Source organism: Leptotrichia wadei (assembly GCF_007990545.2).
GTDB classification, from domain to species: Bacteria; Fusobacteriota; Fusobacteriia; order Fusobacteriales; family Leptotrichiaceae; genus Leptotrichia; species Leptotrichia wadei.
Map to the genome: position 1 here is coordinate 1 of NZ_AP019829.2, position 115,343 is coordinate 115,343.

The window sequence follows — 115,343 nt, forward strand, 5'->3', positions numbered from 1 at the left end:
ATGTATAAAATCCTATATAAAATTTAAAACTTATAAGATTTTGTTATTTTGTTGAATAGGTTATTTTAAAAATATAAGAAATTGATTTTTATGTAGTACTTTTTTTTAAATAATATTTCAGTTATCCACATTCCTATAATAACTAATATAATATATATATTTATATATATTATTATTATGCACTGTGGAAATGTGGGAATATTGATGAATAAAGGGTTTGCTAGAGAATAACTTGTGGAAAACTTTTGTTGATTTTGTGGAAAACTTTTTTCAACAATATTATCCACACACTTATCAACATCAAATGTGGAAAACTAAATTAAATGTGGAAAAGCTGTGGAAAATCCCTAAATATAAGGATATAAATTTTTGTGGAAAAGTAAAAAAAAAATAACATAACTATTGTAAATATCAGATTAATAGATATTTTTTTCATGTGGAAAAGTATGTGGAAAACTTTTTCCCAAAATCTTGATTATTTATTTTATATATGTTATAGTTAAATCAAATTAGAGGTTAAACGATAATGACTTTATTATAAATTGATAATATAAAGAAGGGAAATAGCAGATGGATGTCGTGAAATTGTGGGAAAAAGTAAAAAAAATTATGAAAAGGAAGATTAATGAAGGAGAGTTTGAACTTTTTTTTGAGAATGTAAAGGCAGTAAAAATAGAAGATAATGTATTTACACTTACTTGTAATTCCAAATTAATAAAGGAAAGTGTGGAAAAGTATAAAAGCCAGATGGAAGAAATTGTGGAAATTGTGACAGATGAGGAAATTAAAATGAACTTTGAAGTAAAAAAACAGGATGTAATGTTGTATAAATCTGAAACACACAGACTTCCAAAGGAAACAAGGGAAAAAGCTCCAATTCATACCGGATTAAATCCTAGACATCGGCTCGATAATTTTGTAGTTGGGGAAAACAGCAGGTTAGCATACAATGCATGTCTTGCAGTTGTGAAAAATCCGACTGTTTATAATCCGCTTTTCATCTTTGGAAGTTCAGGGCTTGGAAAAACTCATCTTATGCAGGCTGTGGGAAATGCAATTTTAGAAAAGGATCCAACAAAACGAGTTTATTATTCCACTTCAGAAGAATTTGCAAATGAGTTTTTTAAAGTTTTAAATAGTGGACGGATTCAGCATTTTCGTGATACCTTTCGTGCTTTAGACGTGCTTCTTTTAGATGATATACAATTTTTTGAAAAGGTATTTGGACGTGGAGAAGGAACTGTGGAAGAGGAGTTTTTCCACACCTTTAATAAATTGCAGGAACTGGGAAAGCAAATAATAATGATAAGCGACAAGTCGCCAAAAGAAATAAAGAATCTGTCAAAACGTTTAGAATCAAGATTTTTGTCAGGCTTAACTGTGGAAATACAAAGTCCAGGTTATGAAACTCGCATGATGATTTTAAAAAATATGGCTGAAGCACAAGGAATCGAGATAGATGACAGCATCCTAGAATATATTTCAGATTCTTTAAATACAAACGTAAGAGAGCTGGAAGGAACACTGACGAACCTTAATGCAAGGGCAAAACTTCTAAATGAACAAATAACATTGGAATTGGTACAGGAAATGCTTATGCACAATGTAAAGCGGGAACAATCTAAGGTGACAGCCCAAAAAGTAATAGAAATGATTTCTACACATTATAACGTTAGCGTAGCCGATATGAAATCTAAAAAACGTCAAAAAAAGATAGTTGAAACAAGACAAATCGCAATGTATCTCTTAAAAAATAACGATGATTTAGATTTAAGCCTAACTGCAATAGGTGGACTTTTTGGTGGAAAAGACCATAGCACAGTTATAAGCAGTATTAGAAAAATTGATAAAAAAACAAAAGAAGATATTGTTTTTAAGAAGGAAATTAATACATTAAATAAGAAGATATTCAAGAAGTAATTGTGTAAAAGGTGTGGAAAACTTTGTGGAAAAGTCATGTAAAAAAATCTAAAATTTTCCACAGTGGAAAAAGTTTTCAACAATGTTAATTTTTATAAATATTTATTATCAAGATAATTATATTATAATTAATTAAAAAAATAAATTTTAAGATTGTGGAAAAATAAAAATCAATTATCCACAGTATATTGAAAAGTTTTCCACAAAAATTGTGGAAAAAAGATTGTTAAGATTATTGATTAATACTAGTATTGTGGAAAAGTAAAATTATATTGTGTAAAACTAAAATTTAGTTATCCACATTGTTAAAAAAAGTTATCCACATTTGTGTATAAACAGATTTAATTAATTTTTGATTAAATATAAGTGGTTGAAAAATTATATAAATAAAAAATATAAAAAGTTTTCCACATAGATGAAAATTATATTCACAATATAATGTGGAAAAATGATTAGTCATAAAAGTTAGTAAAGATAAGGATAAAATATAATTGTGGAAAAAATGTGGAAAAGATTGTGGAAAAAGTTTTCCACAAAAAAAATGAGTTTTCCACAGAAAAATTAACCATTAATTTTATTAATGATTAAAAAAAAATAGAAGGAGAAAAGAAAATGAAAAATATAGATAGTGAAATTGAAGAAATTACGATAAATACTGAGTTTATAAAATTGGATCAGCTTTTGAAATGGGCAAACTTTACAGGTTCTGGAGTGGAAGCAAAAATGTTTATTTTGAATGGAGAAGTGAAAGTAAATGATGCTGTGGAAACTAGACGTGGGAAAAAAATTTATGATGGGGATATTGTGGAGTTTGCTGGAGAAAAAGTTGTTGTAAGGGCAAGACATTAAATAGTTTGCTGATTTACTAAAAAGACAAATAGTTGTGAAAGTAGGCTGTGGAGAATATAAGGGGAGATTTTTATGAAAAAAGGTATAGGAATTGGAGTAGAAGATTTTAGTGAAGTAATAAAAGAGAATTGTTATTATATTGACAAAACAAAATGGATAGGAGAAATTTTAGAGGATAAATCAAAAATAAAGCTATTCACACGTCCAAGAAGATTTGGGAAAACGCTTAATATGTCGATGTTAAAATATTTTTTTAATGTTGAAAATAAAGAAGAAAATAGAAAGTTATTTAATGGACTCGATGTTGAAAAGTCTGAATATATGTCTGAACAGGGACAATATCCAGTGATTTTTATTTCATTGAAAAGCATAAAGGCGAAAACTTGGGAGGAAGCAATACAGGAAATTAGACTGCTAGTTTTAGAATTGTTTTCTGAATACAAGTATCTTTTGGAAGACTTGGATGAGTATGATTTGCCTAGATTTAAGAAGTATTTAATGGGCAATGCAGATTTTTCTGAATTAAAAAATGCCTTGCTGTTTTTAACTAGAATATTATTTCAGAAGTATAAAAAAGAAGTTATCTTATTAATTGATGAATACGACAGTCCTTTAATTTCTGCTTATGAACATCATTATTATAGTGATGCCGTCGCATTTTTTAAAGTATTTTACGGAGAAGCACTGAAAACTAACCAATATTTAAAAATGGGAGTTATGACTGGAATTATAAGGGTTATTAAGGCTGGAATATTTTCTGACTTGAACAATCTAAATGTTTATTCTATTTTAGAAAATGAATATTCCGAGTTTTTTGGTTTTAATCAGGGTGAGGTTGAAGAAACTCTTGAATATTTTGATGTAAAGTATGAACTTTTTGATGTTAAGGCTTGGTATGACGGTTATAAATTTGGTGATTCTGATGTGTATAATCCTTGGAGTATTTTAAAATTTTTAAAATCTAAAAAAATTGGTTCTCACTGGATTGATACTTCTGGGAATTTCTTGATTAATCAGATTTTGAAAAATACAGATTCTGAAATTATGGAAACTTTGGAAGCTCTTTTTAATGGAGAAACTGTTGAAGAAAATATCGGTGGTAATTCTGATTTATCTAGTTTATTGGGGCAAGAGGAAATTTGGGAACTTCTTTTATTTAGCGGATATTTGACTATTAATGAAAAAATTGGGGAAGACTATGAGGATGTGTATTCCTTGAGATTGCCTAATAGGGAGGTAAGGGAGTTTTTTAGGAAGAAATTTATTGATGTAAATTTTGGGGAAAGTAGTTACAGATAGTTATAGTGTGAAGGGAAAGAAATAGCGATGTATTTGGATCAGATTAGTTTTAATAACTTTCGTTGCCTTGTGGATGGGAAGTTGAAGTTTGACAGGTATTTTAATTTAATATATGGGAAAAATGGACAGGGGAAGACATCGCTTATTGAGGCTGTCCATTTTTTGGCTACGGGGAAAAGCTTTAGGACTAAGAAGGTTAAGGAGATTCGCAAGTATAATTTGAACAGGCTGATTGTGTTTGGGAAGTATAGACATAAGGATTTGTCGGAAAATGCTATTGCTATTGATGTGAATGAGGATAAGAAGGACTTTTATATTGATAGGGAAAAAAATAAATATATAAATTATGTGGGGCTACTTAACATTATTTCGTTTATTCCTGAAGATATTGAGCTGATTATTGGGAATCCTGGTGTTAGGAGAAACTTTTTTAATTATGAGATTTCGCAGGCAAAAAAGGAGTATTTACAGTCGATTGTGAATTTTGAGAAAATATTGAAGGTGCGGAACAAGCTTATAAAGGAAAAAAAGACTGGCGAGGAAATTTATAAGATTTATAACGAAAAATTTATAGAGGAGGGGCTGAATATTGTTTTAAATCGGCAGGAGTTTATAAAAAAAATATCAATTTTATTAAACTTGAATTATCGTAAGTTATTTGATGAAAATTCAGAATTAAAATTAAAATATGACTGTTTTCTTGGAGATGTGGAAAAGAAGACTAGGGAAGAATTGAAGGAAAAATTTGAAATGTTATGTAAAAGGAAAAGCGAGAGGGAAAAGTTTCTTGGATACAGCCTGCTTGGCCCTCAAAAAGATGATTTTATCTTTGAGCTGAATGGGAAAAATGCAAAGGCATATTCTTCACAAGGGGAGAAAAAATCCATAATATTCTCGCTAAAAATTTCAGAAATTGATATTTTAATAAAGGAAAAAAAGGAGTATCCGATATTTATAATGGACGACATCGCTTCATATTTTGATGAAGTCAGAAAAAAAAGTATTTTAAGTTATTTTGCAAATAAAAAAATCCAGTGTTTTATAACTTCGACAGAGGATTTGGGAATAGAAGGGAAAAAATTTATTGTGGAAAAGGGAAAAGTTGTAGAAAAAAAATAAATAAAAGGGTTGAGAAATGGAAGAAATTAAAGAATTAAAAAGTTTGGCATTAGAGGCGATTGAAAAGCAAAGTTCACTTTTAAAAAATGAGAAATATATTTTTTTGAAAATTAAGAAAAGTTGGAAGCAAATTGTAAATGGTCCAATTGGTGAAAAAACTTATCCGAAGGGACTATTTAATAGAAATTTGATTGTAGTTATTAATGATAATGTTATTTATCATACAACAATAATGTGTAAAGAAGTTATAAAGGAAAAAATAAATACTTTCTTGAATGGAGAATTTGTGGAAAATATAGAGTTTATGAAAATAAATTATAAAGTAAAACGTGATTTATTGGATGAACTTATTGAAAATGAGGAAAATAGAGGGACAATTCGAATTGGGGAGATTCCAAAAGGGAATGTTAGGAAAAAAGAAGTAAATATTGAAGCAGAAAATAAAATTACAGGAAGAATAGAGGATATTATACTTTCTTCAGAGGAAATTAAGGAAATTCATGAGAATATTGATAAAATTGATGAAAAATATGAGGACATTGCTAGAAATTTGGAAAAAATTGCAATAAAATTGAAAAAAAGAGAAAAATATTTGAAAAGTATTGGATATATAGAGTGTGAGAATTGTAAAATTCTATTTTTGCAGGAAAGTAATGAAAAAATGTGTTTTGAGTGCAGAATGAATGAGAAAAATCAGAAATTTCAGAAAATAACAGATTTAATAAGAAATAAACCGTATATTTCAGAAAAACAGGCAGTCCGAATGACAAATACCGATAAATCCACATATTATAAGGCACGGGATATTTTGGCACAGCAGACTTACAATGATATGCTTTATTACTGCCTTGAAAAAAACAGGGAAATTTCTTTAAATGAGGATTATGAGTTTGAAATTCGGAGTGAGTCAAGGGAAGATGTGGAAAAATTTATAAAGAATTATGTGGATTATAAAGTCGGGAGTGATAATGAGGAGGTTTTTAAGATTGAGAGAAAGTGGGCTTTGAGAAGGTTAAGAAAGGATATGAAATTTAGGCTTGAGAATAGTAGGAGATATTGATTTTATAGCAAAATTTTTTTAAAACATATTTCAATATCATGATTTATTCGGATTAATATTATTACTCATTTAGAGAGTAAATGTTTAATAAATTTTGAATTATACACTATTTATCAAGAAATTAAAACTTCTTGTTTTCAATACAGTTTCTATTTTTTTATGGGATTTAGTATTAGATTATTTGTTTAATAACAGTTTTTACTATTTTTATTATGTTTTTTCTTTTATTTTCACAGGATTGCTCATTGCCGCAAATCCTTATCTTGCAATGAAGGTTCATTCTAATAATTAAAATTGTGGCAAGAATCGCTACGTAATACCTATGGCTAGACTCTGACTTTTATTTGCCCAACTCTGAAATTCCTCATTCTAGTCATCAGGCAGTCGTAGTTGAACAAATAAGAGCTCCGTCGGTTTATTAAAACTAAAAAATATGTTAAAATGATATATCTTAACTATTTGATAAAAAAATTGAAAGAAGGTAAAAAAGGAAATGAAGAAAATATTTTTAATGATTGGAATACTCTTGGGAATTAATGGATTTTCAGATAAGAATATTAATAAAGATAATGTGAAAATAAAACAGTCTGTGATTGCTACAACGTATACTTACCCAGATGGAAAAAATTCATTTTGGAATGATATTTTGATACTGGGGAAAGAGAAGGTTCCTTATGTACTGATAAATCCAAATAATGGTGCAGGAAAAAAGGTAGAAGTGAATTATGCAGCTCAGATTAAAAAAAATAAGGAAGCTGGGATAAAAAATATTGCTTATATTCCGACAAATTATCAAAAGAGAAATATTGGGAAAGTAAAAGATGAAGTTGACAGATATTTGGAATTTTATGGCAAAGATAATATAAATGGATTCTTTTTTGATGAAATTGCTTCGGATACTTTGCAACAGGTAAATTATATGAAGGAAGTTTTTGATTATGTGAAAAATAAGTCTAAAAATAATTTCGTGATTGCCAATCCAGGAGCACCGATTACTGATGCGATTTCACCTTATGCGGATATTTTTGTAACAAGTGAGGTAAGTGCAAATGTGTATATTAACAAATTTGAGAAGCCGAAATCTAATTTTGAGAATAATAAGGCAAATGCAAAACATATTTGGCATATTGTGCATAGTGCTAATCCTAAGGACTATGCGGAAATTATAAGGTTATCAAAAGAGAGAAATGCAGGATGGCTCATGATAACAGATGATGTTATGCCAAATCCTTATGACAGGAAGCCATCTAAATTTGTGGAAATGGTAAATATGGTAAATATGGTTAATGATTAATTTTTATTATTGTTATTTAGGTTTTTTAAAAGAAAAAATATAAAAAATACTGTATTAATGAAATTTTATAGACTTTTAAAAATTATAAAAGAATTTAAACATAAATGGAGAAAAAATGTATATTAAAGAATTATTGAAGGAAGCGGATAAGTCAATAGAAAATTATAAGTATAATGATGCACTTGTGTATTTGAAGTCAGTGCTTGAAATTGATGAGAGCAACTATTCGGCACTCATGACACTTTCCAAAATTTATACAGATTTTGGGATGTTCGAGGAAGCGAAGGAGTATGCTGAAAAATTGTATAAAAAGTATCCTGAGAGTAAGGATACGCTTTTTACGTTGGGACTTATTTATCAGTCGCTTGGGAGACTGAAAAAGGCAATTTTGCTTTATAAAAAATTTCTGGAAATAGAAAAAAATTATTTTGTGTATCTTAATATGGGAATGTCCTATGCTTTGTTGAAGTATTATAGAAAGGCAATTGAAAATATTAATATTGCGATAGAAATGGAGCCTGAAAGCTCGGAAGCGTATGTTGAAAAGGGCGATTGCCTTACAATGATGGGAAAATATGACGAGGCCATTTCTGAATATGAAAAATTGTTAAATTTTAAATTTAACGAAGTGGAGGAATTTTCACTTTATGCACGAATGGGCGATACAATGGCTTATGCGAATAATATAAAGGAAGTTATAAAATATTATAATATTGCTATAAATTGTGAAAATGTGGAAGATTATATATTTGAAGATTATTTTGAGATATTATTTAGAGCTGGAGAGTATAGTGAAATAAAGATTTTGCTTTTAAATTATGAAAACGCAACAAATGAAAATAAAAAGCTTTCACGGATAAAAATGCTGAATTTGCAAGGAAGATTTTTTGTGAAAGTTGCAGATTATGAAAGTGCACAAAAAGTTTGTGATAAAATGATAATCCTAGAGCCTGAAAATTTTCGACATTATGTGAATTTAGCTTATATTCTGGAATTACAGCATAAATATGACAGGGCACTTGAATGTGTGGATAAAATGGAAAAAATTATGGAAGATAAGGAATTTCTAAAGGAATTGAGAAAAAGAATAAGAAAAAATAAGAGAAAATTTGAAAGAGAAAAAAAGAAAAATTCAGAAGAGTAAAAAAAATTAAAAATTATGGGGATTTCAAATGGAAGAAAAAAAATATGAAGTTAATAGGAAATATGATGAAAAAAAATTGATAAATGTATTGAAAAATTTTGATAAAGCTGGGGAATATGTTGTAGAATCTGGGAGAAATGAGATAAAAAGATTTGAAATAGATTTTGAAAATAATTTGGAAAGAGTGAATTTAAAAAGGAAAAAAAATAATAAAATTGATGATTTTAAAGCAAAAAAAATGATAAATGTAAAAAAATTTAAGAGAAAGGATTTTATTACAAATTTTTTCTATAAATTTAAAGGCTCAAAGGCAAAACGTTCTTATGAGTATGCAAAAAAATTATTGGAATACAAAATAAAGACGCCAGAACCAATTGCTTATTTTGACGATTTTATGAATGAAAATAATAAAAAAAATAGTTATTATATAAGTGAAGAGTTGAAATATGATTTTACCTGCAGGGAAGTTTTTTGGCCTGAAGATATTGAGGAGGAAAAGGCTAAGCAAGGGGGAAATTACAAAATAAGCGAAGAAATGGAAAGAATGCTTACAAAAGTTGAAAAAAATCGTGAAAAAATAATAAAGCAATTTGCAAAATTTTCGTTTAATTTGCATGAAAATGGAGTGGAATTTGAGGATTATTCGCCTGGAAATGTGCTAATTAAGGATAAAAGCGGGAATTATGAATTTTATCTTGTGGATTTGAATAGAATGAAGTTTAATGTAAAATTTAATTTAAATAGAAGAATGAAAAATGTTTCGAGAATGATGGAAAACGAAAAAATAGCTAGAATTTTTGCTAATGAATATGCGAAGTATTATAAACAGCGGGAAGAGACAGTTTTTAGATATTTGAGATATTATATTAGAAAACATAAGAAATATGTAGATTTTATGGATATTACACGTCCATTTAGAAATATTTTTAAAAGGAAAAAATAAGAGTAAATGAAAGGATAAATAAAAAATGAGAAATTATGACATAATTGTTGTTGGAGCGGGTCATGCTGGGGTGGAAGCTGCTCTTGCTGCAGCAAGACATGGACTGAAAACAGCGTTGTTTACGATATATCTTGATAATATTGCGATGATGTCGTGTAATCCATCGGTTGGAGGTCCTGGAAAAAGCCATCTGGTATCGGAACTTGGAATGCTTGGCGGAGAAATGGCTAGACATATTGACAATTATAATTTGCAGCTGAAAAATTTGAATCATACGAAGGGGCTGGCTTCACGAATTACTAGAGCACAAGCTGATAAATACTGGTATAGAATTAAAATGAGGGAAATTATTGAAAAGCAGAAAAACTTGGAATTAGTTCAAGGGATTGTTGTGGATTTGATTGTGGAAAATAAGAAGGTTATGGGAGTGGAAGATAATCTTGGGATTAGATATGGGGCAAAGGCGGTTGTCTTGTGCACTGGAACTTTTTTAGGCGGAGAATATGTTATGGGGGATGTAAAGTATTCTTCAGGACGGCAAGGAGAGCCTGCAAGCGTGGATTTGCCAGATAGGCTTGCAGAATATGGATTTGAGCTGGACAGGTATCAAACTGCAACCCCTCCAAGAATTGCCAAATCTTCAATTGACTTTTCTAAAATGCAGGAATTAAAAGGAGAAGACAAACCACGATATTTTTCTTATGAAACAAAAAAAGAATATAACTCAACTTTGCCAACTTGGTTGACATTTACAACACCTGAAACTATTCGTGTGGGGCAGGAAATGCTTAAATATTCGCCCATTGTGACAGGAGTTGTAAGTACAAAAGGTCCTCGGCATTGTCCTTCGCTTGATAGAAAGATTATGAACTTTCCAGAAAAAACAAATCATCAGATATTTCTAGAGCAGGAATCTGTAGAATCAGATGAAATCTACATAAACGGATTTACGACAGCAATGCCTCCATTTGCACAGGAAGCAATGTTAAAGACAATTAGCGGGCTTGAAAATGCCAAAATTGTACGTTACGGGTATGCTGTGGAATATAACTTTGTACCTGCATATCAGTTAAAATTAACTCTTGAAACAAAAGTTCTGGATGGACTTTATACAGCGGGAACGATTAATGGAACGAGTGGATATGAAGAGGCTGCCTGTCAAGGATTTATGGCGGGAGTCAATGCTGCAAGAAAAATTTTAGGAAAAAAGGAAATTGTGATTGACAGGAGTGAGGGGTATATCGGCGTTCTGATTGATGATATAATAAATAAAAAAACGCCAGAGCCTTATCGTGTATTGCCTTCAAGAGCTGAATACAGACTGACTTTGCGTCAAGATAACATTTTTATAAGACTTTTGGAAAAAGCGAAGGAAATTGGGTTATTAAATGCTGAAAAATTAGCCGAACTTGAAAATACGTGTAAGGAAATTGAAAATGAAATTGAAAGATTGAAAGGAATTACGGTTTATCCGACTAAGGAAAATAATGAAAAATTATTTGAAATTGTAGAAAAACAAAATCAATCTGAAAGTGCGGAAGTTGAAAAAAATAGTAAAAATAGTATGAACAGCCCTGTTTCAGCCTTTGAATTTCTTGCAAGAAAAGAAATCAATTATGATAATTTAAGTGAATTTGCGGAAACTGTGGAATTATCTGATTTGGTGAAGGAGCAAGTGGAAATAAATGCAAAATATAATGTGTTTATCGAAAGGGAAAAGGCGCAGATTGAGAAATTTAAAAAACTGGAAAAAATGATAATTCCAAAGGACTTTAACTATGAAAGCGTAAAAGGGCTTAGTAATATTGCTATTTCTGGGCTTATGTATGGACAGCCGGAAACAATTGGACAGGCTAGCAGAATTAGTGGAGTTACTTATAATGATATTTCACTTTTAATTGCGATTTTGAAGAATTGATGTATAAAGTTAAATAATACTAGAGTTTGAATAGCATGGTTATGGTTTTCAAGTTCAGTTTTGATTAATTTTATTATGATATTTGAAAATTTAGGAAGGAAAAAAATGAAAGAAAGTATAAAAGAAAAAAATAGTTTAGCAGATAACAAAAAAACAAGGTTTGGAACGGAATCAATCCCAAAACTTCTGATTTCACTTGCAATACCGGCAATTATTGCCAATCTTGTAAATGCACTTTATAATATTGTGGATCAAGTTTTTATCGGGCAAAAAATCGGATTTTTGGGAAATGCGGCTACGAATGTAGCTTTCCCGCTTACGACGATTTGCCTTGCGATTGGGCTTATGACGGGAGTTGGAGCTGCGACTAACTTTAATCTAGAATTAGGGAGAAAACGTCCAAAAAGGGCAAAAAGTGTAGCAGGAACAGCGGTAACGATGCTTCTTTTAGGTGGAATTGTCCTATGCGTATTAATTAATATTTTTTTAAAGCCGATGCTGACAGTGTTTGGTGCTACAAATCAGATTTTTGACTATGCAATTGAATATACTCAGATTACATCTTTAGGAATACCGTTTTTATTATTTGCAATAGGGGCAAATCCTTTGGTAAGGGCTGATGGAAATGCCTTTTATTCAATGCTTGCGATAGTTGTCGGATCACTTGTGAATACGATACTGGATCCACTGTTTATGTTTGGATTTGATATGGGAATGGATGGAGCAGCCTGGGCAACAGTAATTGGGCAGTTTGTGTCAGCAGTTATGCTTGCTTTGTATTTTTTCAGGTTTAAAAGCGTAAAATTTGAATTAAGGGATTTTAAGATAAGAATACGGGAAATAGGGATTTTATTTGCATTAGGAACTTCGCCTTTTATTTTCCAATGTTCCGCTTTAATTATTCAAATTGTAACAAATAATCTGCTAAAGATATATGGAGCAAAATCTATTTATGGAAGTGAAATTCCTATTGCGGTTGCTGGAATTGTTATGAAAATAAATGTCATATTTATAGCAATTGTATTGGGGCTGACACAGGGAGCACAGCCTATTGCAGGATATAACTATGGTGCCAAAAAATATGGAAGAGTTTGGGAAATATTGAAATTAACGTTAAAAGTGGCATTTGTCATTTCATTAGTGGCATTTGCGGTATTCCAGTTTTTCCCAGTTCAGATAATCTCCATTTTTGGCAGCGGAAGCGAGCTCTATTTTAAATATGGAACAAAATATATGAGAATATTTTTATTTTTTATATTCCTGAACGGTGTACAAAGTGCCATTACAATGTTTTTAACATCAATTGGAAGAGCATTTCAAGGGGCTTTTTTGTCCCTTGTAAGACAAATTATATCACTTTTGCCTCTGCTCATAATTTTACCGTACTTTATGGGAGTTGACGGGATTATGTTCGCATTTCCGGTAGCGGATCTGGTGGCATTTATTGTATCGGTAATTATTTTGAAAAAGGAAATGAAAAAAATTCCGAAAATAGATGAGGTTGATTAAAAAAGATTGAAATAAAGGAGAAAAGAATTTAATGAAATTAATAGTGGGGCTTGGAAATCCTGGAGAAGAGTATAAATTAACAAGGCATAATATTGGGTTTATATTTATTGACGAATATTTGAAGAAAAATAATATAAATGATGTGAGAGAAAAGTTTAAATCGCTGTTTGTGCAGACAAATTATAATGGGGATAAAGTTTTTTATCAAAAGCCGACTACATTTATGAATTTGAGCGGAGAAGCGATTGGAGAAGCTGTCAGATTTTTTAAGATTGATCCAAAAACTGAACTTTTTGTAATTTATGATGATATGGATATGCAGTTTGGAAAATTGAAAATTAAGCAAAACGGAAGTGCGGGCGGGCATAATGGGATAAAATCCATTATATCACATGTTGGAAATGAATTTGTACGGATAAAGTTTGGAATTGGAAAGCCGAAGACAAAGGAAGAGACATTGGGGTTTGTACTTGGGAAATTTTCACCAGAAGAAAAGGAAGTTTTAAAAGATTCAAGAGAAAAGATTTTTAATTTGATAGATGATATAAAGGATGATATGACGGTTCAAAAGTTAATGAATAAATATAATACTAAATAAGCTGTTTAATATAGTAGTGGATCTGTTGCATTTTTTTTAAAAAGTGGAGTTGAAGATGAGATTTTATGGACTGATTAAGAAATAATTATCTGCATTTGTATATGATTAATATAAAATAATAAAAAAAGTGGAAAAAAATTCTAGAGGAATTTTGAATAAAATAAAATCAAATAAAAACAATTCAATAGAAAAAAGAAAAAATAATGGAGTGATTTTATGAGAGATAGATTGTATAATAAAATGCAACAAATTTAAAATAAAATAGAACTCATGATACTTGTAATAATCAAAAAATATGCTAAAATAATAGAGATAAAAGTATTTTTTAATAAATGGAGGTTAGATGTTATGGAAGATAATGATAAAAATTTTGAGATAGAAGTAGCAAGCAAAAGGGAAACTGAGTCACAAATAAAAGAAGCAGAACGAGTGGAAGATACAGAAAATAGAATTGGTCATACAGATAATTCTAATCATGGAAATCAAGACTTAAATCATGATAATCAATACAACCAAAACAACCAATATGGAAATATAAATGGATATCAAGAAATAAACGAAATGGAATTTATGAGTTCTGTGAATTGGATTATAAATATCCATAAAATATTTGGAATATTAGGGATAATTCAAGGAGTATTAGCATCTTTAAGTATAGTAGGAGTAATAACAGGAATCCCAATGATTATTGCTAGTATGAAATTAATGGACACAAGTAAAATTTTATTCAATTATAAAATTACTAGAGAAGAGTCGAATTTAAAAATGTTTTTTGATGAATATAAAAAATACTGGGTAATTTTATTAGTATCAATGCTGATTTCAATTATATTAATAATAATTGGATTTGTAGTATTTGCAGGAACAATAGCAGCACTTCTTGGTACTTTTTCAGGTGGACATACAGGATATGAATATTAATATAAAATTAGGAAATTTACAGATATAAGAGATACAAAAATAGTTGAAAATAAAGGGAGATAAATATGGATAATAATTTTTCAGATAACAGAAATAGTTTTTTAGATATGACATTTTTAAATTCGATTAATTGGATATCGGTTATACATAAAATAATAGGAATTATTTTGATGATACAAGGAGTGCTTGCTTCACTTACAATAATAGGAGCAATAATAGGGGTTCCAATAATATTTGCAGGGAAAAATTTATTTGCATCAGGTGGGAATTTATCAGATTATAAATTTAGCAAAAGTATAAATGAGATTAAGAAATTTTTTATTAATTACAAAAAATACTGGAAAGTAATATTTATGATATATATTGCAGGAATAGTTTCAATATTTTTGTTTATTGTTATTTTAGTATTTTCAGTAATTAATGCTTCAAAAGCATTACCAAAAAGTAATCCAAATGATGGAATGGCTTCGATTTCAACAACTAATGACAATAATACAAATACTACGAATACTACAACAGATCAATCAAGCAATGATCAATCAGCACCTGAATTAGACGAATTACATAAATTAATGGAAGAAGTTGTTACAAATGGTGATACAGATGCATTGAATAAATATTCAAAAGAACAATTAAGATTGTTGAGAAATACATTGTATGCAGAAAAAGGTTACATTTTCATAGGAGATTTGAAAAGTTATTTCGATTCAAAACCTTGGTATCATGGAACTGTAGCAGATCAAGATACAATTCGATTAACAGATTATGAAAAAGCCTTTATTAATGCGGTAAGAGAAAAAGAAGGATTACCAAATATTAATAATGATGGTTCTGTATCACAAACACAGACATCAAATGATAGTGGAGAAGAATTAGATGAATTACATGAAGTAATGGATGAAGTAGTAAATGGAAATGAATCAGTATTAGAAAATTATTCTAAAGAAAAACTTCGGTTATTAAGAAACACATTGTATGCAGAAAAAGGATACATTTTTACAGGAGATTTAAAAGGTTATTTTAATTCAAAATCTTGGTATCACGGACATATTTCGAATCAAGATTCAATACCTTTATCAAGTGAAGAAAAAGTGTTTGTAGATGCGATTAAAAAATATGAAAGTCAATAGAGATTTTATAATTTTTTTGGATTTCTATAAGTAGAAAGTGAATCATTCATTTTTTAAATCATAGATTGTATAATATATTGCGACAAACTAAAAAAATATAAAAACTCATGATAATTTCGTGTTAAAATGTTAGTAACCACAAAAACATTAACGAAAAGAAATATATCATGAGCCATAATATTTTACCATAAATGAAAGAAATAAACCAGAGGTTCTGCTAAAAAAAAATTACAAAATTTCTAAAATTACTCAAATCCTTAACAGGCACAGGGCTGCCATTTACCGTGGGATAAAAAGAATTAATGGAGAATACTCTTCTGAAAATGCTCAGTCAGATGCCAATGCAAAAGCTGCTAATAAAAGAAGAAATTTAAAAATTACTTCCGAATTGAAAAAACTAATAGAAGACAGGCTCTGTAAAACATGGTCTCCTGAACAGGATTCTGTAGTTTCGGCAAGAGGGGAAAGCAAAGCTTGCTTTGCAACATTTGTGGAGTTAAAGACAAGATTTTATGTAGCAATAAAGATGGAAGACAGAAGACTTGATAAGAACCTTAATGCTGATAAATTCAAGGCCAAGGAAATATTTAAACTATGCAACGCCAATTGAAAAATTTTTACATGAAATTAGTTTAAAAAAAATTTGGTAAAATGTTGCAATTAATAATGCAATTTATGAAAAATAAAAGAGGGAGTGATTTTATGAGAAAAAAAGCTGTTCCTGTGGGAATTGAAGATTTTGAAAGAATAATAAACGAAGATTATTATTATGTAGATAAAACGATGTTAATAGAAGAATTATTGATAAACAGAGCTCCTGTAACACTTTTTACAAGACCACGTAGATTTGGAAAAACATTGAATATGTCGATGTTAAGATATTTTTTTGATGTAAAAGATAAAGAAGAAAATAAAAAACTTTTTGAAAATTTGAAAATATATGATAGTGAATATATGAGTGAACAGGGTAAATATCCTGTAATTTTCATTTCACTGAAGGATTTGAAAGAAGATACTTGGGAAGAATGTCTTGAAAGCATTAAGGATATTATGTATAAAATTTTTAATGAGTACAGTTTTTTAAGAGAAAAATTAAATATTGTTGAAAAAAGACAGTTTGATAAAATTTGGGAAATAACAGGAAATGAGAGAAATTTTAAAACATCACTCCTAGATTTATCAAATTATTTAAATAAATATTATGGAGAAAAAGTCATAATTTTAATAGATGAATACGATGCTCCAATAATAAATGCTTTTGATAAAGGATATTACAATGAAGCGATAAACTTTTTTCAAACATTTTACAGTTCAGCACTAAAGACAAACAATTCCTTGAAATATGGTATTTTGACAGGAATAACAAGGATTATAAAGGAAGGGATATTCTCTGGTTTAAATAATTTAAAAGTAGATACAATATTGAATAAAAAATATTCAGAGTATTTTGGACTTCTTGAAAGTGAAGTGATTGAAATGCTTGATTACTTTGGGATGAAATACAAAATTGAAGAGGTTAAAGAATGGTATGATGGATATATTTTTGGAGAAAGTGAAGTGTATAATCCATGGTCTATTGTGAATTATATTGATAATGGAGAAATTAAGGCATACTGGGCAAATGTTTCAGGAAATACGCTTTTAGAGAATATGCTTGATCATGCTGGGGAAAGTGTTTATGATGATTTAAAACGGTTTACTGATGGAGAAAGTATTGAAAAATATATTTCGGATGGAACTACGATAAATAGTCTTTTAAGTAACGACGATGAGATATGGCAATTACTTTTATACAGTGGATATTTGACAAAGGATGAAAAGCAGAAGGAAATAGATGTAACTTCAGAATATACAGATGTTTATAACTTGAGAATTCCAAATAAGGAAATACGAAAATATTTTGGGAATATGTTCTTGAACAGATTTTTTGGAACAGAAGTGAAAACAAATACTTTGATAAAAGCGCTTGAAAATGGAGACATTAAGAAATTTGAGAAAACATTGGGAGAGATAATGATAAATATGCTGAGCCATTTTGACTTGGACAAGGAAATGGAGAAGATTTATCAGGTATTTATGATAGGGCTTGTAGGATTTTTGATGGGGAAATATGAGATTATTTCAAATGATGAAAGCGGATATGGAAGATATGACCTTGCGATGATTCCAATAAAAAGTAACGAAAAAGCCTATCTTATGGAATTTAAAATATCGAAGACGAAAAAGGGGATGGAAGAGAAAGCACAGAAGGCGTTGAAGCAAATTGATGAGAAGAAATATGATACGAAATTGAAGGCAAGAGGGATAAAGAATATTTTGAAGATTGGGGTTGCGTTTTATGGGAAAGAAGTGAAGGTTGTTTTTAAATAGAGGTTTAAAGTAAGATAACAGAGAGGTCAATGTGGAACTTGAAATCAAAAGTAAAAAAATAGACTATCATTATAGTGAATTTAGAATGTTGTTAATTGCATATATTTGTGTATACTTTATGAGTCCTATATTTATTTTTTTTATAAAAAGTGATATAAAACATTATTATATTTTATTAATTAATGCTGTTTTTGTTATGATATTTTATATATTTGTAGTTATATTACAAATTTTTTTTAAATTATTAATAAAATTAAAAAGAAAGAAAATAATATTTTCAGAAAATTATTTAGAAATTTTTTTTGGAACAGAAAGTAAAAAAATAGAATATGATAAAATAGAAATGATTTTTCTGAGAAAAAATTTATTGAATTCAGCAGATATAATAATAAATTTTCCAACCAATAATACAAGTTTATTTAATAGACAAGAAGAATTATTTAAAGGCGATAAAAATAGTATAGTGATAAGTAATGTTATTAATTATGAAGAAATATTTAAAGAATTAAAACAAAGATTATTTTTCTTTGAAAGTAAAAATGAAAAAGTTTTAGAATATAAAAGTTTTATCGAAAATAAAATAGTAATAATATTTTTAATATTATTATTTTATTTTTTCTATAAAATAAAAATATCAATATGTTTAATTATTATGTTATTCGTTAAAATAAAAAGGTATAATTATAAAATTAATTATTTAAATAATGACCAAATAAAAATTTTTAATGCGAATAAAGAAATTTATATAAAAAACAACAACTATTTTTTTGACAAAGATGACTTAAAATTAAAAATTAAAAATGTTGATAGAATTTTATTGTCGAGTAATTCAGTGTTTTTACCTATGCATTATAAAATAAAAATAGATTCGGATGTGTAAAAATTTTTGTGTAAACCTCTAAATAATATATGATAAAATAACTATATAATATTTGGAGGTTTTTGTTATGTCTAAAAAGAAACCTATCTGTTAAGATATAGTTATAGAAATATTTAATAATCTGAACAGAAAAAGTGAAAGTTGCTTATAAATGGAGGTTTAAATAAAGATGTGGAAATGTAATGATAAAATTCCCATACAATCCATTTTAACAAAAAGATAACAAGAAATCTCCGACTTCTATAAGTGGTTGCTTTTTTTGTAAAAAAATTGAAAAAAGAGTATATCCATAATATAATTTTTGTATAAAATATTGAAGAGAAGTCATTAAAAATAATATTCAAAATTAAAAGGAGGTGTAATTTCATGAAATATAATTTAGTATTCAAGCATAGGATTTATCCAAATTTAAAATGAAACTCAAATCCGCTAACACTGCTTTTTCCACGCCCTGTTTTCTTTGAATATTTTTTTATTATTTTTAAGTTACACTTCTCTCCACGCTCACTTAAAATAGGTTGAAAAACCCTTTTATCAATATCTGATATTTTATAGCTTTCAGAAATTCCTAATAGTCTATTAAAAATGATATTTCAATAATTTTGTTCTTCTTATTCTCTCTTTTTGTCCCTTTTATTTTCCTAAAAAGACCTTTTTATTCACAAATTTTATATTATTTTGGTACTTTTTCTAGTATTTATAAGGATTACAGAATACCTAAAAGGTATAAAAAAGGGAACTAAAAACTAAAAAAAAATTATTTTAAATAAAAAATTTTGAAAATTGTAATTAATTTAAAAAATATTATTAAGAATATTGACAAAATGATTTCAAATGATATAATTATTATATAAAATGAAAGGAATTGATGTTATATGGAAAAAGCAGTTGTTAATTTTAGAATAGACAAGACTACTAAGAAAGAAATGGAAGAAATTTGTGAAGATATAGGAATTTCTATAGGGACAGCATTTAATATTTTTGCAAAAAAATTGATTCGTGAAAGAAGAATACCATTTGAGTTAGATTCAGATCCTTTTTACAGAAAAGAAAATATTGAAAGATTAAAAAAATCTATTGAGCAAATGGAAAAAACTGGTGGAACTGTTCATGAGGTTGATTATGATTAAATCATGGAGTGATGAAGCATGGGCTTGCGGGGAATCAAGGAACAAGACAGGCTTATCACACAGGAAATTTAAGTCAAAGTGAAGTAAGAAATGCGAGTGCAAACAATAATTTTTATGCAAATATTGGAGTAAATGCAGGATATTCTACTTCTAAAAACAGTAACAACTCCCACAATGAAAGTGCCGTAGTTACGACAATGAAACCAATGAATGAAAATTCTAGCATTACCTACAACAATGTAAACAACATAACTTATCAGGGAACACAGGCACAAGGCGGAACATATCTACAACAATGTTAAAAATATTTAGAAGGAAGCAGTAGAGCTTCATAACAGCTATAGTTCCAAAAATTCAGGATTTGGAGCAGGAGTAAGTCCAGGAATAGGTTCAAATGGACAAATTAAGCCAAGTAGTATAGGCGGAAACGTTTCTGCAAGTAGAAGTAATCAAAATACAACTGAAACTGTTTATCAAAATGGTAATTTTCAAAATGTAAATGAAGTTCACAATAATACTGGTACAATGACACTTTCAGGATTTAATCAGGAAGGCAGAAAAGTTACAGGTAATATTGGTAAACTGGTTGTAGAAAGCAGACAGAACACAAGCACAACAACTGGAAGATCAAGCGGAGCAAGTATAGGAATAAGTGCAAATGGAGTTCCTAGTTCTTTAAATGTAGATGGAAGCAGAACAAGTGGAAGCAGAGCATTTGTAGATAATCAAAGCAGCTTTATTGTTGGAGAAGGAAGTAATCTTCATGTTGGTACAGTTGAAAATACTGGAGCAATTATTGGAAAATAGAGTGAAAATGGTACTACATTTAAAGTTGATAAGTATGTTGGGCACGATATTCAAAACTACGATACAATGACAACAACAGGAATTTCAGTAGGGACTTCATTAGGAAAATCTCCTAGGGTTACAAATATTGGATTTAATCAAGATGATAGGGATAAACAAGGAATTACTAGAAATACAGTAGTTGGCAATGTAGAAATAGGCGAAACTTCTGGAAGTCCAATAAATAGGGATGTTACAAAAGCTAATGAAGTTACAAAAGATGAACATCATTCTACGAATGTTAATGTTGAGACCCAGACTATTGAGTATGCGACTAATCCAGCTAAACTGAAAGAGGATATTGGGAAAGCCAAAGAGGAAATAAATGACATAAAATGGGTAATAAAAGAGTCAATTCACGACAGAGGAGATGACAACAGGAACTTCTTTGGGAAGCTTTCAGAAGTTAGACTGGACAAGAGTCTTGAAAATATAACGAGCGAAAGACTGATAGGTAAGACAGTAGATACTGAAATAGCAGGTATTTTTAAGGATGCCTACAAGGATTTAGGATATGATATAAACATCATATTTTCAGATCCTAAAAATTCTCCACAATTATTAGATGAGAAAGGGAAACTAAAAACAGGGACAGCATATGTAGATGATTATGGAGTTAAGACAATAATAATCAATGCACAAGATTCAAAGAATACGACAAAGGCTGGACTTATCGGAACAATAGTTGAAGAAGGAAGCCATGTAATAGGAAAAGTTGAAAGCAGACAGATAGAAACTGGAACAGATGAGAAAGGGCTAGAAAGCACAGGAAGAGCTTCAAATGAATACTTTGCTCAAAAATACAAAGATGATAATCCAAATATCAGTATCAAGTCGGATGGGAAGGATTATTCCAATGTTGATTTTGGGGAGAATGTAGGTAATATTGCAGTTGCAGATGATGCACTTATTATAGTAGCAGGAGTAACAATTGCATATATAGCTGGAGCATATATAGTACAATAAAATGGAAAGACTATAGGATCATATCCTGATTTAAAAACTGCACAAAAAAATGCACAATATTTATTAAATAAGGCTGGTGATGGATTAAAATGGATTTGGAATGGTTGAGCTTGGGTAGTTAAAAAAATTAGTAATGTATATAAGGCGGAACATACAAAAATTTCAGAAGATAAAAATACAAAAAATAAGCATGAAAAAGGGAAGGCTAGAAAACAAAGAGATCAAGGTGGAGAAAAGAAAAAAAAGAAAAAAGGATGGATACAAGGAGGAGGTAAGAAAAAATAATGATTGAATTTTTAAAAAATATAAAAAGTAAAATTGGAATTTATCATTTGGAGGATGATGCTATTTCAATTGGAAAAATATTAAAAATTTCAGGTAAGTATTTATTTTTGGATTCTTACGATTCAAATAATAAAAAAGAAGGTATAAAAGTTTTTTTAATAAGTGAAATAAAAAGAGTTATTTTAAAAAGCGATTATATTGAAAAATTAGAAAATAAAAAAAATTATACAGAATCTTTTTCTTTTTTAAAAGATAATAAAATAAATTCGTTTGATGATGTATGTCAAAAAATAATAGAAAAAAAGTGTATAGTGACATTAAAATTGAAAAATGATGATATAGAAAAAGGATATTTAACAAAAAAGATTGAAAAATATTACTATTTTGAAATATTAAATGATGAACTTAAAATAATATCTACTGAAATTTTTGATGAACATTATATAGAAGAAATACAAATAGATACTAATGATAAAATTAATAAAAATGTTCCATTAAATATAATTAAATTATATTCGGATAATATATATATTGGTAATGTATTGTTTGATAGGAAAGAAATAATTATTTTTAAAGAAATTGTAGAATTTTCGGAAGATAGTCGAATATTAATATTAAAAAAAGAGGATATTGAAGAAATATCCGAATTATACAAAGAAGAAAATATAAGATACAATAGTATAAATAAATATATTCAAAATATAAAAGATATTACATTATTATTTCTTCTTGAAATTTGTTTGAATTTTAAATTTATAATATTTATAGATAATAAAAAATTTTCTGAAACTAAAGTAGGAATTATTGAAAAAATATTGAACAATAGAATTTTAGAATTAAACACATTAAATGAAAATTACCATTTTATTGAAAAAATAAGAATCGAAATTTCTGAAATAGAAATTTTAAGAATAAAAAATTATTCTCTTTTTGAATAGATAATAAAAAAGCTATTGAAGATACTCCTGAGATAAAATCAAGGTGGAAACAGCATATGTTTCAAAAGACGGAGTTCATACAATGATAATAAATATAAATGCCAAAGAAAATAGTACAAAATCAGGATTAATCGGAACAATTTCGGAAGAAGGAAGCCATATAATTAATGGTGTCGAAGGAAGACAGATAGCAACTGGAACTGAAGAAAAAGGACTGGAAAGCACAGGAAGGGCTGCAAATGCTTACTTTCAGGAAGAGTACAAGGGAAGCAATCAGAATATGACGTATAAGTCTGATGGGAAGATTGATACTAGCAAGCTGGGGACTAATGTCGGAGATAAGTTACTTTTGGATACTTCAGTAAGTTTAGAAGAAATGGAAGAATTATTACGATATGTTCAGTCAAAAACACAAGATACATTGGAATTAATAGATGCAAAAACCAAATCAAAATGTACGAAAGGTAGTGGTGATAATTGTGAAATAAAAGTAGTTCAAAAACATAAAGGCAAAGATACTCTAACAGGTACAAAAATGGTAAGAGAAATATTGGATAATCCTAAAAGAGTATTTATCACTAACGAAAAAGGGAATAAAAGAGGGGATATTAGACGTGGATCTCATTATAATGCAAACACAAACACATTAACCATCGTTAGAAATCAGGAAGTTACAGTATTAGGAAAAGACTTAAACACTGGAGAAATAACTACTAAAAAACAGAACCTAAATGATACGGTTGGACATGAATTAGTGCATGTTCATAATGATATAAAAAAATTTGTCCGAGATGAATATATTTCTAATTTTTTAAAAATTGGAGAACAAGTTTTTTATGATGGAGATAGTAAAGAAAATATCATTGATCAGAGAGTCTCTAATATGACAGGAGGAGTACCCTGGAAAAATATTCAAGAAATTTCAGAAATGAAAAAACAAATTGAAGAAGAATGTAAAGGGAAAAAAGATTGCAATGTTGAAAATAAGTTATTAACTAAATTAGCTGAAAAAGGATATAGTAATCTTCAAGGACTTTCTCATATAAATCAGATAATTAAAAACGGCGAAGCAGAAAAAAAACGAACAGAAAATGCTTTAAAAACTTGTGGTACAAACCTTTGTGTTTATCGAGAAGAAGCAGCTACTTCTGGAATTGAAAGATTTAGCTGGCCAAAACAGCTTACTAATGAAAATATATTAAGACAGGAGATGAAAAATAGATTAAAAGAGCTTCAAGATAAGGGAATAGTAGATAAAAATATAAAACCGGAAGATTTAAATTATGAAAGAATATTTTACTATTCTCCTAGAAAAGAATTGATAGATTCTTTAAAAACTTCTAAACCAAATAAGGAGAATATAATAAAATGATTAAAAAAATATTGTTCATAATGATAATGATTAGTAATATTGTCTATTCAGAAGAATATTTTAGAGATTTAAAATATTTTGAATATGCTTATATTAATCCTCCAATAAGTATATCAGAACGAAATTATGTAATAAAGCATAAAAATGAAAATAAAACGGTGTTTTATTTTAGATTAAAGGGGTTGTATCGTGGAATAACACGTAGTAGAGATAAGGATGAAATACTAAAATATATGACATTAGAAAATTTAGAAAATTATTATTCAAGGTTTAACCCTAAAGATAAATCTTATTATGGACAGTTCCTATATGGTAAATGGACTATCACAAATAATAATAAAACTAATGTGGAATTGTATATAGTAACTGTAGATGAAAACGGAAATATACATGAAAATAGATATAATAAATTTCCAAATTTAGGACAAGCGTATCACATACATTGGTATATAAATGAGATAGATGAAAATAATGCACAAGGTTACTATTCTGTACCAGATTATGGAGAGATGATGACAATAATGACACCAAATAAGATAATTTTCAAAAATCCTGATTTTTTTGCACCAGAAGAGAACAGATTATACGAGGAGTTAATATCATTATTTTATAATGAATTACCAGAAAGTTTTTTTAAACAAAGAAAGGAAAATCGAGCATACGAAATAAGAAGGATAATGTCTAAATATAATTTAAATTTAAAGGATATAGAAAATATATACTAATTAAAATATTTTTCAAAAAAACTAAACTGCACCCAAAATCTTGGACACAGGATAAAAGGTGCAGTTATTATTTTTATACATTTCAAATCATTAATGTAAAAAAATTTAATTATACAAAATTTGCCCATATAACCCCGCAAATTAAAATTTTTATTTAAGGCATAGAAAAATTTATACCAAAAATCGATTTTTCAAGTTATATGGATGTTATATGGACTTTTTAAATGATATTTTTTTAATAAGTTAGATGGCATATTTTTTAAACCAATTTTCAAAATGAGGGTGTGTAAAAATTTTTGTGTAAACCTCTAAATAATATATAGTAAAATAACTATATAATATTTGGAGGTTTTTGTTATGGCTAAAAAGAAAATTGACAACAAAATTTTTAAAACACTGATTGAGGATTACAATATTAAAGATACTAATGATATTAAGGATATACTTAAGGATTTGCTTTCGGGTACTATTCAAACTATGCTTGAAGCTGAAATTGAGCATGAACTGGGGTATGCTAAACATTCTATGAAAGATAAGATTACTTCTAATGCTAGAAATGGACATTCCAAGAAAACTGTTAGAAGTGAGTACGGCAATCTTGACTTAGATATTCCTAGAGATAGAAATGCTGAGTTTGAGCCTCAAATCATCCCTAAATGAAATCAGTATATCTAAGTTTAAAGGAAGCAACAAAGGGACTGGAAGAATACCGGGCTGGGGAGAAATATATTCTCAGTTAAGTATTTATTTTGAAGAAAGAATTTAAAAACAGGATGGTAGTTTTATCATCCTGTTTTTACACACCCTATTTAGTTAATTCTTTTATTACTTTCAATGCTCTTTCATAATCTGGCTGTTCTCCAATTTCTGGAACGTATTCTACGTATTGAATAATTCCATTTTTATCAACAATAACGACTCCTCTAGCTAACAATCTTAATTCTTTTATTACAAATCCATATTTTATTCCAAAATCTAAATCTTTGTGATCTGAAGCTGTTAGAGCATTTGCAATTCCCTTGTCTGCACAATATCTTCCAAGTGCAAATGGCAAGTCAACTGAAATTGTAAGCAGTTGCACATCATCTCCAAAACTTGCGGCTTCTTGGTTAAATCTAGCCAGCTGTAATGCACATACTCCAGTGTCAACTGATGGGAATACTGCGATTACAACAACTTTTCCCTTATAGTCGCTTAATTTTACTTCCTTTAATTCAGGTGATAAAACTGTAAAATCAGGTGCTGCTTGTCCAGCTTTTACTTCATTTCCCACAAGAGTTATGGGATTTCCCTTGAATGTCACTTTATTTTTTATTTCTGCCATTTTTCTACTCCTTTATTTTAATTTTTTTGTATTTACAAGTATCTACTGTTTGTAATTATAACATATTTAAAATTATTTGTACAGAAAAATTATTTGATTTTCAAATAATAATTATCTTTTTTCTAAAATATGCGTCATTCCCTGTTCCACAATATGTTTTATATGCTCATCTTCCAGCGAATAATATACTACTTTTCCCTCTTTTCTATATTTTACAAATCTTCCTTGCTTCAATACTCTCAACTGATGTGAAATAGCAGATTGAGTCATTTTTAAAAGGTATGCAATATCACAAACGCACATTTCCTCTTGAAACAAAGCACTTAAAATTTTCATTCTAGTTGTATCTCCAAGTATTTTGAAAAAATCTGACAAATCATATACAACTTCTTCTTTTGGCATTGTCTTTTCCACTTTTTCCACAATGTCTTTATGTATAGCTTTTACTTCACAATTTTCATTTTCTTCTTCCATTATTTTAGCCATTTTCTCTCCCAAGTTTTAAAATATATGTTAACATTATATCACATATTGAAATAACGTGAAAGTGAACAATTCACATAATTTTTCTTTGATAATCTAAGATAAAAGAAGTGAAAAACTACTAAAAGATTGATAATATCTTGTTTCAAAAGAGAATACAGATGTTAAAATCATTCATTTATTCAAACTTTTTAGTTTTTTTTATTATTGTCCAGTTGTCGGATAGTTCTATTGAAAAAAAAAGATATATATGATATAAATTATATACAAAATGAGAGTTGTTAAAATTGCCTGATAGCTTATTAAATATATAAGGTTAAAAGAAATACATTTTTTTAGCGACTCTTTTCAATATATTGAAAATAGATAATTTATAAAAAAGGAGAAATTTGATGAAAAAAAATAAATGTAAATTATTAATTTTGACTAGTATTATGGTAATCTCTGTAGTCTCTTTTGGAATGTCTGGTAAAAATCCAGATAAATCACCTTCAAAACCAAAAACAGAGGATGCAGATACAGCTGTTAGCACTAATGATAATGTTAGTACCGTTGGAAAAAAAGCTGGACTTAAAATTTCAAAGGCAGAATTAAATGCTGTGGCTGATAAAATTTTTAAAAATGAAGCTGGCGGGAAAAAGGAAGATATCGTATATTGGAATATTGGTGAAGATTTTCCATCACTTGGAATTGGACACTTTATATGGTATAGAGCAGGACAAAGAGGAAAATTTGCTGAAAGTTTTCCGCAGCTTGTGGCTTATTATAGGGCTCACGATGTGAAGTTACCTAAAATTATTGAGGAAAACGATTATTCTCCCTGGGCAAATAGGGATGAACTTTTTAGATTAAAAAGAATTATGGATAATGATATTACTGAATTAACTAATTTTTTATATGATACGAAAGATATTCAAGTTTCATTCATTTTTGAAAGATTAGAGAACTCTTTGGAAAAGATGATGGCAATTGCAGATGATCCAGAAAATGTGAAAAAACAATTTTATCGTGTTGCACAGTCGCCAAATGGACTTTACCCTTTGATTGACTATGTTAATTTCAAAGGAGAAGGAACAACAAGAACAGAAACTTATAATGGAGAAGGATGGGGACTTCTTCAAGTTTTGGAAAATATGAAGGGAACAGGGAGTGGAAAAGCTGCTCTTGAAGAATTTAGCAACTCTGCAAAAGCTGTTCTTGAAAGACGTGTAAAAAATGCTGATCCTGACAGTAATGAGAGAAAATGGCTGCAAGGCTGGTTAAATCGTTGTGATACTTATAAAAACTAAGTTTGAAAAAATTATATTAGGTAGTCTAAATTTTTGTTTAGGCTATTTTTTTTGGATTTTTTATAAAATTTCAGCATTAGTAAATATATTATATTTAGAGAACTATTATTTGTTCATAAATAAAATTAATAGTAAAAAAATATTTTTATAGACAAAATTACTTGCAAATATGACTAAATATAAGATATAATATAAATATATAAAATTTTAGCGAAAGGAAGCGAGTATGAAAAATATTTTAAAATTTTTATTTAAGAGAATTGCAATGGGACTTGTAACGTTGTGGTTAGTTATTACAATTACATTTTTTCTGATACATATGTTACCTGGTGACCCATTTCAAAGTGAAAAAGCAATTCCTCCTAAAGTAAAGGAAAACTTGATGGCAAAATACCATCTAGACCGTCCACTTGGGGAACAATATGTTGAATACTTAAAAAATATAGCAAAGGGAGATTTAGGATCGTCTATGAAAGTTCGGGGAAGAACTGTTAACGATGTGATTAACCAGAGTTTTCTTACATCGGCTGATTTAGGAGCTAGATCCATTATATTTGCATTAGTTTTGGGTATTCCGCTTGGAATTATTGCAGCCCTTAAAAGGGGGAAATATCAGGACAGGTTGGCTATGATTGTGGCTATAATTGGAATATCAGTGCCGAGTTTTGTGCTGGCGGGGCTTATGCAGAAGTACTTCGTTGATATACATAATGGATTTTTAATTGACAATGGATTTTTACCAGAATTTTTTAGAATTCGTTTGTCTGGATGGGACAGTCCAGAGAAAAAGATACTTCCAGTTGTGGCTCTTGGACTTTATACGGTTGCATTAATTGCACGTTTATTGAGGGATAAGATGATCGAAGTAATGGGACAGGATTATATAAGGCTGGCTGTTGCAAAGGGTGTAAAACCTAAAAACATTGTATTTAAGCACGCTTTAAGAAATGCGATTTTACCGATTATTACAATAATGGGACCAACAATTGCAGCAGTTTTGACAGGTTCATTTGTAATTGAAAAGATGTTTTCAATTCCAGGATTAGGAAAATATTTTGTAGACAGTATTAATGACAGGGATTATACAATGGTGCTTGGAGTTACGGTGTTTTATGCGATATTTTTAATTATAATGATGATACTTGTGGATATTATTTATGTTTTAGTTGATCCTAAAATTAAACTTGGAAAAGGAGATGAAGTGTAGTGGCAGAAAACATAGAAAAAGCTGTAACTGAAAATGATTATATACCAACACCTGAAGATTTTAAAATCGTAGGTCCAGATACCACTCAAAGTGAAGAAATCTACAAACCAAGTTTAACATTTTGGCAGGATGGATGGAGAAGATTTAAGAAAAATAAGCTGGCTCTGACATTTTTAGGAATAACAGTTATTTTTTTATTTTTAGCAATTTTTGGGCAACATATGACAAAATATTCCTACAGAGCTCAAGATTTATCAGCAAAATTTTTAAGTCCAACAAAAGGATTTGCAAAAGGGCATTATTTGGGAACAGATAACCTTGGTCGTGATTTATTTGCAAGACTTTCGCAAGGAATAAGAATTTCAATGGAATTATCAATAATAACAGCTGCGATCTGTGTTGTTTTTGGAACAATTTATGGAGCTGTTTCAGCGTATTTTGGCGGAATTATTGATACAATTATGACTAGAATTGTGGAAATTTTACTAATTATTCCATCAATGATTTACATAATCTTATTAATGGTTGTTATGGGAAATAGCGTAAAAACAATAATTATCGCAATGTCACTTACAAGATGGCTAAATTACTCATTGCTTGTGCGTGGAGAAGTTTTAAAAATCAAGGAAAATGAATTTGTATTGGCTTCAAAATCGCTTGGTGGAAATTTCTTGTGGATAACTTTGAAGCACTTGATTCCAAATACGTTAAGTGTAATAATAATAAGACTTACAACAGATATACCAAATATTATCTTTACAGAAGCATTTTTAAGTTTCATCGGGCTTGGAGTACCGATTCCACAGGCTTCATTAGGAAACTTGGTATTTGATGGTTTCGTAAATATGACTTCATATCCATATTTATTCGTTATTCCATCAGTTGTAATTTCATTAATTACATTGGCATTTAATATAGTTGGAGATGCTTTAAATGATGCATTAAATCCAAAATTAAGAGATTAAAAATTTAAAATTTTAAAAATTTTATAAAATTTACTATTCTATAATTTAATATTATTTTTCTTAATTGCATTTATTTTAGTTTACTTAAGCAAGGGTATCAAATGCCATACCCTTGCATCCCCGCTTTATGCAAAACTTTCTTATAAAGAAAAAATAAAACTCGATTTTGAATATAAGTTATTTTAATACGAATAATCGTATATAATTCAAAATATATTTCAAAATCTCAAACAGTTATTTTTTCTTTAACGAAATTTTGCTTTAATAATTAAATAAAAAAGTTAAATGAATTAAAAATAAATAGAGTTAATAAAGAAAAAGTATTTAGTTATAAAAGTTATGAAAAAACAATCCATATTAATACAGAGAGGATTAGATAATGGGAAAAAAATTATTAGAAGTGAAAGACTTGAGTGTTTCTTTTAATACGTATGCTGGGGAAGTGCAGGCTCTTAGAGGGATTAGCTTTTCTGTAGATAGAGGGGAAACACTTGCAATCGTTGGAGAGTCTGGTTCAGGGAAATCAGTTACTGTGCAGACGATTATGAGATTGATACCGATGCCTCCAGGAGAAATTAAAAATGGAGAAATTCTTTTTGATGGGGAAGACTTGGTAAAAGCTCCTCTTGAGAGAATGCGTGAACTTCGAGGCGGTAAAATTGGAATGATATTTCAAGATCCTATGACATCGCTTAATCCGACTATTAAAGTTGGAAAGCAAATTATGGAAGGGATTTTGATTCATAAAAAAGTAACAAAGGAAGAGGCAAAGCAAAAAGCAGTTGAAATGCTTAGAAAAGTTGGAATTCCTAAACCTGAAGAAAGATTTCATCAGTATCCGCATGAATTTTCTGGAGGAATGCGGCAAAGGGCTGTTATTGCGATTGCTCTTTCGTGTGAGCCAGACCTGCTAATTTGTGATGAGCCGACAACAGCTTTGGATGTTACGATTCAGGCACAGATTTTGGATTTGATAAATGAATTAAAAAAAGAGCTGAATATTGCAGTAATACTTATAACACATGATTTGGGTGTAGTTGCCGAAACTGCTGATAGAGTAGTTGTTATGTATGCTGGAGAAAAATTGGAGGAAGCTCCTGTAAGGGAACTGTTTAAAAATCCAAAACATCCATATACTTGGGGACTTTTAAAATCATTGCCAAGATTGGATATGAAAATTGGAGAAAAGCTGGCTTCTATTCCAGGGACACCTCCAGATTTGCTTAATCCGCCTGTGGGAGATCCATTTGCAGCACGTTCTGAATATGCGATGAAAATTGACTATGAAAGAAAACCTCCGTTAATTGATTTGGGAAATGGGCACTTTGTAAAGTCGTGGCTTTATATAAAGGGTGCTCCAAAAATAAAATCTCCTTTTGAATCGGAAGAAGAAAACAAAGGAACGGAGGGGAAATAATGGCATCAAATGAAAATAAAAAAGAAAAATTAATAGAAATGAAAAATTTAAAAAAATATTTTCCAATGAAAAAAAGACAAGTTCTAAAGGCTGTGGAAAATGTCACGATGGATATTTACAAAGGTGAAATTCTAAGTCTTGTGGGAGAGTCAGGTTCTGGAAAAACTACACTTGGAAGAACTGTGAGCAGACTTTATTCAAAGACAAATGGAGATATTTTGTTTAATGGAAAGCCGGTGGAATCTTATGGAAGAAAAGAATTTACAAAAAAAGTTCAGATGATATTTCAAGATCCGCAAGCTTCACTTAATCCAAGAATGACTGTTGGAGATATAATTGCCGAAGGAATTGACATTCATAAACTGGTAAGCTCAAAGCAGGAAAGAATGGAAAAAGTTTATAAATTATTGGAAATTGTTGGGTTAAACAGAGAACATGCGAGCCGTTTTCCACATGAGTTTTCAGGTGGACAAAGACAGAGAATTGGGATTGCAAGAGCACTTGCAGTTGATCCTGAAGTGCTTGTGTGTGATGAGCCGATTTCAGCTCTGGATGTGTCAATTCAGGCTCAAGTTGTAAATTTATTAAAGGAATTACAAAGTGAAAGAAATCTGACATTGTTATTTATTGCCCATGATTTATCGATGGTAAAATATATTTCAGACAGAGTGGCAGTTATGTATCGTGGAAAAGTGGTGGAATTGGGAACTCCTGAAGCTGTTTATGGTGATCCTGTTCATAGCTATACAAAATCACTTATTTCAGCTGTACCAATAGCAGATCCAGATTATAAAAAGACACAAAAAATTGATATGGATGAGTCGTATTTGAGAAGTCCAATGGGAGATGTGTCTGAAATAGGGGTTATTCCTGAAACGCCTGAATTAACTGAATATAGACCTGGACATTTTGTGGAAACTTCCTTTTTGGAAGAAAAAGGGCTAATTTAAGAGATTTTAAATATTTTTAAAAGAATTTTTATAAAAATTTATTACTTAGAAAGGAATTGTTGAGATATGAAAAAAACTTTTTTAATAATTTGCTTAATGTTATCAATGTTTGTTGTTTCTTGTGGAAAAGGAGGAAAAGGTTCGGGAAATTCAGTATCATTTAATATGGAAGCTGAGCCGACTTCGTTGGATCCGCAAATTTTGACTGATATGAGTGGACTTTTTGTAACAAGTATGACTTATGAAAGTCTTGTAAGATTGAATGAAAAAAATGAAATTATTCCTGCTGGAGCTGAAAGCTGGACTAAATCAGACGATGGAAAAGTATGGACATTTAAAATTAGACAAGGGATGAAATGGTCAAATGGAGATCCAGTTACAGCTAAAGACTACTACAACGGTATAAAAAGAGGAATTGAACCAAAAACAGCCTCTGAGTATGCATTTCTTGCATATTATATTGAAAATGCAGAAGATTATAATACTGGAAAATTAAAGGATTTTGGAAAAGTTGGGATAAAGGCAAAGGATGATTATACACTTGAATTTAGATTGTCACAACCTGCACCATTCTTTTTAAAAACATTAATTATGCCAATTTATTTCCCAGTTAATGAAAAGGCATTGGCTACCAACGGAGATGGATATGCAACTGAAGCTAAAAAGTCTATCTATAATGGACCGTTTATAATAGAAAAATGGGTACACAACAACAAAGTTGTCATGAAAAAGAATCCTAACTACTGGAATGCTAAAAATATAAAGGTTGATACACTTACAGGTTTAATTGTAACTGACTTTGAAGCTGCTACAAACCTATTTGAAAATAGAGAATTGGATTTGACAAAAATTTCTGTGGAAAAAATGGCAAACTATGAAGGAAAACCTGAATTGCATAAATTCCCTAATGGAAGAGTTTACTATTTAGGATTTAATACATCAAATCCTGTGTTGAAAAATCAAAAGGTAAGAGAGGCATTATCTCTTGCAATTGATAGAAAAGAACTTGTAAGCAGTATTTTAAATGGAGCTGGAATTGTAGGTTCTGGAATTGTTTCAAATGGAACAGCTGGAGAAAAAGGCGATTTCAGGGCAGAAGCTGGAGACTTATTTGCTGGATTTGCAAAAGTTAATGCAAAACAATTGTTTGATGAAGGGCTGAAGGAACTTAAAATGACGCCTGCACAAGTTAAACTGCATCTTTTGGTAGATGAAAATGGAACTGGTAAAAAGGAAGCTGAATTTTACCAATCTCAATGGAAGGATAAACTGGGAATTGATGTGGATGTGGAAGTTCTTACTAAAAAAGAAAGAATTGCACGTGCAAAAGCTGGAGACTTTGAAATTGTAAGATATGCTTGGGGACCTGATTATGCAGACCCTATGACTTATTTGGAAATTTTCCATTCAAAGGCAAAGGATATTAACTTCGCTAAATATTCAAATCCTGAGTATGACGAATTAATCGACTTGGCTAAAGTTAATCAAGATAATAAAACTAGAATGGATGCAATGAAAAAAGCCGAAAAATTATTAGCGGATAACTTTACATATTCAACACTTTATTATGAAGTGGGAGTTTATTTGATAAATCCTAAATTAAAGGGAGTTGTAATACGTTCAGTTGGAGATTCTATCGACTTTTATAATGCATCTATAACAAAATAATTTTTAATTTTGTCAAATTTATTTGATGAAAGAAAGGATGGATGTAAATATGAAAAAAATATTACTAGTATTTACAATATTGCTGGCTTTTATAATTTCATGTGGAAAAAGCAGCGATTCTGAAACATTGAAACTTAATTTGAAGGAGGAAGGAAAATCTTATGATCCGCAGCTTGCGAATGATTCTACTGGAGAATTTGTGGATTCGCTTGTTACTGAAACATTGACAAGACAGTCGGATGATGGAAAATCTCTTCCTGGAGTGGCTGAAAAATGGGAACACAATGCAGATTCAACAGTTTGGACATTCCATTTGAGAAAAAATGCAAAATGGAGCAACGGGGATCCGATTACAGCAAAGGACTTTAGAGATGGCTGGGTTAGAGCACTAGATCCTAAGACAGCTGGAGAATATGCAGATAAATTATTTTACATAAAAAATGCTGAACAATTTAATGCTGGAAAAATTAAAGATGAAAATCAATTAGGTATAAAAGTTATTGATGATTATACGTTGCAAGTAACATTAAATAATCCTCTTACATATTTTGATTCAATTGTAAGAATTCAAACTTATGCTCCGCTAAATAAAAAGTTCTATGAAAAAGTAGGAGATAAATATATGACATCTCCTGAAACTTCGATTTCATCTGGTGTTTATGTAATAAAATCTTGGACAAGGGATTCTGAAATTGTATTTGAAAAAAATGAAAATTACTGGAACAAGGATAATATTAAATTAAAATATGTAAAAATGTTATTTATAAATGATCCGTCTGCCAGTGTAAATGCCTTTAAAAACAAAGAAATTGATTCTACAAATATTTCAATAGAACAAGCAAAGGAATTTAAAAATGATAAACGTAAAATACTTACAAAAGATGGTTCAGTATGGTATATGACATATAATATGAAAAATAAAGTACTTGCGAACAAAAAAATTAGACAGGCGTTGTCGCTTGCTGTAGACAGGGAAAAATTGATTACAGATGTGCTTGACAATACAGGGGAAGCTGCATATACTTATACGACAAAAGGTGTTGGAATAATCGGTATTTCAAAAGACTTTTCTGAAGAAGCAGGAAAAATTTTCCCAGCTTATAATCCACAAAAGGCAAAACAATTGCTAGCTGAAGGGTTAAAGGAACTAGGATTACAAAAATTACCTGAATTGACAATGATTTTCAATGATTCTGGAAATAACAAGGTTATATCTGAATATATTCAAGAAAGTTTGAGAACAAATTTAGGAGTAAATATTAATATTGAAGGAATGACATTCCAATCAAGATTGGATAAAATGCAACATAGAGATTATGAAATTGCTCTAGCTGGATATAATGGAGATTATAACGATGCTATTACTTATTTGGATAGATTCTTGACAAAGGATGGAAATAATTATTCAGATTACTCAAATCCACGTTACGATGAACTTGTTAAAAAAGTTAAAAGTTCTGGAAATCAGGAAGAAAGAGTAAAAAATATGATTGAAATGGAAAAAATAATAGCTGAAGATATGCCTGTGGGATTGCTTTACTATAGACAAAATACTAAGCTGTTAAATCCAAGAGTTCATAATATTGTATTTAGCCCAATAGGAAAAGACTTTGTGCTGGATAATACTTATATAAAATAATCAAAAAAAATTTTTATAGAGGAAGGGAAGTTATTATGAAAAAGATAATAATTTTATTGGCAATGTTAATTTTTGCCATTTCTTGTGGAAAAAATGGTGGAAGTGGAAAAACATTTACATTGAACCTAATAGATGAGCCAAAATCTATTGATCCGCAAATATCGACGGATGTTAATGGTGGAACTGTTGATGACCTTGTAACGGAAGGATTGACCAGAAAAGGTAAAAATGGAACATTTGTGCCAGGACTTGCAAAAAGCTGGGATAAATCTGCCGATGGGTTAAAATGGACATTTCATCTAAGAGATGGAATAAAATGGAGCAATGGAGATCCAATTACAGCACAAGACTTTAAAAATGGATGGTTACGTGCGTTAAATCCTCAAACTGCTTCACAGTATTCGTATATGCTTTATCCAATAAAAAATGCTGAAAAATATAATAAAAAGGCAGTTTCAGCTGAAAAAGTCGGAATAAAAGTTATTAATGACAAAACTTTGGAAGTGGAATTGGAAGCTCCTGTTCCATATTTTGACAGTTTAGTTGCATTTAAGACATATATGCCATTAAATCAGAAATTCTTTGACAAAACAGGTGACAGCTATTTTACTGAAGCTAATAAAACTTTGTCTTCTGGAGCATACACAATGGAAAAATGGACACATGGTTCAGAAATAGTATTTAAGAAAAATCCTAATTATTGGGATGCTGCTAATGTGAAAGTTGAAAATATTGTTTATAAAATAATTCCTGATAATAATTCTTCATTAAATGCATTTAACAATAAGGAAGTTGATGTAACTTCAATTACAGCTGAACAAGCAAAAGGATTTAAAGACAATCCTAAAATGATTTCAAAAAATGATGGTTCAGTATGGTATTTGCTATTTAACTTTAATAATAAGACTTTAGCAAACTTGAAGGTAAGAAAAGCTCTTCTTATGGCAATCGACAGAGAAGGATTGGTAAACAATGTATTAAATGGATATGGAACAGCTGCAAAAACTCTTGTACCAAAAGGAATCGGAATAAAGGGATTAGATAATAAAGACTTTACAGAAGGTGTTTCTACTTCAACATTAGGATATAATCCTGTAGAAGCAAAAAAATTGCTTGCGGAAGGATTAAAGGAAGTGGGAGAAACTAATTTTCCTAAGATGTCAATGCTGCTTAATGAAAGTGGAAATAATAAGGTTATTGCAGAATATATTCAAGAACAATTGAGAAAAAATTTAAATATTGACTTGGATTTGGAACCTATGACTGCTCAAGAAAGATGGTCAAGAATGAGTCAAAAGAACTTTGATATAGTATTTGCTGGATGGTCTGGAGATTATCCTGATGCAATTACATATCTTGATTTATTTGAATCATCAGGTGGAAATAACAATGGTTCATACAGCAATCCTCAATATGATGCATTAGTTAAAACTGTAAAAGGTACAGATGACCAAAAAGTAAGAATGGATGCACTTGTAAAACTTGAAGGAATAATCGCACAAGATTTACCAGTAGGTGTACTTTTCCACAGGGAAAAACAATACTTAGTTGATAAACGTGTAAAAGGACTTGAATTTACACCAATTGGTGGAGAATATTATTTTGGAAACTTGTCATTAAAATAGTGATTTGAAATCTTTAAATAAATTCTTTAATTAACAAAAAAATTGTAAAAATAAAAAGTTTAGAGAAGTAGCAAGGGATTTTTAATCCCTTGTGAAAAAAATAAAATTATTAAAAATAATGATTTAAAAAATTTTTGCAAATAGTTATTCTTTAATTTGAAATAAGGAGGAAATAAATTAATGAAAAAAATATTTCTAATATTGACATTGCTGGTATTTGCACTTTCGTGTGGAAAAAAAAGTGGAAGAGGGAGTACATTCACTTTAAATATAGTTACAGAGCCATCGTCAATTGATCCGCAAATAACTACAGATATTCCTGGAGGAACTGTTGATGAATTGATTTTGGAAGGGCTTTTAAGAAAAGACAAAACTGGAAAATCTGTAGCTGGAATTGCTCAAAAATGGGAAAAATCAAAAGATGGGCTTGTGTGGACATTTCATTTAAGAGATGGAGTTAAATGGAGCAATGGTGACCCTGTAACTGCAAATGACTTCAAAGCAGGATGGATTCGTGGATTGAATCCTGATACAGCAGGAAGCAATGCAAGCATGTTATTTGTAATAAAAAATGGAGAAAAATATAATGCTAAAAAAGTTTCAGAAAATGAAGTTGGAATAAAAGTTATTGATGATAAAACTTTACAAGTAACTTTGGAATCGCCTATTCCGTACTTTGATGATTTAGTCACATTTAAATCATTCATGCCATTAAATCAAAAGTTCTATAACAAAGCAAAGGACAAATACTTTACAGAAGCTGAATATACAATTTCAAATGGTCCTTACACTTTGGAAAAATGGACTCATGACTCAGAATTAAAATTTAAGAAAAATCCTAATTACTGGGATGCAGGCAATGTAAAAACTGATAATGTTGAATTAAAAATAATTGCAACTGATTCAGCTGTTAATGCCTTTAAGAATAAGGAAGTTGATGTAACAGCGGTAACTTTCGAGCAAGCTAAGGAATTTGCAGGAAAACCAGAACTTGTAAAAGCAAATGATGGTGGAATCTATTATTTATTGTTTAATACAAAAGAAAATGTATTTAAAAATGCAAAAGTAAGACGTGCGATAACTATGGCAATAAATAAGGAAGAACTTGTAAATAAAGTGCTGGAAGGATCTGAAAAATTAACTAAGACATTTACTCCGTCTGGAATTGGATTAAACGGAGTTTCAAAAGATTTTCCAGCAGAAGTAGCAACTGACCAGCCTAAATTTAACGTGGCAGAAGCTAAAAAATTGCTTGCAGAAGGACTTAAGGAAGAAGGGCTATCAGAACTTCCAAGATTTGAAATTTTATTTAACGACACAGGAAGCAGAAAAGCTATTGCAGAATATATTCAAGAAAGTTTGAGAAATAACTTGGGTGCAAATGTTGAATTAGATATGGTAAGCGGTAAGGAACGTATTGAAAGAACTAAGAAGAGAGATTACCAAATCTCACTACAAAACTGGACTGGAGATTTCCTAGATCCAATTACATATTTAGATCTATTTGACAGTACAAATGCAAACAACCGTGGAGATTTCAAAAACGTAAAATATGACGAATTGACTAAAACTGTAAAAAGTTCTGCTGATCCAAAAGTAAGAGTTCCAGCAATGATTGAAATGGAAAAACTTATTTCAGAAGAACAACCAGTTACAATCTTATTCCAAAAACAAAAACTTTATTTAGTAAATCCAAAAGTTAAAAATTTGGGATTTGTGTCAATTGGTGGAGAATTCTTTATTAGAGATGTTGTAATGAACTAGTTTTAACTAAAACAAAAATTTAAGAATAATACTTTATATTCCCCCATTTAAATAGCAGATTTTTTTACAAGGGGTCATGACCCTTTGCCAGTAAATAAACAAATATAATTTCTGTTTTTTAAATGGGGTTTAATATTGTTAAACTAAAAAAATAAAAAAGGAAATATAATTTTATGAAAAATAAATTTGTCCTGCTGGACAGAGATGGTGTTATAAATGTGGAAAAATCGTATTTGCATAAAATTGAAGACTTTGAATATGAAAAAAATGTAGTGGAAGGACTTTTAAAATTGCGGGATTTGGGATATAGATTTGCGATTATAACGAATCAGGCAGGAATTGCGAGAGGATATTACACAGAAGAGGATTATTTAAGATTACAGAGTTTTATTGAAGATGATTTATTTAAAAAAGGAATAAAAATTGAAAAGTCTTACTTTTGTCCACATCACCCAAATGTTAGCGGGAAATATGGAATAGAATGTAATTGTCGGAAGCCAAATACAGGGAATTTTGAGCTGGCGATAAAGGAGTTTGATATTGATGTTAAAAATTCTTTTATGATTGGGGATAAGATAACTGATTTGATTCCTGCGGAGAAATTGGGGATTATGCCTGTTTTGGTAAAAACTGGATATGGTTTGAAGAGTTTGGAAGAACTTGGAGGAACAGGATTAGATCCGATGGTTGTGGACGATATTCTAGATTTTGCAGACAATATCGAAAAATATAAATAAAAAATAATATATACTCGAACCCGTTTAAAATAGAATTGCTAAAAATTATATAAATCTAGGGTTTGAGTAAAATAGTCATAATTTTTGAGTTCAGTTTTAAAGCAGTTTTACTATAAATTTACGTTTGAATAATAGACTTAACGTGAAATTTTTTGGCAAGGGGTTAAAGCCCCTTGTTTTTTATCTGTTTAAAATCTTTTCAGTTTTTCTTATATCTTTTTCCCTTGAAACAACATGATATATTTTTTTTATTTCTTCTAACTTATCAATGATTCTTTTATTTTCTTCTCTGGAAAAATTTTTTACTGATAGAAAAAATTTCATAGAGCCTTCAAAACTTCTGATGGACTTTGTTAAATAAAGCCGTTTTCTAAAAAAAGGAGGCTTTCTGACAATATCATCAAAGTCAATAAATGCAATCTTCCCGCTATTTTTGTCTATAAAAAAGTTTCCCAAACTAAAGTCCATGTGATAGTATCCCTTTTCAAAAAAATTTTTTTCAAATTTATACCATAAGTCAATTGTCTTATATGTAAGCTCAAAATCATCCTTTCCCACAAGATAATCATAATAGGATATAAAATTTCCATTAAATGTTTTATTTATATTTTCCAAGACAGTTTCTATCTTTATATGAAGCGGCATATATTTTATAACTTTATACTTCGTTATGTTCATAAAGTTCAGTTCTGGAAAATCCCTTTCCAAATATTTTGAAACCTTTAAGGAATTTTTCCCCTTTTCTCTTGTAAATCCAAAAAAAATCTTCAAAGCTTTTTTATTTTTATACTCATAAGTTTTATAAAAATAATTTTTTTCATTATCTGTATTTAAATTTTTACTTTCTTGCATTTTATTATTTTTCCTTTTGATTTATTTTCTTTATTAATTTTAGCATATCCCATTTTTTATTTCAATCGCAGCATATCAAATTTTTTTTTAGAAATAAATAAAGCAAAATAATTAATTTGAAATTAGGTATTTTTGTTGCATTAGTACAAGGAATAATATTTTTTTGTAGAATATTTTTTATTTTGGTTTGTAAGATGGGTTAATTATTTAATTTTATTATACAATTTATCTAATAAAAAAAAGAGAAATAACAGAACTTCAAAAGTTTGTTGAAAAATATAAAAAATAATTTTTGTAATTATTGAAAACATAAATATTTTAGAATACCTGATTAAAGGGTATTATTTTTTTCTTTTTTAGAAATGAAATAAAAAATTTGAACTTTTTTATATATTTAAAGTATGATATAATTAAAACATAAATTTTTATGGGAAAAAATATTGAGATAGTAAAATAAATAGGAGGAAAAATGTTAGAAAAATTAGCACACTTGAGAAAAGAAGTGTTAGAAAAACTTGATAAAGTTGGAAATCTTGAGGAATTGAATGAATTGAGGGTAAAAATCCTAGGGAAAAAAGGGGAATTTACGGCGATAATGAAGGAAATGGGAAATATCGCTGCTGAGAAAAGAGCTGAGTTTGGAAAAACTACGAATGAAATAAAAAATGTGTTGTTGGCGAAATTTGATGAAACTACAACTGGCTTGAAGGAAATTGCTAAACAGGAAAGATTGAAAAATGAAACAATAGATGTGACTTTGCCGGGAAGAAAAGCTAATGTTGGATCGCTTCATCCACTTACTAAAACAGTTATGGAAATTAAAGATATTGTTTCTTCTATGGGATTTGACATTGTTGATGGACCTGAAGTTGAGTATGTAAAATATAATTTTGATGCATTAAATATTCCGAAAACACATCCATCGAGGGAAATTACTGATACATTCTATATTAAAGAAAATGAAGTTGTATTGAGAACGCAAACTTCTGGAATGCAAATTAGATACATGGAAGACAGAAAACCACCATTTAGAATGATTTCGATTGGAAAAGTTTACCGTCCAGATTACGATGTATCACATACACCAATGTTTCACCAAATGGAAGGACTTATGGTTGGAGAAAATGTTTCTTTTGCTAATTTTAAAGCGATTTTGGAAAATATTGTAAAGAAAATATTTGGAGAAGACAGAAGAGTAAGATTTAGACCACATTTTTTCCCATTTACAGAACCTTCTGCAGAAATGGACGTAGAATGTGGAGTTTGTAAAGGTGAAGGATGTAGAGTTTGTAAAGGGACAGGATGGCTTGAAATTCTTGGAAGTGGAATGGTAAATCCAAAAGTGCTTTCAGGTGTTGGAATTGACCCACAAAAATATCAAGGATTTGCATTTGGATTGGGACTTGAAAGAATTACGATGTTAAAATATGGAATTGATGACTTGAGAGCATTTTTTGAAAATGATGAGAGATTTTTGGATCAGTTCTAATAATTTATAATAGTATTTTTAGCTAAAATTTTTGATGGAAAATTTATTTGAATGTAGAATAGAAAAAATCAATTGGAGTGTTAAAAATGGATGATAAAGAAATCAAAATTGATGATGAGTATGTGCAAAAATTTTACGAAGAAATTCGTGAAGATTATGAAAAAAAATCACCAACGAAAACTTTTGCAAAAATAAAACTGGTAGAAGATAAGTTGAAAATAACAGACAGTAAAATTGTGGGATTGCCGTATCTTCCAAAAGGAGCAGAATTTCCAAAAGCACCTAATGGTGAAGAAATGCTGATGATTGCACAGATTAATTGCGAGGATTTGAAGGGACTAAAGGATTTTCCACAAAAGGGAATTTTACAGTTTTTTGTATTTGATGACGATGATGCTATGTTTGGACTTGACTTTGATAGTCCGACAGTTCAAGATACTTTTCGTGTGATTTATTACGATAAGATTGAAGAATTTTATGATGAAAAAGAGCTTGAAAACATTTATAAACCGCATAATTATGAGGAAAGTTTTCTTACAAACAATAATGAAAGCTATAAAATAGAGTTTGAGCTACGAACAGAGAAGGAAAGATTTGAAGAGGCGATTTATAACGTGTTTGATAAGCTTTGTAAGGAGAAAAAGTTGGAGAAACATCAAGAAGATTGGCTTTATCGTAAAATATTGAATATTGAAATGGAATATTCAGAAGAACCTCATTCACAATGTGATGGATTTGCATTTTTTACACAAAGTGATCCGAGAGAATTTGAAGAAAAATATAAAAAATATGATACAGTACTATTTCAATTGGACAGTGAATATGATGAAAATACGAAAAAATGGAAAGTTTGCATTGGAGATGCTGGAGTATTAAATTTTTTCATAAACCGTGAAAAGTTGAAAAAAAAAGACTTTACAGAAATTCTCTACAATTGGGATTGTTATTAAATAAAAAAAGTTATCCACATTATTGTGGAAAAAACATAATTTATAAATTAAAGAAAGGAGAGTGTGATAATCTATAAATTGAGAATTTATAGGTTTGTCATACAAAAATAGAATGCTAATTTCGTTAAACTGGTTAAAGCAGTATATAGATTTAGATGGAATAGAAATAAATGAAATGGAAAATGCCTTGACTATGATTGGTCAGGAAGTAGAAAAAATCGAGGTTTTAGGGGAGAATTTGGAAAATGTCGTAACGGCACAAATTATTGAAAAAGAAATGCACCCTGATTCTGACCACTTGACAATTTGTAAAGTTGATAATGGGAAAGAAATTTTGCAAATCGTGTGTGGAGCGCCTAATCATAAGGCTGGAGACAAAGTTGCGTTGGCACAAGTTGGGGCAAAATTAGCTCCAGATTTTGTTATTAAAAAAGGTAAAATTAGAGGTGTAGAATCGAACGGAATGTTGTGTTCTGAAGAAGAATTAAATATTGGGAAAGATTCGGATGGAATTATGATTTTGCCTGAAGATACGCCTGTTGGAGTGCCTATGAAGGAGTATTTAGGAATTAACGATACAGTTTTTGAATTGGAAATCACTCCAAATCGTCCTGATTGTTTGTCACACATTGGGATTGCAAGAGAATTAGGGGCCTATTACAATAAAGAGGTTAAATATCCAGGTTTTGTGATAAATTCAGAAAGTTCTGAAAAAACGGCTGATAACATTTCAGTTGAAATTGAAGACAGTAATTTGGCGAAAAGATATGTGGCTAGAATAATTAAAAATGTTACAGTTAAAGAAAGTCCGAAATGGTTAAAAGAAAGAGTGGAATCTATTGGAATTAGAAGTATTAACAACATCGTAGATGCTTCAAATTTCATAATGATGGAATTGAATCAACCTAATCATACTTTTGATTTGGATAAAATTGAAGGTGGAAAAATTGTTGTGAGAGCGGGACATGAAAATGAAAAATTGGTTACGCTTGATGAGCAAGAAAGAAAATTGAATAGCGATGATATCGTGATATCTGATGGTGTGAAAGCCGTTGCGCTTGGTGGAGTAATGGGTGGACAAAATTCAGAAATTACTGAAAATACAAAAAATATTTTGTTGGAAGTAGCAAATTTCAATTCACAAAATGTTAGAAAAACTTCAAGAAGATTGACATTATTTAGTGAATCTTCATACAGATTTGAAAGAAGAGTCGATGAAGAAAATGCAATTAATGTGATAAATAGACTTGCAAACATCATTCAAGAAGTGGCAGGTGGAGAAATTTTAGAAGGAGTAGTTGACAATTATCCTGTTCCATATAAGAAAAAAACAGCTACATTAAACTTTGAGAGATTGAACCGTTTTGTTGGGAAAAATATTCCACGTGAAACAGTTATCGGAATCTTGACTAGACTTGAAATAGAGGTTGTAGATAATGGGGAAACATTGACATTGACTGCACCTACTTATCGTGATGACTTGGAAAATGAGCAAGATTACTTTGAAGAAGTTATTAGAATGTATGGTTTTGATAATATTGAAAATATTTTACCAAAATTAGATATTAGTGAAAAACCAGTTATTGACACAACAAAACTTTCTACACAAGTAAAATTGATTGCGGCAAATGCTGGGCTTAAAGAAGTTATTAATTATAGTTTCGTACCAAAAGATGCGATGGAAAAAATTAAATACACAAGCGTTGAAAGAGAAAATTTAATTGATTTATTGAGACCAATTACAGAAGATTTTGTAACATTGCGTCCAACATTGCTTTATAGCTTGTTAAAAAATGCTAAAGAAAATATGAATAGAAATGCTACAAATATTAGATTTTTTGAAGTTAGCAGAACTTTTGTGAAAGCGGAAGAATTGGCGAAGGAAGAAGTGAAATTGGGAATAATTCTGGCTGGAGAAAATAATAAGACATTGTGGAATCCAAAACCAGTTCCTTATGATTTTTATGACTTAAAAGGAATTGTGGAAGAAATTTTCACACAATTAAAATTCAATAATTATATGATAAAACGTTCTGAACAAAGCCAATACCATCCAGGTCGTTCAGTTGACGTATTTGTTGGTCGTGAATTGATTGGAAGTTTTGGGGAAATTCATCCAGACGTATTGGAAAACTTTGATTTAGGAAAAACATCAGTTTTAGTTGGAGAATTTAATATTGACTTGATTCAGAAATATATCGGTAAAAAAATTAAATATCAAGGAATCGTGAAATATCCAGCAGTACCAAGAGATTTTGCGTTCGTTATGAGAGAAGATATTTTGGTTGGAGATGTTTTAAAAACTATTCAAAAAGTTGATAAAAAGATTGAAAAAGTGGAATTATTTGACATTTATCAAGGTGCAGGAGTGCTGCCAGGAATGAAGAGTGTGGCAATTAGTGTAATCTTGAGAGATAAAAACAAAACACTTGAAGAAAAGGAAATTGTTGATATTTCAAATAAAATCGTGGCTAAGGTTGAAAAAGATTATGGAGCGGTTTTGAGAAAGTAGAGTAGGATTTAAAAAGTTGAAATAAAAAAGGGGGAGGAATGATTACAAATCAAGATTATTTGAAAAATCTGGTAAGAGAATTAACAAAATTACCTTATGAAACTGAATGGGTTGAATTTAAAGTGAATAATATTGAGCCTCAAATGATAGGAGAGTATATTTCAGCATTAAGTAATTCTGCGACTTTATTTGGAAGAACGAAAGGTTATCTTATTTGGGGAATAGAAGATAAAAAACATGAAATAGTGGGAACTGATTTTGATTACAGAAATGCAAAAAAAGGGAATGAAGAATTAGAATCGTGGCTAACTAGAATGTTGGCACCAAGATTAAATATAAAATTTCATGAAATATTTTATGATAAATTAAAAGTAGTTGTATTGGAAATTCCTAATGCAGAACGGGAACCAACTAAATTTTCTTCAGAGGAGTATATAAGAATAGGTAGCAATAAGAAAAATTTAAAGGGATATCCTGAAAAAGAAAGAAGATTATGGCAATTATTTGATAATACACCTTTTGAATTACATTATGCAAAAGAAAACATAAAAAAAGAAAAAATATTTGAATTTTTAAATTATATAGGTTATTATAATTTATTGAATCAGCCAATACCTAAAAATGAAGAAAAAATAATTGAAGATTTTATTAATGAAAAATTTATTGTAAAAAATGAAATTGGAAATTATAATATTAGTAATTTAGGAGCTTTATTAATTTCAAAAGATTTTAAAAAATTTGATAAATTATCTAAAAAAAATGTGAGAGTGATTTGGTATAAAAAAAATAATCGATTGGAAACAATAAGAGAACAGGTGTTTTCTGGAGGATATGCAGTAGATTATGAAAATATAATAAACTATATACTAACAATTATTCCACAGGAAGAAGTAATTGTCGATTCAATAAGAAAATCATTTTTAGCATATCCTGAAATTGCTATTAGAGAATTAGTTGCTAATATTTTGATTCATCAGGCTTTAGATCAGACAGGAACAAGTCCTATGATAGAGTTATTTGAAAATAGAATAGAATTTTCTAATTTAGGAGCTCCATTAGTCCCTGTTGATAGGATAGTTGATACTGTTCCAATCTCAAGAAATGAAAATATAGCTGGATTTATGCATAAATGTGGAATATGTGAAGAAAGAGGAAGTGGATATGATAAAGTTATAGATGCCACGAATAAAAATATACTACTTGCACCTAAAATAGAAAATCAAGATAATAATTTTACAAAAGTAACATTGTATTCAAAAGTTCCTTTTGAATTAATAAAAAAAGAAGATAAAATACGAACTTGTTATATGTTGTCGTGTTTAAAATATGTAAGTGAAGGAGCTATTTCAAATTCTGATGTCAGAGAAGTTTTTGGATTTTCTGAAAAAGATAAAGCAAAGGCAACAAGAATAATAAAAGATACATTAAATGCAGGATTAATAAAAATAGTTGATAAAAATACAGCACCCCGATATGTGAAATATATTCCATTTTGGGGATAGAATTTAATTAAATTTTAAGTATCGCTAAGTATCGAAAATTATAAAAAATACTAAAGATTTTATCTAAAAATGCAGTATTTAGGTTCAAATATAAGAAATTTTAAGTATCATTAAGTATCGGATTAAAAAAATGAAACAAAAAGGGGGAAATTGAGGTGTTAAAAATTGTGACTCTGCCATTTAATGAGAGGACAGAAGAATTTGAGCAAGGGAAGCTGGAAAGGATATTAGGAAATGTCCAGATTGTGAAGTATCAGGCTGAGCTAGTGAAAATTGAGGGGAAATATTACTGGACAGCTTTTGTTGAATATGAAAAGGTGGAGAATATAGATAAAAATTTAGAGAAAAATAATTTTTTGCAAAATGGAAGAGATATAGATATTAAAGAGGTTAACAAAAATCATGAAGAATATCTATCAGAGGAAGAAGCTGAACTGTATAAGATTTTGAAAGAATGGAGAGCTGGAGAAGCACAAATACTGGGCTATCCACCTTACATCGTCGCTTCAAATCAGCTTTTAGTAGACATAATAAAGGCAAACCCTACAAATGTTGAAGAACTTTCGCAAATAAGAGGAATGGGGAAACGGAAAGTTAGAGATTATGGAGAAGAGCTTTTGCTGATTTTGGAAAATTTTTATGATATGAAAAGTTGAGTTTTTGAGATATTAAGATTTTTTTAAAGAAATTTATAAAACATAAATTTAAGAATTGGAAAATTTTTGAATTATGCTTTTTTTATAAAATTGGCTGTTTCATAAAATGAACCTTATGAGACAGCCTTTTTTATCTAATCAGATTTTTCACTTATACTAAACCCCGTTTAAATAGCAGAATAAATCCATTCACGAAGAGTTATGCTTTTTACTAGTTCATCTGTAAGTAAATTTATAGTGTCGCATAGCCTGTCAACTACAGCTTTTAATGTACTGAATATCTTATTGCCGAACCCCATCTGTCTTATTTGTTTCCAAATTTGTTCAATGGGGTTCATTTCTGGTGTATATGGTGGTATATGTGTCATTATGATGTTTCCCGAAATTTCTAAGTTCTTTGATTTGTGCCATACTGCTCCATCACAGACTAGAATCACAATATCGTCATTATAGCTTTTAGATAATTCCTTTAAAAAAACACTCATGTTGTTTGTATCGCAGTTTTGCATAACTAAAAAAAATCTTTCCCCCGTTAAAGGCTCCACCGCACCAAAAACATACCTGTACTCCCTTATATGATGACAGGGAACACAGGGTCTAAACTTATTGCTGCACCAGCAATACTTAGGCTTGTTAATTCTTCCAAAACTTGCTTCGTCTTCAAACATTAATCTTACTGTCTTGCCAGGATTTTTTATTTTTGTTTTCTGCACCAGATCGGCGATTTTTTTTTAGACTGCTCAATCTCTTCATTGCTCGCTTTCTTTGGATGTCTGCTCCTAGGCATTATTTTTCTGTAGCCATGCCGTCTTAGAACTCTATATATTTGTTCGTGTCCAATGCTATGCCCAACTAATTTAATATATTCCTGTTTTATTTCATTTGTGTTTAACAGTTCACCTTTTTTTGCTCGTTCCTCAAATTGCTTCAAAAACTTCTCTTCCTCTTCAAATGTCATATTTTTATGATTTCCACCTTTTGGCTTATTCATCAATCCTTGTATTCCTTGATTTGCAAATATGCATATCCATTTACTGACAACTTTTTCATGGACATCTAAAATTTCAGCTATTTCCTTATTCTTTTTTCCTAAGCCTCTTAATTCTACTGCATGCAGTCTAATATCTTCACTTTTGTTTTTTATTGTTTTTCTAATCATTCTTATCTCATTCGACATTTCTTCTGTTGTCTCATATGCTTTTGCCATTTTTATCACCTATTGTATTATACCACATTATACTCCATTAATTTAACGGGGTTTAGTATTACATTTCTAAAATCTTTCTTTTTTTGATTTCAGCTTTAATTATGGATTCCCTATTATTTAAATTTTTTATAAAATCATAATTTAAGTTTTTCATTACCAATCTAAATCCATTAAAATCTGAAAAAATTCAACTAATTTTGTTTTCTGTATAATCATAGATTTATAATATAATTCTATATACTTTTATTTTTTATGTATTCCTCAACATAAAAGTTACCAAATTCTTCCATTGTATCGAGGACAGGAATCAATTTTTTTCCTTTCTCTGTCAAAAAATATTCAACTCTAGGAGGAACTTCAGGATAAACTTTTCTTCCCACGATACCGTCTTCTTCAAGTTCCCTTAACTGTTTAGTAAGTGAACCTTGAGAAATATTCGATAAAAACTTTTTGATTTCACTATATCTTCTGACTTCATTTTTTAAAAACCAGATAATTGTTATTTTCCACTTTCCTGCAAAAATTTTTTGAGTATAATTTATTCCACATATTCTATTATTCTTTTTTATATTTTCTATTTCAAATTTTTCAAAAATTTCCATTATAAAACCTCCTAATATCACAAGAGTACATTTTTTAATACTATGTCATTTTTTATTGTCTACTTCAATATTTAGTGTAAATGTATTATAATATTTTAAAACAAAAAAATCAATAAAAATTGAGAGGAGAATAATAATGAAAAAAAATAGAATAACAGAAATTTTAGGAATCAAATATCCGATAATACAAGGGCCAATGGCATGGCTAACAGATGCTAAATTGGTAGCTGCAGTGAATAATGCTGGTGGACTAGGAATTTTAGGACCTAGTGCAGGTCAAACAACAATGACGCCTTCTCCACAGGAAACAATGGAAAGAATGAGGGAAGAAATTAGAAAAACAAGAGAATTAACTGATAAACCTTTTGGAGTTGTTATTTTAGTCGATACTGATATGAGATTTACAGAACCGTTATTAGATATGATAATTGAAGAAAAAGTTAATGTTGCATTGGTAAATGGGCTTGATGGAACGGATTATAACGGGACTTTTAAAAGATTAAAAGATGCTGGAATAAAAATTGTTTTTAGACCCTTAGACCCAACTATTGAAAATGCTAGAATGGCAGAAAAACTAGGGGCTGATGTCTATGTAGCGACTGGATTTGATGAAGGTGGAACATTACCTGGAGCACAAATTGGAACTTTTTCAATAGTACCTTTAATAGTAGATTCTGTAAAAAATATTCCTGTTATGGCTGCTGGAGGAATTTCTGATATACGTGGTGTCAGAGCTGCATTTGCACTTGGAGCTGAAGGAGTTTTTTTAGGAACTAGATTTTTAGCTACAGAAGAAGCAAGAACAGCGCAGAATGTAAAAGAACTGATGCTAAAAACAACCGCTGAAGATTTACATATTTTTAGAACATTGCCTTACTTTTACAGATCTATTCCTACAAAACTATCGGCAGAATTAGTTGAAATGGATAAAAACGGTGCTACAAGAGAAGAACTGTTCTTAAAACAGGGTGGAGGAAAAAATATGAAACTCGGAATGCTTAATGGGGATGAAAATGGATACATTTCGGTTGGTTTAGGAGTAAGTTTTATTAAGGAAATTAAATCTGTTAAAGAAGTTGTAAACGAATTAATGGCTGATTTTATTGATTAATTAGAGAGGTGTCTCATAAGTTAGAAATAATCCCAAAAACATATATATTATATATTCTTAGAAATTAAAGATGTTTGTTTTTATTAATTTTATAAAAATAATCATATATATAATTTATGATTTTGTATTTTTATTCTCCTTATGAGACATCCTTTTTTTATTTCATTTTTCTAATATACCCATTCCCATAAAACGCAATCCCTAGTTGCCCCACCATCACAATCCAAATCAGCGGCTCGCAAATCATTACACCAAAATAACCCAATTTCGGCACGATAAAAATTACGAAGATTATTTTTCCAAAAAATTCGATTATACTTGAAACAAGAGGGATTAATTTCTCTCCGAGAGCCTGTAAAGCGTATCGCAAGTTAAAGAGAATTCCCAGTATTGTGAAAAATGGGGAGGCAATTTTTAGGTAGGTTGAGCCGTTGTGGAGGACGATTTCAGATTCGGAGCCTGACATCATGTGAATCATGTTTTTGGAAAATAAATATACAAAAATTGTAATTCCGATTGCAAAAACTATATCCATCATATTGGCGTAAAATACGCCTTTTCGGATTCTATCCACTTTGTTTGCACCTTTATTTTGGGAAACGAAAGTTGCCAGCGCGAGTGCTATTGTAGTTAGCGGAATGTTGCAAAATCCCATAAGTTTTCTTGCCGAAGTATGTCCAGCGATAATCAAGTATCCAAACCCATTTATCGCATACTGCAAAATCAGCGTTCCCATAAGTACAATTGCAATCATAAATCCCATAGAAAGTCCCTGTCCAAGCAGTTCCTTGTACAATTTTTTATCAAATCTGAAATGTTTTTTTCTAGGAATTAAAATCGGTTCTTTTACGTAAATGTAGATAATACTCAGGATAACCGAAATTGCCTGTGCAATAACTGTTGCAATCGCAGCTCCGCCAATTCCCATTTTAAGGGAAGTTATGAAATAAATATCAAGAAAAATATTTAAAATTGAAGCAATTACCAAAAATACGAGCGACATAAAGCTGTTTCCGATTGCACGTAAAAGTCCTGACGACAAGTTATAGGAAAAAGTTACGCCAATAAACATTGTTATTATGTTTATATATTCAAATGCTTCTTTTATAATATTTTCAGGCGTATGCAAGACTTTTAGCAACGGCATAAGAATAAACCGTGATAAAATCATTACTCCCACAGTAATCCAGATTCCAATAACAATTGAACCAGCTACAGACTTTTTCAAAAGATTCTTATTATTCGCCCCATAATTTCTAGCCGTAACCATACTAAGTCCGTTTCCGATTCCCAACGCAAATCCAAAAATCAGCTCAAAAATAGCTGCCGAAGCCCCAATAGCCGCAAGCGAATTATCTCCCAAAGTATGCCCCACAATGGCAATATCCGCCATATTGTAAAGCTGCTGAAAAATATTTGACACAAGTATGGGTATCGAAAAAATCAGAAGCGACTTCAAAATATTATCATTTATCAAATCAACCGAAAAATTAAATTTTTTCATTTTTTGTCCTTTCTTTTTGTTTTTTAAATCGTAAGTTTTTATTCTTGCTTACAAAATAATTTTTTGTAAAAAATATAATTTTTCTATTTTTCCAAAAATTCTTTCATATCTGTAAACATTGGTATTTCCAGTTCAACTTCCTTTTTTGTTGCAGGATGTGTAAATTTTACCTTGTAGGCGTGCAAAAATTGTCTGTTTACTCCAAGTTCTTTGTTTAAACCATTTCCATAAAGTTCGTCTCCTACGATTGTGTGTCCAATGGATTTCAGGTGAACTCGAATTTGATGTGTTCTCCCTGTAAAAAGTTCACATTCTACCAATGTTGCATTTTTTTCAGGATAAGTTTTTAAGACTTTTACAGCCGTTTTTGCGTATTGCCCCCGCTCATCAATTATTCTTTCCAAATTATCTCCATCCCGAAAAATTCGTCTTTCAATAACTATTTTATTTATCCCATTTTTTTCCAAAATTTCATTATTAAAATCATTTTTATTTTTCAAATTTAAATTATCTTTTGTATTTTTGCTGTTAAAATTTGAATTATTTTCAATTTTCTCAATTTCATCATACTTTTTCATTTTTCCAAAATTAACTTTTTCAACTTCAGTTTTCAAATTTTCTTTCTCAAAATCCTGAATTTTATGATTTTCTCCATCTTTTGTCAATTCATCTTTAATTCTACAAATTTCCTCATCATCAATAATTCCATTCACAATCGCCAAATATTTTTTCTCAAAAATCGAAAAATTTTGCAAAAATGCCTGTGTAAAACTGTTTTTCGCAATAATAATCAATCCAGATGTATTCATATCAAGCCTATTATAAAATCGTGGCACTCTCACTTCGCCATATTTTTCCAAAAAATGATTCACAATCCCATTTGCCAAAGTAAAATCAACCTTTTTCTGTGTCGGATGTGTTAACAAAAATGGCTCCTTATTCACAACCAAAATATTTTCATCTTCAAACACAATATCAAGCGGCAATTTAATCGGCTTAATATCAGTCCCTTTCTTCTTCTCCACAACCTTCAAATTTCCATGCGACGGCAATTTTTTCGTAAGCCTAACTTGTTTCCCATTCAAAAAAACTTCCACATTTCTCAAACTTCTCCCCGAATAATTCTGCACTTCCCGCAAATACTGCGAGATTTTCATCCTCTGATGTTCCTTTTCAATTCTAAATTTTTTCACTATCTATACACATCCTTTTTACAAATTTATTTTTTATATTATTTGATAATTTAGTTTTTTAATAAACTTTTAGTTTAAAAAATAAGTTGCTAAACAAATCTATTATTCTACCATCTTCTAATTTAAATAATAAAAATCAGAAAATTCATTGAATTAAAGCTTTTTTTACAAGATTTTACTGTTTACAATCTATGTACTTATAAAATATCTTTTAATTAAACTTAATCATTAAGTATCCATATAAAGGATTTTATTTAGAGTTATGAAAAACTACTTATTGTTAATAAATGTTTTTTCATAATTCTATGTTTTTTCTTTTTATAAAGCAAGGGAAATCAATCGCCATTTCCCTTGCAACCCTGGCTTGTCTAAGCATTTTTTTGAAATAAAAACGAAACTCGCTGACGCTCAGACAATCGTTTTCATTCCAAAAAAATCACGACATTCTATGTTAAATTATAAAGATTATTATATTTAAATTTTAGGTTTTAACATTTTGAAAATATTAAATAAGCAAAATTTCGTTAAAGGAAAAATAACTGTCTGAGCGTAGTTTTACGGAGCGAGTTTTATTTTTCCTTTATAAGAAAGTTTTGCGTAAAGCGGGGTTGTAAGGGCATGGCGTTTGATGCCCTTACGTTAAAATATATAAATAAAATTAAAAAAGTCTTTAAGATGGATACTTAAAAATTAGATTTGATTTTTTTTACAAGGCTATCAAACTAATTATTATAAAATTTTATTACTATTTTTTAAATGAGGGGATTAGTATAAAATATTTTTATTATTATTTTTCAAAATAATTATCAGTTTCCCATTTTCAAATTCTACGCTAGCCTCATTTTCAAGAATAACATTGCTCACAAGTCTGGAACTTTCCCTTTTCACATCGATTTTATTCGTTTCAAACTTAAAGCCTTTCAAGGTTAATTTTTCAACTTTTTCACTGATTGGAATGATTGAAAATTCACATTCCTTTTTATTTTTTAGGACAAAAGATTTTTCTGCATAAAAAATTTCTTCATTTTCCTGCAAAAAAACAAGATTTTTATACTTTTCCATTATGAATAGGTTACTCAAAGTCATGTCAATTCGTTTCCCAAGTCCACCAACAACAAATACTTGTTGCAAATAATTGTTATCTTTTTTAATTTTACGGATTTCCTCCAAAATTAACTCAAAGTCTGTAAAATCCTTATCCTTTGGGAATTTTTTTATCAAAATATTCTTACTTTTATAATATTCCAAAACATTTTTCTCAACCGAATCCAGATCCCCAATAATCACTTCCGGCATTTTCCCATATTTAAATGCAAAATTTGCCCCGCCATCTGCACAAAAGCAAACTGCATTTTCCGAAACTAACTTATCCATAAATTCCTGCGAATACTTATATTCACCATTTAAAAAAATAACATATTTTTTCTCCATTTTTCTCCCTTCAGTTTAAGAAATACAATAATATTTACATTATACTTCGTTATCAGGTTATTTACAAGACAGTGACTGTAATTATTATTTTAAGATTGTGAACTGTAAATATAGTAAAACCTATTTAAAATTGAACTAATTTATCAAATAAAACAGAAGTAACTGCGTACCAGAGCTTATGCCGAGTTGAAATAACGGTTTTGTTTTTCCGTTTTTGTAATAAAAATTTAAAATTCTTTTTTTATAATCTTTTTCATATTCCATAATGTTATTATACCATCTTTCTAGGCCATTTTTATAGAAGTTTCACTATAAAATAAAAAGTATGATATTTATGAAATAGGATAATTTATGAGCGAATTAACTACAGAAGAATTTAATGTGCTTTACAAAAAGAATTTTAAGGAATATTTTGATAAATTAAAAAAAGGACTACAACATTTTTGTGTAAATAGTCCTTTTGAATAAAATTCTGTTTTATTTTTTGAATTTTAAATATAATAATGAAAATGATAATTTTGACATATTCATTAATTATAGATAATATTTCTTATTCTTCGTTTAATCTGACAAGAAAATGTTTAAATTGTCCTTCATCAGTATCTAACTTTTCGAAAAAATTTTCATCAATTTGCTCAACTAATGGAACGGCTTTTTGTAATATTTCTTCTCCTTTTTTGTTCAAAATAACAGCTTTAGCCCTTGTATCTCTTGAATGTTCTTTTCTTTTTACAAAGTTATGTTTTTCCAATAAACTTAATATTTGAGATATTGTCATAACATCTATTCCTGAGAGTTTTGAAATCATAACTTGTGTGACTTCGTTGCCGTTTTGCGATAAATAAGCAAGGGAAACTAAAACAACAAATTGAGGGTGTGTTAAGTTCATTTTCTTTAACTCTTTTTTTATCATAGAATGCCATTTGTTGTATACCCTCATAAATAACAATCCTGTTGATTTTTCTGAATTATCTTTATATTTTGATGTAAACAAGTACCAATCACCTTATCTTTCCAAATAATTTTTTAGAATAAATATAGATTGAGGGACATCTGAAAAAACTTGGCTTAAAAATTCTAAATGCTGTTCATCTTCACTGTCTAAAATTACAGTATGTTTTATATTTATGCTTCCATCGTTGTTATCAATTATTTGATGACTGAAAAGAATATCTCCAAGCGGAGTTTCTGTTTTATCCCAAAATTCTTCAAAAGGTTTTACAAGAGTAAGCTTATATTCCATAGGGGGCATTCCTTCAAGTTCCATAGTTCCATATGAACCCGTTTTAAATTCACCCTTTAATGTGATATTTTTTAAGTCTTTTTCCCAATCATACCATTTTTCAATATTTGCATAGTATTCCCACGCATCTTCTTTTTTTGCTTTGATTTTTAAACTAAAACTAAATTCCATTTTATTTCCTCCTCATTATTATATGTATACTTATTATAAATTATTTTATAATATTTGTCAACAATATTTTTAGTATACTTCCTTATCCATAAATTCCTGCGAATATTTATATTCACCATTAAAAAAAATTACATATTTTTTCTCCATTTTTCTCCCTTCAAACCAAGAAATTAAATATATTTATTATATTGTTTTATCTGATTATTTACGAGATTATAAAAAAATCCCTTTAAATTTTAGGAATCTGCAAAGTTACTTTAAATCCACCATATTTACTATGTTTCATCATAACTTTACCATTATGGACATCAATAATCTGTTTTACAATGAGAAGTCCTAAACCGTGCCGCTGCTCTGTTGTGTTGGTGTCGCAAACCATATAATGTGGGGCATTATTGAGTTTTTCCAGCTCTTTGTCAGAAACTCCTGTTCCATTGTCTTCAACGCAAATTATGCAATTTTTTTCATCTTCTTTTACCGAGATATAAATTATACATCCATTTTCGTTGTGATTGATGCTATTTTGAATTAAGTTAGCTAGAGCTCGTTTTATCAAATTACTGTCGATATTGGCAAAGCAAGATACAAGTTCATTTTTCGTCTTCCACTCTATCGGAAATTTTTCATCGATATCCATATTCAAAAAATCAACGACAACTTGCCTAACGACTGCTACTAGATTTTCTTTTTTCTGCTCAAAAGGCTGCATATTGTATTCTAATTTTGAAGCAAGGTTCAAATCATTTATTAAATTTTTTATACGCTCACTTTGTTTCAAAATGACAGAAAGCTTTTTATCCATTTCATCTGATAGATTTAAAGATGTTTTCAATTGGCTTGTATAGCCCATTATCATTGATAGTGGAGTACGAATATCGTGGGAAACTCCTGCAATCCAGTTGGCTCGTGCCGTATCTTTATTCCACAATTGTTCCCTTTGATTTTGCAAAATTTCAGAAGTTTTATTTATACTTTTTGCAAGTTCTGATAAAACGCCTTTTTCTTTAACATGTACAGGCGTATCTTTATGCAAATTTTGTATGCCTTTTATTATTGGATTTACAGAACTTAAAAGTTTAGAGTTGGAAATAATGTATATTAAAAATATGAAAATTATGTTTAGACAAAAAAGCATAAGTAAAAATTTTGGAATATTTTTAACAATTCCGTATTTCCAGTTGGCTACTGGGTATTTCCAATAACTATTTTTAGGATAGCCTAGCACGAGTAAATTATTTTCAACTTTGGAAGTGAAAACAGGATAATTTTTTATATAGGCATGTGAAAATATGGCAATATCAGATATTGAGTATTCTTTTGGAATATTATCAGGTAAATTGTCTGTTTGCCATATAACTTTTTTTGAATCATTGTCAATCAAGATTGCCCATATATTTTGTTTTTTTAAGTCAGCAGTCACTTCATCAGGCAAAGTGTATTTGCCATTTTCAAATTTTAACATATCTGCTACTTTAAAAGTATAGTTCATGGGAGGATTTTTTGACACATATTTAAGAATCCATAATCCGTATAAAAAAATATTTAAGAATAGAAGTAGGACAAAACTTAATATTAAGGTTATTATAAAACGACGTATTAGTTTTAGTATGCTTTTCATATCATTTTCCCTCCACAATTAATTTGTAGCCTAATCCTTTCATTGTTATTAATGACACAGGATGGGAAGGATTAATTTCAATTTTTTCTCTAATGCGTCTTATATGCGTCATCAGTGAATTTGTATAAACATAGGCATTTTCGCCCCATACAGCTTCACACAATGTATCAATGGTTACGATACGTCCTGCGTTTCGATAAAGAGTCTGTAATAATTCATATTCCTTTGCAGTTAACGGTATATTTTTATTATCTTTTATAATTTCTCCACGTGAAAAATCAATTTGACAGCCATTCAAATTCACAATTGGGCTTTCTTTTTTGTAAGTTCGCCGCAAAATAGCAGTAATTCTAAATAAAAGCTCCTTTGGCAAAAAAGGTTTTACAATATAGTCGTCCGCCCCCAATCCAAAGCCTTTGAATTTATCCTCATCCTCTCCACGTGCTGTAAGAAATAATATTGGATAATCACCAACTTTTCTTAACTTTTCCAGTAATTCAAAACCGTTTCCATCTGGAAGCATAACATCCAGTATCGCTAAATCAGGCTGTTTTTCTTCAACGCATTTCATAGTTTCCTTCACGCTTTTTGCAGTCTGTATATTTTTATATCCGTAATCAGCTAAAATTGATATAGTCATATCTAAAATTTCCTGCTCATCATCAACAATTAAAATACATTTATTTGTCAAATATTTTTCAATCATTTCAACTCTCCTTCCGTTGATGCTTAAAATTATATAATTTATTATACCATATAAATTAATTTTAATTTTTTATTTTTCAAAAAAGTAAGGTAAATGTAAAGTAAGGAGAATGTTGTTGTAAGGTTGATGTGGTAATATATGAGTGTAGGAAAGGAAGGGAATATAAAATAAATATAAAAATTTAATAGATGAGAGGAAGATTATTATGAAAATGGAACTAATAAAAAAATTAAGCGATGATGTTTTCGCAGATAAAAAACAACATTTAATGGCTAGCAGAATAGCATTAATTATGAGCGTAGTACCTATTTTAAGTCAAATTATGTCAATATTTAAGGTAAATTATGTAATAGCGCATATGTTTGGTGCAGTAAATGCCTTGTGTATTCTAGGTTCTTTCGTGTTGTCCGTTTTATGCATAAAAAATCAAAAAAATCGTAATTTTATGAATGTTTGCTCAATAATAATAAGTGGATTTTTTATGCTTGTTGTTGCAGTGTTGATGGTTATAGGTTTAATTTATACTATTGCTTATGTAGTAAAACACTAGAAGAATTAGGAATTTTTGTATAATATTATTTCAAATATTTGAATTTCATATTATAATACTAAACCCCGTTAAATTAATGGAGTATAATGTGGTATAATACAATAGGGTGATAAAAATGGCAAAAGCATATGAGATAACAGAAGAAATGTCGAATGAGATAAGAATGATTAGAAAAACAATAAAAAACAAAAGTGAAGATATTAGACTGCATGCAGTAGAATTAAGAGGCTTAGGAAAAAAGAATAAGAAAATAGCTGAAATTTTAGATGTCCATGAAAAAGTTGTCAGTAAATGGATATGCATATTTGCAAATCAAGGAATACAAGGATTGATGAATAAGCCAAAAGGTGGAAATCATAAAAATATGACATTTGAAGAGGAAGATAAGTTTTTGAAGCAATTTGAGGAACGAGCAAAAAAAGGTGAACTGTTAAACACAAATGAAATAAAATAGGAATATATTAAATTAGTTGGGCATAGCATTGGACACGAACAAATATATATAGTTCTAAGACGGCATGGCTACAGAAAAATAATGCCTAGGAGCAGACATCCAAAGAAAACGAGCAATGAAGAGATTGAGCAGTCTAAAAAAAATCGCCGATCTGGTGCAGAAAACAAAAATAAAAAATCCTGGCAAGACAGTAAGATTAATGTTTGAAGACGAAGCAAGTTTTGGAAGAATTAACAAGCCTAAGTATTGCTGGTGCAGCAATAAAGTTTAGACTCTGTGTTCCCTGTCATCATATAAGGGAGTACAGGTATGTTTTTGGTGCGGTGGAGCCTTTAACGGGGGAAAGATTTTTTTAGTTATGCCAAACTGCGATACAAACAACATGAGTGTTTTTTTAAAGGAATTATCTAAAAGCTATAATGACGATATTGTGATTCTAGTCTGTGATGGAGCAGTATGGCACAAATCAAAGAACTTAGAAATTTCGGGAAACATCATAATGACACATATACCACCATATACACCAGAAATGAACCCCATTGAACAAATTTGGAAACAAATAAGACAGATGGGGTTCGGCAATAAGATATTCAGTACATTAAAAGCTGTAGTTGACAGGCTATGCGACACTATAAATTTACTTACAGATGAACTAGTAAAAAGCATAACTCTTCGCGAATGGATTTGTTCTGCTATTTAAACGGGGTTTAGTATAAATTCAAAAGATAATGGAGTTTTTTGAAACTAATGATGAACTTACACGATTGGAATTAGAAAAACTTTTGAATATAAAAGAAAGCCGTGCGAGAGATTTGTTAAGATATTTGGTGAAAAATGATATGTTACAAAAAATAGGGGCAACTAGAAATATCAGATATATAAAAACCGTCGGAAAAATGATATAAACAAATTGCTTCAAATACTTAAAGATAGCGATTTTTGAGAAAATATTATTAAATTCGATTGGTAAAAAAACCGTCGGAAAAAAACTAAGCAACGAAAATCACTAAGAAACCGTTGCTTAAAAATTATTAATTATTTTTTGTATTTTGATAATTTAATTTGTTATAAGACTGCAAAGTTTTTTGTTATCTGAAATACGATATAAATCCATTTTAGGTCTATTTTTTTTATCAAACGAATAAGATAATTTGTAATTTGAAAAAACTTGTGTTTTGTCATTCAAGTTTGTAAAATAGATAGAATTTTCATCTTCTTTTACTTCATAATCTAATTGTGAAAGTTCAAGGGTAACTTTTCCTGTTTTTAATGCTGCACGATTATCCAATATGCTAACTGAAATAGACGGCTTGCCATTTTCATTCAAGAATTTTATATAAGTAAGTCCCTTAAAAGTTCTGTCAACAGAATGAGGACATCTCCAAACTTCAGAAGATATTTGGTCGATATTAGTGTCAGAAAAACTTAAACTGCAAATTAACAAAGAAAATAAAAATATAAATTTTTTCATAAAATCACTCCCAAATAATAATTTTTTTATATTTTATAATATTTTTTTAGGAAAATCAATAATAAAAACTAATATTTAAAAATTCACATTATTTTTAGAACTAAATGCATTTTGAAAAAATCCATCGGACAAGTCAAATTCAAAAGTTTCACGGCTGATGTAACCGACAGTTTTGTCGCTTTCGTAAAGTTGAATGAGAAAATTTGCCATTTCTTCGGATGTATGATAGTTTGGATAAGATTTATCATAATCAAAATTAGTTTTACCAGTTGCGATATTTCCAAAGTTAGTTTTGGTTGCAGCAGGTGCTAGGACTTTTGCTTTTAATTGTGCGTTGTTTTGCTTTAATTCTAGTGCAAGTCCTTCTGTGAAGGCGTTTACGTAAAATTTGGTGGCACAGTAGACAATTGCGTTTGGGACAATTGTGTAGCCTCCTGCTGAGGAGATATTGATTAATTGGGAGCCTTTTTCGTTGTGGTAATCTTGCACGTATAAAGAAGATAGCAAAGTTAATGCTTCTACATTTAGATGAAGCATATCTAAAATTTTACTAAGAGATTCATCTTTCACATTGTTATACGATCCAAATCCAGCATTATTTATCAAAGTTTCAATGTGATAATTGTTTAATTTTGAATATAGTTCAGGAATTTTATTGACATCGGTTAAATCAAAATCTATTGCAAGAATATCCAAATTAGGATGTTTCTCCAAAATTTCGCTTTTTAAGTCTTCTAGTAAATTCTTTCTTCGTGCAATCAAAATAAGATTTTTATTTCTTTCTGCAAATTTTAGAGCCACAGCTCTACCTATTCCCGAACTTGCTCCTGTTATAACAGTATATTTTGTTTTCATAGTTATTACCTCCATAAATTTGATAAATAAAGGATAGCAGTTAGAGTATAGTATAAGTCAATAACTTTTTTGAAAGGAGAAAATAAAATGAAAAAGAATGAACAAAAAATAATGCAAATAAAGGAATTTTCAGAAAAAACAGGCTTAACTCCATACACAATAAGATTTTATGAAAAAAAGGAGCTGTTTCGTGTAAAAAGAGATGAGAAAAATAGAAGAATATATGATGAAACTGATATTGAATGGATAAAAATGTTAAAAAGATTAAAAGATATGGGAATGAAATTAAGTGAAATTAAGAAATATTCAGATTTACGATATGAAGGAAACGGAACGATAAAAGAAAGAATGAAAATTTTGACAAATCATAAAAAATATGTAAACATAGAAATTGAAAAGTGGCAAAAATATTTACAAAATCTTGATGATAAACTTGAGATTTATGAGAGTTTTTTAAAAAGTATTTCTGAAAAATAAAAGGGTCATAAATATATAGAAATTAAGGAGAAAATATGTTTGCGGATACAAATATAACTTGGGGATTTGTCTTGTTATCCCCTTTTATAATTCCAATATTAATTTTATTAACTTTCTGGTTTTTTGTTTCAAAACGAAAGTTTAATTTTCTTATCGCATTTACAATTTTATCATTATTATTTGTTAGGTATCTTCGTTTTCCTTATGACACAGTTAACCGTAACAGTGAGATTAAAATATCACAAAATTTTTTGATAAAAAGAACTTTGAGTTCGGATTCAGAGCATGAAGTTTATAAACTTGTTGATAAGACGAAGCCTGAAGATTTGATTTTGTATTTAAATGGATTAGCTAAAATTAATAATACTTGGGTTGGTTATATCGAGGAAACAGATTCTTACGAAGGAAAATATGGTGTCAAACCAGAAACATATTTTTTCATTAACGACAATAAAATTGAATATAACTTAGATGAGAAAACTTTAGAAAAAAGATTAGGTTTAAAAGAAATAAAATTACAGGATGCTGAATACTTTGTTGATAAATTTGGGAGTAAAAAAGAAATCTTATATCAATATCAATTAGATAAAACAGGAGATTTAGATGAAAATATTTCTTTAAATTCAGAATTAAGCAAGAAATTGGAAACAAAGTATAAAAAAGATAGAATATTTTATTTGATGTTTTGGAGTGTAGTGTTGCTTATGGAAATTATTTATCTGTTTATAAAAAATAGAAAAATTACAAAAAGTAATAAAGATTAGAAGGAGAAAAAAGGATGGAAAAAAATGAAAATAAATTTACATTAAAACCAAAAGACTTTTTAGTATTGATTTTATATACAATAATCTATTTGTTCTTTCAGATAACAATATATCCAGCATTGGCATTTTTATTTTGGTTAATTTTTACAATGCGGATAGAAGAAATAATTTTTAATGCTTTAGAATTTTTAAATCTTTCAAAAGGAACCATAAGTATTATTGATATTGTGATTACAGGAATTGCTTTGCTAACAGTGCTTATGTTTGTATTTTACTTGGGATATTTATGCAGTAAATTTTTTAAAAAAATTAATAAAACTTTGTTAGGTAGTGTAATGATAGCAATTTTAATCTATTTTTTGTATAAAGTTTTTACAGAAACAGATGAAAGTACAGCAATGTTTGCACCGACAGCACGGGAAATACATATTTTCTGTACAGCATCACATATTTCTTACACAGTTGGAGTATTTTTTAGTGATAAAGTCAAGAAAATATTAGATAGAATAAAATTTAAAAGAAAATAAAGTTTTTTTACAAATCTAATTTGCTTATGTCATTTTTATCTGTTATACTTATTTTAATAGAAATAAATAAATTTTTTAGATAAATTTAAAATAGGAGCAGTATTTATGGGAAGAAAACATAAAAATATAATGTTGCTGGGGACAGGTTCTAATGTGGGAAAAAGCATAATCAATGCAGGATTTTGCAGAATATTTTATCAGGATGGGTATAGTGTGGTGCCGTTTAAGTCGCAGAATATGGCTTTAAATTCGTTTATTACGAAGGATGGAAAAGAAATGGGGAGAGCTCAGGTGGTGCAGGCTGAAGCGGCTAATATCGAACCTCAGGCATTTATGAATCCAATTTTATTAAAGCCTACGACAGACAGAAAATCACAGGTTATTGTGAATGGAAAAGTTTACAAAAATATGGATGCGAGGGAATATTTTGCCTATAAACATAATTTAAAAAAGGATATAATGGCGGCATATAATCACATAAGGGATAATTTTGATATTTGCGTGCTGGAAGGGGCAGGAAGCCCTGCGGAAATTAACTTGAAGGAAGACGACATTGTAAATACAGGGATGGCGGAAATGGCTGATTCGCCTGTTATTTTGGTTGCTGATATTGACAGAGGCGGTGTTTTTGCGTCAATTTACGGGACAATTATGCTTCTTGAGGAAAGTGAGAAAAAACGTATAAAAGGTGTAATTATAAACAAATTTAGGGGGGATAAGAGCCTTTTGACTCCTGGAATTGAGATGATTGAAGAGTTGACAAATGTGCCTGTTCTGGGAGTAGTGCCGTTTGTGCCACTAGGAATTGAGGAAGAGGACAGTCTGGGAATCGACAAGTATAATGTGGAAAAAGAAGGGAAAATTCGGATTTCGGTTATTAAACTAAAACATATATCGAATTTTACAGACATTGACGCACTTAGTCATTATAACGATGTTTCCTTGAAATACGTTACAAAAAGCTCTGAACTTGGAGATGAGGACATTATTATTATTCCTGGCTCCAAAAATACTGTGGAAGACATGAAGGACTTGATTGATAAAAATATAAGCAGGGAAATTATAAGGCTTGCAAAAAGAGGAACGATAGTATTTGGAATTTGTGGCGGTTTTCAAATAATGGGACAAAAAATAATGGATCCTCAAAATATTGAGTCTAATCTAAAAGAAATTTCAGGTTTAGATTTATTAGACATAGAAACAGTTATGGAAACGGCAAAAACAACAACACAGTATGAAAATAAAATAAAAAATGCAGATGGAATACTCGCTGGAATGGACGGCATTGAAATAAAAGGCTATGAAATACATCAAGGCTACAGTTATCCTGTACACGAAGAAAAAACCAAGATAAAATGTATCTTTGACGATGAAAAGCTAAAAGGAGCTGTAAAAGGAAATGTTGTCGGAACCTATATTCACGGAATATTTGACAATTCTGAATTTACAAATCATTTTCTGAACGAAGTAAGAAAACTTAAAGGGCTAGACAAAGTCGATGAAGATTTTAGTTTCAAAGAATATAAAAACAGGGAATACGATAAATTGGCACAAATTTTGCGAGAAAATGTCGATATTGATAAGGTTTATGAAATAATGGGGATGGAATAAATTGACATTTGTAATAAAAATTTAGATTGTCCATGTGCTTTATCTTTCGATATGGTGACAAATGAAATCAGAAAATATATAATTAAAAATTTTCAAAAATGTTTTGCTGAAATTAAAGACATCGAAATAAAAAACGATATAATTAATTTTTAGGAGATTTAGAAAAAATGAAGAGTGAATATGATAAAAATGATGATGAATTAGTAGAAAGATATAAAAACGAAAATTTAGAAATTTATAATTATAAAGGAATAACATTAGGGGATAGCATAGAAAAAATTTATCCTCTTATGAAAATTTATCATACAGAGTATTGTAAAAATGACAGAAGAGAAAGATATAACTTAATAATGGAAATAGAAAATTCATATATTCACATAGACATATATTCAAGAAAAGTAGTGGAGATAGAAATCTATGATGAAAATTATTTATTAGGCGAATTTAAAGTTGGAAGTGAGATGACAACTGAATTATGTGAAAAATACGATCTTTTAGATGTAGATGATGTAGATACAGGGGAAATATATTATTATCCTGAAAAAGGGTTTATGCACGCAGAATTTTGTGTAAACCCTGAAGATGTTATATCAAAAATAAATAAAATAACTTTTTCCATATATGTAGAAACTCCTTCAGAAAATAATGTTAAAGATACTTTAAAAGCCCAAAAAATAGAAGATATTTACTATTCATTATATAATTTTGGAGAAATAGAAATAGATATTGAAAATAAAGAAATTATTGGAAGATTAGAAGAAAATATATTTACATTTGATTTATTGAACGGTAATTTAAAAAATATTGAAATTAAAAAATAAGAGATTGAAATAAAAATGAATTTGATTTTAAAGAAAATTTAGACAAAACAGTTAATATATTTTATCAGTATAAGTTTTGTACAAGGAGAGGAAAATGGATTTTCATGGTGGTAATATTTATAAAATATTCAGGGAAAAAAATATAACAGAAATACTGGATTACAGTTCGAATATAAATCCTTACGGAGTGCCAGAGAGCCTAAAACGTAAGATTACAGAAAATATTGGGATTCTTGAGAGGTATCCTGACCCTGATTATGTGGAATTACGTGAAAAATTGGCTCAACTGAATAAAGTTGAACTGGAAAATATTGTGCTGGGAAATGGTGCAACAGAAGCTATATTTTTGTTCATAAAAGTGATAAAACCCAAAAAAGTGCTGATTGTATCGCCTACTTTTGGGGAATATGAAAGGGCAGTAAGAGCATGTAAAAATTCTGAAAGTCAAAAAATTGAAATTGAATATTTTGAATTAGAAGAAAAAGACGAGTTTAGGCTTAATATTGGGAAATTGAAAAAGGAACTTGAGAAAAAATATGATTTGGTAATAATTTGCAATCCGAATAATCCGACTGGAAAATTTTTGAAAATGGCTGAAACAGAGGAAATTTTGAGAGAATGCAATAGATATGATACGAAGTTATTTATTGACGAGGCATTTATCGAATTTTTAGAGGATGGACTAAAGGAAAGCATTGTAAATAGTGGGGAAAATAAGAAAAATTTGTTTTTAACTCGTGCATTTACAAAATTTTTTGCTATTCCAGGACTACGATTGGGATATGGAATTTATTTTGACAAAAATTTGGAAAAGAAAATCGCTGAAAAAAAAGAACCGTGGAGCGTGAACAATATCGCTGAAATGGCTGGAATAACGGTTCTTGATGATACAGAATACATAGAAAAGACATTAAACTGGATAACAGAAGAAAAAAGATACATGTATGAAAGACTGAATGAAATTTCAGGAATAAAGCCTTATAAGACTGAAGTAAACTTTATTTGCGTAAAAATAAAAGATGAACTGATTTCTAAAGGGCTGAATGTGAAAAAATTGCGGGAAAAAATGATGGAAGAAGGAATTTTGATAAGGGATGCGTCCAATTTTAAATTTTTGGATGAAAGATTTTTTAGACTGGCAATTAAAGATAGAAAGAGCAATGATAAGGTTGTTAGGGCTTTGAAAGAAATTTTAGAATAAAAAATTTGAACTTATCAGATTTGATAATGATTCATATATGAGAAATTCTAGTAATGAAGAAGAATTTGGTAGTGAAAGTTATAATTGGTGGAATACGTTTATTAGTATTTTAAATGGGGATTCTTATGATTTATAAGATATTCCCTATTATTTTATAGTAAAACTGCTTTAAAACTAAACTCAAAAGGCTATGATTATTTTACTCAAACCCTAAATCTATATAATTTTTAGTAGTTTAATTTTAAATAGGTTTGAGTATATTATTATAAATTAAATTGACAAAAAATGGAAAAATTAATAGAATACAGGTAATCGTCTGTGAAGAGTAAAAATAAAAAAATTAAAATACTAAAACATCATTTTATATAACAAATAAATTTAGTAATATTCATTTTGCAGATAGAAATTAAAAGAAATTATTTAAAAAAATGATAAAATTATATAAAAAAACGGAGAGAGAAAAAATGAAGGAAAATTTAGTAAAAAATTTTTATATTCTAAGTTTTAGTTATAAAAATTTGAGTTTGGAAGAAAGGGAAAAGTTTGTAAAAGAGGGGTATAGACATATTTTAGGGAAATATTTGGAAAAAAGGATTATAAAGGGGTATGTGGCTGTTGAAACTTGCCTTAGGATAGAGCTTTATTTGGATGTTAGCAAGGAATTTGAAATTGAGAGTTTAAAGAGGGATTTTAGAATTGAGAAGATGAAGGATTATAAAGGGGCTGAAGCCGTGCATTATTTACTGCGGGTGATTTGTGGGCTGGATTCGATAATAAAGGGAGAAGATCAGATTCTTGTGCAGCTTAAAAAGGCATATTTTGACGCTCTTGACAAAAATGTTACGTCTTCATTTTTGAATATAATGTTTAATCAGGCGATAGAAACTGGGAAAAGATTTAGGGCGGAAAGCAAGATAAATGAAAAAAATATTTCACTTGATTCGATAGCTGTAAAATTTATAAGAACAAAATTTGAGAGCCTTGAAAATAAAAAAATATTTGTAATTGGAGTGGGAGATTTGAGCCAGTCGATTCTTGCGCTTCTTCACAAAATGAACAATTGCCATTTGACAATGACAAATAGAAGTTTACGACGGTCAATTGAATTACAGAAAGTGTATCCAGATGTTCAGACAGCAGAATTTAACGAGAAATATAATGTTATAAAAAATATGGACATTGTAATAAGTGCCACTTCTGCACCACATTTGATTCTTGAAACAGCGAAAATTCAAAATATTTTGAATGATGGAAAAAAACGATTTTTCCTTGATTTAGCCGTCCCGAGAGATATTGAGGCAAGTATAGGGGAGTTTGAAAATGCTTCGCTTTATCATTTGGAGGATATTTGGGATGAATATAATAAAAATGTGGAAAAGCGGGATGAAATTGTAGAAAAATATTCTTATATTATTGAGGAGCAGTTGAAAAAAATAGCGGAAAAACTTGAAAAAAGAAGAAAATATACAAATCAGAAAAATATTGAGATAGGTGAAAATGGATGAAATCGAATAAAATAATTATTGGAACGAGAGGAAGCATCTTGGCACTTGCACAAGCGGAAAAAGTGAAGGAAATGCTTATTAACAAATATGATGAATTAAGAGAGAATGAGAATTTTTGCGAAATTGAAGGACTCGATAAAAAAAGTCCGCTGGAAATAGAACTGAAAGTTATAGTTACAAAGGGAGATAAAGATTTAAGAGACTTTACAAAAATAAAAGGAACTACGCAAAAGGACTTGTTTGTGAAGGAAATTGAAAAGGAAATGCTGGAAAATAAAATAGATCTGGCAGTGCATTCATTAAAGGATATGCCACAGAATACTCCAGAAGGGCTTTTGAATGCGTGTTTTCCAATGAGAGAAGACAACCGTGATGTGCTTGTTTCAAAAAACGGGAAAAAATTAAAAGAACTTGATGGAAATTCTGTAATTGGGACAGGGAGCATAAGACGGGAAAAGGAGCTTTTGAATCTGCGAAATGATGTAAAGATAAAAGCAATTCGAGGTAATATTCACACAAGGCTGAAAAAACTTGATGATGGGGAATATGATGCGATTGTGCTGGCTGCAGCTGGATTAAAAAGAGTTGGACTGGAAAACAGAATTACTGAATATTTTGATATAGATTCATTTATGCCAGCACCAGGACAAGGGATTTTGTGTATTCAATGCAGGGAAAATGATAATAAAATACGACACCTTCTGAAAATTATAAATGATGATGAAGTTACAATAATGTGTAAAGCTGAAAGAGAATTTTCAAAAATTTTTGATGGAGGATGCCATACTCCGATAGGCTGTTCATCGGTTATTGAAGGGAATACATTAAAATTAAAGGGAATATTTAATGATAATGGAGTCAGAATATTTAAAGAAGTTGAAGGAAATAGGGAAAATCCAAAGGAAACTGCACAAAAATTGGCTGAAGAAATAAAAAAAGAGGAGATGAAAAATGAGAAAAGGTAAAGTTTATATTGCAGGAGCAGGCTGTGGAGATGAGGGGCTTATAACTTTAAAATTGAAAAACGTGATAGAAAAAGCGGACTGCATTGTTTATGATAGGCTTGTAAATGAAAATATCTTACAGTATGCAAAGCCTGATGTGGAAATGATTTATATGGGGAAAGAAAATACTGCTGGAGGAAAATTGCAGGCAGAAATAAATAATAAATTAGTGGAAAAAGGTAAAGAAGGACTTGCAGTTCTAAGACTAAAAGGAGGAGATCCTTTTGTATTTGGACGAGGAGGAGAGGAAATAGAGGCCTTGGTTGCTGAAAATATAGACTTTGAAGTGATTCCAGGGATAACTTCTTCAATCGCTGTGCCAGCTTATGCTGGAATTCCTGTTACTCACAGAGGAATAAACACTTCTTTTCATGTGTTTACTGGACATACCCAATTTAATGGAATAGAACTTGATTTCCCAGTTATTGCAAAATTGGAAGGAACTTTGGTTTTTTTAATGGGATTAAGCAACCTTGAAAAAATAACAGAAAATTTGATAAATAACGGAAAAAATCCGAAAACACCTGTCGCAATAATAAAAGATGGAACTACGACAAGACAGAAAACTTACACAGGAACATTGGAAACAATAGTAAATACAGTAAAAGAACATAATGTAAAATCGCCTGCCATTATATTGATTGGAGAAGTGGTGAATTTACGGGAAAAAATGAAATGGTTTGAGAATAAGCCGTTATTTGGGAAAAATATTCTTGTTACAAGAAATAGGGAAAAACAAGGAAATATATCAAATAAAATAAATGAACTTGGCGGACAGGCTTTGAGCCTTCCATTTATTAATATAGAGTATGTCGATTTTGAAATGCCTGATTTGAAGGAATATAGTACCCTTCTATTTAACAGCATAAATTCTGTTATTGGATTTATGAGAAAAGTAAAGGATATTCGTGCTTTGGGAAATGTTAAAATAGGTGTAGTGGGAGAAAAAACTGCTGAAGAAATTGAAAAATATAAAATAATTCCAGATTTTTATCCAGAAGAATATACGGTAGAAAGACTGGCAAGCGAAAGTGTGAATTTTACTAAGGAAGGAGAAAAAATACTGTTTATAGTATCTGACATTTCTCCAGTAAATGAAAAAAAATATTCAGATTTATACAATCGAAATTATGAAAAACTTGTAGTGTATAAAACTCAGAAAGTTGAAGTGGAAAAGGAAAAAGCTGAAAAATATGTAAAAGAAAGTGACATTTTAATGTTTTTAAGTTCATCAACCTTTAAAGCCTTTGCTGACAGCATAAACTTGAGTGAAAATGAGGAAATAAAAGAAATTTTGAAAAATAAGGTTATTGCTTCGATTGGGCCTGTTACTACGAGAACTATTGAAAAATATGGGGTGAAAGTTGGGATAGAAGGGGGAAAATATACTGAAAATGGGCTGTTTCAAGAAATATTGCAATATGTTGCATTCAAATAGAGAATCAGATTTTAGGGTATGGAGGTAAAGTTCTTTGTTGTCAAATGAAGGATCTAAAATTTTATATAAACAAAGAAATAAAAAAACTGCTCTTTTTATCTGATTTATATTCAAGATTTTTAGAGCAGTTTATATTTTTATCTACCAAATTGTTCTTGTTCTAGTTGTTGTTGTTTTTGTTGTAAAATACGTTGTTGTTCAATAGTATTTGGAGTTTTTGCAAGAGTTACTGATACTTCTGTTGTTTTTCCATTTCTAGATATAGTTAATTTTACAGATTGTCCGACTTTTTTAGCGGCTATTTCTCCGACAAAGGCACCTGCAGAATTTACTTCTTTTCCATCAACTGCTGTAATAACGTCATTTTTTGTGATTCCTGCAGCTGCGGCTGGACCATTTGGAACGGCACCTGCTACAAATACTCCATTTGAAGATTTTAAATTAAGAGCTTTTACTTTGTCTGCGTCTAAGTTGCCTAAATATACACCAATGTATGGTTTTTCAAATTTACCAGTTGCAATAATTGAATCTTTTACAGTTGTTACTAAATTTGCTGGAATTGCAAAGCCAATTCCTACACTTCCTCCGCTTTGTGAATAAATTGCAGTATTTACTCCAATAACTTTTCCTGTAATGTCAATTAACGGACCTCCACTATTTCCTTGGTTAATTGCAGCATCAGTTTGAATAAAGTTTTCAATTTCTTCAATTCCAAGTGAACTACGTCCAGCTGCACTTACGATTCCAACAGTCATTGAATCGTTTAATCCCAATGGATTTCCAAAGGCGATTGACCATTGTCCAATTTGAACTTGATCTGAATTTGCAAATTCTAAAGGTTTAAATGTTTCATTTGAATCTATTTTTAACACTGCGATATCAACTTCAGGTGAAGTTCCTACAAGTTTTGTACGATATTCACGTCCATTTGAGAATTTTACATAAATTTCATCTGCACCATCAATAACGTGATTATTTGTAACAACATAACCATCCTTTGAAACTACAAATCCTGAACCAAGTGAACCGGATTCACGTTTTTCTTGTCCTCCCGAACGACCGTATAATAATTCTTCTAGTGGATTATAGGTATTAACTGTTACAGTTTTTTTAGTTCTGATATTTACAATTGAATCTTGTACACTATTATGTACACTTACAAAGGCATCTTGTGTTTGTACTGCATTTTTAGTATATTTTTTCAGTTCTTCTGGAGAAACTGTTTTTTGCTGCTCAGTATTTGCTGTATTATTTGTATTTCCTGAATTATTTCCAGTTTTATTGGAACAGCTCAAAACTAAAAATAATATTGAAAGTAAAGTAAATTTTTTATTTTCTTTTTTTATAAAATTCATTTTTTTCATATTTAATTACCTCATTTCTATTGTATCAAAATAACTTTAGTTTTTTTTCTAAAGAATTGGATATATTTTAGTGAATGAAAGTTTTTTATTCTTGTGATTTTCATTTGAATTTCATTTATTAGTAATATTTTTGTAAATTTATAAATGTTTTGGCAGATACATTAAAATTTTTACTGATTAAATATTACTTTACAAACTATATTCCCCTGTCTTGTTTTTTCTCTTATAATATGTTATCCTATATTCAGTAAAATTAAAAAAATATGTGAATAAATAGCTATAAAGATATAAAAAATAAGGAGACAAATTAATAATGTTTAATAATTTAGGAGATAGATTTAAAGATATATTTAAAAAAGTCAGTGGACAGGGGAAGTTGACAGAAAATAATATGAAGGATGCTTTGAGGGAGGTACGTTTAGCATTACTTGAAGCAGATGTAAATTATGGGGTAGCTAAGAATTTTGTAGCAAAAATTCGAGAAAAGGCTCTTGGAGAGCAGGTTATTAGTGGAGTTAATCCAACACAGCAATTTATTAAAATTGTAAATGATGAATTGGTAGAAGTGCTGGGAGGTTCAAATGTTTCAATTGCTAAAGCTGAGAAAAATCCTACGATTGTGATGCTTTCTGGGCTTCAAGGGGCTGGGAAAACTACATTTTCTGGAAAATTGGCAAAACATCTAAAATCAAAAGGGGAAAAGCCGTTTCTGATTGGAGCAGATGTTTATAGACCTGCTGCGAAAAAGCAATTAAAGGTACTGGGAGAGCAAGTAAAAGTTCCAGTATTTACAATTGATGAGAGTACAGATGCTTTGGAAATCGTAAAGCAGGGAATTGAGGCTTCAAAAGCGGAACATGCTACTTATGTGATTATTGATACGGCAGGAAGACTGCATATTGATGAGCAGCTTATGCATGAATTGCAGGACATAAAGGACAGTTTTAACCCAAATGAGATTTTGCTTGTCGTTGATGGAATGACTGGGCAGGATGCAGTTAACGTGGCAAAAGAATTTAATGAACAGCTTGATATTACTGGAGTCGTACTTACAAAACTGGATGGAGATACCCGTGGAGGGGCTGCTCTTTCAGTAAAGGAAGTTGCAGGAAAGCCAATTAAATTTATAAGTGAAGGGGAAAAACTGGATGACATTGCACCATTTCACCCAGACAGGCTTGCTTCACGTATTCTTGGAATGGGAGATGTCGTTTCGCTTGTAGAAAAGGCACAGGAAGCCATTGATGAAAAAGAAGCCAAGAAAATGGAAGAGAAATTTAGAAAGAACCAGTTTGACTTTGAAGATTTTTTAAAGCAGTTTAAAATGATAAGAAAAATGGGATCAATTGCTGGAATTATGAAAATGATACCAGGAGTTGATTCAAGCATGATTGACATGGGAATGGCTGAAAAGGAAATGAAAAAAGTTGAAGCAATTATTTTTTCAATGACAGTTCAGGAAAGACGTGATCCGAAACTTCTAAAAAATGGAAGCCGTAAAATGAGAATTGCCAAAGGAAGCGGAGTTCAGGTAAATGACGTAAATAAATTGATAAAGCAGTTTGAACAAATGAAACAAATGATGAAAATGTTCAATAGTGGCGGTATTCCAGGACTTGGCGGAGGATTTATGAAGGGAAGAAGAAAATAAAATTGTAATTGAGATTATTTGTAAACTATATGAGTTTAAAATTTAATAAATATTATAGAAAAAGAAAGGTGGAATTAATGATGAAAAGATTAATTTTAGTATTATTTATTATTTTTGGAACACTGTCGTTTTCAGCTTTTGACAAAGTTGTAATTGGAGTTATTAATGACAATTATGAAAATCCAATAATATCAGGAACAATAAATAGAGGAGGACTTGCAAATCTTCTTTTTGGAATGAAAAAGGACGGAGATTTTGCAAGACAAATGTATCAAAATCTTTCAGATGCAGATAAAATTGAATTTATTATAGAAAAGCACGATGAATCAGCACTTATTAGTCTTTTGAAAATATTTGAAAAAAGAAAGTATAAAGGTCAGATGGAAATAACAGAAGTAGCATCTTCAGAAAACAAAAACATACGTCAAATTGCTGAAAAAAACAAATGGACTTATAATGTCTATCCCTTCGCACGTGAAATATCTGGGACTGTAAAAATTTCAGGAAATGATATGAATAAAGGGGAATTTGTAGAAGGTCTGTTTCAAGATGCAAAATCAAAATTAAAATAATTTTATGAAAATTTAACAATATTTAGCAAGAAGTCTCCTTCTTCTATAAGTGGGAGATGAATTGCAGAATATAGCTTGAAATAACAGCTCTTATATAGTATAATATTCATAGTCAGGGCAGGGACTGCCCGAAGAGCTTGGTAAATATATTTGGCTAGCAAAAGCAGATACTTCCCAAGAAGCTTCCTCTTCTACAAGTGGGAGTAGTTCACATTAAAGGAATGAAAATTTCAATGCCTTTTTTTATAAAAATATTAATTTGAAAGGAAAGAAAAAATAAATGAAAAAAGCTATTTTAGTAACTAGCTTTGGGACATCACATAAAGATACACGAAAAAAATGTCTTGATTCAATCCAAAGGGAAGTAGAGGAAAAATATGGAAGTGAAAACGTGGAAAGAGCTTATACTTCAGGAATTATAAGACGAATAATAGAAAAAAAAGAGGGAGTTCATATATTTGATCAGGAGGAAGGACTAAAAGTCTTAAAAGATAAAGGATTTGAAGAAATAATAACAATGTCTTTGCATATTTTAGATGGAATTGAATATTCAAAACTTGATGACAAATTTGGAAAAATATCAAAACCGCTTTTGGCAGATGATGAAGATTTTAAGAAAATTGTAGAAAATAAAGAGTTTAATGATCTTGAAGGTGATGATGCCATAGTGTTTATGGGGCATGGAACTGAAATTGAGGCAGACTATGCTTATCAAAAATTGCAAGAAGAATATTTGAAGGCTGGGAAGAGTAATATTTTTATAGCTACTGTTGAAGGAGAAGTGACTATTAAAGATATTATTGAAAAAATGAAGGGAAAAGGCTTTAAAAAAATACTATTAAAACCATTTATGATAGTAGCTGGAGATCATGCTAAAAATGATATGTCTTCTGATAATGAAGATTCGTGGAAAACGATGCTAAAAAATGAAGGCTATGAAGTAACATCGGTTTTAAAAGGGATGGGAGAGTACAAGTTTATTCGTGAAATGTTTATGGATAAATTGAAGGAAGTTTATATTTGACTTGACAAATATAGGAAAATAATATAACATTTATAGTGAATAATAGGCGTTTTACAAACTTAATAAGGAAATCGGTTAAAATCCGATACAGCCCCCACTACTGTGAAACTGACGAAAGTAAAAAAATCCACTGAAATGTTTTAAATATTTTGGGAAGGGTACGAGTAGGATGAAGTTAGTCAGGAGACTTACCTAATATTTCTATATAAAATTTTCTGGGAAGGGAAGATTTGATATACATCAATAAAATAAATCAATAGTGATTTATTCCATAAAATTATTATGGAAATTTTGACGTGTATTAAATTCGGCTTTGAGCTGATTTTTTTTTTAGATTGTCTAATGTCAAATAAGTTGTAGAAGGAGAAAGTATGAAAAAGAGGACATTATTGTTTTTAGTTTTAACTAGTATGCTATTAATAGGTGTAAACGGTTATTCAATGCACATTATGGAAGGATTCTTACCAATAAATTGGGTTATCGTGTGGTTTGTTGTGTGTATTCCGTTTTGGATTTTGGGGATAAAAAAACTTCAAGCTGTTTCTAAAGGGAGTGTAAAGGATAAAATGACACTTGCATTGGCAGGAGCATTTATTTTTGTATTGTCGGCATTGAAAATTCCGTCAGTTACTGGGAGTTCGTCGCATCCGACAGGAGTAGGACTTTCGGCTATTTTATATGGACCATTTGTAACTTCAATTTTAGGGACAATTGTATTGATATTTCAAGCTGGATTGTTGGCTCATGGAGGGTTTACGACTCTTGGAGCGAATACGGCTTCAATGGCAATTGCTGGACCAATTGTTTCGTACTTGATTTATAAGGGACTTGCTAAGAAGAATAGAGCAGTTGCAATATTTTTGGCAGCGGCAATAGGGGATCTTGCAACTTATGTTGTTACATCTTTTCAGTTGGCACTTGCATATCCGTCGCCTGAAGGTGGGGTACTTGCTTCATTTATTAAATTTGGAATGGTGTTTGCAGTAACTCAAATTCCACTTGCTATAATTGAGGGATTGCTTACAAATGTTGTGATGAATATACTTGACAAATATGAAGTGAAAGGGGTTGAAGTATAATGGAGAAGAATAAAAATAAAAGTGTTTTTAAAAAGAATATTATTTTATTGGTTTTGATACTTTTAATAGGTGTTGTACCATTACTTCTTGTAAAATCTGAATTTGGTGGTTCAGATGATAAAGGAGAAGAAGTAATTAAAACGATAAAACCTAATTATGAGCCTTGGGCTAAAAATTTAATAGAATTGCCTGGAGATGAAACAGAAAGTTTACTTTTTGCGTTGCAGGCAGCAATAGGTGCAGGAGTTGTAGGATATGTTTTAGGATATTTCAAAGGTGAAAGAAAAAATGCTAATAGATAAAATATCATATACGAATCCCATAAAAAATATTAATCCTGGAATAAAATTTACGCTGTCAATGATGACATTAGTTTTTTTGCTTTACACAGGAAGTAAAGTAGTATTTATTTTTAATCTTATACTATTTAATTTACTTCTTTTATTTGTAGTAAAAGTGAAAGCGAAAGATTTACTAAAGCTGAATTTTATTCCAGCTTTATTTATTTTAACAACTGTAATTTCATTATGGCTGATAAAGGCGGATATTTGGATATTTTTGTTACGTTCATTTTCGTCAATATCAGTAATTTATTTTCTTATTTGCTCAACACCAGTTGTAGATTTAGATTATATATTTGAAAAAATGAGATTTCCAAAAATATTTAGAGAAATGTTTTTGTTGATTTACAGATACATATTCTTGCTATTTGATAATAAAGAAAAGCTCAAAAATGCACAGGAAGTGAGGCTTGGATACAGTAGTTTTAGAAATGGGATGAAATCATTTCCAATGTTAGTGGTAGCTATATTAAAAAAAACATATTACTATAATCTTAATTCTATAAAGGCTGTAGAATCAAGACTGGGAAAGGAATTTATCTTTTCTCATAGAAAATACAAAAAAATTGGATTTGAAACAATTTTTGTAATAATAATAGTTGTAATAAATTTATATTTGGTGGTAAAATAAAATGCTTAAACTTGAAAATATAACTTTTTCGTATGATAATGAAACAGAAGCGTTAAAAAATGTGACTTTGAATATTGAAAAAGGAAAGAAAACATTATTTCTTGGGGAAAATGGCTCAGGAAAATCAACTTTATTTTTAATAATGAATGGACTTTTGAAGGCACAAAAAGGAGGCATTTATTTTGAGGGAGAGAAGGTTAAATATAAAAAAAAGAACTTAGAGGAATTGAGAAGAAAAGTTGGAATAATTTTTCAAGATCCTGAAATACAGATTTTTGCTCCATTAGTTTTTCAGGAAGTGGCTTATGGGCCTGAAAATCTTGGATATTCTGAGGAAAAAGTAGAAGAAAATGTTAATAGAGCAATGAAGGAAATCAATATTGAGGATTTGAAGGATAGACCTTGTCATCATTTGAGTTATGGTCAGAAAAAAAGGGTTTCAATAGCAGCGATTACGGCAATGGAGCCAGAATTGCTAATTTTAGATGAGCCTACAGCATGGTTGGATTCGAAAAATACAAAAAGAGTTTCTGAAATTTTAGATAATTTTTCTGAAGCTGGGAAAACACTTGTAGTTTCGACACACGATACAGATTTTGCATATGAATTTGCTGACTATATTTATGTTCTTGATAAAGGGAAAATTGTAAGACAAGGTAGTAGAGATGAGGTTTTTGAGGATTTTGAATTTTTGAAAAAATTAAATTTGAATGTGCCAAACATTTTGAAAATTAAAAGTTATCTCAAGTATAAAAATCTTGATGAAAATGATTATTATAAATTTTTAGAGGAAAAAAATTTGTTATGAAAAAAATATTAATATCAGGAACGATGAGCGGAAGCGGTAAAACTACAGTAAGCAGTATTTTGATGTCTGCTTTGGAAAATGTGGCTCCTTTTAAAGTGGGACCAGATTACATTGATCCGACTCATCATGAGGTATTTACAGGACACCATTCACACAATTTGGATATTTTTATGACAGATGATGAGGACGCTGTGAGACAAATATTTGAGATGTATTCGCAAGGTAGAGATATTTCTGTTGTTGAGGGTGTTATGGGACTTTATGATGGAATTGGGAACGAAAAGGATAATTTTAGTACGGCTCATTTAGCGAGAGTACTTGATATTCCTGTAATTTTAGTTGTAAATGCTAAGGCGATTTCAACAAGTATTGCGGCAGAAGTTCTTGGATTTAAGATGTTTGATGAACGAGTGAATATAAAAGGTGTGATTCTTAACAATGTTTCTTCACAAAAATTATATGAGAGCTTGAAGGAAGCAGTTGAGAAATATACGGGAATCGAGTGTTTAGGCTACATTCCTAGAAATGAGCAGCTTGCTACAGAGAGTCGGCATTTAGGCTTAAAACAGGCTTTTGAAGAGGATAATGCAAGGAAACAGCAATTGTTCAAGGAAATTGCACAAAATTGCTTAAATTTAGAGCGGATAAAAGAAATTGCACAAGAATTTGAGTCAAGTCGAAATATGGACAATTATGCGAAAATAGGACATCTAAAAGATAAATTTAAAGGAAAAAGAGTAGCGATTGCAAGAGATGAAGCGTTCTCGTTTTACTATGAAGCAAATATTGATTTGATGAAATTTTGTGGAGTGGAAATAGTTGAGTTTAGTCCAATTCGAGATAAAAAACTTCCTGAAAATATAGATTTTATCTACTTTGGTGGAGGTTATCCTGAATTATTTTCAAAAGAGTTGAGTAAAAATATTTCGATGAAAAATAGTATTGTTGAAGCGTGTAAAAATGGCGTGAGAATATTTGCAGAATGTGGTGGATTTATGTATTTGGCAAAAAAATTACGTTTATTAAATGGTGAAATTTTTGATATGTGTGGAATTTTTGATATTGAAATTGGGATGAGAAAACGTTTAAATATTGGAAGGTTTGGGTATATCAATATTGAAACTGCAAATGGGATAAAGTTGCGAGGACATGAATTTCATTATTCGGAAATTTTGGAAAATAATGAAGTGAGTGAAAATGACTCGGAAGGCTATTTTTATAATATTTACAAGAATAATGGGAAAGAATGGAACTGTGGATATGTGAAAAATAATGCGATAGCTGGATATCCACATATTCATTTTTACTCGAATGTGGAGTTTTTTGAGTTTTTGTTGGATGTGAAAAGAGATTAAGAAACTTTTGAAGAGAAATTTTAACAAAAAGATAGCAAGATGTCTCCGCCTTCTATAATTGAGAGTAGTTCACGATTGTTGAAAAAATGAGAAATTTTTAATTTTTTTGAAAAATAATGAATTAGAAGAGTGAAAAATGATAAAAAGAAAGGAGAGTGTGGTAGTTATTATCACACAATGAAATATGTCATATATTAAAGATCCAAAATCAATAGAAGTGAGAAGTTTTGAAATAATAACTGAAGGATTGGCTGGAAAAGCTGATCATTTTAGTGAGGAAGAGCAATTGATTGTGAAAAGATTGATTCATACGACAGGAGATTTTGATTATGTAAATATTGTTGAATTTCAAAATAATCCGATTGAGTCAGCAAAAGAGGCGTTGGAAGCTGGGAATTGCAGAATTTATTGCGATACAAATATGATTGTTAATGGACTGAATAAAAATGGGTTGAAAAAATTTGGAGCTGAGGCGTATTGCTTGGTGGCGGATCCAGATGTGGCGAAAGAAGCGAAAGAAAGAGGGATTACACGTTCAATGGTTGGATTGGAAAGAGCATTAAAGGATCCTCAAACGAAAATTTTTCTAATTGGAAATGCACCGACAGCATTGTTCACATTGCTTGAAAAAATGGATAAAGAGGGAGAAAATGTTCCAAAATTGATAGTTGGAGTGCCAGTTGGATTTGTGGGATGTCCTGAATCGAAGGCTGAACTTTCAAAATATGATGTTCCATTTATTAGAACAAATGGGACAAAAGGTGGAAGCACAGTTGCAGTTGGTGTAATGCACGGAATCCTTTATCAAATGTACGAAAGGGATAAATATTTTAATAATTAATTACAATTTTATGTGAAAATTAATTAGTGAATTTAATAATATCTGAAAGTTTATTTCAATTTTTGTATTTTAATATAATTTTGGAGAAGTAAAAAATGGGAAATTATGTATATTTTAACGGTAGAAAATTGCGATATGGATATACTACTGGAAGTTCAGCAACGGCAGCGACTAAAGCAGCATTGTTACTTTTGCTGGGGAAAGTCGAAAAAATCGAAGAAGTTGAAATAGACGTTCCAGCAGGTGAGAGAATAAAAATTGGGATTAAATCTTTTGAAAAGACAAAGGATTATGCGATGGCAACTGTTGTGAAAGATGGGGGAGATGACCCTGATGTGACACACGGTTTAGAGATTGTTTCAAAAGTGAGTTTTAGAAAAGATAATAAAATCAATATTTTTGGAGGAAAAGGTGTTGGAAAAGTTACAAAAGTTGGACTTCCTGTTGAAGTTGGAAAATCAGCGATTAATTCAACGCCAATGAAAATGTTGACAAATATTGTTGAGGAGTTTCTTCCAAATGGAAAAGGAGTCGATGTTGAAATAAGTGTGCCTTTGGGTGAAGAAGCTGCAAAAAAAACGATGAATGCAAAGCTGGGAATTATCGGTGGAATCTCGATTCTTGGAACAATGGGAATTGTGCGACCGATGTCTGAAGAGTCATGGAAAGCCTCTTTGGCGATAGAATTGAAGCAAAATTTGACATATTTCAATACGAAAACAGCGATTTTTCTTTTTGGAAATCGTGGAAAAATGTTTTTGAGTAAGGAATTTCCTGAAAGGGCTGAAGAAGGCGTTGTAATCAGTAACTTTGTTGGATATATGTTTGATAAGGCCTGTGAATACGAGGTTAAAAAAGTTTACTTTATTGGTGAACTAGGAAAATTTGTAAAAGTGGCAGGAGGAATTTTTCATACTCATAGCCGAGTTTCTGATGCAAAAATGGAAATACTAGCTGCAAATGCTCTATTAGTTGGCGAAAAATTGGAAAATGTCTATAAAATTTTGGAATCAAATACAACTGAAGAAGCCTCTGGATACATTGAAAAAAAGGAAGTTTTCAATTTACTAGCTGAAAAGGCAAAGCAAAAATGTGAAGAACATTGCAGAAAAAATGGCTGGGACTTGGAAGTAGAAACGTTGATTTTATCGGCTGAGAAAAAGGTTATTGGACAAAGCAAGGACTTTTTTAAAGATTTTTAAAATTTTTTTTGCTTGTTATAAAAATAAAGACAGTAAGAAATTATAGTTTTTGAAAAGAGGAAAAATGGAAAAAATACAAATTTTAGGACTAGGGCCTGGAAATTTAGACTATACATTGCCGATTGTTTTGAAAAAAATTAAGGAATCGGAAGTGATTGTCGGTGGAAAACGGCATATTGAAAGTTTAGGAGAATGTGTGGAAAATAAGGAATATTGCTACATTTCAGCTGATTTGCAAAAAGTTCTGGATTTCATAAACGAGAATCGAAATAAAAAGATTTCTGTGATTGTATCTGGAGATACTGGATTTTATAGCCTTTTGACTTTTATGAAAAAACATTTTGAAAGTGAAGAGCTGGAAGTTGTGCCAGGAATTTCATCGGTTCAGTATATGTTCGCAAAAATTTCAGAATATTGGTATGATGCTTGTATTGCCAGTGTTCATGGGAAGGAATTCGATTTTGTGGAAAAATTGAATGAGTATGAAAAAATTGGATTATTGACTGATTTTAAAGAAAATACGCCACAAAAAATTGCTCAAAAATTGCTAGAAAATAATTTTGATAATGTGGAAATTTTTGTTGGGGAAAATTTGTCTTATGAAAATGAAAAAATTTATCATTTTAAGGCGAAAGAGTTGGCAAATTATGAAGATAAATTTGGAATGAATGTTGTGATTTTGAAAAAATAAAAAAAAGTTTTTGTAATAAAAAGAAAGTTTTTAACAAAATAAAAAAATTAAATGTAAGAAGTGGAGAGAAAATGTATCATATAAAAGATAAGGACTTTATTCGTGGAAAAGTTCCAATGACAAAGGAAGAAATAAGAGCGGTGAGTATTGCGAAAATGGAAATTTCTGATGAAGATATTTGTCTTGACATCGGTGGCGGAACTGGTTCGGTTAGTATTGAAATGGCTAAATTTGCTAAAAATGGTCATGTTTATACGATTGAGCAAAAAGAGGAAGCCGTTGACTTAATAAAACAAAATATGGAAAAATTTGAGATAAAAAATATGACTGTAATTTCTGGGAAAGCACCAGAAGATTTGCCACAAGGAATAACTTTTGACAAAGTGTTTATCGGTGGTTCAGGCGGAAATTTATCAGAAATTATTAACTATTCTTATGAAAATTTAAAAGAAAGTGGAATAATCGCTTTGAACTTCATCGTTTTAGAAAACACATTTGAAGCACTTGAATGTTTAAAAAAATCAAAGTTTGAGGATATTGATATTTCTCAAATAATTGTGGCGAAAAATAGAAAAGTGAAGGATTTTAACATGATGATGTCAGAAAATCCGATTTATGTGATTTCTGCGAGAAAATAATATATACATAGATTGTATAATATATTGCGACAAACTTATTTAAAATTAAACTGCTAAAAATTATATAAATTTAGAGTTTGAACAAAATAGTCATAGTTTTTGAGTTCAGCTTTAAAACGGTTTTACTACATATACTAATCAAAATATGTATCATTTTTTCTATAAAATTTTTAAGATATTAATTGTTTTTTTCTTATTTTATGGTATAATTAAATGAATGAATAAATTGTAATAATTATAAAAATATAAATATTTAAATTTAAAAAAAGAAAGGAGGCGCTACTTTTTAGAGTAATTTGACAAATATATGAAAATTTATTGTCAGTGTAATATAATAAATTAAAATTAAGTAGCGAAAAAAATGAAAAAAACACTACTATTAATCAGTTTGATTACCGTGTTATCTAGCTGTGGCGGAGGTGGAGGTGGAGGCGGAAGTTCGCAGACATCTCAAGCAACCCCCATACCAAATCCAAGCAGGCCGTCGGAAAATCCATCTCAAATCCCTGGAAATATTGGTGGCAAAAGTAATTTTAATCCAAGTCAAAATATTGGAAATTCTGAATCAAATAATAATTCTAGCTCTGGACAAAGTGCTGGAAATTCCACAACAAACAACAGTTCTAATTCTGGACAACAAAGTCAAGTACCCATCCCAAATAATTTTGAAAAACCTGCAAATCAAGGTGTAATGACAGGAAAAGGCGTACAAGTTGCAGTTTTGGATGAGGATTTTATAACTAATAATGAAACAATGAAATATTACAAAAGAGGACAAACTTTTGAGAAAGTAAAAGAAGATGAATTTAAAGGAAGATTGAATTCAAATTATGCAGTTGCTACGGGTCATAGTCCAAGTAAAAATGATCACGGATTGAGAGTAGCTACAATACTTGGTGGTGAAAGTGGTAATGGAGCTAAAGGAGCAACAATACACGGAGTATCTTTGGGAACACAAAGTGCTGGATTAATTATAAATGTGGATAGATACAAAGAATTACATGCTAAAGGTGTAAGAATATACAATCAATCTCTTGGAATACCTCAAGAATTTTCTTCTACAACTTATAGAAAGGATTTATGGGAATCTATTAAAACTGTTGGAAATTGGACTCAAGATAAAATGGATCAAAAGGTAGATGAGTTAATAAATTTCTATAAAAAAGCTGTTAATGAAGGTTCACTATTTGTCTGGGCAGCTGGAAATTATAAAGCAGATAAAACTGAGCTTACAGCAGTGTCTGTTCAGTCGGGGTTACCAATAGCAATTCCTTCATTACAAAAAGGTTGGATAGCAGTGGTAGGTTTGGAAGAACAGGCTGATGGAAGTGCAAAAGATTTTCCAAAACATTTTGCGTGGGCAGGAGAAAGTGCAGCATATTGGACTATTTCTGCAAATGGACGTTGTGAATTGCCAGGTTGTTCTTCACCGGGTTCATCAAATGCAGCTCCAAGAGTTACAGCGACGGCAGCAAAAGTTAAAGAAAGATTTCCTTGGATGACAGGACACGAAATTCAGCAGACGATTTTAACAACTGCAACTAAAATAAATACATTATTAATCGGCAATGGTGATGTAAGTTCAAGATATGGATGGGGATATTTGAATGAAGAAAAAGCATTAAAAGGACCTGCTCAATTTGATAATATTCTTCTTGTTGGTAAAAACGCTTCAGATAACGGATTAAAAGGGCAATTTAACGCAAATATCGGAAATTCAATGACTTCTATTTTTGAAAATGATATTAAAGGTGATGGCGGATTAAGAAAATCTGGAAATGGAACATTGATTTTAACAGGGAATAATAGTTATGCTGGAGATACTACCATAGATGAAGGAAAATTAGAAATATATGGAAATAATACTTCTGATATAACAATAAATTCACAAGGGACACTAGTAACATATCCGACAGCTATAATAAACAAAAAAGATGGTGTTCCAAAAAGTGTTTACAATAATGGTGGAACTTTTGAAAACAGAGGTTCAGGAGCTGTTATAACAGGAAATTACATAGCAACAGCTGGTTCTATAACAAAAGCAGAAATAGGTTCTAAACTTATAGTTAATGGAACAGTGAATTTAAATGGAGAGAGTGCAACATTACAAACTTTAAGTAATGGAAGATATATTACAGCAAAACCGTTATCGATGACTGTGATTGAAGCAGAAAAAGGGGTTGAAGGTAATTTTTGGAAAGTGGAAACACCTGAATTGGTTAATGGTACAACTGAAGTAAAAGGAAATAAATTAAGTGTGAAATTGAGTAGAAAAAATGTGTTAGATTATGTGAAAAAAATAGCAGGAACTGACGAGATGCAAGAAAATACGGCGCAAAATATTGAAACAGCTTTTCAAACATTAGATAAAAAAATTGAGAACGGAACGGCGGAAAATGTTTCGCAGTTTGAGAAAAAAGCTGCAAAATTACAATCGCTTTCTTCTACAGCAAGAGCAGCAATTTTAGACAGTTTATCAGGACAAATTTACGCATCAGCTCAAGCGTTGACTTTTGGACATTCACAAACTGTAAATAAAGATTTATCCAATAGACTTGTAATGCTTGGAACACTTGACAATGTCGGGGATAAATTTGGACTTTGGGTATCAGGTTTTGGAGCAAATGGTAAACTAAAACAAGACGGATATGGAACAGGAGACACAAAAGTACTTGGTGGACAAGTTGGAATTGACAAACAATTTGGTGAAAATTTAATTTTAGGGACAGCGTTGTCTTATTCAAAAGCCGATGTTAAGTTTGACAGATACGGAGGAAAATCCGATGCAAATAATTTTGGTTTTTCGTTGTACGGAAGATTAGGCAATAAAAATAATCCATTATATTTGCAAGGTCGTTTGGGAGCAGGATTTGTTGACAGTGATGTTGAAAGGGACATCATTTTAGGTAGTAATGATTATTCTCAAGCAAAGATTAATCACAATGACAAAGTCTATTCAGGGTACTTGGAAACAGGATATGATATAAAAAATAAAAATGGAGATTTTGTCGTAACACCATTTGTTGGATTGACTCACGACACAGTTCAAAGAGGTTCGTTTTCTGAAAAAGATAGCCAATTTGGACTTACAGCGGAGAAAAAAACTTATAATCAAACCGCAGCATTAGTAGGACTTAGAGTCGGAAAATCTGTAAATTGGAATAGTGGAAGCAAAACGACTTTCCAGGGATATGTAACACACCAAAAAGCTTTTAAAGATGAGGATTTGAGCTTTGATGCAAGATATACAGGACTTCCAGGAGCAAAATTCAAAGTAAAAGGTATTGGACTTTCAAAAAATAAAACTTGGGTAGGAGCAGGTGCACTAACTGAAGTAAATAAAAGTTTTGGTTGGTATGTAAACTATGATGGTTCAATTGACAGTGGAAAAGGTAAAGGAAGTAACAATGTTTACACGACAGGAGTTAGAATTAATTTCTAATTGAGTTAAATTCTAAAAAATACATCCTTTAATATTCAAAAGAATTTGATATTATGGGATGTATTTTTTTGAAGAAAAGATCTGAATTTAACTAAGTTTTTAATAAAAAAATTTATTGACACTCGAAGTGCGTAGTGATAAGATACTTGATATTAGATAAATTAATTTTAGAAATAGCCAATAAATAGGATAAAATTATAAATTTTATAAAATAAAAAATTTAAAAAGAGAAGAGGAATTAAAATGAAAAAAACATTTTATTTATTTGGAATTTTAACAGTTTTTCTGTTTAGTTGTATTGGATTAAGTACAAAAGTAAAAAAGAGAACTGTTTACAATTTGAATAAAACTTCTTGGGAATTATCACAAATTAGTAAAAAAGGTCAAAAATTGCCAATTCCAGAAGGGGCAAATATTACGATTAATTTTTCAGACGGTAAAATTAGTGGATTTTCAGGTGTGAATAGTTATTTTGGAGGATATAAAATAAAAAATAATTCAATTTTAACTGCTGAAACAGCGGCAACCTTGATGGCTGGACCAGAAGAATTAATGAAAATTGAGTTAAAATTTTTTGATATTTTGCAAAATTCTCCAAGAATAAATTATAATAACACAACTTTGAGCTTGAGAAATAAAAATGGAGAAGTTTGGACGTTTAAAAAATTAGATTTGAGTAAAAAATTAAAAAATACAAAATGGAAACTTGTCGAAATGGGACAAACTTCCTTTCCAGAAAAAGAAGGAGAAATAACAATTTCTTTTGCTGAAAACAAGATTAATGGAAATTCTGGAATAAACAACTATTTTGGAAATTGTGAAATCAAGAATGACAGCATTAAAATTGGACCAGTTGGTTCTACAAAAATGGCTGGACCAGAAAATTTAATGAAAATTGAATTTGAATATTTAAAATTATTACAAGATTCTAAAACTATAGAATTTAATAATAATCTTTTGATTTTGACTACTAATGATGGGAAAGTTTTGAAATTTGAAAAGATTGATGACAGAGCTTATCATTATTAGGTGTTAGAGATATAGAATTTTATAAATTTTATCTAGAGTGTCCATAATTTTGTGTAAACTCAAAATATAATATATGGTACAGGATGGTAGTTTTAGCATCCTGTTTTTAAATTCTTCCTTCAAAATAAATATAAATCATGAACAACCACATAGTGTAAAAAATTATTTGTGGTTTGAATATGTGCTATTATAGGAAAAGACACACTATTATCAATTTTTTTATCCTCTTTCACTGCCTTTGAATCAAATCCCAAATAATCCAGCCCTTTTATCATTCCTGCAAGATTAGTTTCGTTTCTATCTGTTCCTGATATTTGCCGTAACTTGGCAATTGAAAAATTTGAATTATATTGCTTAGCTATTGTTAATATACAGGCAGGTCCGCAATCCTTCTCATCCTTTTGTAAAACACAACAATATCTTTTAAATATCGAAAAAATCTTTTTCCACCTCTCTTTCTTTAAAAATAAAGAGTTCCTAAAAACTAGAAACTCTCTATTTAAATAAAAGTTTTATTAGGATTAGGTTAAGGGTTATAATTTTATAATAAATACATATTTATTTAATCTATCTGTTAATTTTAAGAAACTTTAATATAATTTTTCCAAGCAATACAACAATAGCACCTGTAATTGCAGCTGTTATTAAACCTATAACCCATCCATATTCATCAATTATTCTACCACCAATTATGGCTGACGATATTGAAGCCATTATAACTATCATATTTTGATATTTCTTATTCATAAATTTTACCTCCTTAAAAATTTCGATTACCATCCTAATTTGAAAGCTCCTCTATCAAAAGCATATCCTACTCCTCCTGCAAAAGAGCCTTCAATAGTTGATGTCTAAAATATAAAATATTTCTAAATTAATAATTCAAATAGAATGCTTCTTTCAATTCTTCATAAGTTTTTGATCCACCCAAATCTTTTTGAATTTTAGAATCCTTAATAATTAAATTGTATGGAACAGTTTTTACTTTGAAGGCTTTCATAAGTGAGTCTGTGGAGTCATAATATACTGGGAAGGTAAATTTATTTTCTTCCACATATTTTTTAGTTGATGATAAATTGGTTTTTCTTCTTGTGAATACAACTACGACATTTATATTATCTTTATTTTCTTCATAAAATTTTTGTACAGCAGATAGTTCACGCTGACAATAAGGACACCATTCAGCAGCAAAAATAAAAAGTGTAGGTTTTCCATCTCCAAATAGTTTTTTACTTTTTGTATATTTTCCCTGAAAATCTCTTAATTCGAAATTAGGTAATTTTGCACCTTCTGTTACATCAACATCAAGAGGTTTTACATTTGCAAATCCCAAAATACTTGTCATAAATAATGAAATAATAATCAATAATTTTTTCATTTTTATCCCTTCTTTCTTATTTTTTTATTTAAAATGTTTTATAAAGTTTATCATATTAAGTATATATTTTCAATTATATTTAACTTTTTAAATCCTAATTTCACTATATTTTTTTATAAACAATCATACAAATTAAAAGAAAAAAACTTAAATAACAGGATAAACTAAACAAAGATTAGAAAATTTATATTAAAATATATTCAGTTTTACTAATAAAAGGAGAATTTTAAATTGGAATTAAGAAAAATAAAATCAATAAAACAAATTAGAAATATTTACAAATTATATCAAAATTCATTTCCAAAAGAGGAAAAAAAGCCATTCGGATTAATATTAATCGGAGTATTAAGAGGAAATTTTGAAGTTTTTTCAATCGAGAAGAAAAAAACTGATGAGAAAAACAGAAATTCGTACGAATTTAAAGGTCTAGCAATCGCACTGAAACATAGAGACTTGGTTTTGCTAGATTATTTGGCAATAACCAAAGAAGCTAGAAGTTATGGATATGGCTCTAAAACGCTATCTTTTTTGAAGGAATATTACAAAAATTATCGTTTTTTTCTTGAGATTGAAAATGCTGAGGATGAAAATGCTAAAAATTACGAAGAGCGTCAAAGTCGAAAGAAATTTTATTTGAAAAATGGATTTTCGCCATTTCCTTTCAATGTTGAGTTATTTGGAATTGAGATGGAAATTTTAGGATACAATTGTTCTTGCGAATTTTCAGAATATTTTGAACTTTACAAAAATCAATTTGGTGGAATTATGAAAAAGAAAATTTCAGAAAATATTTTTTTGGTGGAAAAATAATTTAAAAATTGTTGTGTTATCGAAATATTTACGTAACAAATATGGTATAATATTTAAAATGATTTTATGAAAAATGATTGACAAATAGTTGTAAAATTGATAAGATTTTTGATTTTAGAAAAGGAGAGAACTATGAAATTTGAAATTAAATGGAAAAGAGCTTATGAAAAAATTGAAAAAGCAGATGGCTTTAGAATATTAGTTGATAAATTGTGGCCTCGAGGGCTAAAAAAGGAAAATGCAAAAATTGATTATTGGGCAAAAATTATTACGCCATCGAAAGAATTGAGACAAAATTATCATAAAGGGATTATTGACTTTGAAAATTTTTCTGAAAATTACAGAAAAGAATTGGAAGAAAATTCGGATTTTAAGGAATTTGAGGATGTAATATTGGAAGAGTTGAAAAAGGGAAATGTGACAATGGTTTATGCAAGTAAAACTCCAGAATTGAGCCATATTCCTGTATTAAAGAAATTTATTGAGGAAAAGTTGGGAAAATAGTTGAAAGCAAAAAAATTTTTACATAATTAATGAAAATTATCTAAAAGTAAAAAAGTTAGAATTTGAAAAAATGAGTGAATTTTTTAAGGGAAGTGAGAAGAGAAAGGAGTGAAATATGAAAAAAGGTAAATTTTACGGTATTGGTGTCGGAGTAGGAGATCCTGAAAATATAACTGTTAAAGCGACGAAAAGGTTGCATGAGGTAGATGTAATTGTACTGCCTGAGGCGAAAAGTGGAGAAGGAAGTACAGCTTTTAATATTGTAAAAGAGTATGTAAAGCCTGATGTGGAGCAGCTATTTTTGGAGTTTCCGATGATAAAAGATGTGGAAGCGAGAAAAGTTTTTAGAAAAAATAATGCGGATGTAATAAGTGCTGAATTGGAAAAAGGGAAAAAGGTAGCATTTTTAACGATAGGAGATCCGATGACTTATAGCACTTACACTTACGTCTTGGAACATATTTCAGATGATGTGGAAATTGAAACTATTGCGGGAATAACTTCATTTAACAGTATTGCGGCAAGGCTTAATATACCGCTAATGATTGGAGATGAAGATTTAAAAGTAGTTTCTGTCAATAGAAAGACTGATGTTTATAAAGAAATTGAAAATAATCAAAATTTAGTGTTAATGAAAATTAGCCGAGATTTTGAGAAAATAAAAAAAGCGATTATTGAAACTGGGAATAAAGAAAATGCTGTAATTGTTTCAGATTGCGGGAAAGAGAATGAAGTTTTTTATTGGGATATTGAGAGTGTAGAGAAGGTTCCTTATTTTTCGACAATGATATTGAAGAAGGGAGGAGTTAAGGAGTGGAAGAGATTTCTAAAAACACTTTAAAAAAAATAGAACTGGCAAAGTTTATAATTCTTCAAATTTTATTTTTTGTATTTTATTTTTTCATAGGAAAATATGATTGGGATTATGGTTTTGATTTGCCATTTCGATTATTTTTTGGAGGAATGTTTTCAATAATAACTGGAATAATTTTTGGCTTAATGTTTTATTTCATGGGGAAAAAAACCGAATATGAAAATGATAAAATTTTGAAATTGCCAATATTTTTTATAATTTTATCAGTAGTATTATTATTTAGAATAGATATTATTGGAGTTATAAAATTATGTTTTTTCAACGGATTATTCATTTTAGGAATATTTAGAAGTAAAATAAAGAGGAGAAGTTATTTGTCTAAAGTTTCTAAAATTATATTGTGGTTTATTACAATGTATTTTTTGATTCCTAGTTTTGCAATTTGTTTTGGAGTTCAAATATTTACAATTCCAATGGAAAGTTATGAAGATAGAATGCAATTTAGTATTTTAATCCCATTTGTTATGATTAATATTTGTTTTGGATTTTTTATAAAAAAATTTTTTAATGATGAAGAAATTGAGCTTGTAAGGATGCTTACAATAGTAGGATGTTTAGTGATTATGGGAATATTTATTTTTATGGGTTTTAATTGGTATAAAGAAGACTATTATGCAATAATTTATACTTTTCCATATAAAGTTTTGATGTATTTTAAAGAAACTCAGATTAGTATTGAAAAAATCGGGATTATAAAGACGTTGGAGTCGAGGTATTTTGTTTATGCGATAGTTGTTAATATGGGATTTTATTTGGGAACTTTGAAAATAAATAATAAAAATGAAAGGGGAAATTGTGTTGAAAACAAGATTGATGGGGATATTTAATAAGAAGTAGTTAAAATTTAAGAACTAAAAGAAAGAAGGAATTATTATGAAAAAAATATTATTTATTTTGTTACTTGGAGTAGCAATTCAAGGACTAGCAGAAACAATTGTAAAAGGAACTTATGATACGAAGAAAAAAAGATACATAGAATTAAGTCAAATTTTTGAAAAGGAAATAAATTTGAGTTATGTATTGCCAAATGATAAAAAGAATATAGTAACGTATAAAACTGAAAATTTTGATATTATAGTGAGAAAAAGTGATTTATTGGAATTATACAATAAAAATAGAGATAAAAAAGAAAAGAATATAAAAAATAGTATTTCAGATAAAGATAAAAAATTGGATTATGTTCGTAATTATATTGCTGAATTGGTGGAAAACAACAAAGCAGTTATTTATGAAAGAAAAACAAAAAAAGAAATAAAAAATATTGTAAAGATAAAATATAATAACAATACTTATTATGATGCTGGAAGAGGTTCAAATTACGATGGTTATAAATTTTATACAGATAAGAGTTTGTCGCAAGAAATTATGAAATTTGATATTATAACACAATTTGGAGTTGCACTTCATAGCAGTTTGGGAGATAATCCGTATAATAGGGAATTGACAGAAAAGGAAAAAGAATACAGAGAAAAAAATGGAAATCATTTTGAAGAATTAAAGGAATTATATAAGAAAGCGGTTCAAAATCCGAATGTGGAACAAAAAATTAGTTATTAGTAAAAAATATTTGATAAGTTATTTTTGAAATTAATATAAATGGGGGAAAAATGAGCAAAATTGAAAAAGGAATTGAGAGTAGTATGGTTTATTTGCAAATCAAAGAATTGATGGAAAATGCAAAGAAACAGGTGTTTGTAAAGATTAATAATATTCTTGTGCAGACTTATTGGGAAATTGGGAAAATTATTGTAGAAGATGAACAGAAAAATAAAGAGAGAGCGGAATATTTGATAGAAAATAAAAAAATATAAAAAAGAAAGAGGTAATTTTATGAAAAAAGTATACTTCATAGGAGCAGGACCAGGAGATCCTGAATTGATTACAGTAAAAGGGCAAAAAATTGTAAAGGAAGCAGATGTAATAATTTATGCGGGGTCGTTGGTTCCAAAAGAGGTTATTGATTGTCATAAGGATGGAGCTGAAATTTATAATTCCGCTTCAATGAACTTGGACGAAGTGATGGAAGTTATGATAAAGGCACAGAAAAAAGGAAAACTGGTAGCAAGGGTTCATACTGGAGATCCAAGTATTTTTGGAGCAATAAGGGAACAAATGGATATTCTGGATGAATATGGGATTGAATATGAAGTAATTCCAGGAGTGAGTTCATTTGTAGCTGCCGCTGCTGCAATAAAAAAAGAATTTACCTTGCCTGATGTGAGTCAGACGATAATTTGTACAAGACTGGAAGGAAGAACAACTGTCCCTGAAACAGAGAGTCTTGAAAGCCTTGCTTCACATAAATGTTCGATGGCAATATTCCTATCTGTGCAAATGATTGATGAAGTTGTAAAAAGATTATTAAAGCATTATGATAAAACAACACCAATTGCAATTGTTCAAAGAGCAACTTGGGAAGATCAGAAAATTGTTATGGGAACATTGGAAAACATTGCTCAAAAAGTGAAAGATGAGAAAATTACGAAAACTGCACAAATTTTGGTTGGAAACTTTATGGGGGATAAATATTCTAAATCTAAACTTTATGATAAGACATTTTCGCATGAGTTTAGAAGAGGGGTTGAAGAATAATGAAAAAACTAATAACAATAATTCTATTTATATTTTCCATGCAAATTTTTGCAGAGCAATATCAAGTAATAAAGCAAAAAAATGTTACTTTATCAAAAGAGCAGATTGATTTGGAGAATAAGAAAATTGAAGAAACAGTGAGTAAATATCCTAAAAAAGTATTACAAGAAATGATTTCATATTATTTTTCTGTAGCAAGTAAAGTAAATAATGAAATGAGCAAAGAAGAAAAAGAGAGTATGCAATTGCTATCAAAAGAACTTCCTAGTTTTTTTTCTGAAATATTTGACAATTCAAAATTTAATGTAAAAACTATAAAATATTTATCAAATACAAAAGTTTCTGTTACTTATGAAGTGGTTATTCCTGATTCGGATAAAATTTTAGATGATAAAGAAATGAAAAAAAGATTTTTTAAAAAATATGGATATGAAATGAAAGACGATGAAGATTTTTTAAGTCCTTCAGAAGTAAAAAAACGGAAAGATATAATAAATGAAATGTTAAGAGAAGGAGTGCGAAATCCTAAAAATTATATGACGGATAAAGTAACGAATGAATTAAATAAAATCGGGAATGAGTGGAAGTTTAAAGATGTTGAAAAATTTGAAGAGATGTTAAATAAAATGAAGTGATAAAATACTATTTATTACCTAGGGATTAAAAAAATATGGAAATTATAAAACTTGAAAATCAGAAAAATGATTCTTTTTTTGAAGCAGAATGTTTTTTGCATATTGGAGAAGCAAAAGAAGATAAAAATTATGTGGCATTTGATTTGAGAAGGGAAGATGATCTGCTGTATAGCTGTTCTTATTATGATTTTGAGAAAGAAAAGGGAGATAAAATATTTCATTGTTTTGATGGGCAGGATTATTCGTGGAAATGTTATGAAAATGAAGTTACGAATGATGAAAAATTGAAAAATGAAATTTTCGGAAATTATGATATTTTGAGAAACAGCACAATTAGGTATTTGAAAGAAATAATTCATAAAAATAAGGTTGATTTTTCAAAAAAATTAATTGAACTTCTTGAGAAAATAAAAGCGGGAGAAAAAATAGACAAGAAGGAATTTCGAATAGAACTGAAAAAAGTTGGACTGTATAAATCAATTTGGAAAGAAAAAACAGAAATTTTTGATGATGTTGTAACACGGGAAATTGGTTTTGAGAATATAATGAAATTTATTGAAGAAAATAATGTGAACAGGGTTATCTTTGAGGATGGTAAATTTTTAGAAAAGGAAGAAATAAGAAAATATATTAAAGAATACACAATTGTAGAATTTCGTGATTTTAAGCCAATTAAAGATTTTGATATGATAAAAATGACTTTGGAAGAATGGAATAATCTTAAGAAATGGAAAAAATTGGAAGTAGAAAATAATATTATTGAAATTGAAGAAAAAGATTTTGAAAAAGATGTTTCAATTTATAGGTTAAATGGCAAAAAAATAAATGCTAAAATAGAAGTTACAGATTTTGTGGAAATTAAAAATAAATTTCTTCGATATTTCAATAAATGGTTTAGTAAGGGAAAAGACGATAATTTGAGAGAAAAAGTAGTTATAAAAGGCGTTATACGAGATGGGAGAAAGTTCTATAATTGGATTTTTTTGGATAAAAATAATAAGATTACTACAAGAGAAGAATATGATGAATTTGGTAAAAGATGTGATTAAAAAAGGAGTGCAGATTATGAAAAGACAGTTTTTCAAAATATTTGTTTTATTATTTTTTATAGGAAATTTATCATTTACGGGGAATGTTAGTAATAAATGGAAAGTTTTTGGAAATAAAGAATATGATATAGAAATAAGCAAAGGAAGAAGAAGATTAAATGATGAAATTTCAGTAGATGATGAAGGTGTTTATTATTTAGGTATAAAAGTAAAAAATTCAGAAAATCTTGTAAATATTAAACAAGAAAAATTAAAAATAAATTTTAAAAATCTTGAATTGATTAAACCAAATGTAAAAAATATAGTAGAGAAAAAATATTTTTTGAAAGATGGGGAAAGAATATTTGCTATTTATGGAACATTAATTAATGAACTAAAAGGAGTGGATTATAATACATTTAAGTTAATATCTGAAGACGTTGCACTAGATAAGGACAAAATTTATATATTTGGAATAGGGGAAATTATTGTTGAACAAGGTTATCATGGTCCATATTTTTCTATGGAAAAAATAACAGGAACACCTCCTGCTGAAGATTTTAAATTTATAAATGAAAATTTGAAACATAACAAAATGTTTTTTGAGAATAATAAAAAATTATATTTTTTGTCTGATGGATGGCTAAATGAATATAGAGCGAAGGAATTAAAAAATATTGATAAAAAAACTTTTAAACCTTTGGAGTATGAATTTATAAAAGATAAGAAAAGTGTCTATTACTATAATTCAGAAATAGATGATTTTGTAAAATTAGAAGGTGCAGATACAAAAACATTTGAAGTTATAGGAAATGGTTATGCGAAAGATAGGAATAAAATTTATTTTTATGATATTTTTAGAATAAATAAATACCCAATTAAAGTTTTTGCAGATAAAAATTCGTTTACAATATTTGAAAATATGGATGCAGAGGGATTTTCTTACGCAAAAGATAAAGACCATATTTATTGTAATGGGAAAATATTAGAGGGTGCAGATTATGAGAGTTTTAAAACTTCAAGAGATGAGAGATATAGCATAAATAAAGGAACAGTAAAAGATAAAAATCACGAATATTTGAAATGTACAATCAAAACTTTTTAAGAGAGTGTCCATAACTTTGTGTAATCTCAATTTTTCAACAAGAGTCAAATTATAGGCACTCATTCCACAAACTATTAAAAAACACATTGTAACTCCAAAAATAATTCCCTCTTTTTTATTTCTAGGCATTAATTTCCTCCTTTAAAATTATAATTTTTACTATTCTATCATAAAAAAAATTTTTATGTAAGTTTTTTTTAGTTTACTAGAAATTTCAATATTAAAATTTTCTAACACTATTCTAAATCAACATAACTATATGGTATAATATTTTATAAATAAAATAAAAAAGGGAAGATAAAAATGATTACGACATTATGTTATTTAGAAAAAGATGAAAAATATTTAATGCTACATAGAACCAAAAAGGAAAATGATATAAATAAAGGAAAATGGCTAGGAATTGGCGGAAAATTGGAAGCTGGGGAAACACCTGAAGAGTGCTTAAAAAGAGAAGTTCAAGAAGAAACTGGCTACGAATTGAATAGTTATGAATTTCGTGGACTTGTGATTTTTAATTACAACGATGATGAGTCGCTATTTATGTATCTTTATACAAGTTCGGATTTTTCAGGAAATCAGCATGAATGTGACGAAGGCAACTTAAAATGGATTCCCAAAAAAGAAATTTTTGATTTAAAATTGTGGGAAGGCGACAAAATATTTTTAGAATTATTGTTTAAAAATACACCATTTTTTTATTTGAATTTAAATTATGAAAATGACAATTTATTGAGCTCAAAACTTGAATTTAAAGAAAAATACAGCTGTTTTGAAGTTTTTGTTCCAGAAAATTATGTGGAAAAAATTGTGGAAAACTTACAAAAATACAATCTTTTGACAGAAGGATTTTATGCAGATGTTTATTCTACAATTGATGGAATTGGACATTGGAAAACTTTGGAAGGTGGGAATCCTTTTGATGGAGAAGTTGGAAAATCCAGTGTTGCTAATGAAAAAATTATGAAATTTAGAGTGAAAAAAGAATTTTGTGAGTTAGCGTATTATTTAATTAAGGAGGTTCATCCTTATGAAACGCCTGTGATTAATGTGTTTGAGATGGAAGTTTAGAATTTTATGGACTAGAGGGATTTATGAAAATAAAATTATTTAAAATTTTTAAATATTTTAAAGATATAATTTTTTGGAATCGAGAAAAATATAATAAATATTACAAAGCGTTGAAAAAATTTTATCCTGAATATTATTTATCAATAAATGATTATGAAGAAGATGATGTTGATGAAGAGATTGAGGAAACAATCTTAGAAACAGAAAAATTTCAATATTTTAAAAATGGTGAGGTAGAAAAATTATTAAAAGAATATTATGAGTCATCAAATATTTCATTTTCCTTTTTGGAAAGAAAAAATTTTTTTGATAAATTGAAAAAAGAATGTACGACACAAGATATAAATAAAATTTACAGTTTGATTTTTGAAGGTGATAAGTGTGTTGAAACTGATAATTTGAGATTTGCGAATAAAATAGATAAGATTTTAAATCAAAATAAATTTGATAAGGATTTTTTTAAATATAACCTTATGAATAATGGTAAAAGTGAATTGAAGGAAATATTAAAAAAATACGAAGCCAATTCAGAAAAAGGGATAAAAAAATTTATTAAAAAATATTTTTTTCTAAAATATAACAAAATTTTGGGTTTATGTATAAATAGTAATGAAAATATTTTAAAAAATTGGATTTTTTCAAAACCATTTTTCTTAAATATAGAAAATATGATGTTTAAATATAAAATGAAAAAAATAAGTAATGAAGCAATTTCAGGCTATGTTTTTTATATAACTTTAATTCCTTTATGTCTACAATTTACAGGAATTATGCTTATGTTAATGGGAAGTTTACAAATTAATTATTGGATAATTTCATTAGTTATAGGAATAATCTTCCTTATTTTAGATTGGGATGCACTTATAAATTATAGAGAGATAGAGGGAGGTTTTTCAGCAGGAATGACAAATTGTTATTTATTTTTTGAACCAATTATTTATTTAATTTATCATTTAAAATATCAGAATTTTAGTTATGAGAGTTTTTATCAACTTTTAGGATTAAATTTAATATTTATTATATATTTTATTATAAAACAGAGAATAGTTTATCTTCGTGTAAAAAAAGTATCTAAATATTTTATAGACAGTATTTTGGGGAAAACTTATACGAAAGAACTAATAGTTGAAAATGAAATACAAGAAATTAAAAAATCAGATTTGATAGAAAATTGGATAAAACTTTTAAAAAGTAAACTTTCTAAATTAGTATTAAAAAAATATGTATTTAGAAAAGTACCAGAATATGAAGGATTAATTGAAGATTTTATTCATTTTGAATCAGATGATAAAAAGAAAATTTTGGAAATTTTAAAATCTAAAGAAATTATAGAAAAAAGTAAAATACCAAAAAAAGAAAAGAAATTATTGTATAAAAGATTAAAATTATAGATTTAAAAAATATAAAAAAGGAGATAAAATGAGAACAGCAGTATATTGTGTAAGTAAAAACGGATATGAAACCTGTCTAAAAATACGAAATAATGTTTATAAAAATTTGCATATTTATGTATCACAAAGAGTGGCAAATATGCTTAATCTTGAAAGTGAAAATGTGGAAAATTTGTTTGTGATAAATGAGCGAGTGCCAATTTTATTAGAAAAAACATTTGATAAATATGATTTACATATTTTCGTTGCGGCGATTGGAGCAGTTGTGAGAATTATTGAAGGAAAATTTAAGAGTAAAGATACTGACCCAGCAGTTATAACGATTGATGACCACGCTAATTTTGTGATTTCATTGCTTTCAGGACATCTTGGAGGGGCAAATGAAGAATGTAAAAAAATTGCGGATGGAATTGGAGCAATCCCAGTAATTACAACAGCATCTGATGTTGGTGGAAAAATTGCGGTTGACACATTGTCAAAAAAAATTAAAGCAAAATTAGAAAGTTTGGACGATGCCAAAAGAGTTACTTCGCTTATCGTAAATGGAGAAAATGTAAGCATTCATTTGCCAAAAAATATCGTAGAAAGCAATAAAAATTGTGCTGGAGCAATAATTGTCTCAAACAGAAAAAATATTGAAATTTCTAAAATTATTCCCAAAAATATTATTCTCGGAATCGGTTGCAAAAGAAATACAGCGAAAGAAAAAATCATCGAAAAAATAAATTATGTAATGAAAACTCAAAATTTAGAAATAGACTCGATAAAAAAAGTCGCATCCGCTTGGGTAAAATCTGATGAAGTTGGACTTTTAGAAGCAATGACTGAATTAAATATTCCAATAGAATTTTTTGAAAAAGAAAAAATTTTGGAAGTAGAAGATTTAGTCGAAGAGCGTTCAGAATTTGTAAAAAATCAAATTGGAGTATACGGAGTTTCTGAGCCTTGTGCCTATCTAGCTTCGAGTAGAAAAGGAAATTTTTTGGTAAAAAAAGTGAAGCTAGAAGGGATTACGATTTCAATTTTTGAGGAGGAGATGTGAGAATGGAAATATATAAATTGTCATTTATAGCAATAGTGTTGTTTATGATACACGAATTTGAAGAAATAATTTTTGTAAAAAAATTTATAGAAAAAAATAAAGTTGTAAAAGATATGAAAAATGAATTATTTGTGAAGAAAAAAGGGAATTATCCATCCACAGAAACAATTTCATTAATGATTGCTGAAGAATTTATAATTTTATCAACATTACTTTTTATAGCAAGTGAGATTAGTATGTATGAAATGGTACTGTCATTATTTATTGTATATATTGCACATTTAGTACCTCATATGTATGATGCGCTTAGATATAGAAAGTTTTCACCAGGAAGTCGGACTTCTTTTATAATTTTCCCTTTAGGAATTTTAACAATCTGGAATGTTATTTTAAATAAAGAAATTAATTTAGTTATTTTAATTTTATGTGTTATAATAATTGGATTTCTGATGATTTTAAATTTGCTATTTTTACATAAAATTAGTAAAAAAATTGATAGGTATTTGTGGAAATAAAAAAAAATTATAAAAATATTTAAAATAAAAAATATATAATCAATATAAGAAATTTAAAGAAAGGAGCTTGTATAATGTAACTATATTATACAAGTAAAATAACATGAAAAAAATATTTCTAATCATAGTCCTTTTTTTAATAAATCTAAATTTAGCCGCCTTAACAATGAAAGAAAAAATCCAGCAAGATTTGTCAAAAGCAGGTGTTAAACAAGAAATAATTGATGAAACTGTAAAATTGGATAAGAAATTTGGAGAAGGATTTGTAGAAGAAGATGGAGATGGGAAAAGGGCAACTGAAAGTAAGGATGAATGGGAAAAACTTTATCAGAAAGATAAAAGAAATTATGTTGCCTTGGAAAGATTGATAGAATCGTATTTTGTGACTGGGATACCAAACGATCCTCAGAAGAAAAAATATGTTTCAGAATATTTGAAAATGGATATTCCTGAAGATAGAAAAAATTTCGTTTTGGGAAAGGACTTCTGGAATTGTTCCAAAAACAAAGATACAAAAAATGAGTATTTTGAAAAAGTTAAAAAGATTAGCAATAATCAGTATTATTTGAAGGGAATAGATTTTTTTGAATATATATCAAAAGAAACGGAAAATATAAAAGAAGATGGAAATTCTAAGTTAATGAAACAGAAAATAGATGAAATAACGCAAAAAATGGATGAAATTGATAAAATACTTGATAATAAAAATTTGCTAGAAAAATACAGAATTTCTGATGAAGAAGCCTATTCTGATCAATTAACTTTTTTTATGGTTTGTGGTATCTTAAAAGCGTTTACAGGTGATACTGAAGGAATGGTCAATGATTTTATAAATAAAATTGCGAATAAAAAGATTTCTAAGGAAGTGGCGGAATATAATAAAAATAAGGAAATGATGACTGTTATGACTATTCAGATGGTAATGGCTTTGAAAGGATTTTTTGGAGAAATGTCAGAAAAAGAAATTACAAAACTTGAAAAATTGACAAAAAAACTTCAAGGCACTGAAATGTTTAAAAGGATTATGGAAAATTCGGAAAAGGGTGAAACTATTGAAAACGATAGTTATTTAGAAGAAAAGAGAAAAAATTTTGAATCACTTTCAGATGATGATCAAATAAAACAAATTGTTAATCAAAAAAAATTTGACTATATCGAAACGAGAATAGACAAGGAGAAAAAGATTTTTGATTGGACATTTGGATGTAGCGGATTAAATTGTAAACTTATTTTTTTAGGAAAAAATAAAGATTTTGAGAAAAAAATAAAATTAAAAGATCTGAAAGAAAAAGAAAAAATTGTTAGAATTCTTATTTTTGGAAAAAAAGAAGAAGATGAAGAAATTTCAGAAGGAGTATTTTTAAGAAGAGGAACTGACAGCAAAGACAATAAATTTTATGTTTACGATGATAAAAATGAAGATAAAATATTAACAGTTTTTGCAGCTCAAAATGAAAATTTAGATTTTTTTAAATTTGTAAATGAAATATTGGGAGAAGATTATAGAAATATTGAAGCGAAATATGGTGGAAGAGATTAAAAAATATTAATATTAAAAAATAATTAGATAAAAGAATAAATGAAAAAAATTATTTTCAATATTTTAAGAAAGTATGTTATAATTTTGACAAAGAAAAATAAAAGATAAAGTGAGGAGAGTTTATGAAAAAATTATTATTTGTATTGATGTTGGCAGTAATGGGAAATGCACTTGCAGGGACGACAGTGCAAAAAAATCGGAATACATCGATGAATATGGTATCAGGAAGTGAGAAAATTAAAATTGAAAATGCCTTTCAAAAAGATATGGAAAATATTAAGAAAATAGTTGAAAATCAGACTTTAGCGGAAGTGATTAAAGATTCTTTTAGTAATAATGCAGATTTATTATTTGACAAAGATTATAAAATTAGTGATTTAAATAAAAAAAAGATATTAGAAAAATTTTCTAAAGGATGTTCTGATATTTATTTGAAAAATATGAAATTAAGATTTGAAGTTAAAAATATTAAATCTATTGATAATAAAAATGTTGAAGTAGTGTATAATGTAAAAATGAAGGATTTTGATAAGGCGTTGGAGGGAATAGAAAAAAGATTTGAAGAGAATGTTAGAATTAATGTTTTAAAAAAATCAGGTTATAAAAGTGAAGATGAAATAGAAGCTTTAATGGTAAAAAATGGAAATGAATCAGAAAAAGTGCGGATTTATGACATTATGGTAGATGAAATTTTGGATATTATGGGAAAAGCCTTGGAAAATACAAGTTTAGAAACAGTAATTTCAGCAAATGAAAAAGCAGTATTGACTGAAGTAAACGGACAATGGGAATTAAGTGAACTAAAGTAAAAAAATTTAATTTATTAAAAAATTTTTTTGAAAATATGGTATAATATTAATAGAAAGATAAAAATATTATTAAGGAGAAGAGCATGAAAAAATTATTATTTTTAATTATGATGATTGTTGCAGGAAATGCTTTTACAGCAGGAACACAGGCAAATGAGGATATGGCAATAAAAAGAGCACTTCAAAGCAGACTGAATTCATTTTTCTTCACAATTGTAAATGAAGGAATAAGAGATAATGAAAGAAATCTTGAAAAGGAAGCATACAGCAAATTGTTTAAAAAGGATTATATTATCAGCAATTCTTTAAAAAGAGAGATTGTGGAAAAATACGCAAGAGAAATTTCAAGAATTACAGCAAATGAAACAAAGTTAAAATTTGATGTAAAACAAATAGATTATCTTTCAAATGGTGAGGCAGAAGTAGTTTATGATATAAAATCTAAGAGTTTGAAAAGTGTTCCAGATATGCTAGAAGTAGATGATGAAACAGAAAGAATAATTTTGGAAAGAGCTAAAATGAGCGAAAGTGAATTGGAGGCAATTATGAAGGAAAGAGGAAATGAACCTGCTAAACGAAATTATTATAATATTGCAATTGAAGAAAGAATAAATATGTATGAAAAAGAAGCTAAAAAAGTTACAGATGAAGAAGTGATATTACAAGATTTATCAGCATTAATGGTAAAAGTAGATGGAAAATGGGAATCAGAAAATTTAGAAAAAGCACTAAGAGGAATTAAGGAATAAAAAATATTGAAGTATATTTAAAAATTGAATATCTATAGTGATTTTTCTATAAATTTATGTTATTGTTATCTTAACATAGTAAGAATGATCCTTTCTAATTTTGTAGGAGATATCAGTATATCATTTTTACTATGTTTTTTTATATGTTTTAGGTGTTGCACTTGATTATACAATACACCCAATATTAAAATGTTGAAAAATTACAAAAAAAGTGTTGACAAAATCAATTTTTTTTTGTATAATGATTTATGTCTGTAAAGGATAAAAATATGAAGATGTTGTTGGGCTGTCGCCAAGCGGTAAGGCACTGGACTTTGACTCCAGCATGCAATGGTTCGAATCCATTCAGCCCAGCCATTTTAAAAATTAAATTATAGTGTATAGATGCTACTAAATTATAGTAGTTTTTTTTTTGATTAAAAATTATAATTTAATATTTATTTTCTTGAATTTTAGTATTTTAAACAAAGCTATAAAATTTATTAATTTTTGCCGTTGAAAATTCAAAAAAAATGTGGTATACTCAAAATGTAAGGAATAATATATAATTAATATATATTAAAATTTTTAGGAGGTATTATTAAAATGGCAGTTAAAGTAGCAATTAATGGATTTGGAAGAATCGGGAGATTAGCATTGAGATTAATGTCTGAACAAACAGATAAATTTGAAGTTGTAGCAATTAATGACTTAACAGATGCTAAAATGTTAGCACATTTATTCAAATATGATTCATCTCAAGGAAGATTCAATGGAACTATTGAAGTTAAAGAAGGAGCTTTCGTAGTAAACGGAAACGAAATTAAAGTTTTTGCAGAAGCTGATCCTGAAAAATTACCTTGGGGTAAATTAGGAGTAGATGTAGTATTAGAAGCAACAGGTTTCTTTGCAACTAAAGAAAAAGCTGAAAAACACGTAAAAGCAGGAGCTAAAAAAGTAGTTATTACTGCACCTGGTGGAAACGATGTTAAAACTGTAGTTTACAACGTAAACCACGAAATCTTGGATGGTTCAGAAACAGTTATTTCAGGAGCTTCTTGTACAACTAACTGTTTAGCACCAATGGCTAAAGCATTAAATGATAAATTTGGAATTGTAACTGGAACAATGACAACTATCCACGCTTACACAGGAGACCAAAATACATTAGATGCACCACACAGAAAAGGTGATTTAAGAAGAGCAAGAGCTGCTGCGGTAAATATCGTACCTAACTCAACAGGAGCTGCAAAAGCAATTGGATTAGTAGTACCTGAATTAAACGGAAAATTAGATGGAGCTGCTCAAAGAGTACCTGTTCCAACTGGTTCATTAACTGAATTAGTATCTATCTTAAACAAAAAAGTAACTGTTGATGAAGTAAATGCAGCTATGAAAGAAGCAGCTAACGAATCATTCGGATATACTGAAGAACCATTAGTATCTTCTGACATTGTTGGAATTCACTTTGGATCATTATTTGATGCAACTCAAACTAAAATTGTTCAAAATGGAGATGCTCAATTAGTTAAAACAGTATCTTGGTATGACAACGAAATGTCTTATACTTCTCAATTAATCAGAACTTTAGGATACTTCGCAAGCAAAATTGCTAAATAATTGATTTAATTAAATTCTAAAAAGATCAACTTTAGGAAATCGGCTAGAAATAGTCGGTTTTCTTTTTATCTATAATTTCTTATTTTTCTTTTCATCATTTTAAATTTTCTTTTTGAAAAATCAATTTATATTTTGTAAAATATATGTTATACTATAATAAAAATAATTAAAAATTATTTTAAAGCAACAATAAGGAGGGATTTATGGTTAAAATAGAAATGGCAAAACCAATAAATTTTAATGAACTTATCACATCAAAGGAAGCTGAAGTTGTAAGCATGAGAATCTTAAATCAGCCAAATAGCTATATTTCTTTATTTTCTTTGGCAAAAGATGAGGAAATAACGGCAGAGGCTATGCTCGGGAATCGTTATTATTACTGTTTTAATGGTAATGGAGAGATTTTTATTGAAAGTAATAAGAAAATAATTTCCAGTGGAGATTTTCTTGAAATAACAGCAAATCATAATTATTCTATTGAAGCGAGAGATAATTTAAAGTTAATTGAAATTGGAGAAAAGATGGGAGATAAGAATATGGAAAATAAGACGTTAAAAATGCTAGAAAGTGCAAATGCATTTAATCTTGCTGAAGTTGTTGAATATCAGGAAGGGAAAATTGTAAGTAAAAATTTAGTGGCAAAACCAAATTTGGTAATGACAATTATGTCTTTTTGGAAAGGTGAAAGCCTTGATCCGCATAAGGCTCCTGGAGATGCCTTGGTTACCGTGCTTGATGGGGAAGGTAAGTATTATGTTGATGGAAAGCCATTTATCGTTAAAAAAGGTGAAAGTGCAGTTCTTCCTGCAAATATACCTCATGCTGTAGAAGCTGAAACGGGAAATTTCAAAATGCTATTGATACTTGTTAAAGAATAAAAATTTGTAACTTTATTTTTTTATAAAATAATAATTTTATTGAAAAAAATTATATATTAGATGAAAAGCTGTATAGAAATAGTGAAGTACTTTTATACAGTTTTTTATACGAAAGCTGATTATACGTTATCTCAAATCAACGTAAATAAACTATAAGGGAGAAATTTAAAAATAAAAATGATGGAATCTTTTAAAAATTTTATAAAAGTAACTTTAATTGGAGCACCGCTTTTAAATAAAATGATAGGAATATTTCTTATATCAATGCTACCTATAATTGAGCTTCGTGGTGCAATACCGATCGGAGCTGCTATTGGATTGCCTTGGTACTTAAATATGATTGTTTCGATTGTAGGAAATATGCTTCCTGTGCCATTTATCCTGTTGTTTTCAATAAAAGCTTTTGAATTTATGAAAAGACGTAATATCTTGGTAAAATTTATTGAAAAAATAGAAAATCGTGCTAAAAAACGTAGTGAAGGACTTGCAACAGGAGAATTTATTGGACTGATGCTGTTTGTGGCAATTCCATTTCCAGGAACAGGTGCTTGGACAGGTGCATTAATTGCGGCATTGCTTCAGTTCGAGAGAAAAAAATCGTTTTTTTATATTGGATTGGGAGTAATAATAGCTGCAACTGTGATGACTTTGGCATCTTATGGGGTAATAAGCTTTTTTGCACCAAAACATTAAAAAATTTTAAATAGGCTGTTGAAAAATAAAGATTTTTATGGTAAAATTATTTAAAGTTAAATATTAGAGTAATTAAGGGAATGTTTTGGTTTCGACAGGATAAAAAGATTATTATCGGCAAGTAAGCGGGAGCTTTAAAACCCATTTAAAAATAATCGGAAACGATAATTACGCATTAGCTGCCTAAGATAGCGGCTCATCTCTTTTGGGAATGCCATTTTCTCATTAGATGATGTCATTTTTAATGGCTTACCTAAATGTATGATTATGTCATTTAGGGAAATTCTATAATCTTGCCTTTAGACTTTTGTCTGTTTAATATCTAACGGTTAAAGCGTTAAATAGACTAAACTTGTAGAAGATAGTAAGGACTTTCTATTTTGGACACGGGTTCGATTCCCGTCATTTCCACCAAAACAGAAAATAAAAGGTAAAATTTTAGATAGATTAAAAGAAGCGGGTCATTGGGCTCGTTTTTCTTTTTTTAAATTTTTTATCTCTTTTAAATAAAGTCAAAATATGAGATAATATAAAAAACAAATAGAAGAAAAATGGTATTTAAAATTAGGAGAATGAAGTGAAATGAGAGAAGCAGAAACAAAAATAGGTATTGGAAAATCACATAGCAAAATCATATTAATTGGAGAACATTCTGTCGTTTACGGATATCCTGCTATTGCTATTCCATTGAAAAAAATTGAAATAGAATGTGTAGTGGAAAAGGCAAAAAATAGTTTTTTTTGTAATGAAACAGACACTCTTTCAGTTGCTATTTTTACTGCATTAAAATATTTAAGAAAAGAAAATGTAAAAATAAAGTATAGAGTAATTTCTCAAATCCCTCAAAAACGTGGGATGGGCTCTTCTGCGGCAGTCAGCATTGCGGCAATTCGTGCAATATTTAACTATTTTGGAGAAAATTTAGAAGATGAATTATTGGAAAAATTAGTAAATACAGCAGAAATTGTGGCTCACCAAACTCCAAGCGGATTGGATGCAAAAACTTGTCTTAGTGACAAAGCCATAAAATTTATAAAAAATAAAGGGTTTTCATACATTGATTTAAATCTTGATGCATATCTTGTAATTGCAGATACGGGTATTTATGGGAATACTAGTGAAGCGATTCAAAATGTGAAAAATTTAGGGAGCAAAGCTGATGTTCCTTTAAAAAAACTAGGTGAATTGACAGATGAAATGGCTAAAATTTTATCTGAAAATAGTGAACCCAAAGGAGAAAAGGTCGATAAAATAGGAAAAATTATGACAAAGGCAAACACAGAACTCAAAAACTTGAACATAACCATAAAAAAAACAGATTTATTTGTAAAAACAGCGATTGAAAATGGGGCAAATGGAGCAAAAATTTCTGGTGGAGGATTAGGAGGCTGTGTAATTGCACTTGCAAAAAATTTGAAAATTGTAGAAAAGATAAAGGATGGATTTACCAAATGTGGAGCGGAAAATATTTGGGTAGAGAAAATTTAATAAAAAATAAAGGAGAAAAAATGGTAAAAGTTAAATCTTATGCTAATATTGCGATTGTAAAATACTGGGGAAAAAAAGATGCGAAAAAAATGATACCTGCCACAAGCAGTATTTCCCTTACTCTTAACGATATGTTTACAGAAACAGAGATGGAATTTATAAGTGATGAGGATATTAAAATTTCAGTTGAAAAAGAAATGAAAAATGGAGATTACAAAGATAAATTCTCGGATATGGCAGACTTGTTTTATTTGAATGGAGAATTGCAGGATAGTGTACATACAGAAAAGATTAGTAAAGTTGTGGATTTATTTAGGGAAAATAGAAGTCAGAAGGTAAAAATTTCTACAACCAATAATATGCCAACAGCTGCTGGCCTTTCTTCCAGTTCGAGCGGTTTATCGGCTGTAATAAAGGCTTGTAATGAACTTTTTGGAAAAAACTATACACAATCTGAACTTGCACAAATTTCAAAATTTGGATCTGGCTCTTCTTCGAGAAGTTTTTTTGGACCAATTGCGGCTTGGGACAAGGATACTGGAGAGATTTGTGAAGTTAAGACAGATTTGAAACTGGCGATGATTGTGCTTGTGCTAAATGAAAATAAAAAGAAAATTTCAAGCCGAAATGGAATGGAACTTTGTGCCAAAACTTCGACGTATTTTGATGAATGGGTAAAGCAGTCTGAAATTGATTTTATAAATATGAAAAAATATCTTGCTGAAAATGATTTTGAAAAAGTGGGAACTTTGACAGAAGAGAATGCTCTTAGAATGCACAAGACAACTGAAACTGCAAATCCTCCATTTTCGTATTTTAATGAAAAAACTTACGAAGCAATGGATTTTGTAAAAAATTTGAGAAATAATGGGAAGAAATGCTATTTTACGATGGATGCTGGACCTAATGTGAAGGTGCTTTGTCTAGAAGAGAATTTGGAAAAATTGGCAGGGATTTTTGGGAAAAAATATAAGGTTATTGTAAGTAAAACTGTTAAATTATGATTTTAGAAAGGTTTTTGAATAATGGGTAAATTAAGAAAATTTGATATAGTTACAGGTATATTATTTGGAATTGCGACAATAATTTTAATTTATTTATTTTTTAATAATGAAATATTTTTTACATGGGCATTTCAGCGACATCGGAATATACTGAGCTGGTATATAAGACCACTATTCATTGTTCCAATAATCTGGAGTGCGTACAAAAAGCTGTTTTCAGGAATTTCAATCTCTATTTTTGGTCTATTTACGAGTATGTTCTGGTTTTCAAAGCCAAATATAACTAATCCTGAAATTGTAAAATTTTTAAATTTTGAATCAAATTATTTGAAAAGCGGATGGACAATAGATAAAATTGTCTTGTTTTTTACTGTTATAATTTTTTTTATTTTTATTATAATTTCAACTTGGACAAAAAATTGGAAATTACTTTTAGTAATTTTAATAGCAGCTGCATTTTTTAAAATATTTAACAGCTATCTTTTAACTGGCAAGAGTGCATTTTCAATGTTGATGCCTGCGGTTACTGGATTAATTGTTTGTGTGATGGCTGTATTTTTCTTAAAAAAGAAAAACTGATGAAAAAGGAGGAGAAATTGTGGGATATATAAAAATACTAGATGAAAAAGTATCAAATATTATTGCCGCTGGGGAAGTTGTAGAAAATCCAGCTTCAATGATTAAGGAGATGATTGAAAATTCACTGGATGCGAAGGCTTCGATGATAAAAATAGAGGTTTTTAAAGGCGGAGTGGATGTTAAAGTAAATGATAATGGAGTTGGGATGGATAAGGACGATACGCTTTTGTCGGTGGAGCGGCATGCTACTTCTAAGATTAAGGAAAAGGAAGATGTTTTTAACTTAAATACTTATGGATTTCGTGGAGAGGCTCTGTCATCTATCGCAGCGGTATCAAAACTTACGATTACTACACGTTCTGAAAATAGTCCTATGGGATATAAAATTGGCTGTTATGGCGGAGTTGTGAGAAAGTTTGAGGAAGTTTCAAGAAATGTTGGAACAGAAATGGAAGTTAGGGATTTATTTTATAATACGCCTGCTAGGAGAAAATTTTTGAGAAAGATGTCAACAGAGTATGGAAAAATTAGGGATATTGTGCTAAAGGAGGCACTTTCCAACAGCAATGTGGCATTTTCACTTGAGCTGGATGGGAAAAGTACGATAAAGACAAGTGGAAAAGGAATTGAAAATACAATTCTTGAATTATTTGGAAAATCGGTTTTAAAAAATTTGAAAAAATTTGAATATGGATATTTGGGAAATGTGGAAATTTTACGAAGTTCAAAGGATTTTATGTTTACTTTTGTAAATAATAGGTATGTGAAGTCGGCAACTATTGAGAGAGCTGTTATAGATGGCTATTACACTAAGTTAATGAAGGGAAAATATCCTTTTGCCATTATTTTTTATAATGCTGATCCAAAGGAAATAGATGTGAATGTTCATCCATCTAAAAAAATAGTAAAATTCTCAAATGATAAAATTGTTTATAATGAGATAAAATCAGCAATTGATGACTTTTTTTACTATAATGACAGGGAAAATTGGCAGCCAAACATTGATTTAATAAAGAAAAATATTAATATTAATGAAAATATCGCTGTGGAAAAGGATGATTTATTTTCTGATGACATTTTAAAGGGGGAAAATCAGAAGATTTTGAGTTTGGAAACTTTTGATGGGAAAGAATGTAGTGAAAAATCAGAAGGGAAAAATGAATTTTTAAAAGATAATGTTGAAAAAAGTAATGAAAATAATGGTTTTACAAATAATGAAGAGAAGAAGGATAAAGAAGAAAATAATTTGAATCTTGATGAAATTTGGAAAAAAATGAATGGGAATTTGGATAAATCTGTGGAAAACAATGTGGAAAACTCGCAAAATATCGAAAATTCTAATTTGCTAAAGAGTAAAAAAGATAATAGAAACTGGAGTAAAAATAGTAATTTTGAAAATTATGAAAACTTTAACGAAAGAAAAAATTCTAATAGTGTAAATGAAAATACTGCAAGTGAATATTATAAAGTGGGAACGTTTGAAAAGCATATTGGAAAACAGATTCATTATGATATTTTGGGACAGATTTTTGATACGTATATTTTGGTTCGGAAAGACGAGGAACTGGAAATTTATTAAATAGTGCAAGAACACTCGTGACTTTTAGTCGTGAGATGAATTACACGAAAATTTTAGTAAGCATATAGGGAAACTTGTATGTAGACACGGAGCAAAACTGTGCAACAAAGAAACTGAACTGCTGGGAACTCTTAAAGCTAGTATGACCACAACATAATACTTTCGTTCAAATATGGTATAAGTGTGAAGGTAGCGAAAGCAGAAAAAATATACTAGATGGTGCAAGGTTAAATCCTAAACATTATGATAATAGACAATCAGCAGCTAAGCCTGAAAAGGAAAGTTCAACGACTATCCCTCGTGAGGGGAGTACAATACAAGCGATTGGTATTGGAAGTGGTTTCGCCTAAGTCCTTGAAATAGGATATGGATAAGATATAGTCTGTGCTTGTTAGAGATAACAAGAAGTTCATAAGAGAACTGCATAAGTAGTAGCGTACTTATGTGAACGACGCTTCCCGCTGTTGTGGGGTTTTAAAAACTTTAAAAATATTTAAAAATAAATAAAAAATATTACTTTTTTGACAGATAAAATGTAGAATACATGGTATAATATCTCTGATGAAAAGGTGATATCTATGTATTTAACTTTAAAACAGCAGGTAAAACATCTTAGTAAAAAGGAGTTTAGGAATTTAAAATACTTATCTCATATAGCCAAGAACTTAACTAATGAAGCTATATATAATGTTAGACAACACTATTTTCAAAATAAAAAGTATTTAAGCTATAACGAAAACTATAAAATGCTTAAAAATAGTGAGAACTATAAGAAGTTAAATTCTAATATGGCTCAACAAATTCTAAAAGAAGTAGACGGAAGTTTCAAATCATTTTTTGGGCTTTTAAAACTTGCTAAGAATGGTCAATACAATAGTAAAATAAAATTACCTAATTATCTTGCTAAAGATGGTTTTACAACTCTTGTTATAGGTTTTGTAAGATTAAAAGATGATATTCTGATAGTTCCTTATTCAAATTCGTTTAAGAAAACTCATCAGGAAGTTAAAATTAAGCTACCACCAGTATTAAAAAACAAGAAAATAAAAGAGATCAGAATAATACCAAAACAACATTCTAGGTACTTTGAAATTCAATATACTTATGAGGTAGAAGAAGTTCAAAGGAAGTTAAATAAAAACAATGCACTAGGAATTGATTTAGGTATAGATAATCTTTGTACTTGTGTAACTAATAATGGAGCTTCATTCCTAATAGATGGTAGAAAATTAAAATCAATAAATCAATACTATAACAAGACAAATGCAAAATTGCAAAGCATTAAAGATAAGCAAAAGATAGAGCATATAACATTAAGGCAAAAGAGAATAGCCAGAAAGAGAAATAATCGTATAAATGATTATCTTTCAAAAGCAGCAAGAATAATAATAAATTATTGTCTTAATAATGATATAGGAAGAATAATTCTGGGATATAATGAAGATTTTCAAAGAAATTCAAATATAGGAAATATAAATAATCAAAACTTTGTAAATATACCATACGGAAAATTAAGAGATAAATTAATATATCTATGTAAACTATATGGAATAGAATTTAAACTGCAAGAAGAGAGTTATACGTCAAAAGCAAGTTTCTTTGATAGAGATGAAATTCCAATATATGATAAAGAAAATTCGCAAAAATATATATTCAGTGGAAAAAGAATAAAAAGAGGACTATATCAAACAAGTAAAGGCTATCAATTAAATGCAGATTGTAACGGAGCATTAAATATATTAAGAAAAAGTAAAGTTGTGGATTTAAGTATCCTATACAATAGAGGTGAGCTGAACACACCTAAAAGAATAAGGGTAGTGTAAAGCTATCAAACTTCTTAGAAAATTTTTAAATATTTTTAAAGATTTTAGAACCCTGCGACTTTAGTCGTGGGAGGTTCAGGATCAGCACATTATTCACGAGAGAATTTTGTATGAAGAATTAAAGGATAAGTTTTATAATAAAAAAATTGAATCACAGCATTTATTGTTACCACTAAAGATGGAAGTTACACAAATTGAAAAAAATATTATTTTTGAAAATATAAATATTTTTAATGATTTTGGATTTGATATTGATGAGTTTTCAGAAAACGAGATTGTGATTCGTGCTGTGCCTGCCTTTGATTTTCGGGATAGTATTGAAAATGTATTTTTACAGCTTTTGTTGGATTTAAAAAATGAAGTTGAAATAAAGGATTTGAGAGAAAACATTATTATTTCAATGTCGTGCAAGGGAGCTGTAAAGGCTGGGCAGAAGCTGGATATGTTTGAAATGCAGAATATGGTACGAAGGATTCATGAAGTGGGAAAATATACGTGTCCGCACGGTAGACCAATTATTGTAAAATTGTCTAAAAATGATTTGGATAAAATGTTTGGAAGAAAAAAATAATGGCAAAACAGGGGAAAATTAGTAAAAAAATGAAAAAAACTTTTGACAATAAGGGAAAAATATGATAAGAATTAATGTAGTATGTATTGGAAAAGTAAAAAAAAAATATATAAGAGAGGGAATAGCTGAATTTTCAAAGAGGTTATCAAAGTATACAAAATTTGAAATTATAGAACTGGCTGAAGAAGATGATAACAAAGGGATTGAAAATGCAATAAATTCTGAAACTGAAAGAATAATAAATGTTATTTCAAAAAAAAATTATTCATATAATATTTTGCTTGATTTAAAAGGAAAAATGCTTACTTCAGAAGAAATGGCTGATAAAATTGAAAAAATTTCAATGACAAATAGTGAAATTAATTTTATAATTGGCGGTTCAAATGGAGTTGATGATAATTTACGGGAAATTGTAGATTACAGACTGTGTTTTTCAAAGATGACATTTCCACATCAGCTTATGCGGCTAATTTTGTCAGAGCAAATATATAGATGGATTTCAATCAATAATAATATAAAATATCATAAATAATGGAGGGAAGTTATGTATTCTGCTGGGGAAGAATTTGAAAAAACTAATAGCGAGGGGGAAGTTGAAGAATATACGTGTCTTTCAAATGTTACGGTGGGAGATAAGGAATATTTAGTTTGTGATAGTGAAACTGGGGAAAAGAAGGTTTTTTACTATGACAGTATTGAAGAGGAACTG

113 protein-coding genes, 1 tRNA gene, 1 other RNA gene, 1 pseudogene and 1 riboswitch (1 of these 117 running past the window's edge) are annotated in these 115,343 nt (G+C 29.3%); of the genes and pseudogenes, 96 read left to right on the plus strand and 20 right to left on the minus strand.

Annotated elements, in window-relative coordinates; genetic code table 11:
• Positions 1–570 precede the first annotated feature (570 nt).
• The 14 genes and pseudogenes from dnaA to FVE73_RS00070 all read left to right on the plus strand — a co-directional run bounded on the left by dnaA (position 571) and on the right by FVE73_RS00070 (position 18,074).
• On the plus strand, positions 571–1,920 hold the full coding sequence (dnaA, locus tag FVE73_RS00005) for a chromosomal replication initiator protein DnaA (RefSeq protein WP_018498411.1): 1,350 nt from the start codon (positions 571–573) through the stop codon (positions 1,918–1,920).
• A 612-nt stretch (positions 1,921–2,532) separates the two neighbouring features.
• The gene (yaaA, locus tag FVE73_RS00010; protein ID WP_018498412.1) at positions 2,533–2,769 is read left to right on the plus strand and encodes a S4 domain-containing protein YaaA; all 237 of its coding nucleotides are present in this window, start codon (positions 2,533–2,535) and stop codon (positions 2,767–2,769) included.
• A gap of 72 nt (positions 2,770–2,841) precedes the next feature.
• Positions 2,842–4,065: pseudogene (locus tag FVE73_RS00015) on the plus strand (AAA family ATPase); the annotation flags it as partial.
• Positions 4,066–4,095: 30 nt separating this feature from the next.
• Positions 4,096–5,187, plus strand: a complete 1,092-nt coding sequence (gene recF, locus FVE73_RS00020) for a DNA replication/repair protein RecF (protein WP_018498414.1) — start codon at positions 4,096–4,098, stop codon at positions 5,185–5,187.
• A gap of 16 nt (positions 5,188–5,203) precedes the next feature.
• A complete protein-coding gene (locus FVE73_RS00025) occupies positions 5,204–6,247 on the plus strand; it encodes a DciA family protein (RefSeq protein ID WP_018498415.1) in 1,044 nt (347 codons plus the stop codon).
• 493 nt (positions 6,248–6,740) lie between these two features.
• Positions 6,741–7,541, plus strand: coding sequence for a spherulation-specific family 4 protein (locus FVE73_RS00030; RefSeq protein WP_018498416.1), 801 nt, complete (start codon positions 6,741–6,743; stop codon positions 7,539–7,541).
• Positions 7,542–7,656: 115 nt separating this feature from the next.
• Entirely contained in the window at positions 7,657–8,685 is a 1,029-nt protein-coding gene (locus FVE73_RS00035) for a tetratricopeptide repeat protein (RefSeq protein ID WP_018498417.1), read from the plus strand.
• A gap of 28 nt (positions 8,686–8,713) precedes the next feature.
• The gene (locus FVE73_RS00040; RefSeq protein ID WP_018498418.1) at positions 8,714–9,628 is read left to right on the plus strand and encodes a lipopolysaccharide kinase InaA family protein; all 915 of its coding nucleotides are present in this window, start codon (positions 8,714–8,716) and stop codon (positions 9,626–9,628) included.
• A 25-nt stretch (positions 9,629–9,653) separates the two neighbouring features.
• Positions 9,654–11,546, plus strand: a complete 1,893-nt coding sequence (gene mnmG, locus FVE73_RS00045) for a tRNA uridine-5-carboxymethylaminomethyl(34) synthesis enzyme MnmG (RefSeq protein WP_018498419.1) — start codon at positions 9,654–9,656, stop codon at positions 11,544–11,546.
• A gap of 105 nt (positions 11,547–11,651) precedes the next feature.
• Positions 11,652–13,055 carry an MATE family efflux transporter gene (locus FVE73_RS00050; RefSeq protein WP_018498420.1) on the plus strand — a complete coding sequence of 468 codons (1,404 nt, stop codon included), beginning with the start codon at positions 11,652–11,654 and terminating at the stop codon, positions 13,053–13,055.
• 31 nt (positions 13,056–13,086) lie between these two features.
• Complete coding sequence (gene pth / locus FVE73_RS00055) at positions 13,087–13,653, plus strand: aminoacyl-tRNA hydrolase (RefSeq protein WP_018498421.1); 567 nt, start codon at positions 13,087–13,089, stop codon at positions 13,651–13,653.
• Positions 13,654–14,001: 348 nt separating this feature from the next.
• On the plus strand, positions 14,002–14,574 hold the full coding sequence (locus tag FVE73_RS00060) for a DUF5362 family protein (RefSeq protein WP_018498423.1): 573 nt from the start codon (positions 14,002–14,004) through the stop codon (positions 14,572–14,574).
• Positions 14,575–14,639: 65 nt separating this feature from the next.
• On the plus strand, positions 14,640–15,704 hold the full coding sequence (locus FVE73_RS00065) for a DUF5362 family protein (RefSeq protein WP_018498424.1): 1,065 nt from the start codon (positions 14,640–14,642) through the stop codon (positions 15,702–15,704).
• Positions 15,705–16,406: 702 nt separating this feature from the next.
• On the plus strand, positions 16,407–18,074 hold the full coding sequence (locus FVE73_RS00070; RefSeq protein WP_146997804.1) for an AAA family ATPase: 1,668 nt from the start codon (positions 16,407–16,409) through the stop codon (positions 18,072–18,074).
• A 1,278-nt stretch (positions 18,075–19,352) separates the two neighbouring features.
• Here FVE73_RS00070 and FVE73_RS11100 read toward each other — a convergent pair.
• Positions 19,353–19,544 (minus strand): hypothetical protein, encoded by a 192-nt coding sequence (locus FVE73_RS11100; RefSeq protein WP_345908515.1) that lies wholly within the window; start codon positions 19,542–19,544, stop codon positions 19,353–19,355.
• Positions 19,545–19,829: 285 nt separating this feature from the next.
• Here FVE73_RS11100 and FVE73_RS00075 point away from each other — a divergent pair, with 285 nt between their 5' ends.
• The 8 genes from FVE73_RS00075 to FVE73_RS00110 all read left to right on the plus strand — a co-directional run bounded on the left by FVE73_RS00075 (position 19,830) and on the right by FVE73_RS00110 (position 25,876).
• Complete coding sequence (locus tag FVE73_RS00075; protein WP_018498857.1) at positions 19,830–20,084, plus strand: type II toxin-antitoxin system RelB/DinJ family antitoxin; 255 nt, start codon at positions 19,830–19,832, stop codon at positions 20,082–20,084.
• A gap of 11 nt (positions 20,085–20,095) precedes the next feature.
• Positions 20,096–20,386: a hypothetical protein gene (locus FVE73_RS00080; RefSeq protein ID WP_018498858.1), complete on the plus strand. Its 291-nt coding sequence runs from the start codon at positions 20,096–20,098 to the stop codon at positions 20,384–20,386.
• 82 nt (positions 20,387–20,468) lie between these two features.
• Positions 20,469–20,891: a hemagglutinin repeat-containing protein gene (locus FVE73_RS00085; RefSeq protein WP_232058550.1), complete on the plus strand. Its 423-nt coding sequence runs from the start codon at positions 20,469–20,471 to the stop codon at positions 20,889–20,891.
• A 66-nt stretch (positions 20,892–20,957) separates the two neighbouring features.
• The gene (locus tag FVE73_RS00090; RefSeq protein ID WP_018498860.1) at positions 20,958–21,896 is read left to right on the plus strand and encodes a hypothetical protein; all 939 of its coding nucleotides are present in this window, start codon (positions 20,958–20,960) and stop codon (positions 21,894–21,896) included.
• A gap of 284 nt (positions 21,897–22,180) precedes the next feature.
• Positions 22,181–23,119 (plus strand): hypothetical protein, encoded by a 939-nt coding sequence (locus tag FVE73_RS00095; RefSeq protein ID WP_018498862.1) that lies wholly within the window; start codon positions 22,181–22,183, stop codon positions 23,117–23,119.
• A gap of 43 nt (positions 23,120–23,162) precedes the next feature.
• Complete coding sequence (locus FVE73_RS00100; protein WP_018498863.1) at positions 23,163–24,491, plus strand: hypothetical protein; 1,329 nt, start codon at positions 23,163–23,165, stop codon at positions 24,489–24,491.
• Positions 24,488–25,216 (plus strand): hypothetical protein, encoded by a 729-nt coding sequence (locus FVE73_RS00105; RefSeq protein ID WP_018498864.1) that lies wholly within the window; start codon positions 24,488–24,490, stop codon positions 25,214–25,216. Before FVE73_RS00100 ends, FVE73_RS00105 begins: the two co-directional genes overlap by 4 nt.
• A gap of 357 nt (positions 25,217–25,573) precedes the next feature.
• Positions 25,574–25,876 (plus strand): transposase, encoded by a 303-nt coding sequence (locus FVE73_RS00110; protein ID WP_018498865.1) that lies wholly within the window; start codon positions 25,574–25,576, stop codon positions 25,874–25,876.
• A gap of 145 nt (positions 25,877–26,021) precedes the next feature.
• On the opposite strand, the gene tpx is transcribed toward FVE73_RS00110, so the two are convergent.
• Together tpx and FVE73_RS00120 are read right to left on the minus strand one after the other, a co-directional pair.
• Entirely contained in the window at positions 26,022–26,540 is a 519-nt protein-coding gene (gene tpx, locus FVE73_RS00115; protein WP_018498866.1) for a thiol peroxidase, read from the minus strand.
• Between the two features lie 111 nt (positions 26,541–26,651).
• Positions 26,652–27,026 (minus strand): ArsR/SmtB family transcription factor, encoded by a 375-nt coding sequence (locus FVE73_RS00120; RefSeq protein ID WP_018498867.1) that lies wholly within the window; start codon positions 27,024–27,026, stop codon positions 26,652–26,654.
• A 389-nt stretch (positions 27,027–27,415) separates the two neighbouring features.
• Between FVE73_RS00120 and FVE73_RS00125 the strand changes: the two genes are divergently transcribed.
• The 10 genes from FVE73_RS00125 (at position 27,416) to FVE73_RS00170 (ending at position 40,284) form a co-directional block, all read left to right on the plus strand.
• The gene (locus FVE73_RS00125) at positions 27,416–28,312 is read left to right on the plus strand and encodes a hypothetical protein (RefSeq protein ID WP_018498868.1); all 897 of its coding nucleotides are present in this window, start codon (positions 27,416–27,418) and stop codon (positions 28,310–28,312) included.
• A gap of 226 nt (positions 28,313–28,538) precedes the next feature.
• Complete coding sequence (locus FVE73_RS00130) at positions 28,539–29,519, plus strand: ABC transporter permease (protein WP_018498869.1); 981 nt, start codon at positions 28,539–28,541, stop codon at positions 29,517–29,519.
• Positions 29,519–30,484, plus strand: coding sequence for an ABC transporter permease (locus FVE73_RS00135; RefSeq protein ID WP_018498870.1), 966 nt, complete (start codon positions 29,519–29,521; stop codon positions 30,482–30,484). Before FVE73_RS00130 ends, FVE73_RS00135 begins: the two co-directional genes overlap by 1 nt.
• Before the next feature lie 379 nt (positions 30,485–30,863).
• Positions 30,864–31,901 carry an ABC transporter ATP-binding protein gene (locus FVE73_RS00140; RefSeq protein ID WP_018498871.1) on the plus strand — a complete coding sequence of 346 codons (1,038 nt, stop codon included), beginning with the start codon at positions 30,864–30,866 and terminating at the stop codon, positions 31,899–31,901.
• Positions 31,901–32,851, plus strand: a complete 951-nt coding sequence (locus FVE73_RS00145; RefSeq protein WP_018498872.1) for an ABC transporter ATP-binding protein — start codon at positions 31,901–31,903, stop codon at positions 32,849–32,851. The genes FVE73_RS00140 and FVE73_RS00145 overlap by 1 nt, the downstream gene beginning before the upstream one ends.
• 66 nt (positions 32,852–32,917) lie before the next feature.
• Positions 32,918–34,519, plus strand: a complete 1,602-nt coding sequence (locus tag FVE73_RS00150) for a peptide ABC transporter substrate-binding protein (RefSeq protein WP_018498873.1) — start codon at positions 32,918–32,920, stop codon at positions 34,517–34,519.
• 49 nt (positions 34,520–34,568) lie between these two features.
• Entirely contained in the window at positions 34,569–36,158 is a 1,590-nt protein-coding gene (locus tag FVE73_RS00155) for a peptide ABC transporter substrate-binding protein (RefSeq protein WP_018498874.1), read from the plus strand.
• 35 nt (positions 36,159–36,193) lie between these two features.
• Complete coding sequence (locus FVE73_RS00160; protein WP_018498875.1) at positions 36,194–37,783, plus strand: peptide ABC transporter substrate-binding protein; 1,590 nt, start codon at positions 36,194–36,196, stop codon at positions 37,781–37,783.
• A gap of 180 nt (positions 37,784–37,963) precedes the next feature.
• Complete coding sequence (locus tag FVE73_RS00165; RefSeq protein WP_018498876.1) at positions 37,964–39,547, plus strand: peptide ABC transporter substrate-binding protein; 1,584 nt, start codon at positions 37,964–37,966, stop codon at positions 39,545–39,547.
• 173 nt (positions 39,548–39,720) lie between these two features.
• Complete coding sequence (locus FVE73_RS00170) at positions 39,721–40,284, plus strand: D-glycero-alpha-D-manno-heptose-1,7-bisphosphate 7-phosphatase (protein ID WP_018498877.1); 564 nt, start codon at positions 39,721–39,723, stop codon at positions 40,282–40,284.
• A gap of 180 nt (positions 40,285–40,464) precedes the next feature.
• On the opposite strand, the gene FVE73_RS00175 is transcribed toward FVE73_RS00170, so the two are convergent.
• Positions 40,465–41,136 (minus strand): hypothetical protein, encoded by a 672-nt coding sequence (locus tag FVE73_RS00175; protein WP_018498878.1) that lies wholly within the window; start codon positions 41,134–41,136, stop codon positions 40,465–40,467.
• Positions 41,137–41,605: 469 nt separating this feature from the next.
• Here FVE73_RS00175 and pheS point away from each other — a divergent pair, with 469 nt between their 5' ends.
• The 5 genes from pheS (at position 41,606) to FVE73_RS00200 (ending at position 48,245) form a co-directional block, all read left to right on the plus strand.
• Positions 41,606–42,625, plus strand: a complete 1,020-nt coding sequence (gene pheS, locus FVE73_RS00180; RefSeq protein WP_018498879.1) for a phenylalanine--tRNA ligase subunit alpha — start codon at positions 41,606–41,608, stop codon at positions 42,623–42,625.
• Positions 42,626–42,711: 86 nt separating this feature from the next.
• Positions 42,712–43,575: a YwqG family protein gene (locus tag FVE73_RS00185; RefSeq protein ID WP_018498880.1), complete on the plus strand. Its 864-nt coding sequence runs from the start codon at positions 42,712–42,714 to the stop codon at positions 43,573–43,575.
• Between the two features lie 112 nt (positions 43,576–43,687).
• Positions 43,688–46,087 (plus strand): phenylalanine--tRNA ligase subunit beta, encoded by a 2,400-nt coding sequence (gene pheT, locus FVE73_RS00190; RefSeq protein ID WP_026239068.1) that lies wholly within the window; start codon positions 43,688–43,690, stop codon positions 46,085–46,087.
• A gap of 38 nt (positions 46,088–46,125) precedes the next feature.
• Complete coding sequence (locus tag FVE73_RS00195) at positions 46,126–47,589, plus strand: RNA-binding domain-containing protein (RefSeq protein ID WP_018498882.1); 1,464 nt, start codon at positions 46,126–46,128, stop codon at positions 47,587–47,589.
• 155 nt (positions 47,590–47,744) lie between these two features.
• Positions 47,745–48,245 carry an HRDC domain-containing protein gene (locus FVE73_RS00200; RefSeq protein WP_018498883.1) on the plus strand — a complete coding sequence of 167 codons (501 nt, stop codon included), beginning with the start codon at positions 47,745–47,747 and terminating at the stop codon, positions 48,243–48,245.
• Between the two features lie 167 nt (positions 48,246–48,412).
• Here FVE73_RS00200 and FVE73_RS00205 read toward each other — a convergent pair whose 3' ends face one another.
• The 3 genes from FVE73_RS00205 to FVE73_RS00215 all read right to left on the minus strand — a co-directional run bounded on the left by FVE73_RS00205 (position 48,413) and on the right by FVE73_RS00215 (position 50,054).
• Positions 48,413–48,913 (minus strand): IS630 family transposase, encoded by a 501-nt coding sequence (locus FVE73_RS00205; RefSeq protein ID WP_146997807.1) that lies wholly within the window; start codon positions 48,911–48,913, stop codon positions 48,413–48,415.
• Positions 48,914–48,939: 26 nt separating this feature from the next.
• Positions 48,940–49,452, minus strand: coding sequence for a helix-turn-helix domain-containing protein (locus FVE73_RS00210; protein ID WP_146997808.1), 513 nt, complete (start codon positions 49,450–49,452; stop codon positions 48,940–48,942).
• A gap of 233 nt (positions 49,453–49,685) precedes the next feature.
• Positions 49,686–50,054: a winged helix-turn-helix transcriptional regulator gene (locus FVE73_RS00215; protein WP_018499252.1), complete on the minus strand. Its 369-nt coding sequence runs from the start codon at positions 50,052–50,054 to the stop codon at positions 49,686–49,688.
• A gap of 136 nt (positions 50,055–50,190) precedes the next feature.
• On the opposite strand from FVE73_RS00215, the gene FVE73_RS00220 reads away from it, so the two are divergent.
• Positions 50,191–51,165, plus strand: coding sequence for an NAD(P)H-dependent flavin oxidoreductase (locus FVE73_RS00220; RefSeq protein WP_018499251.1), 975 nt, complete (start codon positions 50,191–50,193; stop codon positions 51,163–51,165).
• Between the two features lie 157 nt (positions 51,166–51,322).
• On the opposite strand, the gene FVE73_RS00225 is transcribed toward FVE73_RS00220, so the two are convergent.
• From FVE73_RS00225 to FVE73_RS00255, 7 genes are all read right to left on the minus strand, one after another.
• A complete protein-coding gene (locus FVE73_RS00225; protein ID WP_018499250.1) occupies positions 51,323–52,669 on the minus strand; it encodes an MATE family efflux transporter in 1,347 nt (448 codons plus the stop codon).
• An 83-nt stretch (positions 52,670–52,752) separates the two neighbouring features.
• Positions 52,753–53,862: an RluA family pseudouridine synthase gene (locus tag FVE73_RS00230; protein WP_018499249.1), complete on the minus strand. Its 1,110-nt coding sequence runs from the start codon at positions 53,860–53,862 to the stop codon at positions 52,753–52,755.
• Positions 53,863–54,627: 765 nt separating this feature from the next.
• Positions 54,628–55,293 (minus strand): thiamine diphosphokinase, encoded by a 666-nt coding sequence (locus tag FVE73_RS00235; RefSeq protein ID WP_018499248.1) that lies wholly within the window; start codon positions 55,291–55,293, stop codon positions 54,628–54,630.
• Between the two features lie 550 nt (positions 55,294–55,843).
• A complete protein-coding gene (locus FVE73_RS00240) occupies positions 55,844–56,182 on the minus strand; it encodes a MarR family winged helix-turn-helix transcriptional regulator (protein ID WP_232058515.1) in 339 nt (112 codons plus the stop codon).
• 117 nt (positions 56,183–56,299) lie between these two features.
• Positions 56,300–56,707: an SRPBCC family protein gene (locus tag FVE73_RS00245; protein WP_018499245.1), complete on the minus strand. Its 408-nt coding sequence runs from the start codon at positions 56,705–56,707 to the stop codon at positions 56,300–56,302.
• Positions 56,708–56,936: 229 nt separating this feature from the next.
• Complete coding sequence (locus FVE73_RS00250; protein ID WP_232058516.1) at positions 56,937–58,196, minus strand: sensor histidine kinase; 1,260 nt, start codon at positions 58,194–58,196, stop codon at positions 56,937–56,939.
• A 130-nt stretch (positions 58,197–58,326) separates the two neighbouring features.
• On the minus strand, positions 58,327–59,031 hold the full coding sequence (locus tag FVE73_RS00255) for a response regulator transcription factor (protein ID WP_018499242.1): 705 nt from the start codon (positions 59,029–59,031) through the stop codon (positions 58,327–58,329).
• A gap of 205 nt (positions 59,032–59,236) precedes the next feature.
• Here FVE73_RS00255 and FVE73_RS00260 point away from each other — a divergent pair, with 205 nt between their 5' ends.
• From FVE73_RS00260 to FVE73_RS00280, 5 genes are all read left to right on the plus strand, one after another.
• Complete coding sequence (locus FVE73_RS00260) at positions 59,237–59,581, plus strand: hypothetical protein (RefSeq protein ID WP_018499241.1); 345 nt, start codon at positions 59,237–59,239, stop codon at positions 59,579–59,581.
• Positions 59,582–59,696: 115 nt separating this feature from the next.
• Positions 59,697–60,035, plus strand: coding sequence for a helix-turn-helix domain-containing protein (locus FVE73_RS00265; RefSeq protein WP_146997809.1), 339 nt, complete (start codon positions 59,697–59,699; stop codon positions 60,033–60,035).
• Positions 60,036–60,150: 115 nt separating this feature from the next.
• The gene (locus tag FVE73_RS10780) at positions 60,151–60,306 is read left to right on the plus strand and encodes a hypothetical protein (RefSeq protein WP_232058517.1); all 156 of its coding nucleotides are present in this window, start codon (positions 60,151–60,153) and stop codon (positions 60,304–60,306) included.
• A gap of 12 nt (positions 60,307–60,318) precedes the next feature.
• Positions 60,319–60,735: a transposase gene (locus tag FVE73_RS00275; protein ID WP_390624486.1), complete on the plus strand. Its 417-nt coding sequence runs from the start codon at positions 60,319–60,321 to the stop codon at positions 60,733–60,735.
• A gap of 28 nt (positions 60,736–60,763) precedes the next feature.
• A complete protein-coding gene (locus tag FVE73_RS00280) occupies positions 60,764–60,940 on the plus strand; it encodes a hypothetical protein (protein WP_018498382.1) in 177 nt (58 codons plus the stop codon).
• Between the two features lie 152 nt (positions 60,941–61,092).
• On the opposite strand, the gene FVE73_RS00285 is transcribed toward FVE73_RS00280, so the two are convergent.
• Positions 61,093–61,506, minus strand: coding sequence for a hypothetical protein (locus FVE73_RS00285; RefSeq protein WP_018498381.1), 414 nt, complete (start codon positions 61,504–61,506; stop codon positions 61,093–61,095).
• A 75-nt stretch (positions 61,507–61,581) separates the two neighbouring features.
• A complete protein-coding gene (locus FVE73_RS00290; RefSeq protein ID WP_018498380.1) occupies positions 61,582–62,361 on the minus strand; it encodes an SDR family NAD(P)-dependent oxidoreductase in 780 nt (259 codons plus the stop codon).
• 87 nt (positions 62,362–62,448) lie between these two features.
• Between FVE73_RS00290 and FVE73_RS00295 the strand changes: the two genes are divergently transcribed.
• The 9 genes from FVE73_RS00295 to cobA all read left to right on the plus strand — a co-directional run bounded on the left by FVE73_RS00295 (position 62,449) and on the right by cobA (position 71,709).
• Positions 62,449–62,838 (plus strand): MerR family transcriptional regulator, encoded by a 390-nt coding sequence (locus FVE73_RS00295; RefSeq protein WP_018498379.1) that lies wholly within the window; start codon positions 62,449–62,451, stop codon positions 62,836–62,838.
• Positions 62,839–62,873: 35 nt separating this feature from the next.
• A complete protein-coding gene (locus FVE73_RS00300) occupies positions 62,874–63,602 on the plus strand; it encodes a hypothetical protein (RefSeq protein ID WP_018498378.1) in 729 nt (242 codons plus the stop codon).
• A 14-nt stretch (positions 63,603–63,616) separates the two neighbouring features.
• The gene (locus tag FVE73_RS00305; RefSeq protein ID WP_018498377.1) at positions 63,617–64,129 is read left to right on the plus strand and encodes a hypothetical protein; all 513 of its coding nucleotides are present in this window, start codon (positions 63,617–63,619) and stop codon (positions 64,127–64,129) included.
• 105 nt (positions 64,130–64,234) lie between these two features.
• Positions 64,235–65,740 (plus strand): cobyric acid synthase, encoded by a 1,506-nt coding sequence (locus FVE73_RS00310; protein ID WP_018498376.1) that lies wholly within the window; start codon positions 64,235–64,237, stop codon positions 65,738–65,740.
• A 167-nt stretch (positions 65,741–65,907) separates the two neighbouring features.
• Positions 65,908–66,561 carry a hypothetical protein gene (locus tag FVE73_RS00315; RefSeq protein WP_018498375.1) on the plus strand — a complete coding sequence of 218 codons (654 nt, stop codon included), beginning with the start codon at positions 65,908–65,910 and terminating at the stop codon, positions 66,559–66,561.
• A gap of 94 nt (positions 66,562–66,655) precedes the next feature.
• Positions 66,656–67,762: a pyridoxal phosphate-dependent aminotransferase gene (locus FVE73_RS00320; protein ID WP_018498374.1), complete on the plus strand. Its 1,107-nt coding sequence runs from the start codon at positions 66,656–66,658 to the stop codon at positions 67,760–67,762.
• Positions 67,763–68,226: 464 nt separating this feature from the next.
• Positions 68,227–69,267, plus strand: a complete 1,041-nt coding sequence (gene hemA / locus FVE73_RS00325; RefSeq protein WP_051070811.1) for a glutamyl-tRNA reductase — start codon at positions 68,227–68,229, stop codon at positions 69,265–69,267.
• A complete protein-coding gene (hemC, locus tag FVE73_RS00330; protein WP_018498372.1) occupies positions 69,264–70,232 on the plus strand; it encodes a hydroxymethylbilane synthase in 969 nt (322 codons plus the stop codon). Before hemA ends, hemC begins: the two co-directional genes overlap by 4 nt.
• Entirely contained in the window at positions 70,219–71,709 is a 1,491-nt protein-coding gene (cobA, locus tag FVE73_RS00335; protein WP_018498371.1) for a uroporphyrinogen-III C-methyltransferase, read from the plus strand. Before hemC ends, cobA begins: the two co-directional genes overlap by 14 nt.
• A 137-nt stretch (positions 71,710–71,846) precedes the next feature.
• On the opposite strand, the gene FVE73_RS00340 is transcribed toward cobA, so the two are convergent.
• Entirely contained in the window at positions 71,847–73,073 is a 1,227-nt protein-coding gene (locus FVE73_RS00340; RefSeq protein WP_018498370.1) for a S1C family serine protease, read from the minus strand.
• A 313-nt stretch (positions 73,074–73,386) separates the two neighbouring features.
• Here FVE73_RS00340 and ffh point away from each other — a divergent pair, with 313 nt between their 5' ends.
• The 14 genes from ffh to FVE73_RS00410 all read left to right on the plus strand — a co-directional run bounded on the left by ffh (position 73,387) and on the right by FVE73_RS00410 (position 88,377).
• The gene (ffh, locus tag FVE73_RS00345) at positions 73,387–74,724 is read left to right on the plus strand and encodes a signal recognition particle protein (RefSeq protein WP_018498369.1); all 1,338 of its coding nucleotides are present in this window, start codon (positions 73,387–73,389) and stop codon (positions 74,722–74,724) included.
• 77 nt (positions 74,725–74,801) lie between these two features.
• Positions 74,802–75,296, plus strand: coding sequence for a hypothetical protein (locus FVE73_RS00350; RefSeq protein WP_231370115.1), 495 nt, complete (start codon positions 74,802–74,804; stop codon positions 75,294–75,296).
• Between the two features lie 280 nt (positions 75,297–75,576).
• Positions 75,577–76,320, plus strand: a complete 744-nt coding sequence (locus FVE73_RS00355) for a sirohydrochlorin cobaltochelatase (RefSeq protein WP_018498367.1) — start codon at positions 75,577–75,579, stop codon at positions 76,318–76,320.
• Between the two features lie 27 nt (positions 76,321–76,347).
• Positions 76,348–76,530, plus strand: a riboswitch (cobalamin riboswitch).
• A 161-nt stretch (positions 76,531–76,691) separates the two neighbouring features.
• Positions 76,692–77,399, plus strand: coding sequence for an energy-coupling factor ABC transporter permease (locus tag FVE73_RS00360; RefSeq protein ID WP_018498366.1), 708 nt, complete (start codon positions 76,692–76,694; stop codon positions 77,397–77,399).
• On the plus strand, positions 77,399–77,701 hold the full coding sequence (locus tag FVE73_RS00365) for an energy-coupling factor ABC transporter substrate-binding protein (protein WP_018498365.1): 303 nt from the start codon (positions 77,399–77,401) through the stop codon (positions 77,699–77,701). Before FVE73_RS00360 ends, FVE73_RS00365 begins: the two co-directional genes overlap by 1 nt.
• Entirely contained in the window at positions 77,688–78,371 is a 684-nt protein-coding gene (locus FVE73_RS00370) for a CbiQ family ECF transporter T component (protein ID WP_018498364.1), read from the plus strand. The genes FVE73_RS00365 and FVE73_RS00370 overlap by 14 nt, the downstream gene beginning before the upstream one ends.
• Before the next feature lies 1 nt (position 78,372).
• Complete coding sequence (locus tag FVE73_RS00375) at positions 78,373–79,179, plus strand: energy-coupling factor ABC transporter ATP-binding protein (protein ID WP_018498363.1); 807 nt, start codon at positions 78,373–78,375, stop codon at positions 79,177–79,179.
• Positions 79,176–80,534, plus strand: a complete 1,359-nt coding sequence (locus tag FVE73_RS00380) for a cobyrinate a,c-diamide synthase (protein WP_018498362.1) — start codon at positions 79,176–79,178, stop codon at positions 80,532–80,534. Before FVE73_RS00375 ends, FVE73_RS00380 begins: the two co-directional genes overlap by 4 nt.
• Before the next feature lie 184 nt (positions 80,535–80,718).
• Entirely contained in the window at positions 80,719–81,375 is a 657-nt protein-coding gene (locus FVE73_RS00385; protein ID WP_018498361.1) for a precorrin-8X methylmutase, read from the plus strand.
• 95 nt (positions 81,376–81,470) lie between these two features.
• Positions 81,471–82,577 (plus strand): cobalt-precorrin-5B (C(1))-methyltransferase CbiD, encoded by a 1,107-nt coding sequence (gene cbiD / locus FVE73_RS00390; RefSeq protein WP_018498360.1) that lies wholly within the window; start codon positions 81,471–81,473, stop codon positions 82,575–82,577.
• A 64-nt stretch (positions 82,578–82,641) separates the two neighbouring features.
• On the plus strand, positions 82,642–83,268 hold the full coding sequence (gene cbiE, locus FVE73_RS00395) for a precorrin-6y C5,15-methyltransferase (decarboxylating) subunit CbiE (protein WP_018498359.1): 627 nt from the start codon (positions 82,642–82,644) through the stop codon (positions 83,266–83,268).
• 71 nt (positions 83,269–83,339) lie between these two features.
• Positions 83,340–83,906 (plus strand): precorrin-6Y C5,15-methyltransferase (decarboxylating) subunit CbiT, encoded by a 567-nt coding sequence (gene cbiT, locus FVE73_RS00400; RefSeq protein ID WP_018498358.1) that lies wholly within the window; start codon positions 83,340–83,342, stop codon positions 83,904–83,906.
• 361 nt (positions 83,907–84,267) lie between these two features.
• On the plus strand, positions 84,268–87,348 hold the full coding sequence (locus FVE73_RS00405) for an autotransporter domain-containing protein (RefSeq protein ID WP_018498357.1): 3,081 nt from the start codon (positions 84,268–84,270) through the stop codon (positions 87,346–87,348).
• 243 nt (positions 87,349–87,591) lie between these two features.
• Positions 87,592–88,377, plus strand: coding sequence for an META domain-containing protein (locus tag FVE73_RS00410; RefSeq protein WP_018498356.1), 786 nt, complete (start codon positions 87,592–87,594; stop codon positions 88,375–88,377).
• Between the two features lie 119 nt (positions 88,378–88,496).
• Here FVE73_RS00410 and FVE73_RS11105 read toward each other — a convergent pair whose 3' ends face one another.
• The 3 genes from FVE73_RS11105 to FVE73_RS00425 all read right to left on the minus strand — a co-directional run bounded on the left by FVE73_RS11105 (position 88,497) and on the right by FVE73_RS00425 (position 89,755).
• Positions 88,497–88,817, minus strand: coding sequence for a cysteine peptidase family C39 domain-containing protein (locus FVE73_RS11105; protein WP_081617776.1), 321 nt, complete (start codon positions 88,815–88,817; stop codon positions 88,497–88,499).
• A gap of 127 nt (positions 88,818–88,944) precedes the next feature.
• Entirely contained in the window at positions 88,945–89,157 is a 213-nt protein-coding gene (locus tag FVE73_RS00420) for a glycerol transporter (RefSeq protein WP_232058518.1), read from the minus strand.
• 94 nt (positions 89,158–89,251) lie between these two features.
• Positions 89,252–89,755 carry a TlpA family protein disulfide reductase gene (locus FVE73_RS00425; protein ID WP_018498353.1) on the minus strand — a complete coding sequence of 168 codons (504 nt, stop codon included), beginning with the start codon at positions 89,753–89,755 and terminating at the stop codon, positions 89,252–89,254.
• 231 nt (positions 89,756–89,986) lie between these two features.
• Here FVE73_RS00425 and FVE73_RS00430 point away from each other — a divergent pair, with 231 nt between their 5' ends.
• The 30 genes from FVE73_RS00430 to FVE73_RS00575 form a co-directional block, all read left to right on the plus strand.
• Positions 89,987–90,565, plus strand: coding sequence for an N-acetyltransferase (locus FVE73_RS00430; RefSeq protein WP_018498352.1), 579 nt, complete (start codon positions 89,987–89,989; stop codon positions 90,563–90,565).
• A 132-nt stretch (positions 90,566–90,697) separates the two neighbouring features.
• Entirely contained in the window at positions 90,698–91,069 is a 372-nt protein-coding gene (locus tag FVE73_RS00435) for a DUF488 domain-containing protein (RefSeq protein WP_018498351.1), read from the plus strand.
• Between the two features lie 115 nt (positions 91,070–91,184).
• A complete protein-coding gene (gene cobI, locus FVE73_RS00440; RefSeq protein WP_018498350.1) occupies positions 91,185–91,910 on the plus strand; it encodes a precorrin-2 C(20)-methyltransferase in 726 nt (241 codons plus the stop codon).
• Positions 91,883–92,770 (plus strand): hypothetical protein, encoded by an 888-nt coding sequence (locus FVE73_RS00445; protein WP_018498349.1) that lies wholly within the window; start codon positions 91,883–91,885, stop codon positions 92,768–92,770. The genes cobI and FVE73_RS00445 overlap by 28 nt, the downstream gene beginning before the upstream one ends.
• Before the next feature lie 46 nt (positions 92,771–92,816).
• Entirely contained in the window at positions 92,817–93,500 is a 684-nt protein-coding gene (locus tag FVE73_RS00450; RefSeq protein ID WP_018498348.1) for a hypothetical protein, read from the plus strand.
• Positions 93,501–93,550: 50 nt separating this feature from the next.
• The gene (locus tag FVE73_RS00455; protein WP_018498347.1) at positions 93,551–93,754 is read left to right on the plus strand and encodes a DUF1016 N-terminal domain-containing protein; all 204 of its coding nucleotides are present in this window, start codon (positions 93,551–93,553) and stop codon (positions 93,752–93,754) included.
• A 19-nt stretch (positions 93,755–93,773) separates the two neighbouring features.
• Entirely contained in the window at positions 93,774–94,535 is a 762-nt protein-coding gene (cobM, locus tag FVE73_RS00460; RefSeq protein WP_018498346.1) for a precorrin-4 C(11)-methyltransferase, read from the plus strand.
• Positions 94,535–95,170 (plus strand): hypothetical protein, encoded by a 636-nt coding sequence (locus FVE73_RS00465; RefSeq protein ID WP_018498345.1) that lies wholly within the window; start codon positions 94,535–94,537, stop codon positions 95,168–95,170. The genes cobM and FVE73_RS00465 overlap by 1 nt, the downstream gene beginning before the upstream one ends.
• 35 nt (positions 95,171–95,205) lie before the next feature.
• Complete coding sequence (locus tag FVE73_RS00470) at positions 95,206–96,219, plus strand: hypothetical protein (RefSeq protein ID WP_018498344.1); 1,014 nt, start codon at positions 95,206–95,208, stop codon at positions 96,217–96,219.
• Positions 96,191–97,303 carry a DKNYY domain-containing protein gene (locus tag FVE73_RS00475; RefSeq protein WP_175284473.1) on the plus strand — a complete coding sequence of 371 codons (1,113 nt, stop codon included), beginning with the start codon at positions 96,191–96,193 and terminating at the stop codon, positions 97,301–97,303. The genes FVE73_RS00470 and FVE73_RS00475 overlap by 29 nt, the downstream gene beginning before the upstream one ends.
• A gap of 303 nt (positions 97,304–97,606) precedes the next feature.
• Entirely contained in the window at positions 97,607–98,374 is a 768-nt protein-coding gene (locus FVE73_RS00480) for an NUDIX domain-containing protein (RefSeq protein WP_018498342.1), read from the plus strand.
• Between the two features lie 23 nt (positions 98,375–98,397).
• Positions 98,398–99,765 (plus strand): hypothetical protein, encoded by a 1,368-nt coding sequence (locus tag FVE73_RS00485; protein ID WP_018498341.1) that lies wholly within the window; start codon positions 98,398–98,400, stop codon positions 99,763–99,765.
• A 28-nt stretch (positions 99,766–99,793) separates the two neighbouring features.
• Positions 99,794–100,807 carry a cobalt-precorrin 5A hydrolase gene (gene cbiG, locus FVE73_RS00490; RefSeq protein WP_018498340.1) on the plus strand — a complete coding sequence of 338 codons (1,014 nt, stop codon included), beginning with the start codon at positions 99,794–99,796 and terminating at the stop codon, positions 100,805–100,807.
• A 2-nt stretch (positions 100,808–100,809) separates the two neighbouring features.
• The gene (locus tag FVE73_RS00495; protein WP_018498339.1) at positions 100,810–101,322 is read left to right on the plus strand and encodes an HXXEE domain-containing protein; all 513 of its coding nucleotides are present in this window, start codon (positions 100,810–100,812) and stop codon (positions 101,320–101,322) included.
• Positions 101,323–101,488: 166 nt separating this feature from the next.
• Positions 101,489–102,862, plus strand: a complete 1,374-nt coding sequence (locus FVE73_RS00500) for a hypothetical protein (RefSeq protein WP_146997811.1) — start codon at positions 101,489–101,491, stop codon at positions 102,860–102,862.
• Positions 102,863–102,984: 122 nt separating this feature from the next.
• Positions 102,985–103,671: a hypothetical protein gene (locus tag FVE73_RS00505; RefSeq protein WP_018498337.1), complete on the plus strand. Its 687-nt coding sequence runs from the start codon at positions 102,985–102,987 to the stop codon at positions 103,669–103,671.
• An 83-nt stretch (positions 103,672–103,754) separates the two neighbouring features.
• The gene (locus FVE73_RS00510) at positions 103,755–104,420 is read left to right on the plus strand and encodes a hypothetical protein (protein ID WP_018498336.1); all 666 of its coding nucleotides are present in this window, start codon (positions 103,755–103,757) and stop codon (positions 104,418–104,420) included.
• A 282-nt stretch (positions 104,421–104,702) separates the two neighbouring features.
• A tRNA-Gln gene (locus FVE73_RS00515) sits at positions 104,703–104,777 on the plus strand.
• A gap of 228 nt (positions 104,778–105,005) precedes the next feature.
• A complete protein-coding gene (gene gap / locus FVE73_RS00520; RefSeq protein ID WP_018498335.1) occupies positions 105,006–106,019 on the plus strand; it encodes a type I glyceraldehyde-3-phosphate dehydrogenase in 1,014 nt (337 codons plus the stop codon).
• 203 nt (positions 106,020–106,222) lie between these two features.
• Positions 106,223–106,897, plus strand: coding sequence for a cupin domain-containing protein (locus FVE73_RS00525; protein ID WP_018498334.1), 675 nt, complete (start codon positions 106,223–106,225; stop codon positions 106,895–106,897).
• Positions 106,898–107,074: 177 nt separating this feature from the next.
• Positions 107,075–107,590: a COG2426 family protein gene (locus FVE73_RS00530; RefSeq protein ID WP_018498333.1), complete on the plus strand. Its 516-nt coding sequence runs from the start codon at positions 107,075–107,077 to the stop codon at positions 107,588–107,590.
• Between the two features lie 76 nt (positions 107,591–107,666).
• Positions 107,667–108,004, plus strand: a transfer-messenger RNA (tmRNA) gene (gene ssrA / locus FVE73_RS00535).
• Positions 108,005–108,172: 168 nt separating this feature from the next.
• Entirely contained in the window at positions 108,173–109,078 is a 906-nt protein-coding gene (gene mvk, locus FVE73_RS00540) for a mevalonate kinase (RefSeq protein ID WP_018498332.1), read from the plus strand.
• 20 nt (positions 109,079–109,098) lie between these two features.
• Positions 109,099–110,082 (plus strand): diphosphomevalonate decarboxylase, encoded by a 984-nt coding sequence (gene mvaD, locus FVE73_RS00545; RefSeq protein ID WP_026239026.1) that lies wholly within the window; start codon positions 109,099–109,101, stop codon positions 110,080–110,082.
• A 21-nt stretch (positions 110,083–110,103) separates the two neighbouring features.
• Positions 110,104–110,661, plus strand: coding sequence for a hypothetical protein (locus FVE73_RS00550; protein ID WP_018498330.1), 558 nt, complete (start codon positions 110,104–110,106; stop codon positions 110,659–110,661).
• 19 nt (positions 110,662–110,680) lie between these two features.
• Entirely contained in the window at positions 110,681–112,240 is a 1,560-nt protein-coding gene (mutL, locus tag FVE73_RS00555; RefSeq protein ID WP_018498329.1) for a DNA mismatch repair endonuclease MutL, read from the plus strand.
• A gap of 578 nt (positions 112,241–112,818) precedes the next feature.
• Positions 112,819–114,063 (plus strand): RNA-guided endonuclease InsQ/TnpB family protein, encoded by a 1,245-nt coding sequence (locus FVE73_RS00560; RefSeq protein WP_146997812.1) that lies wholly within the window; start codon positions 112,819–112,821, stop codon positions 114,061–114,063.
• Positions 114,064–114,154: 91 nt separating this feature from the next.
• A complete protein-coding gene (locus FVE73_RS00565; protein ID WP_269473110.1) occupies positions 114,155–114,634 on the plus strand; it encodes a DNA mismatch repair MutL family protein in 480 nt (159 codons plus the stop codon).
• A 61-nt stretch (positions 114,635–114,695) separates the two neighbouring features.
• A complete protein-coding gene (locus tag FVE73_RS00570) occupies positions 114,696–115,166 on the plus strand; it encodes a 23S rRNA (pseudouridine(1915)-N(3))-methyltransferase RlmH (RefSeq protein WP_018499788.1) in 471 nt (156 codons plus the stop codon).
• A gap of 12 nt (positions 115,167–115,178) precedes the next feature.
• Positions 115,179–115,343: the 5' end (the start) of a hypothetical protein gene (locus FVE73_RS00575; protein ID WP_018499787.1), read on the plus strand. Its footprint extends 264 nt past the window's final position; only the first 165 of its 429 coding nucleotides appear in the window; the start codon lies at positions 115,179–115,181; the stop codon falls past the right edge of the window.

Excerpts from the sequence above, each read along its gene's own strand:
- dnaA (WP_018498411.1), top strand. The coding sequence starts at position 571 with ATGGATGTCGTGAAATTGTGGGAAAAAGTAAAAAAAATTATGAAAAGG.
- yaaA (WP_018498412.1), top strand. The coding sequence starts at position 2,533 with ATGAAAAATATAGATAGTGAAATTGAAGAAATTACGATAAATACTGAG.
- recF (WP_018498414.1), top strand. The coding sequence starts at position 4,096 with ATGTATTTGGATCAGATTAGTTTTAATAACTTTCGTTGCCTTGTGGAT.
- FVE73_RS00025 (WP_018498415.1), top strand. The coding sequence starts at position 5,204 with ATGGAAGAAATTAAAGAATTAAAAAGTTTGGCATTAGAGGCGATTGAA.
- FVE73_RS00030 (WP_018498416.1), top strand. The coding sequence starts at position 6,741 with ATGAAGAAAATATTTTTAATGATTGGAATACTCTTGGGAATTAATGGA.
- FVE73_RS00035 (WP_018498417.1), top strand. The coding sequence starts at position 7,657 with ATGTATATTAAAGAATTATTGAAGGAAGCGGATAAGTCAATAGAAAAT.
- FVE73_RS00040 (WP_018498418.1), top strand. The coding sequence starts at position 8,714 with ATGGAAGAAAAAAAATATGAAGTTAATAGGAAATATGATGAAAAAAAA.
- mnmG (WP_018498419.1), top strand. The coding sequence starts at position 9,654 with ATGAGAAATTATGACATAATTGTTGTTGGAGCGGGTCATGCTGGGGTG.
- FVE73_RS00050 (WP_018498420.1), top strand. The coding sequence starts at position 11,652 with ATGAAAGAAAGTATAAAAGAAAAAAATAGTTTAGCAGATAACAAAAAA.
- pth (WP_018498421.1), top strand. The coding sequence starts at position 13,087 with ATGAAATTAATAGTGGGGCTTGGAAATCCTGGAGAAGAGTATAAATTA.
- FVE73_RS00060 (WP_018498423.1), top strand. The coding sequence starts at position 14,002 with ATGGAAGATAATGATAAAAATTTTGAGATAGAAGTAGCAAGCAAAAGG.
- FVE73_RS00065 (WP_018498424.1), top strand. The coding sequence starts at position 14,640 with ATGGATAATAATTTTTCAGATAACAGAAATAGTTTTTTAGATATGACA.
- FVE73_RS00070 (WP_146997804.1), top strand. The coding sequence starts at position 16,407 with ATGAGAAAAAAAGCTGTTCCTGTGGGAATTGAAGATTTTGAAAGAATA.
- FVE73_RS00075 (WP_018498857.1), top strand. The coding sequence starts at position 19,830 with ATGGAAAAAGCAGTTGTTAATTTTAGAATAGACAAGACTACTAAGAAA.
- FVE73_RS00080 (WP_018498858.1), top strand. The coding sequence starts at position 20,096 with ATGAAGCATGGGCTTGCGGGGAATCAAGGAACAAGACAGGCTTATCAC.
- FVE73_RS00090 (WP_018498860.1), top strand. The coding sequence starts at position 20,958 with ATGACAACAACAGGAATTTCAGTAGGGACTTCATTAGGAAAATCTCCT.
- FVE73_RS00095 (WP_018498862.1), top strand. The coding sequence starts at position 22,181 with ATGATTGAATTTTTAAAAAATATAAAAAGTAAAATTGGAATTTATCAT.
- FVE73_RS00105 (WP_018498864.1), top strand. The coding sequence starts at position 24,488 with ATGATTAAAAAAATATTGTTCATAATGATAATGATTAGTAATATTGTC.
- FVE73_RS00110 (WP_018498865.1), top strand. The coding sequence starts at position 25,574 with ATGGCTAAAAAGAAAATTGACAACAAAATTTTTAAAACACTGATTGAG.
- tpx (WP_018498866.1), bottom strand. The coding sequence starts at position 26,540 with ATGGCAGAAATAAAAAATAAAGTGACATTCAAGGGAAATCCCATAACT.
- FVE73_RS00120 (WP_018498867.1), bottom strand. The coding sequence starts at position 27,026 with ATGGCTAAAATAATGGAAGAAGAAAATGAAAATTGTGAAGTAAAAGCT.
- FVE73_RS00125 (WP_018498868.1), top strand. The coding sequence starts at position 27,416 with ATGAAAAAAAATAAATGTAAATTATTAATTTTGACTAGTATTATGGTA.
- FVE73_RS00130 (WP_018498869.1), top strand. The coding sequence starts at position 28,539 with ATGAAAAATATTTTAAAATTTTTATTTAAGAGAATTGCAATGGGACTT.
- FVE73_RS00140 (WP_018498871.1), top strand. The coding sequence starts at position 30,864 with ATGGGAAAAAAATTATTAGAAGTGAAAGACTTGAGTGTTTCTTTTAAT.
- FVE73_RS00145 (WP_018498872.1), top strand. The coding sequence starts at position 31,901 with ATGGCATCAAATGAAAATAAAAAAGAAAAATTAATAGAAATGAAAAAT.
- FVE73_RS00150 (WP_018498873.1), top strand. The coding sequence starts at position 32,918 with ATGAAAAAAACTTTTTTAATAATTTGCTTAATGTTATCAATGTTTGTT.
- FVE73_RS00155 (WP_018498874.1), top strand. The coding sequence starts at position 34,569 with ATGAAAAAAATATTACTAGTATTTACAATATTGCTGGCTTTTATAATT.
- FVE73_RS00160 (WP_018498875.1), top strand. The coding sequence starts at position 36,194 with ATGAAAAAGATAATAATTTTATTGGCAATGTTAATTTTTGCCATTTCT.
- FVE73_RS00165 (WP_018498876.1), top strand. The coding sequence starts at position 37,964 with ATGAAAAAAATATTTCTAATATTGACATTGCTGGTATTTGCACTTTCG.
- FVE73_RS00170 (WP_018498877.1), top strand. The coding sequence starts at position 39,721 with ATGAAAAATAAATTTGTCCTGCTGGACAGAGATGGTGTTATAAATGTG.
- FVE73_RS00175 (WP_018498878.1), bottom strand. The coding sequence starts at position 41,136 with ATGCAAGAAAGTAAAAATTTAAATACAGATAATGAAAAAAATTATTTT.
- pheS (WP_018498879.1), top strand. The coding sequence starts at position 41,606 with ATGTTAGAAAAATTAGCACACTTGAGAAAAGAAGTGTTAGAAAAACTT.
- FVE73_RS00185 (WP_018498880.1), top strand. The coding sequence starts at position 42,712 with ATGGATGATAAAGAAATCAAAATTGATGATGAGTATGTGCAAAAATTT.
- pheT (WP_026239068.1), top strand. The coding sequence starts at position 43,688 with ATGCTAATTTCGTTAAACTGGTTAAAGCAGTATATAGATTTAGATGGA.
- FVE73_RS00195 (WP_018498882.1), top strand. The coding sequence starts at position 46,126 with ATGATTACAAATCAAGATTATTTGAAAAATCTGGTAAGAGAATTAACA.
- FVE73_RS00205 (WP_146997807.1), bottom strand. The coding sequence starts at position 48,913 with ATGTTTGAAGACGAAGCAAGTTTTGGAAGAATTAACAAGCCTAAGTAT.
- FVE73_RS00210 (WP_146997808.1), bottom strand. The coding sequence starts at position 49,452 with ATGGCAAAAGCATATGAGACAACAGAAGAAATGTCGAATGAGATAAGA.
- FVE73_RS00215 (WP_018499252.1), bottom strand. The coding sequence starts at position 50,054 with ATGGAAATTTTTGAAAAATTTGAAATAGAAAATATAAAAAAGAATAAT.
- FVE73_RS00220 (WP_018499251.1), top strand. The coding sequence starts at position 50,191 with ATGAAAAAAAATAGAATAACAGAAATTTTAGGAATCAAATATCCGATA.
- FVE73_RS00225 (WP_018499250.1), bottom strand. The coding sequence starts at position 52,669 with ATGAAAAAATTTAATTTTTCGGTTGATTTGATAAATGATAATATTTTG.
- FVE73_RS00235 (WP_018499248.1), bottom strand. The coding sequence starts at position 55,293 with ATGGAGAAAAAATATGTTATTTTTTTAAATGGTGAATATAAGTATTCG.
- FVE73_RS00240 (WP_232058515.1), bottom strand. The coding sequence starts at position 56,182 with ATGAACTTAACACACCCTCAATTTGTTGTTTTAGTTTCCCTTGCTTAT.
- FVE73_RS00245 (WP_018499245.1), bottom strand. The coding sequence starts at position 56,707 with ATGGAATTTAGTTTTAGTTTAAAAATCAAAGCAAAAAAAGAAGATGCG.
- FVE73_RS00250 (WP_232058516.1), bottom strand. The coding sequence starts at position 58,196 with ATGAACTATACTTTTAAAGTAGCAGATATGTTAAAATTTGAAAATGGC.
- FVE73_RS00255 (WP_018499242.1), bottom strand. The coding sequence starts at position 59,031 with ATGATTGAAAAATATTTGACAAATAAATGTATTTTAATTGTTGATGAT.
- FVE73_RS00260 (WP_018499241.1), top strand. The coding sequence starts at position 59,237 with ATGAAAATGGAACTAATAAAAAAATTAAGCGATGATGTTTTCGCAGAT.
- FVE73_RS00265 (WP_146997809.1), top strand. The coding sequence starts at position 59,697 with ATGGCAAAAGCATATGAGATAACAGAAGAAATGTCGAATGAGATAAGA.
- FVE73_RS10780 (WP_232058517.1), top strand. The coding sequence starts at position 60,151 with ATGAAGAGATTGAGCAGTCTAAAAAAAATCGCCGATCTGGTGCAGAAA.
- FVE73_RS00280 (WP_018498382.1), top strand. The coding sequence starts at position 60,764 with ATGGAGTTTTTTGAAACTAATGATGAACTTACACGATTGGAATTAGAA.
- FVE73_RS00285 (WP_018498381.1), bottom strand. The coding sequence starts at position 61,506 with ATGAAAAAATTTATATTTTTATTTTCTTTGTTAATTTGCAGTTTAAGT.
- FVE73_RS00290 (WP_018498380.1), bottom strand. The coding sequence starts at position 62,361 with ATGAAAACAAAATATACTGTTATAACAGGAGCAAGTTCGGGAATAGGT.
- FVE73_RS00295 (WP_018498379.1), top strand. The coding sequence starts at position 62,449 with ATGAAAAAGAATGAACAAAAAATAATGCAAATAAAGGAATTTTCAGAA.
- FVE73_RS00300 (WP_018498378.1), top strand. The coding sequence starts at position 62,874 with ATGTTTGCGGATACAAATATAACTTGGGGATTTGTCTTGTTATCCCCT.
- FVE73_RS00305 (WP_018498377.1), top strand. The coding sequence starts at position 63,617 with ATGGAAAAAAATGAAAATAAATTTACATTAAAACCAAAAGACTTTTTA.
- FVE73_RS00310 (WP_018498376.1), top strand. The coding sequence starts at position 64,235 with ATGGGAAGAAAACATAAAAATATAATGTTGCTGGGGACAGGTTCTAAT.
- FVE73_RS00315 (WP_018498375.1), top strand. The coding sequence starts at position 65,908 with ATGAAGAGTGAATATGATAAAAATGATGATGAATTAGTAGAAAGATAT.
- FVE73_RS00320 (WP_018498374.1), top strand. The coding sequence starts at position 66,656 with ATGGATTTTCATGGTGGTAATATTTATAAAATATTCAGGGAAAAAAAT.
- hemA (WP_051070811.1), top strand. The coding sequence starts at position 68,227 with ATGAAGGAAAATTTAGTAAAAAATTTTTATATTCTAAGTTTTAGTTAT.
- hemC (WP_018498372.1), top strand. The coding sequence starts at position 69,264 with ATGAAATCGAATAAAATAATTATTGGAACGAGAGGAAGCATCTTGGCA.
- cobA (WP_018498371.1), top strand. The coding sequence starts at position 70,219 with ATGAGAAAAGGTAAAGTTTATATTGCAGGAGCAGGCTGTGGAGATGAG.
- FVE73_RS00340 (WP_018498370.1), bottom strand. The coding sequence starts at position 73,073 with ATGAAAAAAATGAATTTTATAAAAAAAGAAAATAAAAAATTTACTTTA.
- ffh (WP_018498369.1), top strand. The coding sequence starts at position 73,387 with ATGTTTAATAATTTAGGAGATAGATTTAAAGATATATTTAAAAAAGTC.
- FVE73_RS00350 (WP_231370115.1), top strand. The coding sequence starts at position 74,802 with ATGATGAAAAGATTAATTTTAGTATTATTTATTATTTTTGGAACACTG.
- FVE73_RS00355 (WP_018498367.1), top strand. The coding sequence starts at position 75,577 with ATGAAAAAAGCTATTTTAGTAACTAGCTTTGGGACATCACATAAAGAT.
- FVE73_RS00360 (WP_018498366.1), top strand. The coding sequence starts at position 76,692 with ATGAAAAAGAGGACATTATTGTTTTTAGTTTTAACTAGTATGCTATTA.
- FVE73_RS00365 (WP_018498365.1), top strand. The coding sequence starts at position 77,399 with ATGGAGAAGAATAAAAATAAAAGTGTTTTTAAAAAGAATATTATTTTA.
- FVE73_RS00370 (WP_018498364.1), top strand. The coding sequence starts at position 77,688 with ATGCTAATAGATAAAATATCATATACGAATCCCATAAAAAATATTAAT.
- FVE73_RS00375 (WP_018498363.1), top strand. The coding sequence starts at position 78,373 with ATGCTTAAACTTGAAAATATAACTTTTTCGTATGATAATGAAACAGAA.
- FVE73_RS00380 (WP_018498362.1), top strand. The coding sequence starts at position 79,176 with ATGAAAAAAATATTAATATCAGGAACGATGAGCGGAAGCGGTAAAACT.
- FVE73_RS00385 (WP_018498361.1), top strand. The coding sequence starts at position 80,719 with ATGTCATATATTAAAGATCCAAAATCAATAGAAGTGAGAAGTTTTGAA.
- cbiD (WP_018498360.1), top strand. The coding sequence starts at position 81,471 with ATGGGAAATTATGTATATTTTAACGGTAGAAAATTGCGATATGGATAT.
- cbiE (WP_018498359.1), top strand. The coding sequence starts at position 82,642 with ATGGAAAAAATACAAATTTTAGGACTAGGGCCTGGAAATTTAGACTAT.
- cbiT (WP_018498358.1), top strand. The coding sequence starts at position 83,340 with ATGTATCATATAAAAGATAAGGACTTTATTCGTGGAAAAGTTCCAATG.
- FVE73_RS00405 (WP_018498357.1), top strand. The coding sequence starts at position 84,268 with ATGAAAAAAACACTACTATTAATCAGTTTGATTACCGTGTTATCTAGC.
- FVE73_RS00410 (WP_018498356.1), top strand. The coding sequence starts at position 87,592 with ATGAAAAAAACATTTTATTTATTTGGAATTTTAACAGTTTTTCTGTTT.
- FVE73_RS00420 (WP_232058518.1), bottom strand. The coding sequence starts at position 89,157 with ATGGTAATCGAAATTTTTAAGGAGGTAAAATTTATGAATAAGAAATAT.
- FVE73_RS00425 (WP_018498353.1), bottom strand. The coding sequence starts at position 89,755 with ATGAAAAAATTATTGATTATTATTTCATTATTTATGACAAGTATTTTG.
- FVE73_RS00435 (WP_018498351.1), top strand. The coding sequence starts at position 90,698 with ATGAAATTTGAAATTAAATGGAAAAGAGCTTATGAAAAAATTGAAAAA.
- cobI (WP_018498350.1), top strand. The coding sequence starts at position 91,185 with ATGAAAAAAGGTAAATTTTACGGTATTGGTGTCGGAGTAGGAGATCCT.
- FVE73_RS00450 (WP_018498348.1), top strand. The coding sequence starts at position 92,817 with ATGAAAAAAATATTATTTATTTTGTTACTTGGAGTAGCAATTCAAGGA.
- FVE73_RS00455 (WP_018498347.1), top strand. The coding sequence starts at position 93,551 with ATGAGCAAAATTGAAAAAGGAATTGAGAGTAGTATGGTTTATTTGCAA.
- cobM (WP_018498346.1), top strand. The coding sequence starts at position 93,774 with ATGAAAAAAGTATACTTCATAGGAGCAGGACCAGGAGATCCTGAATTG.
- FVE73_RS00465 (WP_018498345.1), top strand. The coding sequence starts at position 94,535 with ATGAAAAAACTAATAACAATAATTCTATTTATATTTTCCATGCAAATT.
- FVE73_RS00470 (WP_018498344.1), top strand. The coding sequence starts at position 95,206 with ATGGAAATTATAAAACTTGAAAATCAGAAAAATGATTCTTTTTTTGAA.
- FVE73_RS00475 (WP_175284473.1), top strand. The coding sequence starts at position 96,191 with ATGATGAATTTGGTAAAAGATGTGATTAAAAAAGGAGTGCAGATTATG.
- FVE73_RS00480 (WP_018498342.1), top strand. The coding sequence starts at position 97,607 with ATGATTACGACATTATGTTATTTAGAAAAAGATGAAAAATATTTAATG.
- FVE73_RS00485 (WP_018498341.1), top strand. The coding sequence starts at position 98,398 with ATGAAAATAAAATTATTTAAAATTTTTAAATATTTTAAAGATATAATT.
- cbiG (WP_018498340.1), top strand. The coding sequence starts at position 99,794 with ATGAGAACAGCAGTATATTGTGTAAGTAAAAACGGATATGAAACCTGT.
- FVE73_RS00495 (WP_018498339.1), top strand. The coding sequence starts at position 100,810 with ATGGAAATATATAAATTGTCATTTATAGCAATAGTGTTGTTTATGATA.
- FVE73_RS00500 (WP_146997811.1), top strand. The coding sequence starts at position 101,489 with ATGAAAGAAAAAATCCAGCAAGATTTGTCAAAAGCAGGTGTTAAACAA.
- FVE73_RS00505 (WP_018498337.1), top strand. The coding sequence starts at position 102,985 with ATGAAAAAATTATTATTTGTATTGATGTTGGCAGTAATGGGAAATGCA.
- FVE73_RS00510 (WP_018498336.1), top strand. The coding sequence starts at position 103,755 with ATGAAAAAATTATTATTTTTAATTATGATGATTGTTGCAGGAAATGCT.
- gap (WP_018498335.1), top strand. The coding sequence starts at position 105,006 with ATGGCAGTTAAAGTAGCAATTAATGGATTTGGAAGAATCGGGAGATTA.
- FVE73_RS00525 (WP_018498334.1), top strand. The coding sequence starts at position 106,223 with ATGGTTAAAATAGAAATGGCAAAACCAATAAATTTTAATGAACTTATC.
- FVE73_RS00530 (WP_018498333.1), top strand. The coding sequence starts at position 107,075 with ATGATGGAATCTTTTAAAAATTTTATAAAAGTAACTTTAATTGGAGCA.
- mvk (WP_018498332.1), top strand. The coding sequence starts at position 108,173 with ATGAGAGAAGCAGAAACAAAAATAGGTATTGGAAAATCACATAGCAAA.
- mvaD (WP_026239026.1), top strand. The coding sequence starts at position 109,099 with ATGGTAAAAGTTAAATCTTATGCTAATATTGCGATTGTAAAATACTGG.
- FVE73_RS00550 (WP_018498330.1), top strand. The coding sequence starts at position 110,104 with ATGGGTAAATTAAGAAAATTTGATATAGTTACAGGTATATTATTTGGA.
- FVE73_RS00560 (WP_146997812.1), top strand. The coding sequence starts at position 112,819 with ATGTATTTAACTTTAAAACAGCAGGTAAAACATCTTAGTAAAAAGGAG.
- FVE73_RS00570 (WP_018499788.1), top strand. The coding sequence starts at position 114,696 with ATGATAAGAATTAATGTAGTATGTATTGGAAAAGTAAAAAAAAAATAT.